This is a genomic window from Mycolicibacterium agri (assembly GCF_002553505.1).
GTDB classification, from domain to species: domain Bacteria; phylum Actinomycetota; class Actinomycetes; order Mycobacteriales; family Mycobacteriaceae; genus Mycobacterium; species Mycobacterium agri.
This window is the reverse complement of record NZ_PDCP01000015.1, coordinates 1-113,101: the sequence shown is the minus strand read 5'-3', so window position 1 is coordinate 113,101 and position 113,101 is coordinate 1. Positions and strand designations below refer to the sequence as shown.

Genomic DNA, 113,101 nt, shown 5'->3' with positions numbered 1-113,101 from the left:
TCTTCGACATGTCCGACCGCACCGTCATCGTGACAGGCGGCACGCGCGGGATCGGCCTCGCCATGGCCGAGGGCTTCGTCCTCGCCGGTGCGCGGGTGGCGGTGGCCAGCCGCAAACCCGACGCCTGCGAACAGGCCGCCGAGCATCTGCGGCAACTCGGCGGCTCGGCCATCGGTGTCCCCACCCATATGGGCGAGCTCGACGCGATCGCCGCGCTGGTGCAAGCCACCGTCGACGAGTTCGGCGGTGTCGACGTCGTGGTGAACAACGCCGCGAACCCGTTGGCGCAGCCACTGGGATCGATGACGGTCGAAGCGCTGAACAAGTCGTTCGAGGTGAACCAACGCGGGCCGGTGCTGCTGGTGCAGGAGGCGCTGCCGCACCTGAAGGTAAGCGAACACGCCGCGGTGCTCAACATGGTGTCGGTCGGCGCGTTCAACTTCTCGCCGATGCTGTCGATCTACTCGGCCGCCAAGGCGGCGATGGTGTCCTACACCCGTTCCATGGCAGCCGAATTCGTGAAGTTCGGCATCCGGGTGAACGCGATCGCGCCTGGGCCCATCGACACGTACATGATGCAGCAGAACCCGCAGGAGGCCATCGACGCGATGGTCGGTGGCACGCTGATGAAGCGGCTCGGCACGCCCGACGAGATCGTCGGCGCGGCGCTGCTGCTGTGTTCGGATGCCGGCAGTTACATGACCGGCACGACGATCATCGTCGACGGCGGCGGAACGCCGCGCTAGCGCTTGGCCCCGTCTCGCCGAGCCCTGTTCTCGCCGGGCCCCGTCTCGCCGAGCGTGAAGAATCCGCGCTTTTCCGCGCGGATTTGCACCGATTCTTCACGTTCGGCGGGGGAGCGGGGCGTTTGGGGTGGCTAGCGTCGGCGCTGGCGGAACGCCTCGGTGGCCGCCTTCATCTCGCCGCCGGCCGACGCCAGTATCTGGCTGCGGTTCTCGACGTGCAGCGCCGCTTCGAGGCTGCCCGCATCGAGGTTCGCCCACAGCACCTGCTTGGTCGACTCGACGCCGAATTTGCCGTAGCCGCATAGGGTTTCGGCGATGGCGAGAGCGTCATCCATCAGCGACTCACCTGCCGAGATGCGGGTGACCAGGCCCAGCCGCAGCGCCTCCTCGGCGTCGACGACGCGCGCGGTCAGGATCAGGTCGAACGCCGGGCCCGCGTCGATGATGCGGGGCAGCGTGTAGCTGACGCCGATGTCGCAGCCGCCGAGGCCGAGCTTGATGAACTGCGTGCAGAACCGGGCGGACTCGCTGGCCAGCCGGATGTCGCAGGCCGCCGCGATGCCGAGGCCGCCGCCGTAGGCAGGCCCGTTGACGGCGGCGATCACGGGCTGGCGCAACCGGTGAATCCTCGCGGTGAGGTCGGCGATGCGTTCCTGCCACCGCATGCCCGAGCGCGGGAACTCCAGGCCGCGGCCGGCGCCGGGCGGGTTGGGGTCGGTCAGGTCCAGACCGGAGCAGAACCCGCGGCCGGCGCCGGTGAGGACGACGACGCGGCACTCGTCGTTGGCGCCGATCTCGTCGAGCGTCGCGTGCAGGCTCTCGACGAGCTGGTAGGACAGCGCGTTGAGCTTTCCTGGGCGGTTCAGCGTGACGACGGCGATGTCCGGGCGCGGATAGTTCAGTTCCAGGTCTGACATGGGCCACACCCTAGCCAGCCCCGCCAGGTGATCCTCAGGGCTTGCTGCGCCAGCCGTTCACGCCGACGGTGATCATCCGCAGCTGCTTGACGGCGACGCGCTTGATCTCGTCGAGCGAGGCCTGATCGGTGGCGTCTTCGATGGCCTCGGCGATGACGATCATCGCGTTGACGAACAGGCTGGCCAGGATGTTGAGATCCTCGCTGCTCCAGTCGGTCAGCCCGGGAAAGCGGGCCAGGTCGATCGCCAATTCTGAAGTGATGAGCCGGATTTCGGTGCGAATCGCGTAGCGCAGCACGGTCAGCCCGCTGTTGCGTTCGCGGCCGATGAACTGCCAGTACTCCCGGCGCTCGTTGACGCCGTCGATGAGGATGTCGACGGAGGACTCGATGATGCGCTTCGGGTCGAGCCGTCCGGCTCGCGCGGTGCGCAACATGTCGCGCAGCACGCGGAACGACTCGTCGATCAGCACCAGCCCGAGGGCTTCCATCGAGTCGAAGTGCCGGTAGAACGCCGCCGGTGCGATGCCGGCCTCGCGGGTGACTTCCCGCAGGCTCAGCTGCGAGAAGCTGCGCTCGTCGAGCAGGCGCAGCGCGGCGGCGACGATGGCCCGTCGGGTGGCCTCTTTGCGCTCCTCCCGCGATAGCGTGTCGCGGGACCGCGACCGACTTGATCTGCGCGTACGTGAGCTAGGCGTACGACTGTTCACTCTGTGAAAGCTACCACAATCAGGGGCGATTTCATTGACGGATGACGCTGTACTCAGCAACGGTGCACATATGTTCACTGAAACGTTGACACGCCGCGTGCGACGGTCGCCCCTGCTGGAGCTGCTGACCGGCCCCCACGGCGTGGACCGATACACCGAGCTGGTGGATCCGACCTGGACCCGCAGCGAGGCCCGCGCGAAGGTCGTCGCGGTCCGCCGCCAGACCCCGCGCAGCGTCACGTTGACGCTGGAACCGAATCGCGCGTTCACCGGATTTCGGGCCGGTCAGCACATCAACCTCACCGTCGAGATCGACGGCCGCCGCCGCACCCGCTGCTACTCGCCGGCCAGCGCGCAGAGCGCGGTGCACATCGAGTTGACGATCGGCCGCCACGAGGGCGGGCTGGTGTCGACCTATCTGTGCGAGCGCGCCCGCCCCGGAATGATCGTCGGGCTCGATTCCGTCGGCGGTGACTTCACGCTTCCCGCGGTCCTGCCCCGGCGCATCCTGCTGGTGTCGGGCGGCAGCGGCATCACCCCGCTGATGTCGATGCTGCGCACCCTGCGCGCCGACGGGTTCGAGGGCGAGGTCTCGTTCATCCACTACGCGCGCGGCCCGCAGGAGGCTTGCTACGCCGACGAACTCGCGACGATGACCGGAGTGCGCGTGCTGCACGGTTACACCCGCGGCGGGGTCGGCGATCTGGCGGGACATTTCACCGCCGAGCATCTGGCCGCCGCGATGCCCGAGCCCGACGCGGTGTTCGTCTGCGGTCCACCGGCCCTCGTCGACGCTGTGCGCGCGCACTGCCCCGACGCGAAGTCCGAGAGCTTCGTGCCGCCGACGTTCGACGCTCCGACCGACGGCGTCGGTGGTCGAATCTCGTTCAGCAACAGCGGTATCGAGGCTACCGACGACGGCAGGCCGTTGCTGGTGCAGGCCGAGGACGCGGGCCTGCGACCGGAGAGCGGCTGCCGCATGGGCATCTGCCACAGCTGCACCCGCCGCAAGACCAGCGGCGTCGTGCGCAACCTGATCACCGGGGCGTTGTCCGGCGCCGATGAAGAGGACGTGCAGATCTGCGTGTCCGCGCCAGTCGGCGATGTCGAACTCGCCCTGTAAAGGAAGGAACAATCCGATGACTGCACCGACCATTACCCAGAAGACCCTGCAGAAGACCGTCGCAGGCAAAACCATCACGCTGACGCCGGAGCAGACCGAGGCCTTCGGCCGCGAACTCGACGCACTCAAGGAGCGCGTGATCGCCGACCTCGGCGAGCGCGATGTCACCTATATCCGGCGAATCATCAAGGCTCAGCGCGGATTAGAGGTCGCAGGACGAGCACTGCTGTTCGGGGGTGTCTTCCCGCCGTTCTGGCTCGCGGGCACCGCGATGCTGGGGCTGTCGAAGATCCTGGACAACATGGAGATCGGCCACAACGTCATGCACGGCCAGTACGACTGGACCGGCGACCCGGCGTTGTCGAGCAAGAAGTTCGAATGGGATACCGCATGCCCGGCCGAGCAGTGGCGCCATTCGCACAACTACATGCATCACACCTACACCAACATCGTCGGCATGGATCGCGACGTCGGCTACGGCATCCTGCGGATGAGCAAGGACCAACGGTGGACGCCCTACTTCCTGGGCAACCCCGTCTACGCGTTCCTGCTGATGGTGTTGTTCCAGTACGGGGTCGCGCTGCACGAGCTGGAATCGGAGCGGATTCGCGCCGGTGAGATCACCCTGGCCGACAAGCGGGAGATCCTCGACGGCATCTGGCGCAAGACCAAGAAGCAGACGCTGAAGGACTACGTGGGCTTCCCGCTGCTGGCCGGTCCGTTCGCGCCGTGGGTGTTCGCAGGCAACCTGACCGCCAACCTGATCCGCAACGTGTGGTCGTACATGATCATCTTCTGCGGGCATTTCCCGGAAGACGTCCAGGAGTTCTCGATCGAGGAGACCAAGGCCGAGACCCGCGGCCAGTGGTACTTCCGCCAGATCCTCGGGTCGGCAAACCTGACCGGCAACAAGCTGTTTCACATCCTCAGTGGCAACCTGTCGTTCCAGATCGAGCACCACCTGTTCCCCGACATCCCCGCGCATCGGCACGCCGAGATCGCGGTCGAGGTCAAAGAGATCTGCAAGCGCTACGGAATCCCCTACAACACGGGTCCGCTGCCGCGCCAGTTCGCCACCGTTATCCGCAAGATCGTCCGGTTGGCGTTGCCCTGAGTTTTACTCTGGCCGACGGCCGCTGCACGTGATATGAATCGCCGGCATGGGCAGTTACAACCCCGCCATGCAAAAGGCGCGCTTCGCCGACATCGACAGCGACGTGCACGGGCTGATCTCGAAACGCACCGCCGTCCTCGACGGCATGTCGGTGACTCAGGTGACCTTCGACAAGGGCGCCAGATGGTCGAACGACCTCAAAAAGTACGCGGGCACCGAGCTGTGCGAGCTACCGCACGTCGCCGTCGTCACCGGCGGCGCGCTTGGCGTGCGGATGGCCGACGGCTCCGAGGAGGTGTTCTCGGCCGGTGACGTCATGCTCCTTCCGCCTGGACACGACGCGTGGACGGTCGGCGACGAGGCGTGCACGTTCGTGGAGTTCTCGCGCGGAAACGACTACTACGAGAGCTGACCCGCTACCGCTGGCAGTTCGGACACCAGAACGCGATGCGATCGCCGGAGTCGTCTGACCTGATGGCGGTGCCGCACCGCCGACATGGTTCGCCGGCCCTGCCGTAGACCCACACCTGCCGGCCGCGCCGGGTGTCGCCCGTCGTGGTGCGATTGGTGCGAGACCTGTTGAGCCACAGCATGTCTCGTGCACGCTGCACCACCCGCAGCGGATCCTTGAGCGCTGACACCGGCGCGGTGGGCAGGTGCCCGAAGATGAAGCACAGCTCGTTGCAGTACACGTTGCCGACGCCGGCCATCACCCGTTGGTCGAGCAGCGCCTCGGCTAACGGTCGGTCCGGGTCGGCGGTGAGGTTGGCCCTCGCCAGCTGAGGATCCCAGTCGGGGCCCAGCAGGTCGGGCCCGAGGTGGGCGACGACGTCCTCGTCGTGTGCGCGGTCGAGGATCTCCAGCACCCCGAGGTCGATGCCGGCAGCCTGCACGTCGCCGGCCTCCAGGATGATGCGGATGCGGTGGCCCGCCCGGCTGGGCCGGTCGCGGGTCGTGACGCGCCAGCTGCCGTCCATCTTCAGGTGCGAGTGGATACTCGCATCGCCAACCCGGATGAACAGGTGCTTGCCGCGGCTGAGCACCTCGTCGACGCGTTGCCCGGTCAGATCGACGGTGGCGTAGCGCGGGACGCGGACGTCGCAGCGGGTCAGCGTCTTGCCCTCGAGCGCCTCGCGAAGCTTTTCCGCGGTGTGAAAGACGGTGTCACCCTCGGGCATGGCTATCCGATCATCCGCAGCGAGATGTCCCACAGCCGTTCGGCATAGGCCGGGTCGAGCGCATAGGGGGCGACGCCGCCGCGGCCCGGCGCGCCGCGCCTGTCGACGACCCGCGCTTCGTTGCAGTCTTCGAAATAACGACCGCCGACGCCGTCGAGCAGCGGCGAGGCGGCCAGCAGCACCGACGTCGCCGCCGCCTGCTCGACGGTCTTGACCGTCTGCTGGCGTTTCATCGCGGCGGCCGCGACCCGTTCATCGACATGGCGGCCGAGCCGGGTGACGATGGCGCCGGGCATCACAGCGTTGGCGGTGATCCCGTCGTCGGCCCAGCGTCTGGTGGCCTCGACGGCGAAGAGCACGTTGGCGGTCTTGGACTGCCCGTAGGCGCCGAACGGGTCGTAGTCACGAAACGCGTAGTCGATGTCGTCGAACACCACCGGCGAGCGAAGATGGCCGGCCGAACTCACCGACACCACCCTGGCGCCTTCGGCGACGGCGAGCGCACGGTGCAACTCCACGGCGAGCGCGAAATGCCCGAGATGGTTTGAGGCGAACTGCATTTCGTGTCCGCTCGCCGACATGGTCAGCTCCGGTATCGCCATCACGCCTGCGTTGTTGACGAGGATGTGCAACGGACCCGACCAGGCTCGGACGAAGGCGCCGACGCTGGACAGGTCGCTGAGGTCGACGGCGCCGACGTCGACGTTGGTATTGCCGGTGCTGTCGCGGATTGCGGCGGCGACGCGGTCGCCGTCCGTGGTGTTGCGCACGGCGAGCGTGACCCGCGCACCCGCTGCGGCCAATGCCCGCGCGGTCTCCACACCGATGCCGGAGGAGGCGCCGGTGACGATCGCCGATTTGCCGGTCAGATCGACGTCGTCAATGACGTCGGCCGCGGTCGATTCGAAGCCGAAGGGCGTGGTGATGCGGTCAGCCATGGGCCCTGCCCGCCGCGGCGATGGCTTGTTCCGCCTCGCGGGCGATGCGCCCGACAAGCGTTGCGGCGCTTACGTGTTCGGTCACCATGTCAAGGGCTTCACCGGCCCAGATCGGCACGTAGTCGGGATCGCCGCGGCCGACCGCGGCGCGGAACTCCGCCCTGGCTGCGTCGTCGATGCCGGCCTCGCGGCCCTGCCACTGGTCGGTGACCTTGTTGCGCAGCGTGCGCGCGGGATACTGCTCGGGCCACGGGGAGTCGCGGATGACATCGAGCGCGCGTCCGCTGGTGGTGTCCTCGGCGCCCGCGGCGAGGATCGCATCGACGGCGGCCGGCTCGATCAGCGCTTCGGGCGTGGCCTCGAACCGGGTTCCGATGACGGCGCCTGCGGCGCCGAGCACCAACGCGGCCGCCAACCCTCGACCGTCGGCGATCCCGCCTGCGGCCAGCACCGGCACCGAACCGGCGATGTCGACGACGGCAGGCACGAAGGGCAGTGTGGCACGCCCGCCGCCGTGGTGACCGCCCGCCTCCGAACCCTGCGCGGCCACGACATCGGCGCCGGCGTCCAGCGCGCGGCGAGCCTCCGGAAGGTTCGTCACCTGAACGATGACCGGGACACCCGCGGCGCGGATCGTCTCGATGAACGGCGCGGGATCGCCGAACGACAGCATGATCGCCGCGGGCGACTGCGCCAGCGCTGCGTCGATCACCTCCGCGTCGATCGCCCACGCCAGAAAGCCGATACCCCAAGGCTTGTCGGTGCCCGCGCGGGCCCGCTCACACTCCCGCTCGAGCCACGCCAGATCGCCTCGGCCCGCACCGATCACGCCCAGCCCGCCGCCGTTGGACACCGCGGCGGCGAGCGTCCCGCCCGCAACATCGCCCATCGGAGCCAGCACCACCGGATATTCGATGCCGAACATCGCGGTCAACACCGTGCTCAACCCCATGACTGAACTCTAGGGAAGCCGAACGTCAGCGCAGTCGAAGACCCCGCGGTGTGCGGACGAATCCGGCGTCGGCCAGGGCGGCCACCACGGCATCGCGGCCGCCGTCGGCGTCGGGCGCCAGCACCGGCTGACCGTTGACCTTCTCGACGAGCAGCGACTGGACCCGACCAGCGGTGACGAGGTCGGCGATCGCCGCCGCGGCCGCGTGATGCGCCTCGGGATCGTCGGTGAAGCTGATCAGCGTGCGTCCGCCGCGCTCCAAAAACCAAGCCAGTTCGCCGTCCACCAGGGCGACCAGGGCACCGGCTTTGCGGCCGGGACGGTGCTCGCTCTCCGGCCATGGCAGCGCTGCGCCGTACGGGTTGGCCGGGTCGGCGGCGGCGAGCACGACCGTCTGGTATTCCTTGCGCTCCGGATCGACGCTGTCGAGATAGGTGCGCAACCGGTCCACGGTGGAGGCGACCGCGAACTGCGCGCCGCCGAGTGATTCGACGAAGTAGCCGCGCTGACAGCGGCCGGCGTCCTCGAACGCGGTCAGCACTTTGTACAGCATGGCGAAGCCGCCGGGCACGCCCTCGGCCGCGACGGCGCCCTTGGTCAACACCCCGTGCCGGTTGAGCAACAGCTCGGCCTGAAAATGCGCCCGCACCGTCGAATCCGGCTCGGCCTGCGGCACCGCCGACCAACGGCCGGCGACGGTGGGATCCGACGAACGTGTCTGCGCGTGGGCGACGCTGTAGCGGCTCAGCCGCGGCGGCCGCGAGCGGTGACGGTGCGCGGGCCGACCCGATCGTCTGCCCGTGCCGCTCAGCATCGCGCGCACCGGCGCGAACGTGTCACCGGTGACCCACCCGGCCCAAATCAGGTCCCACAGCGCCTCTTTGAATCGATCGTGCTCAGCCCCCGCACCGGTCGAGCCGGTGATCTGGCGGAAGAAGTACGCGCCGCCGGCCGAGCCGGGGGAGCCCAGCACCTCCATGATGGCGCGGTGCGTGTCGGTGAACTCGATCTCGGTGGGCGCGGCGAGTGTGAGCGGTGCCGATTCCGCGGTGTGGAAGGCGATCCAGCCGTCGCCGCTGCCGATCGTGCCCGCGCCCGACCACATCACCTCGCCGGAGGCGAGCAGTTCGTCGAGCATCGCCGGGTGGTAGTCGCGAATCCGCGCGGAGAACACCAGCGGTTCGACGGCCGACGCCGGAATCGGCACGCCGGCCAGTTGATCGATGACGGCGGCGAGTCCGTCGATGCCGGAACTGCGCTCGGTCCCGACATGCTGCCACGCCGGCAGGAACCGGGCGTACGCGGTGGTGCTGACCGGTTCGACCTGGGCGCGCAGTGCCGCCAGCGATCGCCGCCGCAGGATCTTCAACACGTCGGCGTCACACCACTGGTCACCGCTTTCGGCCTGATCGGTGAACTCGCCGCGCACCAGCTTGCCGTCGATTGTCATGCGGCTCAACACATCTGCGGCCACCCGTTGACCGAGACCGAACCGAGACGCCACGTCGTGGGTGGTGAACGGCGCGTGGGTGCGCGCATACCGGCCGATCAGCTCGCCCAGCGGGTCGTTGACGTTTTCGGTGAACACGGCGGGCACGCCGACGGGCACGGCGACGCCGATCCCGTCGCGCAGCAGGCCGATGTCCTCGATGGCCACCCACCACGTCCGCCCGGCGAACGACACCGTCAGCGCACGCTTGGCCGCGAGCAGGCCCTCGAGCCAGCCGCCGACGTCGTCGGCGGTGGCGCGCTCGGCGATCTCGTCCCGCGTCATCGGGCCTAACAGCCGCAGCAGGTCGGCGACGCCTTCGGCATCACGGGCCTTCCTGTCCTCGCTGAGGTGCTGCAGTTGCGCGGCGGTGCTCGCGATGACCTGCGGGTCGAGCAGTTCGCGCAGTTCGACGCGGCCCAGCAGTTCGGCCAGCAGCGTGCTGTCCAGCGACAGGGCGGCGGCACGACGTTCGGCCAGCGGGCTGTCGCCCTCGTACATGAACGCGCCGACATAGCCGAACAGCAGTGACGCCGCGAACGGTGACGGCGTGGTGGTTTCGACCTCGACCAGGCGCAGGCGCCGCTGCGCGACGCGGTGCATGAGCTCGGTCAGCGTCGGCACGTCGTAGACGTCCTGCAAGCACTCGCGGACGGTCTCCAGCACCATCGGGAAGTCGGGATACTTGCGCGCCACGTCGAGCAGCTGCGCGGCGCGTTGCCGCTGATGCCACAGCGGTGACCGCTTGCCCGGATGGCGCCGCGGCAGCAGCAGGGCGCGGGCGGAACACTCGCGGAACCGGGAGGCGAACAACGCCGAACCGCCCACCTCCGCGGTGACGATGGGTTCGATCTCGTCGGTGTCGAAGACGAACAGCTCGGCGCCGGGAGCGGCGTCCTCGGTGTCGGGCAGGCGGACGATGATGCCGTCGTCGGAAGCCGTTGGCTTCTCGTCGATTCCGTAGCGCTCACGCAGCCTGCGCGACACCGCCAGCGCCAGCGGGCCGTGCACCCGAAGCCCGTAGGGTGAATGCAGGATGATCCGCCAGTCGCCGAGTTCGTCGCGGAAGCGCTCCACGACCAGCGTCGCATCGGTGGGTACAGCGCCCGTCGCTTCCCGCTGGTCGTTGAGCAGCTGCCACAGGTTGTCGGTGGCGAAGGCATCGAATCCCATTGCCGCGCAGCGCTGCTCGAACTCCTCGCGGCCGAGGCGGGCCAGCTCTCCAGTGAATGCGCCGATGGCCGCGCCCAGTTCGGCCGGCCGGCCCACGCCGTCGCCGCGCCAGAACGGCAGCCGCGCTGGCTCGCCGGGAGCGGGGATCACCAGCACCCGGTCGTGGGTGATCTCGGTGATGCGCCAGCTGGTGGCGCCCAGCGAGATGACATCGCCGGGCCGCGACTCGTAGACCATCTCCTCATCGAGTTCGCCTACCCGCGAGGGCTTTTCGGAGTCCGCACTGGACGCCAGGTAGACGGTGAACAGCCCGCGGTCGGGGATCGCGCCACCCGAGGTGACGGCCAGCCGCTGCGCGCCGGGCCGCGCGGTGAGGGTGCCCGCGTCACGGTCGTAGACCAGTCGCGGCCGCAGTTCGGCGAATTCGGTGGACGGATACTTGCCCGACAGCAGATCCAACGTCGCCTCGAATGCGCTGCGCGGCAGCGTCGCGAACGGGGCGCTGCGCCGCACCGCTTCGAACCACAGGTCGGCATCGAGCGGTTCCAGCGCGCAAGCGGCAACGGTGTGCTGGGCCAACACGTCGAGCGGGTTGGCGGGCACCTGCATCGTCTCGATCTCGCCCGCAAGCATGCGCCGCACCGTGACCGCGCAACCGATCAAATCGGTGCGGTGTTTGGGAAACAGCACGCCTTGGGAGATTTCGCCGACTTGATGCCCGGCCCGGCCGATGCGCTGCAGGCCGCTGGCCACCGACGGCGGCGTCTCCACCTGGATGACCAGGTCCACCGCACCCATGTCGATGCCCAACTCCAGGCTTGACGTCGCGACGACGGCCTTGAGCCTGCCGGTCTTGAGGTCGTCTTCGACCTGTGCGCGCTGCTCCTTGCTGACCGAGCCGTGGTGGGCGCGCGCGAGCAGGGTGGCGGCGCCGGATGCCATGCCGCTGCCCATGATGTGCGCGGGTGCGCCGCCGCCCACTTGCGGATTGGGGCCGGACGGAAGTTCCAGCCCGTGTCGTTCGGCGTGAATCTCGTTGAGCCGCGAGGTAAGTCGTTCGGCCAGCCGCCGCGAGTTGGCGAACACGATCGAGCTGTTGTGCGCCTCGATCAGGTCGACGATGCGCTCTTCGACGTCGGGCCAGATCGTGTTGTTCTCGAGGTTGGCCATGTCGGGCACCGGCACCTGCACCGACAGGTCGAACGTCTTTCCCGCGGGCGGGGCGACGATGGTCGTCGGCGCATGCCCGGACAGGAAGCGGGCGACCTCCTCGGGCGGGCGCACGGTTGCCGACAGCCCGATCCGTTGCGCCGGTTTGTCCAGCAACTGATCGAGCCGCTCCAGCGACAGCGCCAGGTGCGCGCCGCGTTTGGTGGCCGCGACCGCGTGTACCTCGTCGACGATGACGGTCTGCACCGCCGCGAGCGTGTCTCGCGCGGCCGACGTCAGCATCAGGAACAGGGACTCCGGCGTGGTGATGAGGATGTCGGGTGGCTTGGCGATCATCTCGCGGCGCCGTCCTGGCGGGGTGTCGCCGGAGCGGACGCCGACGCTGATCTCCGGCGGGGGCTCGCCGCGCCGCTCGGCGATGCGGGTGATGCCGGTCAGCGGTGTGCGCAGGTTACGTTCGACGTCGACGGCCAGCGCCTTCAGCGGGGACACGTAAAGGACCCTGGTGCCCTTGCGGTGGGGTTCGGCATCGTCGGCCGGCGCGGCAAAGCTAGACGCCAGCCGGTCGATCGCCCACAGGAACGCCGCCAGCGTCTTGCCCGACCCGGTCGGTGCGATGACCAGCGTGTTGTCGCCGTCGGCGATCGCGTTCCAGGCCTGCGCCTGCGCGTCGGTGGGGGCGGCGAAGGTGCCGGTGAACCACTCCCTGGTCAGCGCGCTGAACCGGGACAGCGGATCCGAGCCGCGCCCGCGCGAACCGGAAGAGCTTCTGGTGGTCATCTAGCCATGGTGCCAACAGGCACCGACAAATTCCGCGACAGCGACTTCAGCAGGTCAACGCCGCGCGTTATAGCGGCTCGGCCGCCCCTGCAGTTATCGCGGCTCAGCCGCCCCGGTCGTTATCGCGGCTCAGCCGCCCCGGTCGTTATCGCGGCTCAGCCGCCCTGCAGTTATCGCGGCTCAGCCGCGATCGCATCCCTCAGCTTCGCCGGGATCCCCGGCACCCGGCTGACCATGTCGAGCAGGGCGTGCGCGCAGGTGTCGGCGATGCGCTCGGCGTCCAGCGACGGGTCCAAGATCCGCTGCCGACACATCTCCATGGTGAATGCCAACCAGCCGTAGAGCGTGGTGCGGATTTCCAGCTCGACCTTCGAGTCCAGTTCGCCGTCGAGCACCCCGTTGATCCGATCCATCAGGCGGTTCACCTGGCGCTCGTTGTCGGTGTCCTCGATGCGGCGCAGCACCGGGTCGGCAGTGCCCATGCCGACGTAGGCCGCCCAGGCGCCGTGCGGGTGCTGCTCGTCGTAGCGCAGATAGGCCAGCACGCCGGCGCGCAGTTGCTCGAAGAGCGTCTGGCCGGGCACCGGCGGTGTATTGGTCGCCTCGAACAACCGGTCACCCTCAGCCCGCACCACCGCGGCGAAGAACGCGCGCTTGTCGGGGAAGTAGTGGTACATCAGCGCGCGGGAAACGCCTGCCCGTTCGGCGATCTCGTCGATGCGGACCTCGTCGTAGGGCCGCTCGCCGAACACCTTGGCGCCCAGCTCCAGCAGCTCGCTTCGCCGATCCTCGGGCGACAGCCGCCGTCTGGGTTCCGCCACGCGGGCCATTCTAATTTGCGCGTGTGCAACAACGGCGCAGTGGCGTCGGGTCGGCTTTGCTAGCCGTCGAGGCACTGACCCCGAACTCCGGCTGACAGACGTGTGTTGTGTTGCGGCCCCTCGCCCCGTGCCGCTGCCGCAAGCACGCCGACCGCCGCCAGTGCGCCGCGAAGCCGGTCACTGACCTGCCGCAGGATCCGCGGCTCGCCGACGAAGGCCAGTCGACGGCGTCCTGTCGCGGACAGATGGTCGGCCGCCGGACACCCGCAGCTATCGGGGTCTCTCTGCTCCTCCGCGTCGCTACCTCACCTGTTAGTTTACCAGCTGCTCTCGCGGCGTGAGGCGGAACAACTGGGTGACGTGCTCGGGGCCGAGTTCTTCCAGGCACGTGACGCCGAGCAGGCGCATGGTGCGCGCCACCTGTTCGGACAGGATCTCGATGGCCCGGTCGACACCCGCCTCGCCGCCGGCCATCAGCCCGTACAGATAGGCGCGCCCGATGAGGGTGAAGCGCGCACCGAGGGCGATGGAGGCGACGATGTCGGCGCCGGACATGATGCCGGTGTCGAGGAGGATCTCGGTGTCCTTGCCGACCTCGGCGACGACGTCCGGCAGCAGGTGGAACGGCACCGGTGCCCGATCAAGTTGGCGGCCGCCGTGATTGGACAGCAGGACGCCGTCCACGCCGACGTCGACCACCCGGCGGGCGTCGGCCACCGTCTGGATGCCTTTGACCACGACCTTGCCCGGCCACTGGTCCTTGATCCAGCGCAGGTCGTCGAAGGTGACGGTCGGGTCGAACATCGTGTCCAGCAGTTCGGCGACGGTGCCCGACCAGCGGTCCAGCGACGCGAAGGCCAGCGGTTCGGTGGTCAGGAAGTCGAACCACCAGTGCGGTCGGGGCAGCGCATCGATGACCGTGCCCAGCGTGAGCGAGGGCGGAATCGTCATGCCGTTGCGCTTGTCGCGCAACCGGGCACCGGCCACCGGGACGTCGACGGTCACCAGCAGCGTGTCATAGCCAACAGCGGCCGCGCGCTCCACCAGCGCCATCGACCGGTCGCGGTCCTTCCACATGTAGAGCTGAAACCAGTTGCGGCCGCGTGGGTTTGCTGCCGCAACATCTTCGATCGACGTGGTGCCCATGGTGGACAGTGAGAACGGGATGCCCGCCCTGCCCGCCGCGCGGGCGCCTGCGATCTCACCTTCGGTCTGCATCATGCGGGTGAACCCGGTCGGCGCGATCCCGAACGGTTGCGCGACCGGCGCGCCGAGCACATCCCAGCCGGTGTTCACCGTGGACACGTCGCGCAGGATGGTCGGCTGGAACTCGACATCGGAAAACGCCTGTCGCGCCCGAGCCAGGGATAGTTCGGCCTCTGCCGATCCGTCGGTGTAGTCGAAGGCCGCCTTGGGAGTGCGCCGTTTGGCGATACGCCGCAAGTCCTCGATGGTCAAGGCCTTCTCCAGGCGTCGCTTCTTGGCGTTCAACTGGGGCTTCTTGAACTGCATCAAAGGGGCGAGGTCGGCGACCTTCGGCATACGACGTTTCACGATCGAACCCTTTCTGACCCGGCACGGGTCCCACTGGACTGCGTGCGTGGCGCGTACCGACCCGCAAGCAACGCGTCGGCGACGTGCGCGCGGAGCGCTTCGAGATCGCCGGACGGAACGCCATGGGTGCGTGCCTGGATCATGGCGTCACCGAGCGCGGTTGCTTCCACCGGTCCCGCGACCACGTTGGCGCCGACCCGGTCGGCGACCATTTGGCACAGTAGTCGGTTCCGCGCGCCGCCACCGACGAGATGTACCGTCCGCGCAGGCACTCCCGAGAGCAGCGCGCCGCCGCGACGGTCTGGGGCAAACGCCGCGCCAGGCTCTCGATGATCGCCCGCACCGTCTCGGCCATGGTGATCGGAGGCGCGATACCGGGCCCGGCGTGGTGCAGGAGGCATCCGATCGGCACTTGCGTGTACGTCGGTGCGATGCTCTGCGAGTAATCGGACGCGTTGTGGGTATCCCGTGCCCGGAGTCGTAGCAGGTAGACGAAAGGTTTTCGATGGGCTTCCCAGAGCAGCAGCAGTCCCCACCCGGCGTGCAGAGTCAGATGGATCCGGTTCCCGACTGCGGAGAAACGAGCTACCACGGGTCGGGTCGCCTGGCCGGCAAACGGGCCGTGATCACCGGCGGCGACAGCGGCATCGGGCGTGCGGTCGCGATCGCCTACGCCCGTGAGGGCGCCGACGTGTTGATCGCCTATCTCAACGAGCACGACGACGCCAAGGACGTCGCGCGTTACGTCGAAGACGCCGGACGCAAATGCGTCCTGGTGCCCGGCGATCTGTCCGACCCTGCGCATTGCCGCTCGGTGGTGGACAAGGCGGTCGAGGAGTTCGGCGGCATCGACGTGCTGGTCATCAACGCCGCCTATCAGATGACGCATCAGACACTCGAGGAAATCAGCGACGAGGAATGGGATTACACGTTCCGCCTCAACGTCGGGCATTACTTTTATCTGGTGAAGGCGTCGCTGCCGCACATGGGTCCCGGTGCGTCGGTCATCGGGAGTTCGTCGGTGAACTCCGATATGCCGAGTCCGACGCTGGCGCCTTATGCGGCGACCAAGGCCGCGATCGCCAACTTCTCCGCAAGCCTAGCGCAGTTGTTGGGCGAGAAGGGGATCCGCGCCAACAGCGTTGCGCCCGGCCCGATTTGGACGCCGCTGATCCCGGCGACGATGCCGCCGGAGAAGGTCAAGCAGTTCGGCGAGAACACCCCGCTGGGCCGTGCAGGCCAACCTGTCGAGCTCGCACCGGTGTACGTGATGCTCGCCTCCGACGAGGCCAGCTACGTGACCGGCGCGAGGATCGCGGTGACCGGCGGGCGGCCGATCCTGTAACCGCTTGGCTCGATTGTGAATTCACCGACGCTCTAGCGGTGTAAAGCGTCGGAAACCGCACAATCGGCGGGAGCTCAGCCGAAGTGCACACCTTGGGCCAGCGGCAATTCGGAAGAGTAGTTCACCGTGTTGGTCGCCCTGCGCATGTACGCCTTCCAAGCGTCCGATCCGGATTCGCGACCGCCGCCGGTCTGCTTCTCGCCGCCGAACGCGCCGCCGATCTCCGCGCCCGACGTGCCGATGTTGACGTTGGCGATGCCGCAGTCGGAACCGTCGGCCGCCATGAACCGTTCGGCCTCCCGCATGTCGAGCGTGAATATCGACGAGGAAAGCCCTTGCGGGACCGCGTTGTTCAAAGCGATCGCCTCATCGAACTCGTCGTAGGTGACGACATAGAGGATCGGCGCGAACGTCTCCTCGTGCATCAGCTCGGTCTGCGAGGGCATCCGCACCACCGCAGGCGCGACATAGAAGGAGCCTTCCCCGAAGTCGTGGCGTTCACCGCCGAACACCTCGCCGCCCTCGGCGCGGGCGCGTTCCAGGGCGCCGACCATGTCGCGGTAGGACCTCTCGTGGATGAGCGGGCCGACGAGCGTGCCCTCGACCGACGGGTCGCCGATCGGCAGCTGCCGGTACGCGGACACGATCCGCTCGACCAGTCCGTCGGCGATCGAGCGGTGCACGATCAGCCGCCGCAGCGTCGTGCAGCGCTGGCCCGCCGTACCCGCTGCCGAGAACGCGATGGCGCGCACCGCGAGTTCCAGGTCGGCCGACGGCGTGACGATGGCGGCGTTGTTGCCGCCGAGTTCCAGCAGCACGCGGCCGAAGCGCTGGGCCACTCGCGGGCCGACCTGCTGGCCCATTCGCACCGAGCCCGTCGCGCTGAGCAGCGCCACCCGCGGGTCGTCGACCAGCCGTTCACCGACTTCGCGCCCGCCGAGGATCAGCCGGCTGACCGTGCGCGGCGCCCCGACATCGTCGGCGGCCCGCTCGGCCAGCGCCTGGCACGCCAACGCGGTGAGCGGCGTCAACTCCGACGGCTTCCACACCAGGGTGTCGCCGCAGACCAACGCGATCGCGGCGTTCCACGACCACACCGCGACGGGGAAGTTGAACGCGGTGATGACGCCGACGACGCCCAGCGGGTGCCACGTCTCCATCAACCGGTGCCCTGGCCGCTCGGAGGCGATCGTCTTGCCGTACAGCTGCCGCGACAGGCCGACGGCGAACTGGCAGATGTCGATCATCTCCTGCACCTCACCGAGCGCTTCGGAGGTGATCTTGCCCGCCTCGAGGGTGACCAGGGTGGCCAGCTCGGCCTTGTGCTCGACGAGCAGTTCGCCGAGCCGGCCCACCAGCGCGCCGCGCACTGGTGCGGGCGTCGTGCGCCACGTGGTAAACGCTTGTGCCGCTTCGGCAATCGCCGCGTCGGCCTGCTCCGGCGTGGTTTCCGGGATGGTGAACAGCACGTCTCCGGTGATCGGGGTGCTGGCGTGTACACCGTGGGCGCCGGGCTCGCCGAGTTCGACGCGACACCCGAGCGCCTGCAGTGCCGCGCGGGCGCGTCCGCGGAGGTCCTCGGCCGTCGGAAGCTGTGATGTCTGAACGCTGGTCATGATGATGCTTTCTGGTAGAGCTCACTCGGATACAGTTCGGCCATGGGTGAACCCGTCGAACACCCCCAGCCCCAGGTGCCGCTCGACGACATCGATCGCACGCTGGCGCGCGAACTCGTCGCGGATGGGCGGGCCACACTGGCGCATCTGGCGGCCAGGACGGGTTTGTCGGTGTCTGCAGTGCAGTCGCGGGTGCGACGGCTGGAGTCGCGCGGGGTCGTGACCGGATACCGGGCGCACATCAACCCGGAAGCGGTCGGACAGATGCTGTCGGCGTTCGTGGCCATAACCCCTCTCGATCCGTCTCAACCCGATGATGCTCCCGCCCGCCTGGAACACATAGAGGCGATCGAGTCCTGCCACTCGGTGGCGGGCGACGAAAGCTATGTGCTGCTGGTCCGGGTCAGCTCGGCGCGGGCGCTCGAAGACTTGCTCCAGCGCATCCGCACCGCGGCCAACGTGAGGACCCGGAGCACGATCATCCTACAGACTTTTTACGAGGGCAGGCAGTACATACCGTAACTATTCCGGCCAAAGTGCCTTCAGGCGGGAAAGCTTGCCGATGGGGCGGTCACCCGTCCTTCCGCAAGCAGACGCGCAGGTCCGCCTCCACCTGGGGTTTTGCCGGGCATCGGTGTTCCCCTACCTGTGGTGTGGCCCAGCTCGCGCAGAGATCGGCCGGGACAGGAATATCTGCGGCTTAGACGTCAAAGCACCGTAAAAAATCCGTTATGATGGCTATATGACCGCTGTCTTGACACCCGCTGCCGATATCCACGCTGACGGCATCCACCCGGAGGATGTGCGTGAGGTACTGGCGCGCAGCATCCTCGCCGACGGCCTCGACCTCGTCCTCGATCTGGAGCGGTCGAAGGGGTCGGTGTTGGTCGACGCCCGCACCGGCGAGCGCTACCTCGATATGTTCACGTTCTTCGCCTCGTCGGCGCTGGGCATGAACCACCCCGCCTTGGCGCAGGACGAGGAGTTTCTCGCCGAACTGGCCGCGGCGGCGGTGAACAAGCCGAGCAATTCCGATGTCTACAGCGTTCCGATGGCGCGGTTCGTCGACACGTTCGTCCGTGTCCTCGGCGACCCGGCGCTGCCGCACCTGTTCTTCGTCGACGGCGGCGCGTTGGCCGTCGAAAACGCCCTCAAGGTCGCGTTCGACTGGAAGAGCCGGTTCAACGAGGCACGCGGTATCGATCCGGCGCTCGGCGCCAAGGTGCTGCACCTGCGCGGCGCCTTCCACGGCCGCAGCGGCTACACGATGTCGCTGACCAACACCGACCCGAACAAGGTCGCGCGTTTCCCCAAGTTCGACTGGCCGCGCATCGACGCGCCTTACATCCGTCCAGGCGCCGACATGGACGCGCTTGAAGCCGAGTCGCTGCGCCAAGCCCGTGCGGCGTTCGAAGCGCACCCGCATGACATCGCTTGCTTCATCGCCGAGCCGATCCAGGGCGAGGGCGGTGACCGGCACTTCCGGCCGCAGTTCTTCGCGGCGATGCGCGAGCTGTGCGACGAGTTCGACGCGCTGCTCATCTTCGACGAGGTGCAGACCGGCTGCGGCATCACCGGATCCCCTTGGGCCTACCAGCAATTGGACGTCGCTCCCGACGTGGTCGCGTTCGGCAAGAAGACCCAGGTGTGCGGTGTGATGGCCGGCCGTCGGGTCGACGAAGTGGCCGACAACGTGTTCGCGGTCAGCTCGCGGATCAACTCCACGTGGGGCGGCAACCTGGTGGACATGGTCCGCTCGCGGCGCATCCTCGAGGTCATCGAGGTCGACGGGCTGATGGAGAACGCCGCCGACACCGGCCGCTATCTGCACACGCGGCTGCTGGAGTTGGCCGCCGAGTTCCCCGATCTGGTGCGCGACGTGCGCGGCCGCGGCCTGATGCGCGCGTTCAGCCTGCCGACCGGCGCCCAGCGTGACGAGTTGATCCGCAAGCTGTGGGACCGCCATGTCGTGATGCTGGCCAGCGGGCCCGACAGCGTCCGCTTCCGCCCTGCGCTGACGGTCTCCTGCGACGAGATCGACCAGGCCGTCGAGGCCGTGCGGGACGCGCTGCGCTAAGGCGTCGTCGGTGACGACGGCGTAGTCAGCCGTCGGATGATCGACCGAAGCCGAGGAAGATCGGCGCCGCTGACCAGTTCGCAGCCGTGCAGCTCGGCGAGTTTGACTGCGGCGGGCGTGAATTCGTGGTTCGTGACCACCATCGTCTTCGTGCAGCCGTGCATCGGCGCCCCCGCGACGACCTCCTGCACGGCGCTCGCGCCGACCGGCCGGGACTGCCGTTTGCATTGCACCGCAAGGCGTTCGGGGCGATGGCCGACCACGAGGTCGACGCCCCAGTCGCCGGTCACCGACGTCATGATCACGGGCACCCGACAGGATCGCGCGATCCGCGCGACGTGATCCTCGAACTCCGTGCCCGACATCACCGACGCCGCCGGCGACTCCCCGGGGCTCGGCGTGAAAGCCCCCTTGACGGCCGCCAGCAGAAACCTCGGCGCCGCGGCCAGAACGGCGGGCGCGACGACCCCGGCCACCGCGCTCCACACCAGGGGCGCACCGAGCAGGTGTGCGGTCAGCGCCGAGGCCGCACCGACGACCAGATACAGCCTGACCCTGGCGCGCCTCACGAGGCGAATCGTAGTTAAGGCCCCGGACACATCGGCGGCACCAGCGCCGTCGCTACCGGCGATTTCCCAGGTTTACCGCGCACTCACCCGGGGCAATTAGTACGCGTGTACCGCACTCCCGATGATCTGCGCCATCACGACGTCGGCGTGCGCGACTGCATGCGCGACGCGGCCCGGTTCAGTATCGGAGTGGCGATCGCGGCGGTCCTGTTCCTGGTGGCCGCCGACATCTGGGTGGGCACCTGTGGCGGGTCGACCTTCGACGCCGTCGCGTGCGGTGCACCGCAACGAACTCTGCTCGCCCTCGGCGCACCGACCCTCTTGTTCCTCGGTGGCGTGCGCGCGTTCGTCCGCACGTTCCAGCTCCGGCGTCAGCGCGGAGTCTGGTGGCCGTGGCAGGGGGCGGGTTGGTTCCTGATGGCAGCGATGTCGTTGGTGCTCGTCAAGGCCGCACCCGCCATCGCTGTGCTCTAGCTGAAAGGCGTGATATGCCGACAGATTCGCAGCGGCCGCTCAACGCAATCGCGTTGGTGTGCAGCCTGAAACGCAGTCCCGCCGAGTCGAGCAGCGCGGTGATGGCCGAACACGTCTGCGAGCAGCTGCGCAAGCACGACGTCAAAACCGACATCTTGCGCTGCGTCGACTATTCGATTCTGCCCGGCGTCGAGGCCGACATGGGCGACGGCGACGAATGGCCCAAGATCAGGCAGCGCGTCTTGGACGCCGACATTCTGGTGCTCTCGACGCCGATATGGCTGGGTCATCCGTCCAGCATCGCGCAACGCGTCATGGAGCGGCTCGACGCCGAGTTGTCCAATACTGACGACGAGGGCAGGCCGATCATGTTCGGCAAGGTTGCCGTCGTCGCGGTGGTGGGCAACGAGGACGGCGCGCACAAGGTGTTCGCCGACTGTGCGCAGGGGCTCAACGACATCGGTTTCTCGTTCGCCGCGCAAGCCAACACCTACTGGACCGGCGAAGCGATGCACAGCACCGACTATGCCGACCTCGCCGAGGTGCCCGAGCAGGTCTCGAATACCACCGCCACTGCGGCCCGTAATGCCGCCCACCTGGCCGGCCTGCTGCGCGGCGGTCAGTTCCCCGGCCAGCAGTGATGTCCATTCCCTAGCACCCGCTTGCGGACGGTTCTACCGTTGAGTCATCCCCGTAACGGGCAGAGGGTATGGCGGAAGGAGAAGCCATGAAAAGCCCTAAGGATCCCGTCGACCATGCCAGGACGACGCGCCCGCATGCCGGCGAATCAATGACCGACACCAGGACCATTCCCGCATTGATCGTGATCGGGCTGGCGCTGGTGTTGTTCGTGGGCTCGCTTGCCGCTTTCGGCACGCACCACCACAGCACCGGCCTTTCGCTCGTTTCGGTCGCCGTGGCCGGTTTCGTGATCGGATTGGTGTGGTTGGCCATCGAGCACCGACGGGTGCGCGACATCGAAGAGCGTTGGTATGCAGAACATCCCAACGCGCCTCGGCAACGGCCGACCAGCTGACACGAAAAGTCCCGGCCGGGGTTTCACCGGCCGGGACCCTATCGCTTAGTCCTGTTTACTGATTAGCCTGCTGCCGCTTCTCGGCGGCGTCTGCGCCGCTGCGGGCGGCCTCGGCCTCGGCTTCCTTCTTGGCGGCGTCCTGCTGGGCGTCGGCCTTGTCCTGCTGCGCCTTACCCTCTTCGACCATGTCATTGCGGCCCGCTACGGTGCCGACCGCTTCTTTGGCCTTACCCTTGACGTCCTCGACGGTGCCCTTGACGGCCTCCTGCGGGCCGCTGTTCTTCTCAGTCATGCTTCACCTCTGTGTTATTGGATGGCCGTGAAAATGCCCCGCTGTAGGGACACGACATGGGTTCCCGAGCGGCCGGACCGCTAAACGCGTCCTCAGTCGCTGCCCGGCAAAACCGCTGAGAAGCGGGTATATCCGGGCCGTAGGATGATTTTCTCGTCATCGACACGTGCGACGTCGTCCCAGGAGGCCAGGAAAGTGCCGCGGTGCCGCCAGCGCAGCAGGCGTGCCAAGAGCAACGGTGCGGTGGCCGTACTCCGCTCATAGCCGAGGAAAGACGACTCGGTGCGCGGACTGATCACCAAACCGAAAATCCGCGGCACCGGCGGATCGTTCTGAAGATCGCCGGCGATCACCAGCCGCACGTCGATGACGGTTCCCACCGCATGTGAGCCGGCGTCAATCACCCGCAGTCCCAAGAACCTACTCAGCTGCATGCTTTGCTCCCGGGATGCGGCGGATGATGTGATCACGCAACCACTGCTCCACCCAATTCGTGTCGATGACCTCATCGGTTCGTTTCAACTTCACCACCACACCCACCGATGCGACCAACTGCCAGCGGATTTCGTGCAGCCGGGACCGTGGAGGGCAACCACCGAGGATGCGGGTCGCCACCACCTTGCCGGACAGCAACGCGGTCACCCGTGGCGCAGGTGCATCGGCGTCGATATTGCGGCCTGGGTGCACTCCGTCGAGTTCCAGGTCGTCAACGATGCCCACCGGGTCGCCGCGGTGATCGAGCAGCTGCCGGTCGAGCAGGTGTAGTCGTGCGTCGACGAGGTGACCCCGATAGCGCTTGATTGGCAATTCGGCACCACTCATTGGCCCGCTCCGGTGACGATCATCAGCGGGATCGCCGACAGCGACGCGGCCAGGATGATGACCAGGTACACCGACGCGAACATGTTGGTCACCTTTCCGTTGGTCTCGTCGCCCATGTACTGGGCGTCGTTGGCCACGATGAGGATCGGCAGATAGGTCAGAGGAAGCGCGATCGCCGAGAACACCACCGAGTATTCGGTGACCATGACCGGATCGACACCGGTGAAAAGCACTGCGGCACCGGCGATGAGGGAAACAAACATCACCACGTGGAACCGGGCCGCCTCTGTCGGGCGGCGGAACTTGCCCCACGTCCAGCCAAGGAACTGCGCCAGGATGTAGCCGCCGGACAGGGTGGTTTCCAGGGCCGCACCGAAGGTTGCCGCGACGATTCCCACGATGGCGAATGCCAACGCCAGCTTGCCGCCCGCGGTTATCACCGGCATTACCGTCTGCGACAGCGATGTCACTTCTATTTGGTTGGGCAGCAACACGATCGTCGCACATGAGGCGATGGCGATGGATAAAATACCGCCCAGCGGGAAGCCGATTATCACGTTCAGCCGTGAGGTCCCGAGATCCCGTATGCTCCATCCTTCCTCGACAGCGCCCGATGAGAAGAAGAAGACTTCGTAGGGCGTCATCGCGGCGCCGAACAGTGCGATCGCGAAGTACCAGTAGGTCGCCGCCGACTCCTGTTGGGGTATCACCGGTGCGGCCGCCTGATGGAGCAGATCGCCCCAATTCGGGTGCAGTGCAAACACGCTGACGGCGAAAATGATCAAACACAGGCCGAGCAGGCCTGCGGCGTTCTCCATGATGGAGAACTTCACTCGCCAGACCACCACCCACACTGCGAACGCGGCAACGGGAATCCACATCATCGGACTGACGTCGGTCGCCAGTTCGAGGGCCAGTGCCACGCCGCCGATTTCGGCTGTCAGCGTCATCAGATTGATGAAGAAAGAGGCGACGAGGTTCGAGGCGGCCGCGCGCGGTCCGAGCCGCTCGCGGATGATCTCAAAGGTGGCGCGGCCGCTGACCGCCGCCACGCGTCCCGCCATGTTGGCGTAGAGGCAGATGCCCAGCACCCCGACGGGCACCACCCACGCCAGGGCCAGGCCGAACCTCGATCCGACGACGGCGTTGGTGACCAGGTCGCCGATGTCGAGGAAACCTCCGATGGCAGTGAGAATGCCGAGCGCGACCGAAAAGAGCTTACGCATCAGCGGTAGCGACTTTCCAGGCCATCCGCGGCCGCCAGCAAGTCATCGCGTGCCTGCTCCGCACTCGGCTGCGTGATGATCGTCCGGATGAGGCCTCTTGCCGCATTGAGCTGACCGATGATCGCGGTCATCGCGTCTGTCAACAGGCGTTGCCGCTGCAAGTCGGCTACGTCATCGGCTTCCAGGTCGGCGATGCCTTTGTAGGCCCGCAGCACATCGTCACGGGCGTCGGACAGTTGCACGCTTGTCAGCTGCATTGTGGAGCGCTGCTGCGTCCACAGGTCGAGCGCCAGCGCACCGCTTCGGGCCGCCGCCGTCGTCTCCTCCATGGCCTGGGCGAGCTGACCCGACATGCCGTCGCGGTTGGCCGGGCAGCGGGTGAGCAACAAGCCGATGCAGATAAGTGACAGCACCAGAACCAGTGCTGTTCGGGCGCGCATATCAGCCCGGAAGCGTCTTGCCCCCAACCGGGGCGAGCCGCTCCCCGTCGTAGGGCGACAGGTTGCGCCTAGAGGGCTCAGTCATTGCTTCTCTCGTCGGGATCGTCGACGACTTCTTCGAGCTGCTCCTGCCAGTCAGCGTCGGGCGCCTCGAGCGGCACATTGGCCGGTGGCGTAACAGCGGCTTCCTCGTCGGGCACAGGTTCGGCGGTGTCCTGCTGCTGCTCGACGGCGTCGGCGACGGGTACTTCGTCGAACGGGGCATCGGTTGGCATGGCCGCCGAGTACCCGTTGCCAGCGAATCGCAACCTGTGCCCACGCATCCGCAATACGAAGCACTTCAAGGTCACATTGCGAACACTCGTCCGCACCACGTTTACCCTCAGCCACCTGCGGGCAAGGCGACTGAGGTGGCTGTCCACATACAGGCGGCGCAGTGAAGATCGCCATGGTCTCCGAGCAGGCGAGCGGCGCGGATACGGATGGTATCCACGTCGCGGAGCTGTCGGCGGCACTGGCGCGCCACGGCCACGAGGTGACGGTGTACACCCGCCGCGACGACCCGGATCTACCGGAGCAGATGGCGACGCCACGCGGATACACCGTGGTGTATGTGCCCGCCGGGCCGCCCGAGCACCTACCCGAGGACGAACGGCTCGCGCACATGGGTCCGTTTGCCCGATACCTGGATACCCGGTGGGAATCCGACCGGCCGGATGTAGCGCACGCCCACTACTGGACGTCGGGCATCGCTACTCAGTTGGCGGCTCGTCACCTCGGCCTGCCCGCGGTGCAGACCTTCCATGAGCTCGGTGTGGTCAAGAAACGTCACCGCGGCGGCATCGATGCCAGTCCGCAGCATCGACTGCGGCTGGAGGCCGCGGTTGCGCGCGGAGCGGCGTGGGTCGCGGCCACCTGCACCGAAGAACAACTCGAGTTGATGCGCCTTGGCCGTTCCCGCGCGCGGATCTCGGTGGTGCCATGCGGCGTCGACGAGAAGCGATTCACGCCGGATGGACCTATGACGGCAAAGAAAGCCAAGCACCGCATCGTCGCCGTGGGAAAACCCCTGCCGCACAAGGGATTCGATGACCTCATTCGGGCGATGCCGCACATTCCGAGCGCCGAGCTCGTCATCGTCGGCGGCATTGATGCGTCGGAACTAGACGCCGACCCCGAGGCCCGCCGCCTGCGGGCGCTAGCCGCCGAACTCGGCGTCGCGCGGCGGGTGCGCCTGCCCGGCCCGGTGGCCCAACAGGACATGCCCGCGCTCCTGCGGTCGGCCGACATCGTCGCCTGCACACCCTGGTATGAGGCGTCCGGCGTAGTCGCGCTCGAAGGCATGGCGTGCGGTGTGCCCGTGGTGGCCTCGGCCGTCGGCGGCATGCTGGACACCGTCGTGCACGACGTGACCGGCAAGCTGATTCCACCGCGCAGTCCGCGCGACATCGCCGATGCGATCAAGCCGTTGCTCCGTGACGCGTTCTTGCGGCAGAGCCTGGGCCTTGCCGGACGCGACAGGGTATGCGCGCGATATACCTGGGACCGCGTCGCCTCCGACACCGCCCGCATCTACGAGAAGCTCTGTCCCGACAAGCCACTAGCCCCGTCGCGAGACGGAATCCGCGCAGAGAAAGTGCGAGTGAGCGCCTGCGCGGATTCCGTTTCGCGGCAGAAGAACTAGCGCACCTTGCGGATCAGTCGCGCGGTGCCGCTCTCCAATACGGCCTGCCGCTCGACAACACGCTTGACGCGGTTGGCGCGGCGGACCGCGGCGGCGATGGTCATGCCTTTCTGGTAGCCCTCGACCACCCGCGGGTCGACGTAGGAGCCGCGCGCGAAGGCCGCAGTGTTGCCGAGTTCCTCGGCCACCTCCTTCATGACGGCCGCGACCACGCGCTTGATCACTGTCTTGTTCACCGGAGGGTCGGCGTCGACGAACGACGCGGCCGCCAGCACCGTGCCGTGCCACGTCCTCAGGTCCTTGACGGTGTACTCGTCGCCTACGAGTTCCTTGAACCGGGCGTTGAGATCGTCGGCGCGCAGGTCGACCCAGCCCGTCGCGTTCCGGCACACCAGCAGTCGCTCGGTGCGCTCGGGGCGACGCAGCAGTGAGCGGACCGAACGCACCACGTCGGCGTCCTCGATGAGCAGGGTGCGCCGCACACCGCTCTTGGCCGGGAAGTCGAACTCGACGGCCTGCTTCTGCACCGTCACGTGCTCGCACAGCAGCGTCGCGATCCCGAACGACTCGTTCTCCTCGGCGTACTGCTCGCCGCCCGCCCGGAAGTAGCCGAGATCGAGCAGCTGCAGCGCGACGGCCAGCACGCGGTCGCGGTCCAGCTTGCGGCGCCGCATATCGGCGGCGATATGGGCGCGCATCTCAGGCAGCGCCTTGGACATCTCCAGCACGCGGTCGAACTTCTCCTCGCTGCGTTCCTCCTGCCACTTCTGGTGGTAGAGGTACTGGCGCCTGCCTGCCGCGTCGGTGCCGAGGGCCTGGATGTGGCCGTTCGGATACGGGCAGATCCACACGTTCTTCCACGCCGGCGGGATGACCAGATCCGTGATACGCGCCAGGGTGGCGTCATCGGTGATCGCCTTGCCATCTTGATCGTGGTAGGAGAAGCCGCGGCCGCGCCGGACCCGCCGGAGGCCGGGCCCGCTCACTTCGCTTCGGCGAAGACGCATGCACACCTGCCGTTACAGATTCGCCCGAGGTGGGTATCAGACAGCGATGTCATCGATGTCACTGCATCAAGGGCGCAAGGATGAGAAACGCCACCGCGTACACCGCCGCCACAGCCACAATCAGTGCGGCGAGTACGACGCCCGCGGTGACCACGATGCGCCGCACGGTGTGCGGTCGCTGGAGGTCGTTCATTGTGGTGTGATACCCGGCCGGTGGGGGCCCCACACGCGGGCCGCTCGCAGGAGTGCCGATGGTTAGCTGGCACACCACTTGGAGTAGTGTCGGGTCGACATTGCCGGGAGGTCACATGGCCGACGTCGAGAATAACGAGAACGGACACCAGCGCGGTGACCGTTCCATTGAGATACGGGTCTCCGCCCACTTGGAGAACCTGGCGGTGGTGCGCACCGTCGTCGCCGCGATCGGCACGTTCGAAGATCTCGACTTCGACGCCGTCTCCGACCTGCGGCTGGCTGTCGACGAGGCATGCACGCGGCTGATCCGTTCGGCCATGCCGGACTCGGTTCTGGTGCTGGTCGTGGATCCACGCGAAACGGAAGTCGTGGTGGAGGCGTCGACGACCTGCAAGAGTCACGACATCCTGACGCCCGGCAGCTTCAGCTGGCATGTGCTGAGTTCGCTGACCGATGAGGTGAAGACGTTCCAGGACGGCCAAGCCGCCGAAGAGGGCCACATATTCGGGATCTCAATGACGACGAGGAGAGCGAGTTCGCTGCGGTGACTCGGCAGTCATCCCAGGCTTCGTCGTCACGGCCGACCTCCGAATACGCGGATGTCGCTGGCATGTTCCGCGAGTTACAGGGGTTGCCCGAAGGCTCACCGAAGTTCAGCAGGCAGCGCGACCGCATCGTCGAACGCTGCCTGCCCTTGGCAGACCACATCGCCCGCCGGTTCGACGGCCGCGGTGAGCCGCGCGACGACCTTGTGCAGGTGGCCCGCGTGGGTCTGGTCAACGCGGTGATCCGATTCGACGTCGACGCCGGCTCGGACTTCGTGTCGTTCGCGGTGCCCACGATCATGGGCGAAGTCCGCAGACACTTCCGCGACAACAGCTGGTCGGTCAAGGTGCCGCGGCGCCTCAAGGAACTGCACCTGCGGCTCGGGGCGGCCACCGCCGAGCTTTCTCAGCGGCTGGGCCGCGCGCCGACGGCGTCGGAACTGGCCGCCGAACTCGGCATGGACCGCGACGAGGTCGTCGAGGGGCTCATCGCCGGCAGCTCGTACAACACGCTCTCCATCGACAGCGGCGGCAGCGGCAGCGGCAACGAGGACGCGCCTGCGATCGCCGACACCTTGGGTGACGTCGACACCAGCCTGGACCAGATCGAGAACCGGGAAGCCCTGCGGCCGTTGTTAGAGTCGCTGCCTGAGCGGGAGCGCACCGTGCTGCTGCTGCGGTTCTTCGAGTCGCTGACCCAGACGCAGATCGCCGAACGCGTCGGCATCTCACAGATGCACGTGTCGCGGCTACTCGCCAAGTCCCTCGCTCGGCTCCGTGACCAACTTCAGTAGCCGACGCTGATCAGCCGCAAGCAGTCTCAGCGCCGCGGACATCGTGTTGGCGACGGGCAGCGTGGAATCCGGATCGCAGATCTGCATCAGACGGCGAACCGCGTTGCTGGGCACCAAAACCCACTGCACCCCCGCGCTCGCGCATCGAACGTTGAGCGTGTGTAGAGCGGAAAAGCCCGCGGTGGCAAAGAAATCGACGCCGGTCAGGTCGAGGGTCAAGCGCTTGGTCCGCTCCACGTCTTGCAGTGCATAGTCGACGAATTCGGCCGCGTTCGACGCGTCTAAGTCGCCGATTGCGGTGATCACGGCCAGCGAGGGTTGCGGCCACCGTGTCGAAAACGCTGCGGTGTGGTTCTGCCTGCGGTCAACAGGGCGAGGGGTCCTAAATGCAGTGGACATGTCTGTGACTCCATCAGTCGAAATCTTTCGGACTGTGGTCACGTCAAAAGTTCAGGCCCTGGGTCCTCAAAGCCCATCGGTGCAGGGAGTTCTTCGTCCTACACGTCGATGACGTAGCCCGTGGCTGTGAACTCAACCTGACTTGACCCTACGCCCACCGGCGTCCGTTCCTCAATCGGTTTCGACAATTCTTAGAAAGCCCGGTCAGCCCGGCGTATTCATCAGAAACATGAAAAATCCTGAATGCGAACCAAACACAGCCGAATTGCGCAATCGGTAACAATGGTCGACATGTCGATCGGCGGAGTCGTGCTCGCTGCGGGCGCGGGCATTCGCTATGGAATGCCGAAGGTTCTCGCCGACGAGGGGCGGTGGCTTTCATCGGCGGTGGGCGCGCTACACGGCGGCGGGTGCGACGACGTCGTGGTGGTGCTCGGCGCCGCGCTCGTCGATGTGCCACCACCTGCCCGCGCGGTGGTGGCTAGTGACTGGGCCGACGGAATGAGCGCCTCGGTGCGCGCGGGCATCACGGCGCTGCAGCCGGGCCCGGCGCAGTACGCCGTTCTGCACACTGTCGACACCCCCGACATCGACGCGGCCGTCGTCTCGCGGGTGCTCGACGCGGCCCGCGCGTCGGCGTCGGGTTTGGCGCGCGCCCGCTTCGGCGACCGGCCGGGCCATCCCGTCGTCATCGCGCGCAAGTACTGGTCGCGGTTGCTCGACACGCTGCACGGCGACGAAGGAGCACGGTCCTTCCTGGCCGCCCGCACCGACGTCGTCAGCGTGGACTGCGCGGACCTGGCGACCGGACGCGATATCGACGAACGTTAGGTGTCGCCGAACGCGGCGTCGGCGAATCTGCGCACGGCATCCGCCGCGGTCTGGGCGGCCTCGGCGTGCCCGGGCTGCGCCTGCATGCCGATCAAACCGGTCGCGGGGTCGAGCGTCACCGCGGCGACCACCTCACCCGTGATGGGCTCGCAGACGTCCCATCGATAGCCGGTGTCGGCCTGCACTCCGCGCAGGTACCAGGCGCCGGCGTTGATCTCCACCGGTTCCACGATTGCCCATCGTAGGGGTAGGTCAACCGATCTCGAGATTGGCGATGACCGGCACCGGGCTGTCGGCGTACTTGCGGTGCGCACTGACCGAGATTCCGCCCGCGGTCGCGTGCGGCTTCTCCGACCGTACGGGCACCGTCGCAACCGTCTGGTCGTCGATCGTGACCACCACCTGCTCCGGGGTCACCGCTATCACCGCGTGGTAGGACGGCGCAGGCGGCAGCGGCCCTGCCGCGACGACGACGGGGGAGCGGTACCCCTGGCTGATGTGGTAGGCCTGGCTGCTAACGCTGAGCTGGACTTCGTGACGCGAATCGCCCACCAGCACAGTCAGTCCCGTCGTGGTGCCGTCTGCCGAGTGCGTGAAGGTGCCGATGTCGGCCGAGACGGTGTAGGTGTCCCACATCGAGCTTCGGTAGCGCGCGTACTGCAACGAAAGATCGCGGCCGGCGCCGGGGTCGAGGATCAGCTTGCCGTCGACGACGTTGACGCTGGCTGGCTGTCGTTCGGATGTCATCCACTCGCCGGTGTCCGACAGCGGCTGTGCGGCAGCGGGTTCCAGCGGACTGGCCGCGATCATCCGATCGGCGAGGATCTCCGGCGTCACATCGTAGGTCATGTCCATCCGCGCGATATTGCCTTGCGACTGATGATCGCTGGTGGTGACGGTGACCGCGTCGGCTTGGTCGAGCATGCCCGCGGCGTAGTTCGAGGTGACGAGATCTTGGAGGATTTCGGTACTTTCGGCGTCGTCTTGATGAGCGGAGAACGGGAACGCGAACAGCGTCGGCTCGGGCAGACCGTGCACGACGAACTGGTTCTTGCACTCTTTCAGGTCGGCCTCGACCCGCGCGCGGTATTCCTGGGAGGTCTCCACCCGGCGCTGTTCAGGCAGGTACTGCAGCGTGGTCAGGAACGGTCTGTTTTCGCCCTCGGCGCTGGCGGGGACTTGCACGTGCCCGAGGTGCGTGTGCGCCTCGAGGTCCCACCGCCCGCTGGCGTGCAGCCGGGTCAACTCGTCCCACGTCATGTAGTACGGGGCGTGGGTGCCGACGAAGCCGGTGATGACGAATGCCGTGGCGTGTTGATTGTGGCGGGCCAGAATCGGATCGGCATACTTCCATACGCCGCGGGCGCCGTCGTCAAATGTGATCATCACGCTGTGCGGCGGAAGCGGTGTCCCGCGCAGCCAGTCGCGGATCTGCGCACTGGTCAGCGTGGTCCATCCCGCGTCGTGGATGAGTTGCATGTGCGCGGCGAACGCCTCAGGGGTGACGGTGTATTTGTCGCCGTGATAGCCGATGTCGTGATAGGTCAACGCGATCGGCGGCGCCTGACTGCTGGTACTGGCGGCGGCGAGGCGGGCCGCCAGGACGGGATCGCTTGCCGCAACCTCGGTCTGGACCTGCTCGACGATGTTCAGGTGCGCAGCGGCCAGCGCGGCGGCATGGCGCCACTGCAGCGCGCCGGGCAACACCAGATACGCCGCGACGGCAACGATGAACGGCAGCCCCCACAGCGCCGCGCGCACACGCCTCATCGGGTTCCCCATTTCGAATCGCGGATGGTGGCCATCGCATACGGCAGTTGCAACACGAGGACGACGGTGTAGAACATCGTGAAGAAGATTCCCAGATACCAGCGCTTGTCCGGCTTGTTCATGCGGTAGTACAGGCCGTAGATGATGGCCATCGCCGCGACGCCGCCGAAATACCAGTAGGGCAGTTGGCTGATGAAGTGCGGTTGGACGACGAACGCCCGCAACACCACCTGCGGCGCAAGCAGCGGCAGAACGAGGCTCAGGCCGAACATCAGCACGGCCACCGGGTTCTTGCGGAACACCGCCCTCGCCGCCCGCGGCGCTTCCCGAAGCCAGCTCTTCTTCCACCGCAACTGCTGACGCAGGAACTGCTGGAGCCGCTCCGGGACATTGGTGTAGGCCTGCGCGTCGGGCGCATACAGCACCCGCCAATGGGGCAGCAGGAAGTTGGTCAGGCTGCGGTCGTCGCCGAAAGTGCTTGGCCGCCCGAGGAATCGCTGATTTAGCCAGGCGTCGAGGACGGGTTCGACGGCTTTGCGGCGATAGCCCGAGAAGCAGCCTGAGCAGCACATCACCGCCCCGAACAACGCTTCGGCCGACTTGTAGATCCGAAACGCGATGTAATACTGCATCGACTGCATCCGGGTCAGGATGTTGACATCCTTGTTGGCGACATCGGTATGGCCTGCGACCGCGCCGACCGTCGGGTCGGCGAAGTAGCGGACAAGCCGTTTGACGGCGCCGGCGCTGACGCGTGAGTCGGAGTCGATGAAGACCAGGATCTCGGCGTCGCCCGCGGCCGCGATCCCCGTGGCCATGGCGTGGCGCTTGCCGCGGTTGCGTTCCGACTCGATCACCACCAGCTCCGGGTGGGCGGCCGCGACCTCGTTGATCCGTTGCAGCGTGTCGTCGGTGGACTTGTCGTCGACGACCACAACGCGCAGCCGGTCGGCCGGATAATGGGCGCCCAGGCACGCGAGCAGCGTGCGGGCGATGTCGGGTTCGTTGTATGCGGGCACGATGATCGCCACGGTGGGGCGGTATGTCATCGCGGCGCTGGGCGGGGGCACGCGGTACAGCCAGGCCAGCACGAAGCGGGAGAAGATGAACGTCGTCACCACGATGCTGTAGACGGCCCAGAACGGGTCGCGCCGCAGGTTGTCGAAGCTGTCGATCTTCTGCACGCAGATCGTCAATACGATCGCGACGAGCGCGATGAGAAGCACTGCGCGAAGCGTGTTTTCGGATGCCCGGCGCGGCGTGTGCGGCTCGGCGTGCCGGGGCGGCGGGGCGGCGAGCAGTGTCATGAGATCCCTTCGCTGTGGTTCGCCGCGGCCACCGGTGGGCGGCGGTCAGATGACATGGCGTTGCTCGAGCTGCGTCATTCGGTATGTGCTGTCGAGCACCGCGGGCTGTTCGGCCAGCCAGTCGAGCTGCTCGCCGGGATGAATTGTGTGCACGATGACCAGATCCCACTGACACTCATCGGGTTTGGCGTGGCCGAGCAGTTCGTGCCCGTCCGGCGTGCGGAGAAGCTGAATCTCGGGGTCCGTGAAGCTGGTGTGCGCGCCCTCGGTGATCAGCCGGTCGAGGATGAGGAGCGCAGGCGACTCCCGCACGTCGGCCACACCGGGCTTGTAGGCGACTCCCACGACGAGGACCCGTGCGCCGCGCAACGGCTTTCCCCGGTCGGCGAGCACGCGGCGGGCCTCGTCGACGACATCGAGCGGCCTGCGCGAGATGGCGGTCATGGCCGACTCCATCACGGGCAACGACGTGCGTTGGGCGCGCAGCTGCCACAGCAGGTAGTGCGGATCGCACGGAATGCAGTGACCGCCGACTCCCGGCCCCGGATAGAACGGCATGAAGCCGTACGGCTTGGTGGCCGCCGCGCCGATGACCTCCATCACGTCGACGCTCAATTCGCGTGCCGCAGACGCGAATTCGTTGGCCAGTGCGATGTTGACGGCGCGAAACGAGTTCTCCACGAGTTTGGTCATCTCGGCGGCCTCCGGTGAGGAAACCATGTGGAGGACTGCCGCGGTGCGCCCGAGCACCTCGGCGGCCTTCGCGCTGCACTGTGCCGTCACGCCGCCGACGACGCGCGGTGTCATTTCGGGGCGATGCTCGTCGACGCCGGGATCGATACGCTCGGGGCTGAACGCCACGAAAACGTCGCGGCCGACGGCGAATCCGCGCGCCTGCAGCGGCTCGACCAGCATGTCGCGGGTGCAGCCCGGGTAGGTGGTGGACGTCAACACGATGGTCTGGCCGGCCTTCGCGTGCCGGACCACGGTGTCGCACGCGCCGCGCAGCGCGCCCAAGTCCGGCGTCAGGTGGTGGTCGACGGGCGTCGGCACGCAGATCAGCACCACGTCGGCGGCCGCCAGTTGCGCCGGCTCGGCCGTCAGCGTCAGCGCATCGGCGGCCAGTGCGTCATGCAGGCGGTGCACGTCACGGGGCAGCAGGTCGACCCGGCCGGACCGGATGGCGTGCAGCCGCGCTTCGCTGATGTCGAACCCGATGAGTTCGACGTCGTCGCCGGTGAGACTCAGCGCCGTCGGCAGTCCGACGTAGCCCAGTCCGACCACCGCGAAGGACATCGCGCGTGTTGACTGTCTCGACTGTTCTCCCCGTTCTGGCCTGTGAACACTTCTCGTGGCCGATGCCAGCTTCTCTTCAACCGGCACGTGCAGCCTCCTTCGATGGGCGGGCCTCGGTTTCAGCTCCGTTGCCGATAGCAACTAGATAGTTTGCTGAAATCGAAGTTACGGGTACGAAAATAACAGACCGTTTCACTTTCAAGTAGCTTTGTGACGTACCTCACTAGTTCGAATAGATTTCGCCGAAACATGTCGTATATGTCGCAACGGCAGAGATATAGCGATGTAGACGCTGACTTTTCGCCAAGCTAACCTTTTCACAGTAAATTTGCCAAATCTGCAGAATGATGTCGGAAACGCTGGTGTGACGTGCGATGATGCCTTCGTTGGCCCGATACGCCGCCTGGCCGCTATAGTTAACTCATTTCTGCCATCACAAGATGGCGATACCACAGGTGGGAGGCGCGAATGGCTCTATGTAGAGTCGCGGCCTCGGTTGCGGTCGCGTGCCTGGCAGCGTCAGGGTGCACGACCGCGACAGCGGCTCCCGCGCGCATCGCAGAGACGTTCATCGGACCCGACGGGCTGATCGCCGCGGAGGGCAAGCCCGCCGAAGACGACACCAATTGGGAAGTCACCAGCGGATCGCTGTTTCGGACCGCGGGCACCGGGTGGACGGGTCATCCCGACGCCGGCGACTTCCCAGGAGCGACCGGCTCGGCGGTCTTCCGCATGGTCTCGCGCAACCGTGGTTTCGACGATCTGGAAATGTCGGTCACGCTGCGTGTCGATGCGCTAGTGGAATCCCCGCGCACGCCGGCCCAGGACTACGACGGCGCCCATCTGTGGGTGCGGTACCGGTCGGATCGCGAGCTCTACGCGATCAGCGTCGACCGGCGCGACGCCACGATGATCATCAAAAAGAAGTGCCCCGGCGGCGACTCGAACGGCGGCACCTATTACGACCTCAGCCCGTCGAGACCGGATGCGCCGATCCCGCAGGGGCAGTGGCAGCACGTCACAGTGACCGTGGCTGACCTGCCGGACGGGACGGTGCATATCGCCGCCGTGCGCGACGGGATACCGGTCGAGGCCATCGACAGCGGTGTCGGCTGTCCCGCGCTGCACGGTGACGGCGGTGTGGGCATCCGCGGAGACAACGCCGAGATTCGGTTGGCCAGCGTCATCGTCGACCAGGTGTGAGCGCGCGCCCATTGCTTTCGGCGGGTGCCGAGAGGGCTAATGGTAGTCATGAAAATCGCAGTGATTGGGGCCAGCGGCCTGATCGGATCCAAGCTTGTTGAACTGCTGAAGGCGGACGGCCACGAGGTCGTCGCCGCGTCCCGCAACACCGGCGTCGACGTGTTGACCGGTCAGGGACTGGCCGACGCGCTCGCCGGGGCCGATGTCCTGATCGACGTGCTGAACTCACCGTCGTTCGAAGACGATCCGGTGATGGACTTCTTCACCACGGCGGCGAGCCACCTGGTGGAGGAGGCGAAGAAAGCCGGCGTCGGCCACTACGTCGCGCTGTCGATCGTCGGGGTGGACGGCCTTCCGGAAAGTGGCTACATGCGGGCCAAGTTCGCGCAGGAGAAGATCATCACCGAGTCAGGCCTGCCGTGCACGATCGTGCGCGCCACGCAGTTCTCCGAATTCACCGACCAGATCACCGACTCGCTGACCGTCGGAGACGAAGTGCGTGTTCCCGACGCGCTGATCCAGCCGATCGCGGCCGACCGGGTGGCCGAAGAGGTCGCCCGCGCCGCGCTTGCCGATCCGCTCAACGACTACGTGAATATCGGTGGGCCGGAGAAGATTTCGTTCGAGCAGATGGCCCGCGAATCGCTGGCCCGGCGCGGCGATGACAAATCGGTCGTCGTCGACCAGAACGCAAAGTACTTCGGGACGCCGTTGGAGCAGCGCAGCCTGGTCACCCCCGACTGAGCCCGGAGGCGTCGCGGCTACTTGATCTCGGCGAGCACCGTGCCCTGCGTGATGGCGGCGCCTGCCTCCACCGCCAGTCCGGTGATGGTGCCGTCCTTGTGGGCGGTGACGGGGTTCTCCATCTTCATCGCCTCCAGCACCACCACGAGATCGCCCGCACTGACCTGCTGGCCCTCCTCGACGGCGACCTTCACCACGGTGCCCTGCATCGGCGCGGTGACCGCGTCACCGGAGGCCGCGGCGCCCGTGTGCGAACCGCGCTTGCGGGGCTTGGGCTTCTTGCGGACGACACCGGGTGCGGCCGCACCGTTGCCGAGCGCCAGGTTGCCCGGCAACGAGACCTCGAGCCTGCGGCCGCCGACCTCCACAACGACGGTCTGCCGCGGGATCGTGTCGACCTCCTCGACCGGATCGCCGCCGGTGAACGGCTCGATCTTGTTGTCGAATTCGGTCTCGATCCAGCGGGTGTGCACCGCGAAGCCGTTCTCGTCGCCGACGAACGCGGGGTCGGACACGACCGCGCGGTGGAACGGGATGACGGTGGCCAGGCCCTCGACGGTGAACTCCTCAAGGGCCCGGCGCGCCCGCTCCAGCGCCTCCTGCCGGTTGGCGCCGGTGACGATCAATTTGGCCAGCATCGAGTCGAACTGCCCGCCGATCACCGAGCCGGTCTCCACGCCGGAATCCAGCCGCACGCCAGGGCCCGACGGTGGGGCGAACTTGGTGACCGGGCCGGGGGCGGGCAGGAAGCCACGGCCGGCGTCCTCGCCGTTGATGCGGAACTCGATGGAGTGGCCGCGGGGTTCGGGATCCTCGGTGATGTCGAGGCGCTCGCCGTTGGCGATGCGGAACTGCTGGCGGACCAGGTCGATGCCCGAGGTCTCCTCGGTCACCGGGTGCTCCACCTGAAGGCGGGTGTTGACCTCGAGGAACGAGATCAGCCCGTCCTGGCCGACCAGGTACTCGACGGTGCCCGCGCCGTAGTAGCCGGCCTCTTTGCAGATGCGCTTGGCGGACTCGTGGATCTCCTTGCGCTGCGCGTCGGTCAGGAACGGCGCGGGCGCCTCCTCGACCAGCTTCTGGAAGCGTCGCTGCAACGAGCAGTCGCGGGTGCCCGCCACGACCACGTTGCCGTGCTGGTCGGCGATCACCTGCGCCTCGACGTGGCGCGGCTTGTCGAGGTAGCGCTCGACGAAGCATTCGCCGCGGCCGAACGCGGCTACGGCCTCGCGCACCGCCGACTCGTACAGTTCGGGGATCTCCTCGATGCTGCGGGCCACCTTCATGCCGCGGCCGCCGCCGCCGAACGCCGCCTTGATCGCGACCGGCACGCCGTACTCCTTGGCGAACGCGACGACCTCGTCGGCGTCCTTGACGGGGTCGGCCGTGCCCGGAACCAGCGGTGCCTGGGCGCGCGCGGCGATGTGGCGTGCGGTGACCTTGTCGCCGAGATCGCGGATGGACTGTGGGCTCGGCCCGATCCAGATCAGCTCGGCGTCGATGACCGCCTGCGCGAAATCGGCGTTCTCCGAAAGAAATCCGTAACCCGGGTGGATGGCGTTCGCACCGGACTTCGCGGCGGCGTCGAGAATCTTGCCGAAGTCGAGGTATGACTCCGCCGACGTCTGACCGCCGAGGGCGAACGCTTCGTCGGCGAGCCGAACGTGAGGCGCGTCGGCGTCGGGTTCGGCGTACACGGCCACGCTCGGGATGCCGGCGTCCTTGGCGGCGCGGATCACCCGGACGGCGATCTCACCGCGATTGGCTACCAGCACTTTCTGGATGCGTGAGCTGGCGTGACTGGGCACTGCGCCTCCTGATCGACTTTCCGTCTTCGCGTTGTCTAAGAAACGTCTTTAAGAATGTAACCCGCGCAGTTTATGCGCCCACGCCGTGCCTAGGGCAATTGACCCTGGATAGCCGTCCGGCTAGCTGCGCTGCCGCAGCACTTTCTCAAGATCAGGTGGCGATCGTCACCGGCGCGGCGGGCAACCTGAGCGTGGATGGACCGGCCGCCCTCAGGGATCTCGCGCTGAAGTATGCGTCGGCGCTAACCAGGGCCCCTTACCGCAAGCGCTTCTTGATCCTGGCCAGCATCGCCGACATGCCGCGCAGCCGCAGCGGGCTGATCAGCGCCGCCAGCCCCAGCTCGGTGTAGAAGTCGTCGGGCACGGCCAAGATGTCGTCGGCCGGCTGGTTGTCGAGGCCCGCCGCCAGGATCGACGCGAAGCCGCGGGTCGTCGGCGCCTCGGGCGGCGCGCTGAAATACAGCCGCACATGCTCGCGGTCTTCGGCGTCGACGTGCAGAAACAGCGGCGACTGGCATTCCGGCACCGGCTCCATCGCCGCCTCTTCCAATTCGGCGGGCAGCGGCGGAAGCTCGCCTGCGAATTCCAGTAGCAGCTGGAGCTTGTCCTGGCCTTGCACCTCTTTGAAGTCGGAGACCACCTCGGCCAGCGCGGGTGGCATGCCGGTCATGACGACCCCGGTGCCTCGCCAGGTTCGGGCCCTGCCACCACGGGCACCCGCACCGTGTTGCCCCACTCGGTCCAGGAGCCGTCGTAGTTGCGCACGTTCGGCAGCCCCAGCAGATGGGTCAACACGAACCAGGTGTGGCTGGACCGTTCACCGATGCGGCAGTAGACGATGGTGTTGTCCTCGGGCTTGATGAAGCCGTAGAGCTCCTCGAGTTCCTCGCGGCTGCGGAACCGGCCGTTGTCCTGCGCGGCCTTGGCCCACGGAATCGACACGGCGGTGGGGATGTGGCCGCCGCGCAGCGCGCCTTCCTCGGGGTAGTCCGGCATGTGCGTGCGTTCGCCGGTGTACTCCTGCGGGGAACGCACGTCGATCAGCGGCGCCTTCCCGAGGCTGGCGAGGACGTCTTCCTTGAACGCGCGGATCAGCGCGTCGTTGCGCTCGACCACCGGATATCCCGTGGTCTGCTTGTTCGGGACCTCCAGCGTGGTTTCGCGGCCGTCGGAGATCCACAGATCGCGCCCGCCGTCGAGCAGCCGGACGTCGGGGTGGCCGAACAGGGTGAACACCCACAGCGCGTAGGCCGCCCACCAGTTGCTCTTGTCGCCGTAGATGACCACGGTGTCGTCGCGGGCGATGCCCTTGCGGTTCATCAGGTCGGCGAACTGCTCACCGTTGATGTAGTCGCGCACGTGCGGATCGTTGAGGTCCGTATGCCAGTCGATCTTCACCGCGCCGGGAATGTGGCCGGTGTCGTAGAGCAGCACATCTTCGTCGGATTCGACGACAGCCAGGCCGGGCCTGCCGAGGTTGCCCGAAAGCCAATCGGGGGTCACCAACCGCTCGGGGTGGGCGTAGCGGGCCAGGCTGGGATCGGGATCAGGAGGAAGTGGCACAACACCGAGCCTACAGCGGGTTGTCAGCCCACAGTTCGGCGATCGACACCCCTGCGCGGGCCAACAAGTCGCGCAGCGTTGGCAGCGACAGGCCCACCACATTCGACGGGTCGCCGTCGATACCGTCGACGAACCAGCCGCCCAGCCCGTCGATGGTGAAGCCGCCCGCCACGTGCAGCGACTCTCCGCTGGCCAGGTACGCCGTCAGGTCGGTCCCCGTCGGCTTGGCGAAATGAACTGTGGTGGCTCTCGATTGGGTCTGGCGGTGCGCGCCGGCGCCGTCATTCAATCGGATGACGCAGTGCCCGGTGTACAGCACGCCGGACCGGCCGCCCATCGCAAGCCATTGCTCACGGGCGTCTTCCACCGACGGGGGCTTACCCTGGAGCACGCCGTCGACGAAAAGCATTGAATCACAGCCCACCACAACGCAATTCGACCGCAGGGCGGCGTCGAGGCGGCCGGCGACGTCGTCGGCCTTGGCGGCGGCGAGCGCATTCGTCACGTCGGCGGGTGTGGCGGTAGGTCCCTGCGAGGCGATGACGGCGTCCTCGTCGACGCCCGAAACCTTGACGACAGGGTCAATTCCGGCCTGGCGCAGCACGGTTCGCCGTCCCGGCGAGGCGGAGGCCAGCACCAAGCGCGACATCGGCGAGTGTTCGCGGCTCAGCTACGCCGCATGTGCGTGCGCTCCCGCAGCGTGACCAGCTGCCAGCTGAACGGCTCGTAGCGAAGCTTGTCGACCGGATGGCCCCACCGGTTGATCTCCTGCGGGCCGGGCTCGACGACGCCCCCGGTCGCGGCGCTGAGCACCGCGACCAGCGCCGCGAGCTCGTCGGGGGTCGGTTCGCCCTTGAGGACGTTGATCTCGTCGACGGCCTGGCTGGCCGGCTGGTCGATAGTCATCTGCCGCGGGTCGCTGACCTCGGTGATGTGAGTTTCGTTGTGGCTCATGATAATCCGCTCCTCAGCCGCTTACAGCGGGATGTTGCCGTGCTTCTTCGGCGGCATCTGGGCGATCTTGCGTTCCAGCAGCCGCAGGGCGGTGGCCACATAGCCGCGGGTGTGCGAGGGCGGGATGACCGCGTCGACGTAGCCGCGCTCGGCGGCGATGTAGGGATTGACGAGGGTGTCCTCGTAGTCCTGCTGCAGCTCCAGCCGCAGGGCGTCGACGTCCTTGCCCTCCTTGGCGGCCTCCTTGAGCTGCTGGCGGTACACGAAGCCGACCGCGCCCGATGCGCCCATGACCGCGATCTGCGCCGTCGGCCAGGCCACGTTCACGTCGGCGCCCATCTCCTTGGAGCCCATGACGCAGTACGCGCCGCCGTAGGCCTTGCGGGTGATCACGGTGATCTTGGCGACGGTCGCCTCGCCGTAGGCGTACAGCAGCTTCGCGCCGCGCCGGATGATGCCGTTGTACTCCTGGTCGGTGCCCGGCAGGAAGCCGGGGACGTCGACCAGCATCACGATCGGGATGTTGAAGCAGTCGCAGGTCCGCACGAAGCGGGCGGCCTTCTCCGAGGCGTTGATGTCCAGGCAGCCGGCGAACTGAGTGGGCTGGTTGGCGACGATGCCGACCGGGCGGCCGTCGACGCGGCCGAAGCCGACGATGATGTTCGTCGCATAGCCCTGCTGGATCTCCAGGAACTCGTCGTCATCGAGGATGCGCGTGATGACCTCGTGCATGTCGTACGGCTGATTCGGCGAGTCGGGAATCAGCGTGTCGAGCTCGAGGTCCTCCTCGGTGAGGTTCTCTTCGATCGCGCCCTCAGGGATCTCGGCCGGGTAGCGCGGCGGCTCGGAGTAGTTGTTGCTCGGCAGGTAGGACAGCAGATCGCGGACGAAGTCGAACGCGTCCTGCTCGCCGGAGGCGACGTAATGCGCCAGGCCGGACTTGGCCATGTGGGTGTGCGCGCCGCCGAGCTCCTCCATCGTCACCTCTTCGCCGGTGACGGTCTTGATGACGTCCGGCCCGGTGATGAACATCTGGCTGGTCTGGTCGACCATGATCACGAAGTCGGTCAGCGCGGGGGAGTACACGTGGCCGCCCGCGGCCGCGCCCATGATCAGCGAGATCTGCGGGATGACGCCGGAGGCCTTGATGTTGTTGTGAAAGATGTTGCTGTACAGGCCGAGTGAGACGACCCCCTCCTGGATGCGGGCGCCGGCGCCGTCGTTGATGCCGATGAGCGGGCGGCCGGTCTTGATGGCCAGCTCCTGCACCTTGACGATCTTCTCGCCGTAGACCTCGCCGAGGCTGCCGCCGAACACCGTGGCGTCCTGGCTGAAGATGCAGACGTCGCGGCCGTCGATGGTGCCGTAGCCGGTGACCACGCCGTCGCCGAGCGGCCGGTTCTCCTGCATGCCGAAGTTCGTGCTGCGGTGCCGGGCCAGCGCGTCGAGTTCGACGAAGGAATCCTCATCGAGCAGCGCCAGGATGCGCTCGCGGGCCGTCAGCTTGCCCTTGGCGTGCACCTTCTCGACCGCGGCCTCGCCGACCGGGTGCAGGGCTTCCTCGGTCCGCCTGCGCAGATCGGCCAGCTTGCCCGCCGTGGTGTGAATGTCGATCGTGTGCTCGGCGGATGGCTCGGCCTTGTGGTCGGTCGTCGTCATGGTCGTCGATGCTATCGACATAGGGTCATCAGTGTGAAAAGCGGACCGTGGCGCATCGAACACGTCGAGGAGACCGGATCCACCAACGCCGACCTGCTGGCGCGGGCCGCCGCAGGTGAGGACATCGACGGCGTCGTGCTGACCGCCGACTCGCAGACCGCGGGCCGCGGCAGGCACGGCAGGAGCTGGTCGACCCCACCGAGGTCGCAGGTGGCGCTGTCGGCGGGCGTCGGCGTCGGCACCGTACCCAGCGAGGCGTGGGGCTGGCTGCCGCTGCTGACCGGCGTCGCGGTGGTCGACGCGGTCGCCGAGGTGGCTGGCGTGACAGCGGGGCTGAAGTGGCCCAACGACGTCGTGGTCGCAGACAAGGGCAAGCTGGCGGGCATTCTCGCCGAAGTGGCCGCGCCCGCCCCGGTTGTGGTGGTCGGCCTCGGGGTCAACGTCACCGAAGCGCCCGACCCGGCCGCCACGTCGCTGTCGCTGCTCGGTGCGACGGTCGACCGGACCGAGCTGGCCGAGGCCGTGTTGCGCCATCTGGCCGCCCGGGTGGACGCCTGGCGGGCGGCCGACGGCGCGGACGCCACGCTGGCCGCCGACTACCGGGCGCGCAGCGTCACGATCGGCAGTCAGGTGCGCGCCACGCTGCCAGGCGATCGCACGGTGTCCGGCGTCGCCTCCGACATCGACGACGCGGGCCGGTTACTGATCGACACCGGCGACGGGACCGAAACCGTCTCAGCGGGCGATATCACGCATCTGCGGGCAGCTAACCCATAAAGTTCGAAAGCGTGGGTTACCCGGATAACGTGCTGGCCGCCGACGAACAGGTGGTGTTGCACCGTCACCCGCACTGGAAGCGGCTGATCGGGCCCGCGCTGGTGCTGATCCTCAGCACGGCCGTCGCGGCGTTCGCCGCCGCGGTCGTCGACCAGCAGGACTGGGGCACCGCCAAGATGGTCGTGCAGCTGGTGATCCTGGCTGTCTGGCTGATCATCGTCGGCTGGCTGACGCTGTGGCCGTTCTTGAACTGGCTGACGACGCACTTCGTCATCACCGACCGGCGGGTGATGTTCCGCCACGGCCTGATCACCCGTGCTGGCATCGACATTCCGCTGGCCCGGATCAACAGCGTGGAGTTCCGGCACGGCCTGGTCGACCGCATGCTGCGCACGGGCACGCTGATCATCGAGTCGGCGTCACAGGACCCATTGGAATTCAACGACATTCCGCGAGTGGAGCGCGTCCACTCGCTGCTGTATCACGAAGTCTTCGACACGCTCGGCGGCGAGGAGTCCGACAGCCGGTCCTCCGGCAGGCGTTGACGGCGCCTGGCCCGCTGCAGCGGGGTCACGTTGGAGACGTGATGGGGGTGTTCGTGTACTTCCTCCATCGCCTCGGCCAGACCGCCGGCGGTGAACGTGGACTCGAACGCCTTGTCCGGGTTGCGGCCGAACTCGTCGGGGAAGACCCAGCGGCGGAACGCCCAGAACCGGAACGCCATCTGCAACAGGTTGCCAAGGATGTAGGCGGAGACGAAGTCGGCGATGTTCTCCGTCGTCAGCGACACCTCGGGCACCCGCAGGTGCAGCACGTAGCTGGAGAACCACAGCGGAGCCATCGACAGCAGCACCCCGACGCCACTGAACGCGAAGAACAGCAGCGCCTCGTGGTGGCGTTCACGGCCACCGCGGTCGCGGAAGCTCCATTCCCGGTTGAGGATGTAGGACGCGATTACCGCGACGATGCCGGCGATGATCTTGGCGGTGACAGGCTTGGGCTCCAGCACCGTCAGCTTCAGCGTGTAGAAGACCGCCGAGTCGATGACGAACGTCGTCGCGCCGACAATGGCGAACTTGATGAGCTCATGGTGCCGTTCGAAGTACGGCCGGATCGGGCTTGGCAGCCGCGCGATCGTGGCGTCGGTGAAGGACACGACACTGAAGTCTACGGAAATTCGTTAGGCGACGTGTACCCGAGCAGGTCAGGGCGCCTACAGCCATGACACGATGAACGCTGTGCCCACCCCTAAGACCCCGCTGGTGACGATGATCGGCGGCGGCCAACTGGCCAGGATGACCCATCAGGCCGCGATCGCGCTGGGCCAGACGCTGCGCGTGCTGGCCGTCACACCCGACGATCCGGCGGCTCAGGTCACACCCGACGTGGTGATCGGCTCGCACACCGACCTTGACGCGCTGCGCCGCGCCGCCGAAGGCGCCGACGCGTTCACCTTCGACCACGAGCACGTGCCCACCGACCTGCTGGAAAAGCTGATCGCCGAGGGCGTCAACGTCGCGCCGCCGCCGCAGGCGCTGGTCCACGCCCAGGACAAGCTGGTGATGCGCCGAAAGCTGGCCGACATCGGGGCGCCGATCCCGCGCTACGCCGAGGTGTCCGCCGCCGCCGAGATCGACGCGTTCGCAGGCGGCAGGCCCGTGGTGGTCAAGACCGCGCGCGGCGGCTACGACGGCCGCGGCGTGCTGATCGCGAACGACCTGGGTGAGGCACGCGATTTCGCGTCCCGAAACCTCGCTGCGGGAATCCCCGTTCTGGTCGAGGAACAGGTCGCGATGCGACGAGAGTTGGCCGCGCTGGTGGCGCGCTCGCCGTTCGGTCAGGGCGCGGCGTGGCCGGTGGTGGAGACCGTGCAACGCGACGGCATTTGCGTCGAGGTGGTCGCCCCGGCGCCCGGTCTGGACGATGAAATAGCAAGCGCCGCAGAGCAATTGGCGCTCCGCCTGGCCGCTGAACTCGGTGTGGTCGGGGTGCTTGCCGTCGAGTTGTTCGAAACCGCCGACGGCGCGCTGGTGGTCAACGAGCTGGCGATGCGGCCGCACAATTCGGGGCACTGGACGATGGACGGCGCGCGCACCAGCCAGTTTGAACAACACCTGCGCGCGGTTCTGGACTATCCGCTCGGCGACACCAGCCCCATCGCGCCGGTCACGGTGATGGCCAATGTCATTGGCGGGCCGGACAAACCGGCCATGGAGATGGACGAGCGGCTGCATCATCTCTTCGGCCGCATCCCCGACGCGAAAGTGCACTTGTACGGCAAAGAGCAACGGCCCGGCCGCAAGATCGGCCACATCAACATCGTCGGCGATGATGTGGCGACTCTGCGTGAACGGGCGGGCAGGGCGGCACACTGGTTGTCGCATGCCGAGTGGACGGATGGATGGGACGGACATTGAGTAACCCGCGGCCGAACCCGCGCGTCGGGCTGATCATGGGCAGCGACAGCGACTGGCCGGTGATGGAGGCCGCCGCGCATGCGCTCGCCGAGTTCGACATTCCGTTCGAGGTCGGCGTGGTGTCGGCGCACCGCACCCCCGAGCGCATGCTCTCCTACGCCCGCACGGCCGCCGCCCGCGGCATCGAGGTGATCATCGCCGGCGCCGGCGGTGCGGCCCACCTGCCGGGCATGGTGGCGTCGGCGACGCCGCTGCCGGTGATCGGTGTGCCGGTGCCGCTGGCCAAACTCGACGGCCTCGATTCCCTGCTGTCGATCGTGCAGATGCCCGCAGGAGTTCCGGTGGCGACGGTGTCCATCGGCGGCGCCCGCAATGCGGGCCTGCTGGCGGCGCGGATACTGGGTGCATCCGACGCCGAGCTGCGCAAACGGCTGGAGGCGTTCGCGGAGCGGCTTGCGGCATCGGTGCTGGAGAAGGACGCCGCCCTGCAGGACCGGCTGCTCGGCCCCGAGGGTAAAGTTACTGGCGAGTAGCAAGGAGTTCGCAATGGCTGGTAACCCTGATTTCGATGTGTTCAAGCTGCCCGACGAACACAACGAATTGCGCGCGGTGCTGCGCGATCTGTGCGAGAAGGAGATCGCCCCGCACGCCGCCGACGTCGACGAGAAATCGCGCTTCCCGGAGGAGGCGCTCAAAGCGCTGAACGAGTCCGGCTTCTCGGCGGTGCACATCCCCGAGGAGTACGGCGGGCAGGGTGCCGACTCCATCGCGACGTGCATCGTCATCGAAGAGGTCGCGCGCGTCGACGCGTCGGCGTCGCTGATCCCCGCGGTGAACAAGCTCGGCACGATGGGGTTGATCCTGGCCGGCTCCGACGATCTGAAGAAGCAGGTGCTGCCGTCGATCGCATCCGGTGAGGCGATGGCGTCCTATGCGCTGTCCGAGCGCGAGTCCGGCAGCGACGCCGCCGCGATGCGTACCCGCGCCCGTCAGGACGGCGACTCGTGGATCCTCAACGGCACCAAAGCGTGGATCACCAACGGCGGCAAGTCGACCTGGTACACCGTGATGGCGTCGACCGATCCCGACAAGGGCGCCAACGGCATTTCGGCCTTCATGGTGCACAAGGACGACGAAGGCTTCACGGTGGGGCCGAAGGAGCGCAAGCTCGGCATCAAGGGTTCGCCGACCACCGAGTTGTATTTCGAGAACTGCCGGATCCCCGGCGATCGGATCATCGGCGAACCGGGCACCGGCTTCAAGACCGCGTTGCGCACGCTCGACCACACCCGCCCGACGATCGGCGCCCAGGCAGTCGGCATCGCCCAGGGTGCGCTCGACGCCGCGATCGCCTACACCAAGGAGCGCAAGCAGTTCGGCAAGCCGATCAGCGACTTTCAGGGTGTGCAGTTCATGCTCGCCGACATGGCGATGAAGATCGAGGCGGCGCGGCTGATGGTTTACACCGCGGCGGCGCGCGCCGAACGCGGCGAGCCCGCACTGGGATTCATCTCGTCGGCGTCGAAGTGCTTTGCCTCCGATGTGGCCATGGAGGTCACCACCGACGCGGTGCAGTTGTTCGGCGGGGCCGGCTACACGCAGGACTTCCCGGTGGAGCGGATGATGCGCGACGCCAAGATCACCCAGATCTACGAGGGCACCAATCAGATTCAGCGCCTGGTGATGTCGCGCGCGCTGCTCAAGTAGAACCGACGGCGACCGGCGCTAGCCGCGGGTGATCTTCTCGGTCTGCCGACGCCGCTGTTGCGCACCCTCTTCCGGGTTGGCCACGTAAACCAGTGACGCCCCCGCGGCCAGCACCGCCAGCATGTTGTCGGTCAGCTCGTCGGCGGTGTCCCAGCGCGCCGTCGACAGCACGCGATCCTGGGCGGTGAGGCCCTGCACTGCCGCCGAATCCGTTGCTGCGCGCAGCACTTCGTCGACCGGCCTGCCATTGAGCGCCGGCCCGGGGTGGCGTTCGGGGATGATCTGGTCTCCGTGCACCCGCACGGCCGTCGCGTAGTCGGTGACACCGACCGGCAGGTCCGGCACGGGCTTGCCGAAGGGATCCAGTGACAGCACGGCGATCTCACCGACGCCGACGGCGGCATCCGCGTCGGCCAACCGGTCGGCGGTGCACAGCGCGACATCGGCCTCGCCGGGGCCGAGCACGGCCTGCGCGCCGATGTACCAGATCCCGAACAACACCGCCGCGGTCTGCCAGTGCGCGGGCAGCAGCACGGCGACCCGGCTGCCCGGTCCTGCGCCGAGTTCGTCACGAAGAAGGTTGGCCGTCTTGGCCGCCCAGTTGGCCAGGGTGGCCGTGGACAACTCGATACGCTCGCCGGTGGCGTCGTCGTAATAGGTGATGCGGGGGCCCATCGGATCGCGTTCGAGCAACGGATCCAGCAGGGCGGCGCTGATGGTGGTCACGTGTCCCTGAGGTTAGTTGACGCACTCCGGGCTGTCCGAACCGGCCGTGATGATCGGCGACGGCGGCGGCGGTGCGTCGTCGCCGGTGGACTCGGTTGCGGCGGGGTCGGCCGTCTGCACGGTCGGGTCGATGCCGTCAAGGCCGCCGCCGGGTCCGGTGTAGTCGTTGCCGAGCACGACACGGACCGTTCCCGGTGGGACATTGGGGTCGGCGTTGATCGGCAGCCCACCCAGGTCTTTCGAGACCTCTTGTGCGCCAACATCATCCGCGGATGGGGCCAGCACCGCGCTGGTATCGAGAATGCCGGCTTCGTGGTTGCCGATCGGGCCCTCGGCGAAGCCCTTCTGGGTCAGCACCGCCGACACCGAAGCAGCCAGACCGTTGATGTCGGTGGCATTGACCACCTCCACCGCCGTCTTGCTCGGCGAGAACGCCAACTCCTCGGTCTTGCCCGCGTCCTGCTCCTGCAGCAGGCTCTTCACCCACTCGTGCACCTCGTTGGGGTCGACCCGCACCACGCTCTGCATGCCGTCGTCGCTCCAGCCGCTCTCGTCGAGAACCGGGATGGTGGCGAATGCGACATTGCCCGCCGCCAGCTTCTGCAACTGCTCGGCGAACTGCATGACGTCCCAGCCGTCGGACAACACGACCGAGCGTTGCACGGCCTCCTCGAGCCGGTTCAGGGTCGCGGGGCTCGACAATGTGTTACCCGAAATCACTTGATGAGCAAGGGAAGCCATCACCACCTGCTGGCGCACCACGCGGTCGAGGTCACCGCGGGGCAGGTCGTGGCGTTGCCGCACGAAGCTGAGCGCCTGCGGGCCGTCCAGCTTCTGCCAGCCGGCGGGAAAATCGGCGCCCGAAAGGGGTTCGTAGACTGGGTTTTTCAGGCAGACATCGACGCCGCCGAGCGCGTCTGTGATCAACGCGAAGCCCAGCAAGCCGATTTCGGCGTAGTGGTCGACGGTGACACCGGTCAGGTTGGCGACCGTCTTGATGAGCGCCTCGCGGCCGGCTTCGGTTGCTTCGGGCTCGGCCACCGCGGGATCGACGCCCTGCTCCTCGACGAGCTTCTTGAGCTTCTCCAGATGCACCGAACCGTAGACGCCGTTGATCTTCATCCTGCCGATGCCGGGCGCGTCGACGTAGGAGTCGCGGGGGATGGAGATGGCGGTGGCCGACTTACCGTTGTTGGGGATCCGCACCAGGATGATCGTGTCGGTGTTGGTGGCCTCGTCGTCACCGGCCCGCAGCGTGGCCAGCTCCTCGGGCGAAAGCGGATTTCCGTGCGCGTCGGTGCGGCTGTCCATGCCAACCAGGAGGACGTCGATGGCGCCGTCTTCGCCGCCGCCGCCCAGCGCGGCCGGGGAGATGTGGTTGATGCCGGACTCGAACGACCGGATCTTGCTCCAGGCCACGCCGGTTCCCGTGACAATCGCCGCGGCGAGCACGACAGCGACGATCCGATAGAGACGGGTGGGCATTAGCCCAGGCTACTTGCGAGCGGGGTGCGGACCCGGTAGCCGCAGCCCGGCGTGCCAGACTTTGCCGGTGTCTTATCGGATCGTGATCACGGGAGCGGGCGGCCAGGTCGGGCGGTTTCTGGCCGCACAGGCCGGTAGCAGAGGCCTCGACGTGCTGGCCCTGACCAGCTCGAAGTGGGACATCACCGACGCCGATGCGGCGGGCCGGTTCGTGGCGCCCGGCGACGTGGTGGTCAACTGCGCTGCCTACACCGCCGTCGACGGCGCCGAAACCGAGCCTGAGCGGGCGCATGCGGTCAACGCGGCCGGGCCCGGACACATCGCGCGGGTCTGCGCGAAGGCCGGCGCCCGGCTGATCCACATCTCGACCGACTACGTGTTCAGCGGGCAGTTCGACGGCGCGCCGCGGCCCTATGACATCGACGATCCGACAGGGCCGCTGTCGGTCTACGGGAAGACCAAGCTGGCCGGTGAGCAGGCCGTGCACGCGGCACTGCCCGAGGCCCACGTGGTGCGCACGTCGTGGGTGTACACCGGCGTCGGGTCGGACTTCGTCGCTGTGATGCGGCGGCTGGCCGCGGGGGAGGGACCGGTCAAGGTGGTCGTCGACCAGGTCGGCTCACCGACCTACGTCGGGGATCTGGTGGCGGCTCTGCTGCAGATCGCCGACCGGCCCGCGGCACCGCCGCTGTTGCACGTCGCCAACGAAGGCGCGGCGAGCCGGTTCGAGCAGGCGCGGGCGGTGTTCGAGGGCGTCGGCGCCGACCCGCAGCGGGTGCAGCCGGTGGCCACCGAGGACATGCCGCGGCCGGCGGCGCGCCCGCCGTACTCGGCGCTGTCGACCCGCGATTTGACCGCCGCGGGTCTGACGCCGCCGCGGCCGTGGCGTGACGCGCTGACCGAGGCGTTGGCCAACGCGACTGGCGAAGGCAACAAGTAATTAACGGCCCGCTACCCTCTACGCCGTGAGTGACGAACTGTTCGTAGTGACGGTGACGTACTCACCCGGGCCTCATCTGGGGCGGTTCTTGTCGACGCTGTCGCTTTCCACCGAGCGACCCGTGACGGTGATCATGGCCGACAACGGGTCGACCGACGGCAGCGTGGAGGAGGCGCTGGAGCGCTTCCCCAATGCGCGGCTGCTGCGCACCGGCGGCAACCTCGGCTACGGCACCGCGGTCAACCGGGCGGTGGCCGAATTGCGCAAGGAGGCCGGCGATCTGACGCCCGACCTGTTCATCGTCGCGAACCCCGACGTGCAATGGGGTCCCGGAAGCATTGACGCATTGCTCGACGCGGCGGGCCGCTGGCCGAGGGGAGCGTCGTTCGGCCCCTTGATCCGCGAAGCCGACGGATCGGTGTACCCGTCGGCGCGGCATCTGCCGAGCCTGATCCGCGGCGGCATGCACGCGGTGGTGGGCCCCGTGTGGCGGTCCAACCCCTGGACCGCGGCCTACCGCCAGGACCGGCTCGAACCCAGCGAACGCCCAGTCGGGTGGCTCTCGGGGTCCTGTCTGTTGCTGCGAGGCGCGGCGTTCGACGCGGTGGGCGGTTTCGACGAGCGGTACTTCATGTATATGGAAGACGTCGACCTGGGGGATCGGTTCGGCAAGGCCGGCTGGCAGAACGTATACGTTCCGTCGGCCGAGGTTTTGCACATGAAGGGCCATTCGACAGGTCGCGACCCCGCCCGCAACTTGGCCGCCCATCACACCAGCACCTACACTTTCTTGGCCGATCGGCACAATAAGCGATGGCAGGCGCCGCTTCGGTGGACGATGAAAGGCGCACTAAAGGTGCGGTCGCGCCTGGCAGTGAGAAGAAGTCGGCGCAAGGGCAGAGGGGGGAGCTAACGTGACGGACTCCGTGGACCCTGCGCGCGTGGATGCCGTCGTCCTGGTCGGCGGGCAGGGGACCCGGCTACGGCCCCTGACACTGGCGGCGCCGAAGCCGATGCTGCCGACGGCCGGGCTGCCGTTTCTGACCCACCTGCTGTCGCGCATCGCCGCCGCCGGTATCGAGCATGTGGTGCTCGGCACCTCTTACAAGGCAAACGTCTTCGAGGCCGAGTTCGGCGACGGCTCGAAGCTGGGGCTGCAGATCGAGTACGTCGTCGAGGAGGAGCCGCTGGGCACCGGCGGCGGCATCGCCAACATCGCCTCCAAGCTGCTATACGACACCGCGATGGTGTTCAACGGCGACGTGCTGTCGGGCTGCGACTTGAACGCGCTGTTGGCCAGCCACTACGAGCGCGACGCGGACGTGACGCTGCACCTGGTGCGGGTGGGCGATCCGCGCGCGTTCGGCTGCGTGCCCACCGACGCCGACGGCGTGGTGACGGCCTTCCTGGAGAAGACCGAGGATCCGCCGACCGATCAGATCAACGCCGGCTGCTACGTGTTCAAGCGCGAGATCATCGAGCGGCTGCCGAAGGGCCGGGCGCTGTCGGTGGAGCGCGAGGTGTTCCCGCAACTGCTCGCCGACGGGCACAAGGTCTGCGGCTATGTGGACGCCACCTACTGGCGCGACATGGGCACCCCGGAGGACTTCGTGCGCGGGTCAGCCGATCTGGTGCGCGGCATCGCGCCGTCGCCCGCGCTGCACGGCCATCGCGGGGAGTCGCTGGTGCACGACGGGGCGGCCGTGGCGCCCGGCGCGCTGTTGATCGGCGGCACCGTCGTCGGCAGGGGCGCCGAAATCGGTCCCGGCACACGGCTGGACGGTGCGGTGATCTTCGACGGCGTGCGGGTGGAGGCCGGTTCGGTGATCGAGCGGTCCATCATCGGGTTCGGCGCCCGCATCGGGCCGCGTGCGTTGATCCGCGACGGGGTGATCGGCGACGGCGCCGACATCGGCGCGCGCTGCGAGTTGTTGCGCGGTGCGCGGGTGTGGCCCGGGGTGTCCATCCCCGACGGCGGCATCCGCTACTCCACCGACGTCTGACGTGTAGGGCCCTTTCAAGGCCCCCGTACCGCGAGCGCTCATCCTTGTACAGAATTTGGCGCTGGAACTGTACCTAGTTGAGCGCGCAGCCTGAGTGTTCAGCGTTGGCGACGGGCCGCTGCGGCCAGTTGCGCCAGCCCGTAATCGGTCTCATCGGGCAGCGCGTCCAACGGCCACCACCGAAGATCCAAAGACTCGTCGCTGCAGACGATTTCGGCATCTGCGGGCGAGTGGGCGATGAACTGCAGATCGAGATGGCGGGTCGGCACGCCCAGCGAGCAGACCACCGGATGCACATGCAGCGCCGCGATCCGCGGCACCACCGTCAACCCTTCGATGCCCGACTCCTCGGAAGCCTCGCGCATCGCGGCCGCGACGATGTCGCTGTCGGCCTCCTCGCAGTGCCCGCCGAGCTGCAGCCAGCGACCGATCCGCGGATGCAACGTCAGCAGCGCATGCGTTCCCGTGTAGTCCAACACCAGCGTCGAGGCCGTCACGTGGCCCGGCGCGCACTGCCTGCTGCAGGCGTCCGGCCGCGCCAGCACAAACGACAGCACCGCATGCCGCAGCGTGTCCTGCGCCGGGTCGGGCGGCGCCCATTCGGTCAGCGCCTCGACCGCCGAAGCGTGCAGGCTCACTTGCGCACCAGCAGCCCGTCGATGGGCGCAGGGTCGCGCGGACCCGATGGTTCGGCGGGATAGCCGATCGCGATGGCGCCCAACGGCTCCCAATCGGCCCCAAGCGACAGTTCGGAGCGCACCAGATCGGCGGCGAAGATCGTCGACCCGATCCAGCAGCTGCCGACACCGCGCACGGCCAGCGCGACCAGCAGCGCCTGCACGGCCGCGCCCACCGCCACCGTGAACATGGTGCGTTCGGCGGCCGTGCGGGCCGCATCCGGGTAGCTGTGCGCGCCGTCGGGCACCAGGAACGGGATGATCAACTCGGGCGCGTCGTAGAGGATCTGGCCGCGGGCGACGCGGCGCTCGATCGCCTCGGCGGATTTGCCGTCGCCCGCCAGGTCGGCGCGCCACTTGTCCTTCATCCGGTCCAGCAGCCCCACCCTGGCCTCGCCGTCGGTCATCCAGACGAACCGCACCGGCTTGGTGTGGTGCGGGGCGGGCGCGGTCAACGCCTCGGCGACCGCGGCTTCGATGATCTCCTCGGCGACCGGCTCTGCGCTGAACTTGCGAACCGACCGGCGCAACAGCTGCGCCTGCGTGCGGCCCAGCGCCAGCGCCTCTTCGGTGCCCAACCAGAACAGGTCCTCTTCGCCCGGCCGCAGCAGCGACCGCGCGGTCGATCCGTCGTCGGCCAGCGTCAGACCGCGCACCACCGCGACCGGTATCCCGGTCAGCTTGCCCTTCACCAGATCCGCGGCCGCGGCGATCTCGTCGGCGACCGCCACCTCCGTGACGACCAGCTCGTTGCCGTGCACGTCGCGCGCACCCGCGTATCCGTGCAGCACCTGCACGCCCGCCGCGCCGATCGCGGCGTCGGTCTGCCCACTGCGCCACGCGCGGCCCATGGTGTCGGTGATGACGACGCCGACGGTCACGCCCAACCGCTCCCGCAGCGCTGCCCGCAGGGCGGCTGCGCTGGCGTCGGGATCAACCGGCAGCAGCGCGATCTCGTCGGCGCCGACGTTGGAGCCGTCCACGCCCGCAGCGGCCTGCACGATGCCCAGATTGTTCTCGGTGATCAAGGTGCGGCCCTTGCGGGCGAGCACACGCACGGCCTCTTCGGAGATCAGCTTGCGCCGCAGCGCATCTCGCTCCTCCGGATCCGGCGGTGCAGGCACGATGCGGCCCTCACACTTGGACACCACCTTGCTGGTCACGACGACGACATCGCCGTCACGCAGCCACGGCGCCGCGGCCGCCAGTGCTGCGGCGAGGTCGTCGCCAGGCCGGAACTCCGGCAATCCGGTGACCGGCAGCAGTTCGACCGCGGCTCCCGACCCGTCCTCGGTCATGGCCCCAGCCCCGCCATCTCCAGCCCGGCGCGCACCATCTCGGCCGTCGCGGCGGGATCGGTCATCAGCAGCGGCACCGCCCGCACGTCGATGCCCTCGATCGACGCGTCATCGCCCTCGTGGACGAGCCAGCCGTCGAGTATGCCGACCCCAGAGCGCGGCCCGTAGTACCCGCCGACGGCTTCGGACGTGCTGGCCACCCCGATCACCTTCAGGCAGTCGTCGGCCATGCCGCGCAACGGTTTTCCGAACACGATGGGGGAGTAGCCGATCACCGGCGCCTGCGTGGACCGCAACGCGCCGCGGATGCCCGGCACGGCCAGGATCGCGCCGATGCTGACGACCGGGTTGCTCGGTGCGATCAACACCACATCGGCGTCGGCGATCGCGTCGGTGACGCCGGGCCCCGAGGTGGCCTTGTCCGCCCCCACGAACGCGAAGCTGTGCGTCGGCACTTGTGCGCGATAGCGCACCCACCACTCCTGGAAGTGAATCGCGCGGCGGTCGCCGGTCTCGGGATCGGTGATGACGACGTGGGTTTCGCTGCGGTCATCGCTGGCGGGCAGTAGCCGCGCGCCGGGCGACCACCGCTTGCACAACGCCTCGGTGACCTCCGACAGCGGATAGCCTGCCCGCAGCATCTGGCTGCGCACCAGATGTGTGGCGAGGTCGCGGTCGCCCAATCCGAACCAGTCCGGTTGCACGCCGTAAGCGGCGAGTTCCTCCTTGGCGTGCCAGGTTTCGTTGCGATGGCCCCACCCGCGCTCGGGATCGATGCCACCGCCTAAGGTGTACATGCACGTGTCGAGGTCCGGACAGATGCGCACGCCGAACATCCACGCGTCGTCGCCAACGTTGACGACGGCGGTCAGCGAATGATCTTGTGCTGGCTCGCGGGCGAACTGGCCAAGGCCGAGCAGGTGCTGCACTCCTAGGAGGAATCGGGCGCCGCCGACTCCACCGACCAGGACGGTGACTTTCACACCGACCGAGACTAGGCCCTTCGTCACGAAGAGGTCTCGGCAGCCGGACGGAACCGGTTTGTGACAGACACGCCGGAGCAGCGACGCGCCGAAATGAGATAACGAAGTGGTATGAAATCCTGTTCTAGCGCTTGACCCCGGCAGCTAACACGTGTGTAATCACATCAGTGTCATTTTCGGTTGGCCGGCCGGTTCCGGTGTCGCAGACCGAGATTCGATCACTTGTTCGAATTATGAATGGCCGCACATAGCGACGGTGGGGCTTCCATAGCGGATCAGCGGAACCAGGTGAGGAGGCGGAAAATGTCTTTTGAGCAGGTCGATTTCGATCGCCAGGCGCGATTCGACTATCGAGTTATCGGCTCGGTCGGCAATGTTTCGCGCACCAATACCGGACCGGCGCCAGAAGGGTCGAAAGCACGGCCGCAATTGAGTTTGGTGCCGGATCGCCCAGAGTTGGATGCAATTTCTCCGGCAACGGAGATTGAGCCGGCAACTTCTGATGATCAATGGCAGGAGCGCGCATTGTGCGCGCAGACCGATCCCGAAGCGTTCTTCCCCGAGAAGGGCGGCTCCACTCGCGAGGCGAAGCGCATCTGCATGGGTTGCGAGGTCCGTGACGCATGCCTGGAGTACGCGCTGGCTCACGACGAGCGGTTCGGCATCTGGGGCGGGCTCTCCGAGCGCGAGCGTCGCCGCCTCAAGCGCGGAATCATCTGATCCCGCGCTCAGTCGTCGTCGATCGAAGGGTCGATGACGGACGGTTCGACGCCCAAATACGTGGCCACCTGGGCCACCAGAATCTCATGCAACAGTTCCGAAAGCTCGGCGGCGTCTTTGGCTCGACGCTCGATCGGCTTGCGGAACAACACAATTCGCGCGCGAGTGGAGTTACCTCGCACATCCACGCCGGCAGGGATCAGCCGGGCCAATGCGATGGCGCCGTCGGCCACCACCTCAGGCGGCCACTGCACGCTGTCGGGATCCTTCGGTGACATCCGCGGGATCTCGTCGACCGCGACGTCCAACCCCGAGAGCCGGTCCTGCCACTGCCGCTCGATCGGCTCGTAGGCTTCCAGCACCGCCATGTCGAACCGTTCGGCTCGGCTGCGCCACCCCGGGACGGTGGGCGGAAGCAACGGGCCGCGCACTTCGCGGCCGCGGCGTGATCGCCGGAGAGTCCGCTCGGCCACAGGCTGAACTCTACTGCTAACGAAAGTGGCCGAACTGTAACGGTTGGAAGTCGGCCCGCCGAGCGCTGCGTGTCCGACGCCGCAGTGGGTTTGTCGCGCGATAGATTCTGGGTCGTGAATGTTCCCCGTCGCTGCTGCCGGCCCGGGTGCCCTCACTATGCGGTCGCGACGCTGACGTTCGTCTACTCCGACTCCACGGCGGTGGTCGGGCCGCTGGCCACGGTCTCGGAGCCCCATTCCTGGGATCTCTGCGTCAGCCACGCCGGCCGCATCACCGCCCCCCGCGGCTGGGAGTTGGTCCGCCATGCCGGGCCGCTGCCCACCCACCCGGACGAGGACGATCTGATCGCCTTGGCCGAGGCTGTGCGTGAGGGCCGTGAGGCACCTGCAGGCGGCGTCGTTGCCGGTTTCACCGATCCCGTCACCGGCGCCCACGGCGGGGCGCTGATGGCGCCGCCCGCTCCGCGACCCGAGGCGGGCGGGCGCAGGCGGGGTCACCTGCGGGTGCTGCCCGACCCCTCCGATTAGACCGCGCGAGTACACCGCAGTAGCCCCCGTAGTCCTCGCGGCGACGGATAGGCTGGCGCCAACAGTCCCGGTTGCGAGGATTTGCAAGGAGACCTGAGAAAGCCATGTCCCGGTCCGCCGCGGCAGTGCACCGCGTCATCAAGGCGTATGACGTGCGTGGCCTGGTCGGCGACGAGCTCGATGAGGGATTCGTCGCCGACGTCGGAGCGGCATTCGCGCGCCTGATGCGCGGCGAGCGCGCCGAGCAAGTGGTGATCGGATACGACATGCGTGCCAGCTCGCCTGGCCTGGCGGCCGCGTTCGCCGAGGGCGTGGTGGCGCAGGGCCTCGACGTGGTGCGCGTCGGGCTCGCCTCGACCGATCAGCTCTACTTCGCGTCCGGCCTGATGGACTGCCCGGGCGCGATGTTCACCGCCAGCCACAACCCGGCCGCCTACAACGGCATCAAGCTGTGCCGCGCCGGCGCCAAGCCCGTCGGCAAGGACACCGGGTTGTCGATCATCAGCGACGACGTGATCGCCGGCGTCCCGGGACACGACGGCCCGGTCGGCACGATCGTCGACCGCGACGTGCTGGCCGACTACGGCGAATTCCTGCGCTCGCTGGTGGATCTGAAGGACATGCGTCCACTGAAGGTGGCGGTCGACGCGGGCAACGGGATGGCCGGGCACACCACACCGGCCACGCTGGGGCCGATCCCCTCGCTGACGGTGCTGCCGTTGTACTTCGAACTCGACGGCACCTTCCCCAACCACGAAGCCAACCCGCTTGATCCGAAGAATCTCGTCGACCTGCAGGAGTACGTGCTGGCCACCGGCGCGGACATCGGCCTGGCCTTCGACGGCGACGCCGATCGGTGTTTCGTCGTCGACGAATCCGGGCATCCGGTATCGCCGTCCGCGGTGACCGCCCTGGTCGCCGCGCGCGAGTTGAACAGGGAGATCGGCGCAACGGTGATCCACAACCTGATCACCTCTCGAGCGGTGCCCGAGTTGGTCGTGGAGCGGGGCGGCACGCCCGTGCGTTCCCGGGTCGGGCATTCCTACATCAAGGGGCTGATGGCCGAGACCGGCGCGATCTTCGGTGGCGAGCATTCCGCGCACTATTACTTCCGCGACTTCTGGGGCGCCGACTCCGGCATGCTGGCCGCGCTGCATGTCCTTGCCGCACTTGGCGAGCAGCATCGCCCGCTGTCGGATCTGATGGCCGACTATCAACGCTACGAGTCGTCCGGCGAAATCAACTTCACCGTCGTCGACGCGCAGACGTGTGTCGACGCGGTCCTCAAGTCGTTCGGCGACCGCATCCGGTCCATCGACCACCTCGACGGGGTTACAGTCGACCTCGGTGAAGGCGCCTGGTTCAACCTGCGCACATCCAACACCGAGCCGCTGCTGCGACTGAACGTCGAGGCGCGCACGACCGGCGAAGTCGACCAGGTCGTAGAACAGGTGGCCGCCGAAATCGCCTCCCACACCGAGATCTCCACATGAGCGCACTACACGCGACAATCGACTTCGACGACGCCGAAAACCTGCTCGCCGCCGACCGCGGAGGCCTGCTGCGGGCGGCCTCCATGGCCGGGGCGCAGGTGCGCGCGATCGCTTCTGCTGTCGACGAGGGCGCGTTGGAATCGATCGCCGACGACCAGCCGCCGCGCACCGTCGTCTGGGTGGCGGGCCGCGGCAACGCCGAGACGGCAGGATCGACTCTGGCTGCCGCACTGGGCTATTCGACCGGCGCCCCCATCGTCGTGGTGCCGCAGGCGCCACCGTGGATCGGCGCACTCGACGTCGTCATCATCGCCGGCGACGATCCCGGCGACCCGGCGCTCGTCGGCGCCGCCGCGACCGCCGTGCGGCGAGGTGCCCGCGTGGTGCTGGTGGCGCCGTTCGAAGGGCCGTTGCGCGACGCCACCGCGGGCCGTGCCGCCGTGCTCGAACCGCGGGTGCCGGTGCTCGACGACTTCGGGTTGGCCCGCTACCTGGCCGCCGGTCTTGCGGTGCTGCAGGTCATCGATCCCGGCGTGCGGCTGGACCTTGCCACGCTGGCCGACGAACTCGACCAGGAGGCGCTCCGCAACAGCGCGGCACGCGAACTGTTCACCAATCCGGCGAAAACGTTGGCCGACAGGATGTCTGGCCGCACCGTCGTGATGGCCGGTGACAACGCGGCGACGCTTGCGTTGGCCCGCCACGGGGGCGCGATCATGCTGCGCATCGCGCACCAGGCGGTCGCCACGGTCTGCCTGGCCGACGCCGTCGCCGCGCTGCACACGGGCCTTGGCGGGCTTTCGGACGCCGACCGCGAGGCCGCGCTGTTTCACGACGAGGAGATCGACGGTCCGCTGCCCGAGCGGGTCCGCACGTTCGTGCTGACTCTTGCCGACGAGCGTGCGGTGGTGGCGGCGCGGGTGGCTGGGTTTGACGGCGTCGACATCGTCGGCGCTGAGGACGTACCCGACGTTTCCGACACGCCGGTGCAATCGGGTCGCCCCGAACAGCAACTGGCGATGTTGGCTGTCAGATTGGAGATGGCGGCCACTTATATGCGACTGGTTCGAGGTTAAGCGAGTGAACCTGTTACGAGGTGCATTGCGGACCTATGCGTGGGGTTCGCGGACAGCAATTGCCGAATTCACTGGAAGGCCAAGTCCCACAGCGCATCCCGAAGCTGAACTGTGGTTCGGGGCGCATCCCGGTGATCCCGCATGGCTGGAGACCGACGGCGGCGAGCAGTCGCTGCTGGACACCGTGCGCGAGGATCCCGAGGGCCAGCTGGGCGCCGCGGTGCGCGGCCGCTTCGGAGACACGCTGCCGTTCTTGATGAAGGTGCTCGCCGCCGACGAACCGCTGTCGTTGCAGGCCCACCCGTCGGCCGAGCAGGCCGCCGAGGGCTTCGCGCGGGAGGATCGCCTCGGGATTCCGGTGTCGTCGCCGATCCGCAACTATCGCGACCGCAGCCACAAACCCGAACTGCTGGTAGCGCTGCATCAATTCGAGGCGCTCGCCGGGTTCCGGCCCGCGATGAAGTCGGTGGAGTTGATGCGCGCATTGGGCGTCTCCGAGCTCGAACCGTACGTGGGGCTGCTCAGCGGCCAGCCCGACGCGGACGGGCTGCGGGCACTGTTCACCACATGGATCACCGCACCGCAGCCGGATCTCGACGTGTTGGTGCCCGCAGTGATCGACGCCGCGATCGAATACATCCGTTCCGGTGCAAAGGTATTCGCCGCGGAAGCCAAGACGGTCCTCGAGCTGGGGGAGCGGTATCCCGGCGACGCCGGTGTGCTCGCCTCGCTCCTGCTGAACCGGCTGACGCTGCGACCGGGCGAAGGCATCTATCTGCCCGCGGGCAACCTACACACGTATCTGCACGGGGTGGGAATCGAGGTGATGGCCAACTCCGACAACGTGTTGCGCGGCGGCCTCACCCCCAAGCACGTCGACGTGCCTGAGTTGTTGCGGGTGCTCGACTTCACCCCGGCCAGCGAGACGGATCTGCGCCCACAGACCACCAACGACGGCATGGAAACGGTCTACGAGACGGCGGCCCCGGAGTTCACCGCGTCGGTGCTCAGTCTCGACGGCGACCGGCTTGGCCATGAGGTGGACGCGCCGTCGCGGCACGATGGCCCGCAGATCCTGCTGTGCACCGAGGGCTCGGCGGTGGTGCATGCGAAATCCGGTGCGGTAACCCTGAATCGGGGTATGGCCGCATGGGTGGCCGCCGACGACGGGCCGATTCGGCTCGTCGCCGAGCAACCGACGAAACTGTTTCGCGCGACTGTCGGCGTGTAAGGGGGACGGCGATGTCCAGCGAGGGCAGCACCAGGGCGATCCTGGCGGCCCTGCTCGCCAACGCCGGTATCGCCGTCGCGAAATTCGTGGGCTTCCTGATCACCGGCAGCTCATCGATGTTGGCCGAATCGGTCCACTCGGTCGCCGACACGTCGAATCAGGGTCTGCTGTTGTTGGGGCAGCGGCAGGCGCGTAAAGACGCCGACCCGCTGCACCCGTTCGGCTATGGCCGCAGCCGCTACTTCTACGCGTTCGTGGTGGCGCTGGTCTTGTTCACGCTCGGTTCGGTGTTCGCGCTGTACGAGGGCTATCACAAGATCACCCACCCGGAGCAACTGACGTCGCCTATCGTCGCGGTGGTGATCCTCGTCGTCGCGATCTGCTTGGAGGGCTACAGTTTTCGCACAGCGGTACGCGAATCGCGGCCGCTGAAGCGTTCGCTGAGCTGGTGGCGGTTCGTCCGCACATCGCGCAACCCGGAGCTGCCGGTGGTGCTGCTGGAGGACACCGGCGCGCTGATCGGTTTGGTTTTCGCGCTGTTCGGCGTGGGATTGACGGTCCTGACCGGTGATCCAGCATGGGACGGCGTCGGCACCATCGGCATCGGCGTCCTGCTGGGCGTCATCGCCGTAGTGCTGATGATCGAAATGCATAGTCTGCTGATCGGTGAGGGCGCCACCAGAGACGAGGAACGCGCGATCCGGGCCGCAATCGAGCAGACCGATCACATCGACCGAATAATCCATTTGCGCACACAGTATTTGGGGCCAGAGCAGATGCTGGTCGGCGCGAAGATCGCGCTGAAGCCGTCGACCGATCTGGCCACGGTCGCCGCCACGATCGACGCGGCCGAGGCCGCGGTCAGGGCCGCGGTGCCCGCCGCTGATCTGATCTACCTGGAACCGGATCTCGACCGCGCTGCGGCGAAGTAGCCTTGCCGCTCCGCTCGGTCAGCCACAGCCGGGCGTTGTGTGCAATCGTCCTGCCGACGAGCCGCATCGGCGGCACCAGGTAGAGGCTGTCGAGCAGGCTGAACCGGCGCAGAAACCATTCGGCGAGAACGGGATCGGTTTCGGCGGCGCCGAGGAACTGGTCGAACAGCCCGCCGACCGGTCGGTACCACCACGGCGCAGGCCCGGGCGCCTGATGTAGCACGAGGTCGCCGATCGCGTTCATCGTCCACACCGGGTATGTCGACTTGGCGACCGCGCTGTTGAAGTCTGCGGCGAGGTCGGCGTCGGGCGAACGCAGTGCGCGCCGCAGACGGCCCGCCTGGATCGACGTCATCGTCATCCCTTGTCCGAATGTGGGATTGAAGCTGGCGACCGCGTCGCCGAACGGCAGGATGCCCGCCGGGAAGCGGGCCATCTTGTGATATCGCCGCCACCGGCTGACCGGGAACTTGTGGAACGCGACGTCACCGATCGGCTCGCCGCGGCGGATGGCGGCGGCAATGTGCGACGGCACAATCTCGTCGGCCAGTGCGCACATCGCGGCGAAGTCCTGCGGCGGTTCGGTTCTGGCGACACCGAAGGTGGTCAGCACCCAGCTGCCGTCCTCGTAACACAGCAGGCCCAGCCCCCGCGGCTGCTGCGCCGATGCGCCTGCGACGACGACCCTTTCGGTGATGAGCCCGTCGGGGATGCGCAGGTGTTGGGTGGCATAGCCGATGCCGACCTCGACGGTGTCCTCGGGCGGCCGGTCGAAACCCCACTGCTGCAACCAGACCGGCAGCCGGGTGCCGCGACCCGCGGCGTCGACGACGAGGTCGGCGCGCACCTCCTCGCCGCTGTCGAGCCGCACGCCGGTAACGCGTTCGCTGACTGCGTCGAAGGCCGGTTCCGCGACCCCGGCGGGCGTGACCGTCACATTCGGAAGCGCCGCCGTGCGCCGCCGGATCTGCCATTCCAGATGCGGCCGGCTCGGCACGTACGCGGTGAACTCCTCATGTAGACGCCCCGTCGTGCCGAGCACGTGTCCGGCGGCGCCGAAGTGGATGCAGTCGGGGCGGTTGCGCAGAACGGGAACCCCCGCGGCCACCATGTCGTCGAGAAGACCGGGAAACAGCGTCTCCAGTTCCTGGGCCCCGCGCGCCAGCAACAGGTGCAGATGCCTACCCTGAGGAACCGCCGACCGCTGAGCGGGCGCCGACGGCAACTCGTCGCGCTCGTAGACGGTGACCCGGTCGAAGAAATCGGAAAGCACCCGCGCGGCGCACATCCCCGCGATGCTCGCGCCGATGACGACGGCGTGGTTCGCGCTGCGCCCCATTGCCGGGAGGCTACTCCGAACACGATTTGCTTTTCCGAGATCACGCGTCGGGGTATTCGATACATTCCGGTGAGCAGACCAGGGAGGATGACCAATGGCAATGGCCTGGCGGACCAAGTCTGTGGAGCAGTCGATCGCCGACACCGACGAGCCGGGGACGCGACTGCACAAGGATCTGAACTGGTGGGATCTCACGGTCTTCGGGGTGTCGGTGGTGATCGGCGCCGGCATCTTCACCATCACCGCGTCGACCGCAGGCAACATCACCGGACCCGCGATCGCGGTGTCGTTCGTGATCGCCGCGATCGCGTGCGGCCTGGCCGCGCTCTGTTACGCCGAATTCGCGTCGACGGTGCCGGTGGCGGGCAGCGCGTACACCTTCTCCTATGCCACCTTCGGTGAGTTCATCGCATGGATCATCGGGTGGGACCTCATCCTCGAGTTCGCGGTGGCGGCCGCGGTGGTGGCCAAGGGCTGGTCGAGCTATCTGGGCACCGTGTTCGAATTCGGCGGCGGCACAGCACAACTGGGTCCTTTGCAGCTTGACTGGGGCGCCCTGTTGATCATCGCCTTCGTCACCACGATCCTGGCGCTGGGCACCAAGCTGTCGGCGGGCGTCAGCCTGGTGATCACGGTGATCAAGGTGTCGGTGGTGCTGCTGGTGGTGGCGGTCGGAGCCTTCTACATCAAACCCGAGAACTACACGCCGTTCATCCCGCCCGCCGAACCCGGCGGCGCGGGTAACAGCGAGCAATCGCTTCTGTCCTTGCTCACCGGCGCCGAGGGCAGCACCTACGGCTGGTTCGGCCTGCTTGCCGGCGCTTCGATCGTCTTCTTCGCGTTCATCGGATTCGACATCGTCGCCACCACCGCCGAGGAGACCAAGAACCCGCAGCGCGACGTGCCCCGCGGCATCCTCGGCGCCCTGGCCATCGTCACCGTGCTCTACATCGCTGTCGCCGTCGTGTTGACCGGGATGGTGCACTACACCCAACTGCGGGACGCAGGCGAAGACGCGAACCTGGCAACGGCATTCAGTGAGAACGGCGTGCACTGGGCCGCGAAAGTCATCTCGATCGGCGCGCTGGCCGGCCTGACCACCGTTGTCATCGTGCTGGTGCTCGGCCAGACGCGAGTGCTCTTCGCGATGTGCCGCGACGGGCTGCTGCCTCGGGTGATGGCCAAGACCGGATCGCACGGCACCCCGGTGCGCATCACCGTGCTGGTCGGCGTGCTGGTTGCGGTGGCCGCGTCGGTGTTCCCGATGGGCAAGCTCGAGGAGATGGTCAACATCGGCACGCTGTTCGCGTTCGTGTTGGTTTCGGCAGGCGTCATCGTGCTGCGCCGCACCCGGCCCGACATCCGGCGCGGGTTCCGCGTCCCGCTGGTGCCGGTGCTGCCCATCGCGGCGATCCTGGCCTGCCTGTGGCTGATGCTGAACCTGACGGGGCTGACCTGGATCCGCTTCCTGGTCTGGATGGTCATCGGGATCGCGATCTACCTGATGTACGGCCGAAGCCATTCGATGCTGGCCCGGCGGGAGGTCGCCGCCATGGAGAAGTAACGGCTACGAACTTTACAAATCTATGCTCTGTGTCTAGACAGGCGACAAAACCGCTCCTATAGTCAAGCCATGACTCAGGGCATCAATGCACCCACGCAAGCCGAGGTTTGGCGGGACAAGAAGCGGCATCTGTGGTTGATGGGGCTAATCGCCCCCACGGCGCTGTTCATCGTCTTGCCGCTGGTCTGGGCGTTCAACCGGCTGGGCTGGCACACGGCGTCGCAGGCGTTCTTCTGGATCGGACCGTTTTTGCTCTACATCCTGCTGCCGCTGCTGGACCTGCGGTTCGGCGCCGACGGGCAGAACCCGCCCGACGAGGTGATGGAGCGGCTGGAGAACGACAAGTACTACCGCTACTGCACCTACGTGTTCATCCCGTTCCAGTACGCCAGCGTGATCTTTGGTGCCTACCTGTTCACCGCGACCGACCTGAGCTGGCTCGGCTATGACGGCGGGCTGAGCTGGGTGGCCAAGATCGGCGCCGCGCTGTCGGTGGGCGTGCTCGGCGGGATCGGCATCAACACCGCACACGAACTGGGCCACAAGAAGGATGCGCTGGAGCGCTGGCTGTCGAAGATCACCCTGGCGCAGACCTGCTACGGCCACTTCTACATCGAGCACAACCGAAGCCACCACGTCCGCGTCGCCACTCCGGAGGATCCCGCCTCGGCGCGGTTCGGCGAAACCTTCTGGGAGTTTCTGCCGCGCAGCGTGTGGGGCGGGTTGAAGTCGTCGTGGGAGTTGGAGGCCAAGCGGCTGCGGCGAGCCGGCAAGAGCCCGTGGCACTGGTCCAACGACGTGCTCAACTCCTGGGCGATGTCGGTGGCGCTATACGGCGTGCTGATCGCGGTGTTCGGGTTGGCGCTCGTTCCCTACATCGTCATCTCGGCGGTGTTCGGGTTCACGTTGCTGGAGAACGTCAACTATCTGGAGCACTACGGGCTGCTGCGGCAGAAGACCTCAAGTGGTCGCTACGAGCGGTGCACGCCCGAACACAGTTGGAATTCCGACCATCTGGTGACCAACCTGTTTCTGTATCACCTGCAGCGGCACAGCGATCACCACGCCAACCCGACCCGGCGCTACCAGACGCTGCGCAGCATGGACGGTGCGCCGAATCTGCCCAGCGGGTACGCGTCGATGATCGCGCTGACATACTTCCCGCCGCTGTGGCGCAAGGTGATGGATCACCGGGTGCTCGAGCACTACGACGGCGACGTCACCCGGGTGAACGTGCATCCGAAGGTCCGCGACAAGGTGCTCGCGAAATACCGCGCGGCAGACGGGGCCGCGGCGTGAGCCGTCATCGCTGCCCGGTCTGCGATTACGTCTACGACGAAGCCAAAGGCGATCCGCGGGAAGGGTTTTCGGCGGGCACGCCGTGGAGCGAAGTACCCGACGACTGGTGCTGCCCCGATTGCGGGGTGCGGGAGAAAGTCGACTTCGAAATGATTGGAGATCGCGAATGAACGACTACAGGCTGTTCGTCTGTGTGCAGTGCGGATTCGAATACGACGAGGCCAAGGGTTGGCCCGAGGAGGGAATCGCGCCGGGCACCCGGTGGGATGACATTCCCGACGACTGGAGTTGCCCCGACTGCGGCGCGGCCAAGTCGGACTTCGAGATGGTCGAAGTCGTCCGCCCTTGACGGCCGCCAGCGGCTCGCCGGCGGCCCGTCAGGATCGATGGCCGACGTCAGTCGGTGACCAGATCGAAGTCCTTCTGCTCGGCATCCGCATGGCGGTCATTGCCGATCCGATTGATGGCTTCCGCGGCCTGCTCGGCGGTCAGCGTTTTCGCCTCAACCGCTCGGGCGATCGCAAAAACCTCAGCAAATTCCTGGACAACCTCACGGAATCGCTGCCAGCGTGTGGCCCACGTCATATTTCTCCCCTTCTTGCTCCCAATTTCGTATCAATCGATTCAACTGTTGGCATAGGCAAATCGTTCCTGGAGCAAACGTTATTCACATCACGTGACGTGACCCACAAATGCGCGTGAGGGCTGCGCCGAGTACCCGGCTGGCGCGATGAGCGCGCCGCACCGCAAGGGAGACGGCGGAATCGCGAGCGCTTACCTCCGCGCATCGAAGTCAAGGGCTACTCTCGCGGCTGTGACTGGCCGCGTACGCATTCCCTACGCCGAGGCGTCCCGGGTGCTGCTGCGCGATTCGATCCTGGACGGGATGCGCGAGCTGCTGCTCACCCGCGACTGGTCGCAGATCACGCTGTCGGACGTGGCCGGCGCGGCCGGCATCAGCCGGCAGACCATCTACAACGAGTTCGGGTCGCGCCAAGGCCTGGCGCAGGGTTATGCGATGCGGTTGGCCGACCGTCTGGTCGACGCGGTCGACAAGGCCATCGACGGCAACGTCGGCAACATCTATGCCGCGTTTCTGGAGGGCTTTCGCGACTTCTTCACCGAGTCGGCCGCCGACCCGTTGGTCAGGTCGTTGCTGACCGGCAGCACCAAGCCCGACCTGCTGCAGCTCATCACCACCGACAGCGGCCCGATTATCACGCACTGCTCGGCGCGGCTGACGAAGACGTTCATGGAGAGCTGGGTGCGCGCCAGTGAGGACGACGCCGGCGTGCTGGCCCGCGCCATCGTGCGGCTGGCGATGAGCTATGTGTCGATGCCGCCCGAGGCCGACCACGATGTGGCCGAAGACCTGGCACGTCTTATGACGCCGTTCGCCGAACGGTACGGTGTCATCGAATCCGAATAACGGCGGCTTGGGAGCACACAGCCGCCGGGGCTAATGTGTAACTCAGCTAAGCAATTGCGCGCGAGATGAAGGACGACCATGACCACGACTGAGCAGCGGCTGACGCCGGATGTCCGCAACGGCATCGAATACAAGGTGGCAGACCTGTCGCTGGCCGAGTTCGGCCGCAAGGAGATCCGGCTGGCCGAGCACGAGATGCCGGGGTTGATGGCGCTGCGTCGCGAATACGCCGACGTGGCACCGCTGAAGGGTGCGCGCATCTCGGGGTCACTGCACATGACGGTGCAGACCGCGGTGCTCATCGAGACGCTCGTCGCGCTGGGCGCCGAGGTGCGTTGGGCGTCGTGCAACATCTTCTCGACGCAGGATCACGCCGCCGCGGCCGTCGTCGTCGGTCCGCACGGAACGCCGGAGGAGCCCAAGGGCGTGTCGGTGTTCGCGTGGAAAGGCGAGACCCTCGAGGAGTATTGGTGGGCCGCCGAGCAGATGCTGACGTGGCCCGGTGAGCCCGCCAACATGATCCTCGACGACGGCGGCGACGCGACCATGATGGTGCTGCGCGGCGCGCAGTTCGAGAAGCAGGGTGTCGTCCCGCCCGCCGAGGACGACGATTCGGCGGAGTGGAAGGTCTTCCTCAGCGTGCTGCGGGAGCGCTTCGAGACCGACAAGACCAAGTGGACCAAGATCGCCGAGTCGGTCAAGGGCGTCACCGAGGAGACCACGACGGGTGTGCTGCGGCTCTACCAGTTCGAGGCCGCCGGTGAGTTGCCGTTCCCGGCGATCAACGTCAACGACTCGGTCACCAAGTCCAAGTTCGACAACAAGTACGGCACCCGGCACTCGCTGATCGACGGAATCAACCGCGGCACAGACGTTTTGATCGGCGGCAAGAAGGTGCTGATCTGCGGCTACGGCGACGTCGGCAAGGGTTGTGCGGAGTCGCTGGCCGGGCAGGGCGCCAGGGTGTCGGTCACCGAGATCGACCCGATCAACGCGCTGCAGGCGCTGATGGACGGATACGACGTCACCACGGTCGAGGACGCCATCGGCCAAGCCGACATCGTCATCACGGCCACCGGCAACAAGGACATCATCAAGCTCGAGCACATGCGGGCGATGAAGGATCAGGCGATCCTGGGCAACATCGGCCACTTCGACAACGAGATCGACATGGCCGCACTCGAGCGTTCCGGCGCCAAGAAGATCAACATCAAGCCGCAGGTCGACCAGTGGGTGTTCGACGACGGCAAGTCGATCATCGTGCTGAGCGAGGGTCGTCTGCTGAACCTGGGCAATGCGACGGGGCACCCGTCGTTCGTGATGAGCAACAGCTTCTCCAACCAGGTAATCGCGCAGATCGAGTTGTGGACCAAGAACGACGAGTACGACAACGCGGTGTACCGGCTGGCCAAGCATCTCGACGAGAAGGTGGCTCGCATCCACGTCCAGGCGCTCGGCGGCAAGCTGACGAAGCTGACCAAGGAGCAGGCGGAGTACATCGGCGTCGACGTCGAGGGCCCGTACAAGCCTGAGCACTACCGGTACTGATCGCGCCTGGCTAATGTCGGGGCGTGGGTCGGGGGGTTCTCGGGTTCGTCGTTGCTTGTGTCCTTCTGCTTCTGACGGCGGGTCCGGCGCCACCGGCGGGCGCCGACGACCCGACCAACGACGCCCACGATCCGTACTTCAACGAGGACGAGTATCAGGCGTTCTACACCCCGCCTGACCCGTTGCCGCCCGGCGCGCCGGGGGACCTGATCCGCAGCGAGCCGTCCCGGCTGGTGCTCGAGCCGTCGGGTCAACTCGGCGCGATCATGGCGACGGGTACCCGCATCATGTACCGCAGCACCGACGCGCGCGGTAACCCAAATGCGGTGACGGGCACGTACTTTGAGCCCTACAACGACTGGCCGGGCGGCGGTCCGCGGCCGCTGTTGGTGTACGGGCCCGGCACGCAGGGCCAGGGTGATCAGTGCGCGCCGTCGCGCCAGTTCAACCAGGGCATCCATTGGCGACCGTATCTGGACCTGGCGTTCAATTACGAGGAGATGTTCGTCGCGACCATGGTCGCCCGCGGTTTTGCGATCGTGATGACCGACTACGAAGGTCTCGGCACGCCGGGTGTGCACACGTACGTCAGCAGGGTGGCCGAGGGCAATGCGATGCTCGATGCTGCCCGCGCCGCAAAGCAATTACCCGGCACATCGCTGACACCCGATGGGCCCGTGGCGTTTTGGGGATACTCGCAGGGCGGTGGGGCGGCCGCATCAGCCGCGGAACTGGCGTCGTCGTACGCTCCGGAACTCGACGTCGTCGGAACCTATGCCGGCGCGCCGCCCGCCGACCTGAAGGAGTTGTTTCCCTATGCCGACGGCAGCGTCCTCGTCGGCGCCGTCGGCTATGCGCTGAACTCGGTGATCACCACCTATCCCGAGCATGAGGCGGCGATCCGCGCGACGTTGACGCCCCGCGGTGAGGACCTGTTGTTCAAGGTGCAAGATCAGTGTGTGGCAGAGACGTTGACCAAGTTCATGTTTCGCCACCTGCAGCCCTACTTCAACGAGGACATCTATCAGCTGGTGAACCGGGAGCCGTTCCGCGGGATCTTCGACGAGCAACGCATGGGCAGGATGAAACCCAATGCGCCAGTGATGATTTTGAGCAATCGATACGACCCTTTGGTGCCGTGGACGGCCGCCAGCCAGTTGGGCCGCGACTGGTGCGCCCAGGGGGCCGACGTGCAGTTCTGGACCAACGAGGAGCCGCCGTTTCTCAACAAGGCCATCGTCAACCACGCGTTGCCGATGCTGGTCGACGGCGAGCGCGCGATGCAGTGGGTCGCCGACCGGTTCAACGGATTGCCGACGACGCCGAACTGCGGCGAGTTCTAGCGGACTTACACGCGGCCCGGGGACCACCGCCGTGCCCGGCGAGAGACGGCTGGAACGCCGCAGGCGCCGTTAACCGTGCCCGCAGCGGTTCTTGATGTCCACCAGGGGTTGGCGGATGCCGGTCAGCTCCGCCTGCGTCTGCGGATGCGCGGCGAAGTAGTCCTTGAGCTTGGGCCCCAACTTATTTCGCGGCAGCCCGCTGAGGCCGTTGAAGAAGGCGTTCACGTCGGGATGGGTGAACAGGTAGGCCGACGTCGACGCCTCAACGCCCGCGCGCACACCCTCCATATCGGCCGCGCTGCAATTCGGGGGATTGGCCGCGGGATCCTCGTTGGCGTGCGCGAGGGGAGCGGCGACGAACACCGCGGCGCCGAGCATCGCGGTGCACACGATCGTTTTCATGCCGACAGTGTCGACCTGCGCACGTCGGCTCGTATCGAACACAAGCCGTTCCGCAGGAAACCCGAAGCCAACCTCAGGGTTAGGCTCGCCGGGTGCTGATCGCGATCGAAGGTGTGGACGGCGCAGGCAAACGCACGCTGACACAGGGGCTGCGCGACGAGTTTGAGGCGCACGGCAAGGCCGTCACCAGCCTGTCCTTTCCCCGCTACGGGCAGTCCGCGCCCGCCGACATCGCCGCCGAGGCGCTGCACGGCGGCCACGGCGACCTGGCGTCGTCGGTGTATGCGATGGCAGTGTTGTTCGCGCTCGACCGCGCCGGTGCCCGCGAGGAGATCGACCGGCTGCGCGCCCGCTTCGACGTCGTGATCCTGGACCGCTACGTGGCGTCCAACGCCGCCTACAGCGCGGCCCGTCTGCATCAGGGCGCCGACGGGGACGTCGTCGCCTGGGTGCACGACCTGGAGTACGGCCGGCTGGGTCTGCCCGCGCCGGACTGGCAGGTGCTTCTCGACGTGCCCGCCGAACTGGCCGCCCAGCGCGCCGAGCACCGCGCCAACACGGAATCCGACCGGGCCAAGGACGCCTACGAGCGCGACGACGGCCTGCAGCGGCGCACCGGCGAGGTCTACTCCGAGCTGGCCGCGCGCGGCTGGGGCGGGCGGTGGCGCGTCGTCACCGCAAACGTGAATCCGGCCGATTTGGCCGCCGCTTTGACCGAGTAGCAGACTCGCGGGCGCGCTATCAGCGATTTATTGCAATTTGGTGACACCATGGAATCCATGAGGCAAAGGATTCTGGTCGTCGATGACGACCCTTCGCTCGCCGAGATGCTCACCATCGTCCTGCGCGGGGAAGGGTTCGACACCGCGGTCATCGGCGACGGCACCCAGGCGCTCACCGCAGTGCGGGAATTGCGGCCCGACCTGGTCCTGCTGGACCTGATGCTGCCCGGCATGAACGGCATCGACGTGTGCCGTGTGCTGCGCGCCGACTCCGGGGTACCGATCGTGATGCTGACAGCCAAGACCGACACCGTCGACGTGGTGCTCGGCCTGGAGTCGGGCGCCGACGACTACGTGATGAAGCCGTTCAAGCCCAAGGAGCTGGTGGCCCGGGTGCGCGCGCGGCTGCGGCGCAACGAGGACGAGCCCGCCGAGCTACTTTCCATCGGCGACGTTGACATCGACGTGCCCGCCCACAAGGTCACCCGCCAAGGCGAGCAGATTTCGCTGACGCCGCTGGAGTTCGATCTATTGGTGGCGCTGGCACGCAAACCGCGCCAGGTGTTTACTCGTGATGTGCTACTCGAACAGGTGTGGGGGTACCGGCACCCCGCCGACACCCGTTTGGTGAACGTGCATGTCCAACGTTTGCGGGCCAAGGTCGAGAAGGACCCGGAGAACCCGCAGGTGGTGCTGACTGTTCGAGGAGTGGGATACAAGGCCGGACCCCCGTGATCCGGCGCGGCTCGGCCGCGGTCGTGAGTTCGCGTGACCCGGCCGTGGCCGTGATCCCCGTTGGCGGGGCTCCGAATAGTCGGCGGTCGCCGTGATCTTCAGTTCGCGACGGCGCATTCGCGGTCGACTCGGCCCGTCTGCACCGTTGATCCGCGGGTTGGGCGCCCTGGGGCGCGCCCTGGGCCTGGCCTGGCGTCGCTCCCTACAGCTACGGGTGGTGACACTGACCCTCGGGCTGTCGCTGGCCGTCATCCTGGTGCTCGGGTTCGTGCTGACCAGCCAGATCACCGACCGCATCCTCGAGGTCAAGGTGCGCGCGGCGACCGAGGAAATCGAACGCGCCCGCAACACCGTCAGCGGCATCGTCGGCGGCGAGGAAGCCCGCTCGCTGGACAGCAGCCTGCAGCTGGCGCGCAACACCCTCATCGACCGCAAGGCCGACGCCGGGGCCGGCCTGGCAGGCGCCTACGACGCGGTCCTGGTCGTGCCCGGCGACGGGCCGCGCGCCGCCACCGCCGCCGGTCCCGTGCAGCAGATCCCCGACGCGCTGCGCGAGTTCGTCAAGGCGGGCCAGGTCAGCTACCAGTACGCGACCGTGCACACCGACGGCTTCTCGGGGCCTGCGCTGATCATCGGCACGCCGACGTCGTCGCCGGTCACCAACCTCGAGCTGTATTTGGTCTTCCCGCTCAACAACGAGGAATCCACCATCACGCTGGTGCGCGGCACGATGGCCACCGGCGGTGTGGTGCTGCTGCTGATGCTGGCCGCGATCGCGCTGATCGTCGCGCGCCAGATCGTGCTTCCGGTGCGGTCGGCGTCGCGGATCGCCGAACGCTTCGCCGAAGGCCACCTCACCGAACGGATGCCGGTGCGCGGCGAGGACGACATGGCGCGCCTGGCGGTGTCGTTCAACGACATGGCCGAAAGCCTGCACCGGCAGATCACCCAGCTGGAGGAGTTCGGCAACCTGCAGCGCCGCTTCACCTCCGACGTCAGCCACGAACTGCGCACCCCGCTGACGACCGTGCGGATGGCCGCCGACCTGATCCACGACCACAGCGAGGACCTCGACCCCGCGCTGCGCCGCTCCACCGAGCTGCTGGTCAGCGAACTCGACCGGTTCGAGATGCTGCTCAACGACCTGCTGGAGATCTCCCGCCACGACGCGGGCGTGGCCGAGCTGTCGGTGGAAGCCGTCGACCTGCGCAACACCGTGCAGAGCGCGCTCGACAACGTCGGCCACCTGGCCGCCGACGCACAGATCGACCTCATCGTCGACATGCCGGTCAACGAGGTCATCGCCGAGGTCGACCCCCGCCGCGTCGAACGCATCCTGCGCAACCTGATCGCGAACGCGATCGACCACGCCGAGGGCAAACCGGTGCGGATCAGGATGGGCGCCGACGAAGACACCGTGGCCGTGACCGTGCGCGACTACGGCGTCGGGCTGCGGCCCGGCGAGGAGAAGCTGGTGTTCAGCCGATTCTGGCGGTCCGACCCGTCGCGGGTGCGGCGGTCCGGCGGCACCGGGCTGGGCCTGGCGATCAGCATCGAAGACGCCCGGCTGCACCAGGGCAGGCTCGAGGCGTGGGGCGAGCCCGGCAAGGGCGCCTGCTTCCGGCTGACGCTGCCGCTGGTGCGCGGCCACAAGGTGACGACAAGCCCGCTGCCGTTGAAACCCATTGGGCGCGAACGAAAGGCGCGTCGCTCGACGGCTCAGCGCCAACCTGCGGGGGAGAGCGTGTGAAGCGCCTGCTAGCCGTCGTGGCCGCGGTGTGTGCGACGGTGCTGACAGGTTGTGCGGGTGTGCCGAGTTCGTCGGCGCCGCAGGCCATCGGCACGGTCGACCGCCTCGCGCCGCCCAGCCTGCCCAAGCCGACACCGGACATGGACCCCGACGTGCTGCTGCGCGAGTTCCTCAAGGCCACCGCCGATCCGTCCAACCGGCACCTCGCCGCTCGGCAGTTCCTCACCGAGTCGGCTTCCAAGGGATGGGACGACGCGGGCAGCGCACTGTTGATCGACCGAGTGGTCTTCGTCGAAACCCGTGGACCCGAACGGGTTTCGGTCACCATGCGCGCCGACATCCTCGGTTCGCTTTCCGACATGGGCGTGTTCGAGACCAAGGAGGGCGCGCTGCCCGATCCCGGCCCGATCGAGTTGGTCAAGACCCCCGGCGGCTGGCGCATCGACCGGCTGCCGAACGGGGTGTTCCTCGACTGGCAGCAGTTCCAGGAGACCTACAAGCGTCACACGCTGTACTTCGCCGATCCCACTGGCAAGACCGTCGTACCCGATCCGCGCTATGTGGCGGTGTCCGATCCCGACCAGTTGGCCACCGAACTCGTCACCAAGCTGATCGCCGGTCCGCGGCCGGAGATGGCCAACACCGTGCGCAACCTGCTCGAGGCGCCGCTTCGTTTACGCGGCCCGGTGACTCGCGCCGACGGCGGCAAGATGGGCGTCGGCCGCGGCTACGGCGGCGCCCGCATCGACCTGGAGAATCTGTCGACGACCGATCCGCACAGCCGCCAACTGCTTGCCGCGCAGATCATCTGGACGCTGGCGCGCGCCGGGATCAACGGACCGTATGTGATCAACGCCGACGGCGCCCCGCTGGACGACCGCTTCGCCGAGGGATGGCAGACCTCCGATGTCGCAGCCACCGACCCTGGTGCGGCCGACGGCGCGGCGGCCGGGCTGCACGCCTTGATGAACGGCTCGCTGGTGTCGCTGGACGGTCAGCAGGCGCCGCGGGTGCCCGGACCGTTTGGTGCGACACCGAACCAGACCGGGGCAGCCATCTCCCGCAACGGGCGGGAGGCCGCGTCGGTGGTGACGCTCAACGCGGGCACACCCGAAGTCGCGTCGTCGCTGTGGGTCGGACCGATCGGCGGAAACCCGTTGCAGGCCATGGATGGTCGCACACTGTCGCGGCCGACCTGGGCGCTCGACGACGCGGTGTGGGTGGTGGTCGACGGCAGCAACGTGGTGCGCACGGTGCAGGACGCCTCGGGACAACCCGGCCGCATCCCCGTCGACATCGCCGCCATCACAACGAAATTCCCGGGGAAGATCACCGAGTTGCAGCTGTCTCGTGACGGCACCCGCGCGGCGATGGTGATCGAGGGGCAGGTGGTCCTCGCCAGCGTCGAGCAGACTCCCGGCGGCGGTTACGCGCTGACCTATCCGCGTCGGCTCGGCTACGGCTTGAAGGACACCGTGGTTTCGCTGTCGTGGCGCACCGGTGACGACATCGTCGTCAGCCGCACCGACCCGCAGCACCCGGTCTCCTACGTCAACCTCGACGGGGTGAACTCCGACGCCCCGAGCCGCAACCTGCTGATGCCGGTCGGTGTCGTGGCCGCCAACCCGTCAACGGTCTATGTCGCCGACGCCCGCGGCATCCTGCAACTGTCGGCAACCGGCGCCGACAACGACCCGCGCTGGGTCGAGGTGCGGCCACTGATGACACCCGGCGCGATACCCGTGCTGCCCGGCTGACGTCTCAACGGCGGCCGCGCAGGGTGCTCGCAGGCGATTCGCCATAGCGGGCGGCGTGCGTAGCAGCGGACCGGCCGAGGTTGGTGAAACCCCACTGATACGCGATCGATGCCACCGTGGCGCTCGTCGGGTCGGAACGCTGCAGCGCTTCATGCGCTCGCAGGAGCCGAACTTCGCGCAGGTATGCCATCGGTGAGGTGCCCAGATGTCTACGGAAACCCGCTTGTAAGCCGCGCACACTCGCGTGGCGGCGGGACGCCAATGCTGACACCGTCAACGGTAGATGCGCTTCAGCTTCGATGATCTCCATCGCCGTGCGGACGATGCGGGAAGGGACCGGCGGAGTAGGTGCCGCGACGGCTTCGCGGTGCGGATGGTCGGCGGCTATCAGCAGACCGCGAGCCACGCTCTCTACGAACGGCCGGCCGACCAGCGGAACCGTCAGGACGCTGTCGGGTTGGAATGCCTGTTGAGCGAGGATCGTCAACATCCTGATCCAGCTCTTCGCCGACGCCGTGCGGACCGACATGGTGGGCAGGAAGTCGACCTGCGAGGTGACGCGTCGGCCGAGTACATCGCCCAGAGCGTTGTCCACGACGGTGCGGTCGATCTTGACAGCGAGCATCCGGCTGCCTGCTGACCAACGCCCGGTCGCACGTCCCTCCGGTGGATACACCAAGACGGTGCCGGCCTGCGCGGAGACGGCGGACCGGCCCGAGACAGTCTCCATGTGGCCCGACACCAGCACGTTCACCCGGTAAGCCGTGCACTGCGTGCCGCAGTCCAGCGCCAACTGACTGCCGACCTGCAATTCGCCGACGGAAAGCGGCCCGACGTGCCCGATCCTGTGGTTGAGGGTCAACGAAGCCGGATCCGTGTGCAGCATGATGTGCGGCTCGGGGCAGCACAGACACGAGAATTGCTCCAGCGAAGTCGCGGTGGTCCAACCGGTGTTCATGAAATCGGCAACGATTGCGGCCGCCGAGATGTGGCTCGTTCGGACGGATTGGCAGCAATTTCCCAGGCGTCGTGCGCTACTCGGCCATTGCGGTGCGCCTGCCGGCCCAGTCGGGGAGCGCACCGGCCATGCCTATGAAACGACGGGAGCCGACGGAGGCGACGCGCATCGCGTAGGCAGTAAGCCGCCGTCGAAGTCGCTGACCGGAACCCCGCGAAGGCATGCCAGCAGCCGCAACACCCGTTCCTTGGAGAAGTTTTCGATATCGTGCGTCTCGGGATAGAGCGCCGTCTTGAAGTGCTCGTAAAACAGCGGTGTTCCTACCGACACACCAGGATTCAGCCTGCCCCCGGACAGGATGTCGGTGGTGGCCAAATCTTCAGCAAGCCGCAGCGGATTTTTCGAGCCCCAGGGGGATGACGGCGGTACCCAACGCAATTCGGCTCGTACGTTGGCTCGCCGCGGCCAACACCGCGATCGGGGAGGAAATCGCCGGTTGGAGGTGCCGCTGGCGCACCCATACACTGTCGAACCCAAGCTCCTCGGCAAGCTCGATCAACCCCAGTGTTTGATGATGACCGGGCCCCGGATTGGCCGGATCGAAATTTCCGACGGTCAAGAACCCCAGGCGGCGCATTGGCCTCACGAAATCAGTCATGGCGGCGACGGTATGGCCGCGCTGCCAGCGCCTCTAGCCGGGCGACGTATCCCTATAGACAGATCGCGCGAGGTGATTGATGACACCCTGCGCGCTACGGTGCCGCCCGCTGACTTTGGCCGTTGTGCGGACAAATCGGCTCTCGTGGCTTTTGCTATTAGGAGTGCTATCTGTAAGGCCCAGCCCGCCGGAAGGATTGCCATGCCCTTCGATGATGTCCAGATCCCCCGTCAACATGTGCTTCGTGGTGCCGGTGTCTTCTTGACGGCCGGCGCGCTCGCCGCGTGCGGCAACGCAGTGGCGAGCCCGCGGTCGCCAGCGATACGACGCCGGCGGCTGCGCCGCCGAACACGACAGAACCCCCTGCCGCACCGCAGTCGGGGGTGCTCACCAAGACGTCGGACGTGCCGGTCGGGTCCGGTGTCATCGTTGGCGATGTCGTGGTGACACAGCCGTCGGCAGGAGACTTCAAGGGATTCTCCGCGAAGTGCACGCACAAAGGGTGCACGGTGAACGCTGTGGCGAACGGCACGATAGATTGCCCGTGCCATGGCAGCAAGTTCAACCTCGACGGCACGGTCGCCAACGGCCCGGCCACCGAACCTCTGGAACCCAAGGCCATTTCGGTCGACGGACAGGACATCGTGCTGGCGTGACCGCGGTCTAGCGGTCCTGCTCATTCCCTGGGAATCACCTGCGGATCTTCCCGGGCGGGATGCCTTTACACGTTTGTAACGTTGTGGGGGGTCAATGGCTGCCCACAATGGAAGAGGTTGACTGAATGGCCGAACACGAGCCGGCATCCGAGTTGCACGTTCATGACTGGGCATCAGCAGAGAAGTTCGATGATTTCGCCCTTGTCTGCTGTGGCCAACCCCATCTCACTCTGCGCAGCGATCCGGAAACCTTCGCGCTGACCCAGCGCATCGGCCGGGTAGGGCCTGTGACCCTCGACGAGATGATCATCGGGTCGGACATCTCGATCGACGGCAGCGACGCGTGCGGCTCCTATCGGATCCTGCTGGTGCAGTGCGGACGCGCCGAGTCGGTGTCGCGCGACGGATCGCTGACGGTCGGGGCTGGCGGCGCCGTCCTATACGCGCCCGACGGGCTCGAAGGGGTGCGCTGGACGGCGGGCAGCAAGTTTCTCTCAGTCAAGATCGGTCACCGCGCGGTCGACGACGCGCTGGTCGACGCACTCGGTCTGCACACGAAATCCCCGATCGACTTCAACCCGGTCATGTCGATGGACAGTGCGCCGACGCGCAGCTGGATCAGCATGGTGATGCTTTTCAGGGAACTGATGTTCCGGTCGGACAGCCTGCTGCATCAACCTCTGGTGCGGTCGCCGTTCACCGACGCCTTGATCCGAGGACTGTTGCTCGCTGCCGACCACCCGTATCGCGATGCGGTCGCAAAAGATCAGCCGCTGGCCGCACCGCGCACCGTCCGACTGGCCGCCGAGATGATCGAAGCGGAAGCGCACCTGCCGTTGACCGCGTCGCACATCGCCGCACGATGCCATGTCAGCGTGCGAACGCTGCAGGACAGCTTTCGACGCCACATGGGTATTTCGCCGATGGCGTATCTGCGTCAGGTGCGGTTGCGGCGCGCACATGACGAACTGCTCAAGTCCGACCCGTCGGTGACAAGCGTCGCCGCTGTGGCCTATCGCTGGGGGTTCACCAACCTCGGCCGGTTTGCGGCCGCTCATTCCGCCCGCTACGACGAATGTCCGGCGGCCACACTCAAGCGCGCAGGTTAGACGGGAATCCGATTCGTGCGCAATGTGTCCCCTCAGCCGCGCACATCGGCTAGGTCAATTACAGTGACGCCCTTAACGTTAGCGCCATGCTCTATGCCGTCCCCTCCGCTGAACGCATGTCTTCACTGGCGCGTGAACAAACTAAAATTGCTGCACGACAATGCAACTCCGCCACCCCCACTGATGACGCCGAGAAGGCGGTGCGCGCATCGGGACTCTTCTGCAGGGCACATCGCGACGCAATATCGGTGTGGCTCAAGCGCATGCGGCCAGCCCTATTCGCGGCCGGGAGCGTCGTATTCGCACAGGGCGAGCGCGGCGGAGCGCTGTTCGTCATCGTGTCGGGGAAAGTGAAGGAGACGTACCGGCATACCGACGGCAGAGAAGCCGTGCTCAACATTTTGGGCCCATCCGAGGTGTTCGGTGTGCTGACCCCGTTCGACAACCTGCCCCGGACTGTCACCGCCACCGCCCTGACGGAGGTGCGTGCGGTCGCCATCGATCGCCGTCAACTTCTCGCCTGGACGGTCGTCTGCCCGGAGGTCATCCACCAGGTCATGCGCCTGATGGCGCGCCGTGTCGATGTGGTCACGGATTGCCTGGTCGACTTCATGTGCCCCGACCCGACCTACCGCATCGCCAGGCGATTGTTGGTGTTGGCGAAAAGATTTGGCCGACGGCATGCGGACGGCGTTCAAGTGGGGCACGATATGACGCTGGCGGAGCTTGCGTCGTTCTCGGGTGTCGATGAGCACACCGCGGCGGTGACCCTGCGTGACTTCAAAGCCGACGGCTGGATCCGGATCGTCGACGGCGAAGTTCTGATCGTCGATGCGCACGGACTTGCACAAGTCTGCGCGGAGGTCGGTTGTGGCTAACCGGTTCTCGTTCAACGACCTGAGTTGCCGGGTCGTCGGAGCGCCCATGGAGGGAGGTCCGTCGACGCCCACGCTGGCCGCCGCGGTGTCCAACGCAGGCGGCCTTGGCTTCCTCGCAGGCGGCGCGCTGTCGGCCGAGGAGTTGGCCGAGGCGATCGTCGGCACCCGACGAATGACCACAGCGCCGATCGGCGTGAACCTGTTTGTGCCGCACTCGCCTGAAGTGACGACAGATCAGCTACGGCAGTACGCCGCTTCGCTTTCCGGCGAGGTCGACCGCTACGGCGCGGCGCCCGGTCGTCCACACCACGACTCTTACGACGATTGGCTCGCCAAGGTCAGCGTGGTGTGCGACCTGCGACCCGAAGTGGTGTCCTTCACGTTTGGGGCGCCGAACGCGCGACACTGCTGCCGAATTCGCACCGCCGGGATCCTCACCCTTGCGACGGTCACCACACCCCAGGAGGCGGCGATCGCGTTGAGCCGCGGGGTCGATGGCTTGGTGGCACAGGGCCCGAGTGCGGGTGGACATCGGGCGACGTTCGACCCCCGTGCCATGCCGACAGACCCGTTGGAGGATCTGGTATCGGCCCTGATCAAAATGTCGGACCGCCCCGTCGTGGCGGCTGGGGGAATCGCGACGGCCGCCGATGTGAGGGGTGTGCGCTGCCTGGGTGCGACGGCGGCGCAGATCGGAACGGCCCTGTTGCTTGCCGACGAAGCCGGAACCAATCCGGTGCATCGGGCAGCGCTGACCGACCCGCAGTTCGACGCGACGGTGCTGACCCGGTGCTTGACCGGCCGCTACGCGCGCGCACTGCGGAATCGGTTCGTCGACGACCACGAACCCGATGCCATCTTCGGGTTCCCCGAGGTGGCGGGCATCACCGCGCCGGTGCAGGCGGCGGCGGTACGCGCCGGCGATCCGCACGGCACAAGCTTGTTCGCGGGCACAGCGTTCCGTGAAGCGATGACGGGACCTGCGGCCCACATCGTGCACGCACTGTCGCTCTAGTCCTGTCTTCCCGCTTCGCGCGCCAACGGAGGTATGCAGTGCTACTCGACCATGCCCACACCGATGACGTTCACGACCGCAGAGTCCGAGACAACCAGGCGCGGCTGGCGACGGAGTTAACCCGGCCATACGACTTCATCGTCTGTGGCGCGGGAACATCCGGTTCGGTCGTCGCGCGGCGGCTCGCCGAGGACCCCGCGGTCAGCGTGCTGCTGCTGGAAGCAGGTGGCGATGATGACGTCCCCGCGGTCACCGAACCGGACCTGTGGCACACCAATCTCGGCGGGCCGAGGGACTGGGCGTTTGTCGCCGAGCCGAACGCCAACCTCAACAACAGGACGCTCACGCTGAACACGGGCCGGGTGCTCGGCGGGAGCTCGAGCATCAACGTCATGTGTTGGGCGCGCGGCCACAGGGACGACTGGGATCACTTCGCAGACGAGTCAGGGCATTTGGCGTGGAGCTACGCCGCGGTGCGCGACATCTACCGGCGTGTCGAGCACTGGCGGGGGCAGTGCGAATCGGCGTATCGGGGCCGCGGCGGACCGATGTGTGTCGAACCGAACACCGACGCCCATCCCGCCAATCGGGCGGCGGTCGAGGCCGCACACGTCATCGGGGTTGAGGCGTTCGATCATCCCAACGGCGCGCTGCTCGAAGGACCGGGCGGCGCCGCGATCGCCGACAACATCATCTGTAACGGCAAGCGCCGCTCGGCCTTTCGTGCCTACGCCTACCCGATCATGGACCGGCCGAACCTGACGGTGCTGACCAACGCCGAAGTGCGCAGGCTGCGGATCAATCGCGGTCGCGCCGTCGGAGTCGAGGCATCGTTTCGCGGCCGGATCCGCGAGTTCACCGCCGACTGCGAGGTCGTGCTGTCGATGGGTGCCATCCACACCCCCAAAATCCTGATGTTGTCCGGCCTCGGCGATGCGGGCCGGCTGCGGCAACTGCAGATTCCGGTGGTCGCACATCTGCCCGGGGTCGGCAGAAACCTGCAGAACCACCTCGCCTTCTCGTGCATATGGGAGATGCCGAGCCGCTGGCCGGCCGACCCTGTCGGCGGCAGCGTGATGTTCTGGTCGCGGGGCGACGGCAAGGACTCGCCCGAGTTCTTCGCCTGCCAGGGGGCGCTCAAGCTGGCCAGCCCCGAGAGCATCGCGCGGTTCGGGCTGCCCGAAACATGCTTCGGCATCTACGGTTCCCTCACCCACCCGCGCAGTCGCGGCATAGTCGAACTCACCGGACCCGCTCCCGACGATCCGGTCCGCATCCACGAGAACGCGCTTTCCGACCCGCACGACCTTGCGCAGGCCGCCACGTGCATCGAGGACATTCGTGAAGTCGGCAACGCCCCTGAACTGCGGCCGTACTTCACCCGCGAGGTGATGCCGGGCGATCTCAAGGGCGACGAGCTCACCCGCTACTTGCGCGACGGCGCGATGACGTACTGGCACCAATGCGGCACGGCGAAGATGGGCCGCGATTCGATGTCCGTCGTCGACGGCGCCCTCAAGGTCTACGGCATCGCCGGGCTGCGCATCGCCGACGCGTCGGTGATGCCCAGAATCACAGCCGGAAACACGATGGCGCCGTGCGTGGTCATCGGAGAGCGCGCAGCCGAGGAGATCAAGCGAGCCCACGGCTTGGAGTAGCTTGACAGCCGGATCGATCGATAAATAGCGTGCACAGATGCCAGAAGCGCCCATCGGTGGGCGAGTGCCGCTTGTCTACCGGCACGTCGATGTGTTCAGCCAAATTCCGTTCGGCGGCAACAGCTTGCCGGTCTTTGTCGACGCTGATGGCCTCACAGCAGCGCAGATGTTGCGAATCACGGCGGAATTGCGGCACTTCGAAGCGATCTTCCTGCAGGCAACGGATCGTCCCGACACTGTCCGGGCAAGAATTTTCGACCTCTTCGAGGAACTGCCCTTCGCCGGTCACCCGGTCATCGGGGCGGCGGCGGTGTTGCACGAACGCTCAGCGACCGGCGGCACGAAGTACTGGCAGTTCGTACTCGCAAGCAGGACAGTGCAAGTCAGGACCGAGGTCACCGACGGCGGCTACACGGGCTGGCTGGATCAAGGCGCGCCGGAATTCTTGGGGACGGTCGACGAGCGTGACCGCATCGCCCGCGCTTTCAACCTCGACGCCAACGACCTCGCGCCGCACCTACCGTTGGAAGTGGTGAGCACCGGGCTCCGATATCTGATCGTGCCGATCCAGGCCGGCGCGCTGGGTAAGGCCCGAATCACCCACGACATCACCGAACTGCTGCACGGCTACCACGCCCAGTTCGCGGTTCTGCTCGACGAATCCGCTGTCGAGATCCGGCATTGGAACAACGACGGCGCCACCGAAGACGTCGCCACCGGCAGCGCCGCAGGCACGATCGGTGCCTATCGCCTGCGCCATGGGCTGATCCGCGGCGGGGACACGTTCATACTGAACCAGGGCCGATTCACCGGACGCCCAAGCGAACTGTCCGTGCAGGCGGAAGGCAGCGCCGACCGTGTCGAATCGGTGAGCGTCGGCGGGAACGTCGCCTTCGTTGGGTACGGCGTCATCGAGTCGCTGCCCTAATACCACCGACATGGGTTCTGCCAGATGGAGATGCGCTATATCCGGGCCCATGCGGTGATCAGTGCCGGCAACATGAACACCGCCCCGGCGTCGGCCAGTTCCTGCTGCAATCGGGATGGAAACTCGTCCGTGTCGGTCAGTCCGTCGGTGTTGACTGCAAGCTTTCTGGCCAGGGGGAGCAGCGAACGCCACGTCTCCGCCAACCAGGTGAGCTCCAGGATGTCGTCAGGTCCCGCCACGGGCGCACCGAGCGTCATCCGCGGCGAATCGAGCCCGGCGCGACTGAAGCATTGATGCATGGTCAGACCGAAGTTCGAGTCAACGCCCATGCGGGCGAACGTTTCTCGGATGGCGCCGAGGATTGCCTCGCACAGCGGCGTTTCCGGCACGCTCGCGGTCCCTCGGTTTTCGAAGTCACTGAATGCGACGACACCACCGGGCCGGATACGGACAGCGAGCTTGCGCAGCGCCTCCACAGGATCGGGCAGATGCATCAGAATCAGTCGCCCGATCACCGCGTCAACCGGCTCGTCGAGGGCAATGTCGTCAATCGCCGATTGCACGAATCGTACGGTCGGAAAGTTGAATTCGCGCGCACGTCGCCGCGCATGTTCGATGACGTCGCCGGACATGTCGACGCCGGTCACGCTTCCGGTCGGCCCGACCAGGCCCGCGGCCAGGAACGACACGTCGCCGACGCCGCAGCCGACATCGAGGACCCGCATTCCCGGCCGTAGGCCGGCCAGCCGCAGGGCGTACTCCATGTGGCCGTCATACAGTCGCGACTGCAGTTGGAGCCTGCGCGTTTCCGGGTCGGTGTGGCCGAACAGATACGTCATAACGACGACGGTATTGCGACGGTTGCGGGCGAACGAGACACGGCGCGCACCGTTTCGGCCGGAACGCGCATGCCTCAGGTCATCGCGGCGACGATCTGATCTCGGGTCAGCGGCAAGGTGCGCACCCGCACCCCGAGCGCCGCTGCCACTGCGTTGGCGATGGCGGCGGTGACCGGTCCCTGCGCGCATTCCCCGACGCCGAGCGGCGGATTGCCGTCTGTCGGCATGAGTTTCACGTCGACGGCGGGCACCTCGGAAAACCGCAGAATCGGGTAGGTCTCCCAGTTGTCGCTGGTGACGTTGTGCCGGTCGAACCGGACGCGTTCCTTCAGCGTCCAGCTGGTGGTCTGGATCGCTCCGCCCTCGATCTGGTTGACCGCGCCGTCGGGGTTGATGACCAGACCCGCGTCCACCGCGATCGTCAGGCTGCGCACCCGCACCTGATCGACGGCCTCCACCTCGGCCACGACGGCGCAATAGGCGCTCGCATTCTTGTACCTGGCATAGCCGACACCGCGACCAACAGAATCCGACGCAGGCGAGCGTCGCCAATCAGACTCACGCGCAACGGTTTCCAGCACCCTGCGACCGCGCGGGTCCGACAGCTGCGCGAGCCGGAATTCAATGGGATCGACTCCAGCCTGCGCGGCCAGTTCGTCCATGAACGACTCGATGGCGAAGACGTTGAGATGCGCCCCGAGGGAGCGAAGCGCCGATGTCCGCAACGGCATCTCCGGGATCAGGTGATTGACCACCTCGCGGTGCGGGAAGTCGTAGCCGGGAACGGCATTGCGTCGGGTGCCGCCGCCGAGTTCCAGCGGAGGTTCGGCCGTCGAGTGGATCGCGGTGCGCTCGCGGTGGCTGGTGCCCAGGAACGCGGGCGGCCCGATCATGCCGGGGCGGCTGATGAAGCTGCCGCTGAAGATCTCGTGCCGCCACGACAGCACGCGGCCGTCGTCGCCGGTTTCCGCCGAAACCCGCACCACCCCAGCCGATCCGAGCGGCGCCCACGCCAGCTCGTCGGCGCGCGACCACACCACTTGCACCGGTTGTCCCGGGACCGCCCTGGCCAGCAGCGCCGCATCCATCGCCGCGTCGTCGGCGCCGTTGTGGCCGTAGCACCCGGCGCCCTCGACGTGGCGAACCACCAACTGCTCTGGGCGCATACCCAGTTCGCGCGCGATTTCGCGGCGCAGGATGTGCATGCCCTGCGAGTGCGACCAGATCCGCAGTTCGTCATCGATTGCCAGCGCGATCGCACACGACGGGGCGATCGAGCCGTGGGCCAGGAACGGGCGGTGATAGGTCGCCGACAGGGTCCGCTGCGGCGGCGCCGACGGACGCGACCCCTCGGCGAGCACCGTGGTGTCGGCGGGTGCCGACGTCAGGAATGTCGGCAGGTCATCGTCGTCGGGCAATGACGCCCGCTGCTCCCACTCGGCGTCGGCGCGCAACCGGTCCGCCGCGCGCAGCGCGACCTCCTCGCGGTCGGCGATCACGGCGAGGAAGTCGCCCTCACAGACCACGTCGACGACTCCGGGCTGCGCCAACGTGGGCGCGGTGTCCACGCTGCTCAGGGTCGCCGCGCGCGCCGGCGGCCTCACCACGCGGCCGTAGAGCATGCCGTCGAGATGAAGGTCGTGCACATAGCGGGGTCGCCCGGTCAGCTTGTCGGGCAAATCGATTCGCGCCACATCCGTGCCCACCACGCGGTAGTCCGAGTCCTTCTTCGGCGTGGCACTGCCGCTGGCGGGTCGGTCGAGCACGGTCTCGTCGGCGAGCTCCCAGTAGCTGGTGACCGACCCGTCGGGGCCATGGATCTCGCCGTCGTCGACGTCCAGGTCTTCCTTCGGCACCGCGAACTTGTCCGCGGCGATCGAGAGGTAGAGGTCGCGGGCTTCGGCGCACACCATGCGCAGAGCCGCGCCCGAGTGCTGAATGGACAAACTGCCCGCGGTGAGTCCCTCGTCGGGGCTGACACCCGTTGCTGCCGAGACCATCTCGATGCGTCGCACGTCCACGTCGAGTTCTTCGGCGGCCATCTGGGCCAGCGCGGTGAGCACGCCCTGGCCCAACTCGACCTTGCCGGACCGCACATGCACCGCGCCGTCGGTGCGGATGCTCAGCCAGTCGCCGAGGCGTGGGTTGGCCGCCAGTGTCGGCGGCAGCGCGTCGGTGTTCACGTCGGCGGTCATGGTGTGTCTGTCCGCATTTCGGCCGCCGCGGCCAGCACGGCACGCACCACGCGGTTGTGTGCTCCGCAGCGGCACAGGTTGGCGTCGAGGGCGGCGCGCACGTCGGCGTCGGAGGGGTCCGGGTTTTCTGCGAGCAGATGGGCGGCCCGAACGACGATGCCCGACATGCAGTAGCCACACTGTGCGGCCTGGTGCGCGACGAGCGAACGGGCCACTGGGTGCGGTTGGCCGTCGCTGCCGAGGCCCTCGACGGTCGTCACGGCCTTGCCGTCGGCCGCCCACAGCGGGGTGTCACAGGAGTACGCGGGACGGCCGTCGATGAGCACCAGGCACGCGCCGCACACGCCGAGCCCGCACCCGAACCGGGTACCCGTCAGGCCGAGATGGTTGCGCAACACATACAGCAGCGCGGTGTCCGGCTCGCTGTGCACCACCTGTCTGCGGCCGTTCACGGCGACGACCGAAGTCTGCTCCGAGGCCTGTTCTGTCATGACTCCAGGATCACCGCGGCCGCCGGCGGCGGCCAGCCAGATTCGTCACAGAGCATTCTCCCAGGTTCGAAGATTCGCGCGCAATGTGTCCACTGCCCTGCGCCTCGCGGCTTGTAGGCGACCATTGCTCTTCCTAACGTAGGCGGGGCGGCGGCGAAGTGAAAGCGCCTCGGCCGCATGGCTTCTCTCGTGGCTTGTCTGGTGAATCTTCGCGAGAGGCAAACCCTGATGACACTCGTGGAATCTGATGGAAGGAGTAACTTCAGTGGCACCATCCGATGACGCCCATCACCAGATGGCCGCAATGATCTTCGGCTACTGGATCAGCCAGGCGCTGGGTGCATACGCCTCGCTTTCTATTGCCGATCACCTCGCAGATGGTCCGCTGACGGCCGCTGAGGTAGCGCAGCGGGAGTGCAGTGCACCTGAGGCTACCTTCCGACTGATGCGGGCCGGGCTCACTCTCGGGCTGTTGACTTCCGACTGCGACGGACGATTCCGCGCCACCGAACTGCTGGACACGTTGCGAAGGGACGCTCCGCGATCGCTACGGGATGTTGCCTTGTCGATGACCGGTCGGATGCACTGGCAACCGTGGGGGGAGTTCGCCGCGGCGGTGCGTACGGGTGAGAGTCAGGCCCGGAAGATGTTGGGATTGCCCATCTTCGACTACATGCAAAAGAACCCGCACGTCTCTGTGGAATTCACCGCCGCCATGACGGGCTTGACCGCCCTGTGGAAAAGTGACGTGGTGGACCGCCTCAACACAGATGGGGTGACATTGGCGGTCGATGTGGGCGGGGCAAGTGGTGCGCTTCTTCGTCAGCTCCGGGAGGCGAATCCCGCATTGCGCGGGATCGTTTTCGACCGCCCGGATGTGGCCGCTGCGATAGCGGACGATTTGGAAGGCATTGGCGATGGCATCGAGGTGGTTGGTGGCGACTTCTTTGAAGCGTTGCCTGCGGCAGATCTTTATCTGCTGAAGTTGGTCCTGCACGATTGGGACGACGAAAGCTGCGTCAAGATTCTGAGGCGTTGCCGGGAGGCGATGGCTCCTGGCGGCCGGATCGCCGTCATCGATTTCCTCATCGAGGATGCCCGCAATCCCGGCTTCGCGGCGCTGATGGATTTGAACATGCTCGCGATGGCGACCGGAAAGGAACGCACGGTCGAAGATTTCGACGCACTGCTGGCGAACGCGGACCTGCGCCGATGCGGGCTGCAGACGACAGATTCGTACGCGATCATCGAAGCCGTCGGGGCCTGAACCCCGGATGTCACCGCGTGCCGGGACACTGGCCGCGTGCTCGACCTGGTGTTGCCGCTGGAGTGCGGCGGCTGCGGCGCGCCGTCGACCCGGTGGTGCGAGGCCTGCGCGCGACAGCTGCGGGTCCGGCCCGACGAACCGCATCTCATCGCGCCGCGAGTGCCGCCAGGGGTGCCGGTCTTCTCGCTGGGCCGGTACGCGGGCGCGCGCCGCAACGCGCTCGTCGCAGTCAAGGAGCACGGCCGCGCCGACCTGGTCGGCCCGCTGGCGGCCGCGCTTGACGCCGCGCTGCGACGGCTACAGGCGTGGCGTGTGGTGGAGGCGCCGCTGGCCGTGGTGCCCGCGCCCACCCGCCGGCTGGCCGCGCGCAGGCGCGGCGGTGACCCGGTGGCCCGCATGGCGCAGGCCGCGACGCGACAGAACCCGGACGCGGCGGTGGTGCCTGCGCTGCGAATGGCCGCCCTGGTGCGCGACTCGGTGGGGCTGTCGAGTGCGGCGCGGCAGCGCAACGTGGCCGGCCGGGTTCGGCTGTGCCGCCCCGCCGACCGGCTGGACAGGCCGGGCGGCGACGTCATCCTGGTCGACGACATCGTCACCACCGGCGCGACGGCCGCCGAGTCGGTGCGCGTCCTGCAAACTTGCGCGGTTCCGGTCGCCGCCGTCCTCGCCCTCGCCCACGCCTGAGCGCGCCCTTGACGACCGGGCCGATTTCTGCCGCATCAAGCCGCAGTGACGAACAGAAAACCGGTAGGCGAAAAGAGTGGCACTGCCGGGTAAACACAACTACCGTCGGGGCCAAGCAACCGTGACGCCTCACGGCGGCGCTCAACCCAGAAGCGCCGACCCTCGCCCGAGTGGTAGGAGGTGAGTTATCGACACCTTGCACCGGCGAGCGGCGAAATCGCGTGCCCCGTCGGTGCATCTTCATCCGAGGTAGGCACGCAGCGAGCGTGCGACGCGAAACAGAAACGAGTCGCCAAGCATGTCAATCCGTTCCATGGAAAACGACCGCTCGATGATCGTCGAAGACGAGAAGCCGGCGCCGGCGCCTCGCGCCGAGGTCGTCGTCAAAGGCCGCAACGTCGAAATTCCGGACCATTTCCGGATTTATGTCTCCGAGAAACTGGCGCGTCTAGAGCGATTTGACCGCAGTATCTACCTTTTCGATGTCGAACTCGACCATGAGCGCAACAGGCGCCAACGCAAGAACTGTCAACACGTAGAGATCACCGCGCGGGGCCGCGGGCCGGTCGTGCGCGGCGAGGCCTGCGCCGACAGCTTCTACGCAGCCCTGGAATCGGCGGTGGGCAAACTCGAGAGCCGCCTGCGGCGAAGCAAGGACCGCCGCAAGGTGCACTACGGCGACAAGACCCCGACGTCACTGGCCGAGGCCACCAAGATCTCGGCGCCCGAAGCCTTCGAACCGCGCCGCTCGGCCCAGGAGGAGTCGGACGACTACGAGCATCGCGACGGCGTCGAGCACCACGAGCCGGGCCAGATCGTGCGCGTCAAGGAACACCCCGCCACCCCCATGACCGTTGACGACGCGCTCTACGAGATGGAACTGGTCGGCCACGACTTCTTTCTGTTCCACGACAAGGAGAGCGACAAGCCCTGTGTGGTGTACCGCAGGCACGCCTTCGACTACGGGCTGATACGCCTGGCCTGACGCAAATAACCAGGGAGTTCGACGAGTCCCCTACGATGGACCTCGTCTAATACGTCACGAGATCCATCAACCCACAGGGGAAAATAGCGTGCTCGATAAGTTGCTCCGGCTCGGTGAAGGCCGCATGGTCAAGCGCCTCAAGCGGGTCGCTGACTATGTGAACACCTTGTCCGACGACGTCGAGAAGCTCTCCGACGCCGAACTGCGCGCCAAGACCGACGAGTTCAAGAAGCGGTACGCCGGCGGCGAAGACCTCGACGATCTGATGCCGGAGGCGTTTGCCGTCGCCCGGGAGGCGGCGTGGCGCGTGCTCGACCAACGGCCCTACGACGTGCAGGTGATGGGCGCCGCCGCCCTGCACTTCGGCAATGTGGCCGAGATGAAGACCGGCGAGGGCAAGACGCTGACCTGTGTGTTGCCTGCTTACCTGAATGCGCTGTCCGGCAGGGGCGTGCACGTGGTCACCGTGAACGACTACCTGGCCAAACGCGACAGCGAGTGGATGGGTCGCGTGCACCGCTTCCTCGGCCTGGAGGTGGGCGTCATCCTCGCCCAGATGACGCCCGACCAGCGTCGCGCCGCCTACAACGCCGACATCACCTACGGCACCAACAATGAGTTCGGCTTCGACTACCTGCGCGACAACATGGCGCACTCGGTCGAGGAGATGGTGCAGCGCGGCCACGCCTACGCCATCGTCGACGAGGTCGATTCCATCCTGATCGACGAGGCGCGCACCCCGCTGATCATCTCCGGGCCCGCCGACGGCTCCTCGCATTGGTATGCCGAGTTCGCGCGCATCGCGCCGCTGATGGAGAAGGACAAGCACTACGAGGTTGACCTGCGCAAACGCACCATCGGCATCACGGAGCTCGGCGTCGAGTTCGTCGAGGACCAGCTCGGCATCGACAACCTCTACGAGGCGGCCAACTCCCCGCTGGTCAGCTACCTCAACAACGCCATCAAGGCCAAGGAGCTCTTCCAGCGCGACAAGGACTACATCGTCCGCAATGGCGAGGTGCTGATCGTCGACGAGTTCACCGGCCGCGTGCTGGTGGGTCGGCGCTACAACGAGGGCATGCACCAGGCCATCGAGGCCAAGGAAGGCGTCGAGATCAAGGCCGAGAACCAGACGCTGGCCACGATCACGCTGCAGAACTACTTCCGCCTCTACGACAAGCTCGCCGGCATGACGGGCACCGCCCAGACCGAGGCGGCCGAGCTGCACGAGATCTACAAGCTCGGCGTGGTCAGCATCCCGACCAACAAGCCGATGATCCGCGAGGACAAGCCGGACCTGATCTACAAGACCGAAGAGGCCAAGTACCTCGCGGTGGCCGACGACGTGGCCGAGCGCTACCAGAAGGGCCAGCCGGTGCTGATCGGCACCACCAGCGTCGAGAAGTCGGAGTACCTGTCACGGTTGCTCACCAAACGGCGCATCCCGCACAACGTTCTCAACGCCAAATACCACGAGCAGGAGGCCGCGATCATCGCCGAGGCCGGTCGGCGCGGCGCGGTCACCGTAGCCACCAACATGGCCGGCCGCGGCACCGACATCGTGCTCGGCGGCAACGTCGACTTCCTGACCGACAAGCGGCTGCGTGAGCAGGGCCTCGACCCGGTCGAGACCCCCGAAGAGTACGAAGAGGCCTGGCACAGGGTGCGCGCCCAGGTGAAGGCGGAAGCCGCGAAGGAGGCCGAGGAGGTCATCGCCGCGGGCGGTCTGTACGTGTTGGGCACCGAGCGCCACGAGTCGCGTCGCATCGACAACCAGCTGCGCGGCCGCTCCGGCCGCCAGGGCGACCCGGGCGAGTCTCGGTTCTACCTGTCGCTGGCCGACGAGCTGATGCGGCGGTTCAACGGCGCCGCGCTGGAGTCGCTGCTGACGCGCCTGAACCTGCCCGACGACGTGCCGATCGAGGCCAAGATGGTCACCCGCGCCATCAAGAGCGCCCAGACGCAGGTCGAGCAGCAGAACTTCGAGATCCGCAAGTACGTCCTCAAATACGACGAGGTGATGAACCAGCAGCGCAAGGTCATCTACGCCGAGCGCCGCCGCATCCTTGAAGGCGAGAACCTCAAGGAGCAGGCGCACGCGATGATGGTCGACGTCATCACCGCCTACGTGAACGGCGCCACCGCCGAGGGCTACGCCGAGGACTGGGACCTTGAGACGCTGTGGACGGCGTTGAAGCAGCTGTATCCGGTCAGCATCGACCACCGCGACCTGATCGACTCCGACGCCATCGGCGAGCCCGGCGAGCTGACCCGCGAGGAGCTGCTCGACGCGCTGGTCAAGGACGCCGAGCGCGCCTACGAGGAGCGTGAGAAGCAGCTCGAGGAGATCGCAGGCCCCGGCGCCATGCGCCAGCTCGAGCGCAACGTGCTGCTCAATGTCATCGACCGCAAGTGGCGCGAGCACCTCTACGAGATGGACTACCTCAAGGAGGGCATCAACCTGCGCGCCGTCGCCCAGCGCGACCCGGTGGTCGAGTACCAGCGCGAGGGCTACGACATGTTCATGGGCATGCTCGAAGCCATGAAGGAGGAAGCCGTCGGTTTCCTGTTCAACGTCACCGTCGAAGCCGTGCCGCCCACACCCGCGCAGCAGGTCGCGCCCGTCGCGGCACCCAGCGGGCTGGAGGAGTTCGCCGCCCAGGCCGCGGCCAAGTCGCAGGACGGCGGGGTGGCCACCAAGGAACGGGTGGAACCCGCTCCGGCCCTGCGCGCCAAGGGAATTGACGACCAGGCTCCGCCGCTCACCTACACCGGCCCGTCCGAGGACGGCAGTGCGCAGGTGCAGCGGCAGACCGGCGGCGGCAACGGCGGAGGCAGGCACTCCGCGCTGAGCCGGCGCGAACGGCGTGAAGCCGCCCGCAAGCAGGCCAAGGCCGCGCGCAAGGGCTGACGGCGGGTCGGGTTTCAGCCGATCTGTAGCGCCACCAACCGCCAGCGGCCGTCGATGACCTCGATGCGGCCCGCGATGGCGCGCATGCGCGGTCCGCGGGTGTAGGTGGCGAACACCTCCGCGGCCACCGGCTGATCGGGCTCGTTCTCGTCGACGGCGGCCGTGCGCAGCCGCACCCGGCGCAGCACCGCCGCCTTGACCGGTCCCGAGGAGCGGGCCTGCGTGAAGACCATGTCCAGCAGGCGGGGCGTCAGCAGCGGCCGCAGTTGCGTGATGGGCCTGCGGCGGTCGATGACCTCGAGGACGCGGCGAAGGGCGGCGTCGGCAAAAGAAGCCGCCGCCGGAGGCGGCGCGATGTCAGGGGCCGCCGGAGGCGGCGCGATGTCAGGGGGCGCCGGAGGCGGCGCGATGTCAGGGGCCGCCAGGGCAGGCGATGGCTCCGGGGACCGCAGTGGGCGCCGCTGCCCGCGGTGCAGCGCGGCGGCCGACGGCGTCGCGCACCCGACGGCCCGGCCGGCAGCGGTCAGCGGCGGTGGTTCGTAGTCGATTACCGGCGCGGTGAATGCGCCTGGCTCGAACGGGATTTGCGATGCGGACATCACACCTCTCCAGCGATCGGCGATGTGGGCGACGGCGTCTGCTGGAGAGGAACAGACCACTCCATGATCCCATGGTTTGCCGGGCCGATATGCACCCGTAATGCGCACGGCCAGAATCTGCGGTTACCGTGGCGGAGTTCGACGAGCGTCGACGAAGAGTTCAGGGGGTACGCCACAAATGGTGACCAGGTTGTCGGCGTCCGATGCGGCGTTTTTCGGCCTGGAGGACTCATCGACGCCGATGTATGTGGCCTCGTTGGCAATTGTGCGCAAGCCCCGCAACGGGTTGAGTTACGAGACCTTGCTCGAGACCGTCGAAAAGCGTCTCCCTCAGATCCCGCGCTACCGGCAGAAGGTGCGGGAGGTGACGCTCGGGCTGGCTCGGCCGGTGTGGATCGACGACCGCGACTTCGACATCACCTACCACGTGCGCAGGTCGGCGTTGCCGTCGCCGGGCAGCGACGCGCAGCTTCATGAGCTGGTGGCCAGGCTGGGCAGCCGCCAGCTCGACAGGTCGCGGCCGCTGTGGGAGATGTACCTGGTGGAGGGGCTCGCGGGAAATCGACTGGCCATCTACACCAAATCGCACCAGGCGCTGGTCAACGGGATGACCGCGCTGGAGATAGGCCATGTGATCGCCGACAACTCGCCGAAGCCGCCCGAATTCGGCGAGGACATCTGGATTCCTGCCCGCGAGCCGAGCGACGCGCAGTTGGTGATGGGCGCGGTCGGCGAATGGATCGCGCGGCCCACCGCGCAGCTGGCCGCGGTGCGCTCGGCGGTCAGCGAGGTCGCCACCAACTCGGGGCAGCTGCTCGACCTCGGCCGCCGATTCGCCGCTGCGGCAGCGACTTTCGTCCGAGGCACCGCACCGTCGAGTCCGCTCAACACGACCGTGTCGCGGCACCGGCGGCTCACCGTCGCGCGCGCGAGGCTCGAGGACTATCGCAACTTGCGCGCCCGCTTCGACTGCGACGTCAACGATGTGGTGCTCGCGGTGATTGCGGGTGCCCTGCGCAACTGGCTGCTCTCGCGCGGAGAGCCGGTGCCGCCGACGGCCACCGTGCGGGCGATGGCGCCGATGTCGGTGTATCCGGACGAGGAGCTGGACTCCTCGGGTCCCGGGCAGGCGATCAGCGAGGTGGCGCCGTTTCTGATCGATCTGCCGGTGGGGGAGAGCAACGCCGTTGTGCGGCTGTCCCAAATAGCGCACATGACCGAATCGCATCCGACCGCGGCCAGCCTCGTCGACGCCAGGACCATCGTCACCCTGTCGGGTTTCGCGCCACCGACGTTGCACGCCATGGGAATTCGGGTGGCCACCAAGTATCCGGCCCGGCAGTTCAACCTTCTGATCACCAACGTGCCCGGCGCGCAGAAGCAGATGTACATCGCCGGAGCCAAACTGCTCGAGACATACGCGGTGCCGCCGCTGCTGCCCAACCAGGTGCTGGCGATCAGCGTCACGTCCTACAACGGCATGGTGTTCTACGGAATCCACGCCGACCGCGATGCGATGAGCGACGTCGAGGTTCTGCCGTCGTTGCTGGCCGAGTCGCTCGAAGAGCTGCTCGAGGCCGCCCAGTAAACCCGCAGGAACCACCGGCCAACTTGACGCGGCCACGGCAAGCGGTTTCTGATGAGACCACCATGACGATTAGTCCCGAAAATAAGAGGTCCGAGAAAGCAAAGGCGATCATCAAGAGTCCTGAGGGGGAGACGGTCCCGCATCCTGTGCTCGATCAGCCCGTTGACCACGAGGCTTACGAGCGTACGAAGGGGCTGGACAAGGTGGTTTTCGGCGTCACAGCCGTGATCGCCATCGGATTCCTGATCTGGGGCTTCGTCAGCACGGCGTCGCTGGCGTCCGCGTCGGGCAGCGCCCTGACCTGGGTGATGGACAACACGGGCTGGCTGTTCGTGCTGACGGCGTCGGCGTTCGTCGTGTTCGTGCTGTGGGTCGCGCTCGGTCGCTTCGGCAACATCCCGCTGGGCCGCGACGACGAAGAACCCGAGTTCAACGGCGTGTCGTGGGTGGCGATGATGTTCAGCGCCGGCATGGGCATCGGCCTGATGTTCTTCGGCGTCGCCGAACCGCTGACCCACTTCGCGACGCCGCCGCCCGGGACGGGTCCGGAGGGCAACTCGCAGGCCGTGCAGAACGCGATGGCGACCACGCTGTTCCACTGGACGCTGCACCCGTGGGCCATCTACGCCGTCGTCGGCCTTGCGATCAGCTACGGCGTCTACCGCAAAGGCCGGGTGCAGTTGATCAGCTCGGCGTTCGAGCCGTTGCTGGGCAACCGCGCGCACGGGCCGTGGGGCAAGGTCATCGACATGCTGGCGATCTTTGCCACGCTGTTCGGCTCGGCGGCCTCGCTCGGCCTGGGCGCCCTGCAGATCCGCAGCGGCCTGCAGATCGTCAGCGGCATCGGCGAGGTGGGCAACACCGTGCTGATCGTCATCATCACGATTCTCACCGTCGCCTTCGTGCTGTCGGCAGTTTCCGGCGTCGCGCGCGGTATCCAGTGGCTGTCCAACATCAACATGGTGCTGGCCGTCATTCTCGCGCTGTTCGTATTCGTACTCGGCCCAACGGTTTTCATCCTCAACCTGTTGCCGACATCGGTGGGCAGTTACATTGCCGAGCTGCCGATGATGTCGGCGCGCACCGGTGCCGAGGGGGCCGACGTCGATACCTGGCTGCAGTCCTGGACGGTCTTCTACTGGGCCTGGTGGGTGTCGTGGACGCCGTTCGTCGGCATGTTCATCGCGCGCATCTCGCGCGGCCGCACCATCCGTCAGTTCGTGGCCGGCGTGTTGCTGGTGCCCAGCCTGGTGTCGCTGGTGTGGTTCTGCATCTTCGGCGGGGCGGCCATCCGCGAACAGCAGCAGGGCGTCGACCTCGCCGGCGAGGGCAGCATCGAGGCGCAGCTGTTCGGCCTGCTCGACCAGTATCCGATCGCGATCATCGCCAGCGTGCTGGTGATGGTGCTGGTGGCGATCTTTTTCGTGTCCGGCGCCGACGCCGCCTCGGTGGTGATGGGCTCGCTGTCCGAACGCGGCACGATCAAACCGACACGCGGCACGGTCATCTTCTGGGGCGTCGCCACGGGCGCCGTCGCGGCGGTCATGCTGCTGGTCGGCGGCGAGGACGCACTGACCGGCCTGCAGACCATCACGATCATCGCCGCGCTGCCATTCCTGCTGGTGATGGTGGTGATCGCGGTCGCGTTGGTGAAGGACCTGCGCAGGGACCCGATGATGGTGCGCAAGCGCTACGCCGAAGAGAAGATCGACACCGCGGTGATCGCCGGCGTCACCCAACACGGCGACGACTTCGTCATCGCGGTGGAAAAGGATCCCAACGCCGAGGGCTAACCTCTGCTGGTGCGTGTCTACGTTCCAGCCACCCTGGCGATGCTGCAGAAACTGGTCGCCGACCGGTCGCTGGCTGCGGTCAACCACACCGCGTTCGCGGTGACACCGGCGCTACGGGAGTCCTACGCCACCGGCGACGACGAGGAACTGGCCGAGGTGGCGCTGCGCGAGGCGGCGCTGGCGTCGATGCGCCTGCTGGGCGACGAAGGCGACGACACCCTGCCGCCCCGGCGCGCCGTGGTGGAGGCCGAGGTCGACGACGCCACCCCGCGGCCCGACCTCGATGAAGCGGTGGTCCGGCTCGCCGGTCCGATCGCGTTCGAGAACGTGGTGGCCGCCTATGTCGACAACGCCGACGCCGAATCGGCCGTGCGTGCCGCCGTGGAAGCCGTCGACGCGGCCGACCTCGGCGACGAGGACGCCGAGTTGACCGTCGGCGACGCCCAGGACCACGACCTGGCCTGGTACGCCGCCCAAGAGCTGCCGTTCCTGCTGGAATTGCTGTAACCCGACTGGATACGGGACCGTAGGTTACGGTACCGTAGGTTGCGTGGCCAAGAACGAAGTCAAGGTCTCGGCCAACGTCGCCGATACGGTGCGGCCCAAGATCGCCGGGGCCAAGGAGCATCCAGGCTGGCACGCGTTGCGCACGATCGTCGGGCGTATCACGACGCCCCTTCTGCCGGACGACTACCTCCAACTCGCCAATCCGCTGTGGTCGGCGCGCGAGCTGCGCGGGCGGGTGCTGGAGGTGCGCCGCGAAACGGTTGACTCCGCGACGCTGGTCATCAAGCCCGGATGGGGCTTCTCCCTCGACTACCAGCCCGGCCAGTACATCGGCATCGGCCTTCTCGTCGACGGGCGCTGGCGGTGGCGTTCGTACTCGCTGACGTCCCCCGCAGTGCGGGGTAGCCGGACGATCACCATCACCGTCAAGGCGATGCCCGAGGGCTTTTTGTCGACGCATCTCGTCGGCGGGGTGGCGCCGGGCACGATCGTGCGGCTGGCCGCCCCGCAGGGCAACTTCGTCATGCCCGACCCCGCGCCGGCGTCCGTGTTGTTCATCACGGGCGGCTCAGGCATCACCCCCGTGATGTCGATGCTGCGCACCCTGGCCCGGCGCAACCAGATCACCGACATCGTCCATTTACATTCTGCGCCAACGGAATCCGAGCTCATGTTCGCGGCCGAGCTGGCCGAGCTGCAGCGCGGTAGCAATGGCTACCAACTGCGCGTGCGGCTCACGCGCCAGCAGGGCCGTCTCGACCTGTCGCGGATCGGCGACGAGGTGACCGACTGGCGCGACCGGCAGACCTGGGCCTGCGGGCCGGAGGGCATGCTCAACGCCGCCGAGGCAACCTGGGCCGCGGCGGGCGTCGCCGACCGACTGCACCTCGAGCGATTCGCGGCATCACGCGCCGCGATGCACGGACAGGGCGGCACGGTTGAGTTCGCGCGCAGCGGGAAATCCGTCACTGTGGACGCGGCCACGTCGTTGATGGAGGCAGGCGAGAGCGCAGGTGTACGGATGCCGTTCGGGTGCCGGATGGGTATCTGTCAGTCCTGCGTGGTCGGCCTGCTCGACGGGCACGTCCGCGACCTGCGCACAGGCACTGAACACGAACCCGGCAGCCGGGTACAGACCTGCATTTCCGCAGCTTCTGGCGATTGCGTGCTGGACGCTTAGCCTTTACTGGCTGGTAACCTACGCCGCCGTAGGTTACGGTAGCGTAGGTATGCAGAAAGGAGACAGACGATGGCCATAACCGACGTCCCGGAATTCGCCCATCTGACCGACGCCGACATCGAGAGCCTCGCCGTCGAACTGGATGCCATCCGACAGGACATCGAGGACTCGCTCGGTGATCGCGATGCGCGCTACATCCGACGCACCATCGCCGCGCAACGGACCTTGGAGGTCGCGGCCCGGCTGATGTTGGCCGCCAGCAAGAAGCGCTCAGCCTGGTGGGCAGGCGCCGTCACGCTCGGCGTGGCCAAGATCATCGAGAACATGGAGATCGGCCACAACGTCATGCACGGCCAGTGGGATTGGATGAACGATCCCGAAATCCATTCCTCCACATGGGAATGGGATATGAGCGGCGCCTCCAAGCACTGGCGCTTCACCCATAACTTCATGCACCACAAGTACACCAACATCCTGGGCATGGACGACGACGTGGGCTACGGCCTGCTGCGGGTGACGCGTGACCAGAAATGGAAGCCGCACAACCTGTTCAACCTGGTGTGGAACACCATGCTCGCGACCTTCTTCGAATGGGGAGTCGGCCTGCAGCACTTGGAACTCGGCAAGATCTTCAAGGGCCGCGACAACCGGGATGCCACCTTGGTGCGATTGCGCGAGTTCTCCACCAAGGCAGGCCAGCAGGTCTTCAAGGACTACGTTGCCTATCCGGCGCTGACGTCAGTGTCGCCAGCCGCGAGCTTCTCCTCGACGGCGAAGGCCAACGCGGTGGCCAACATCATCCGCAACATCTGGTCCAACGCGGTCATCTTCTGCGGTCATTTCCCCGATGGCGCAGAGAAATTCACCAAGACCGACATGGTCGGTGAAACCAAGGGCCAGTGGTATCTGCGTCAGATGCTGGGCAGCGCCAACTTCGAGAACGGGCCGGTGTTGCGCTTCATGAGCGGCAACCTGTGCCACCAGATCGAGCACCATCTCTACCCGGACCTGCCGAGCAATCGACTCTACGAGGCCTCGCTGCGAGTGCGGGAAGTGTGCGACAAGTACGACCTGCCCTATACCACCGGCAATTTCCTGCTGCAGTACGCCAAGGCGTGGCGGACCATCGCCAAGCTGTCGCTGCCGGACAAGTACCTGCGTGACACCGCCGACGATGCGCCGGAAACCCGCAGCGAGCGGATGTTCGAGGTGCTCGAACCCGAGCAGCGGCGTGGACTGAAGTCCGCGATCGCCGCGGTGCGGCAGCGCCGGCGCGACAAGCGCGCGGCCAAGCTGTTGGCTCGTGCTGACCGCGCGGCCTAGCAGATTGGACCAACGAGTTACAGTTGTGGGGTGTCGCCGCAAACCCATCGCGGGGCGAAGTCTCGACTGACCTCACGCGGTGCCGCGACCCGCAACCGGATCGTGCTCGCCGCTGCGGAGCTGATGCATGTGCAGGGCGTGGCGACCACCACCATCGACGAGGTGTTGGCTGCCAGCGCCACCAGTAAGTCGCAGTTCTATCAGCACTTCGAGGACAAGTCGGAGCTTGTCTACGAAGTGATCAACCTGCGCGCCCAGGAGATCCTGTCCTGGCAGCGGCTGCGGCTGGAGAAGGTGGATTCCCTTCGCGGACTTCAACAATGGCGCGACGCGATGGTGCAGCGTTGTGTGCTGCGGCGCGGGCTGTGGGGGTGCGAGCTGGGCTCGCTGGCCGCTGAGCTGTCCGACACCGACGACAAAGCCAGGGCTTCGCTGGCCGAGCATTTCGCCGAATGGCGCTCCATCCTGGCCGGGGCACTCGAGCGGATGCGCGACAACGGTGTGCTGCGCGACGACATCGACGCAAAGGCTCTTGCCACCGGACTGCTGGCCGCGGTCGAGGGCGGCTACCTGCTGTCGCAGACCGCCCACGACCCCCGACTGATGCAGACGTCGCTGGATGCCGCCATTGCCCACATCATGTCGTTCGCCCCAGAAAACGGCGAGCGGACCAGTCGGTAACTGGCCCGCTCGGTCCGTCCGTCGGTGGCTGCTAGCCGGTGTTCTCTTTGTTCCCCGGGATCGCTGTCGGCGCTGCGGGCGCCGTGATCTGCGGTGAGAACGGGTTCGGCCCGCCGGGATCGATGCGCGGTGCCTTCTCGGTCGGTTCGGCCGGCGCCGTCGTCGTCGTGGTGGTTGTCGTTGTCGTAGTTGTTGTTTCAGTGGGGGCCTCTTCCTCCTCACCGGCACACGCGGTCAATGCCCCCATCGAAATGATGGCGGCGATGCCGAGTGAGGCGGCGACGCGGCGGGACAGCCGGCCTGCTCTCATGATGTAGTCCTGTTCGTACACGGATGATGTGATAACGCGAACTGAACTATATCGTCCAATTCATCCATCAGTCAATGGATCTATCTGCAGAAATGAGACCAGATAGTCCAATGTGGCGGATGTGTCAGGGGATGTAGTCGAAAGTGTCCGGATTCGGCCCGGTGCGGCCCTTCTCGCCCTTGTCCAGTTCGGTCAGCGCATCCATGTCGTCCTGGCTGAGTTCGAAGTCGAAGATCTCGAAGTTCTCCTTGATGCGGCTCTCGGTGACCGACTTCGGAAACACGATGTCGCCGCGCTGAATATGCCAGCGCAACACCACCTGCGCTGGGGTCTTACCCGTCGCCTTCGCGATTCCCTCGACCACCTGATCGCCGAGCACCTTGCCCTGCGCTATCGGCGACCACGCCTCGGTGGCGATGCCGTGCTCGCGGTCGTAGGCGCGCACCTTCTCATTGGTGAAGTACGGGTGCACCTCGATCTGGTTCACCGCAGGCACCGTCTCGGTTTCCTTGGCCAACCGTTCCAGGTGCGGCACCTGGAAGTTCGACACGCCGATGCTGCGGGCGCGGCCGTCCTTCTTGAATTCCTCGAGCGTGCGCCAGGTGGAGACGAAGTCGCCGTCGTAGAGCGTGGGCAACGGCCAGTGGATCAAGAAGAGGTCGACGTAGTCGTAGCCCAACTCCTCGAGTGTCTTGTCGAACGCCCGGCGGGCATCGTCGGGCCGGTGATAGCCGTTGTTGAGCTTGCTGGTGATGTACACCTCGGAGCGGTCTATGCCGGCGTCGCGGATGCCCTGGCCCACTCCGGCCTCGTTCTGATACATCTCCGCGGTGTCGATGTGGCGGTAGCCGACCTCAAGCGCCTTGCGCACGGCTTCGGCGGTCTCGGCCGGGTCGATCTGAAACACCCCGAACCCGAGCTGCGGGATTCGGTTGCCGTCATTGAGTTCGATGTTCGGTACTTGGCTCACGGTTGATCCTCCTTCGAAGGGTGCCTGCCCGGTGATCGAACAGGTCAAACACGGCACATCGGTGATTTATGTCCACCGAACGGCGGACACAGGAATCCCCCAGGTGATTGGCCGACTGCCGGACAGATTCCGACGCTGCCTTGCGACACGCTGAGGTCATCGGAAAGCCTATCGACACAGGAGAATTCGCAATGATCAAGAACGTCTTCGCTCGTTACCTCGTTTTTCTGACCGTCGGCGGAAGCCTGCTCGGCGGTGCGGCGGTCGGGCTGGCGGGCATGGCCGGCGCCGCGACGCCGAGCGGTCCCGGATACTCGTATGCCCCCAGCGTCAAGGCGGATCCAGCGCCCGAGGCGACGCCGGGCTGGCACAACCACAAGGGTATCTGGCACATCAACGCCCTGCGCAACCGCTGACAAGACGTCACAGGCGCCCAATTGGTGTCTAGTAGGTGTCCGCCGACGCCAACGCCGTCAGCAGCCGGCGCGCCGCAGCGACCCGGCCGGCGGCAGGCCCGCTGAGCGTGTCCAGCGCGCACTCCGGATCGGCCGGCGGCCCCAGATGGCCGCACCCGCGCGGGCAGTCTTTTATGGCCTCGGCCAGATCGGAGAACGCCAGCAACACATCGTCGGGCTCGATATGCGCCAGCCCGAACGAGCGGATGCCGGGCGTGTCGATGATCCAGCCCGATCCCTCCAGCGGCAGGGCCACCGACTGCGTCGACGTGTGCCGGCCCTTGCCGACACCGGACACCTCACCGATCGCCCGATGTGCCTCCGGCACAAGCCGATTCACCAATGTCGACTTGCCGACACCGGAATGGCCGAGCAGCACCGTCACTTTGTCGGTCAACAACGGGATGAGCGCGTCGAGCGGATCGTCGCGCCCGGCCGTCGTGATCGTCAGGTCGAGGTCGGCGAACTGCGCGGCGAACGGTTCGGCTGGTGCGAGATCGGTTTTGGTCAAACAGAGGATGGGCTCGAGGCCGCCGGCATAGGCGGCGATCAGGGCGCGCTCGACGAGGCCGGTGCGCGGCGGCGGGTCGGCCAGCGACACGACGACCATCAACTGGTCGGCGTTGGCGACGATGACGCGTTCGGTCGGGTCGGTGTCGTCTGCGGTGCGCCGCAACACCGTTCGCCGTTCGCCGCGCCGCACGATGCGGGCCAACGTGTCCGGTCGCCCTGAAAGGTCACCGACCAGCCCGACATTGTCGCCGACGACGATGGGGGTGCGGCCGAGTTCGCGGGCCCGCATCGCCGTTACGCGCCGCGTCGGGTCGCGGCCGAGCACACAACCCCACCGTCCGCGATCGACGGACACCACCATCGCCTCCTGGGCGTCGGCGTGGTCGGGCCGTATCTTGGTGCGCGGCCGAGAGCCCCGACCCGGTCGGATCCGGACGTCGGATTCGTCGTAGTCTCTGCTGCTCATCCCTGCGGCATTGTTTACTGTCCGGCCAGCATGTCGGCCCACATTCGCGGGAATTCGGGCATCGTCTTCGAGGTCGTGGCGATGTCTTCCACCTCGACCCCGGGCACTCGGAGGCCCACGATCGCGCCCGCGGTGGCCATCCGGTGGTCGGCATAGGACCGCCACAGCCCGCCGTGCAGCGGTTGGGCGGTGATGAGCAGACCGTCGGGCGTCTCCTCGCAGCGGCCGCCGAGGCCGTTGATTTCGGCGCTCAGGGCCGCGAGCCGGTCAGTCTCGTGGCCGCGCAGATGGGCCACGCCCCGCAGCCGCGACACCTGGCCCGGCGTCGCCAGCGCGGCCAGCGCCGCGACCGCCGGTGTCAGCTCGCCGACGTCGTGCAGGTCGACGTCGAACCCGCCGTAGAACTGCGAACCCTGCACTTCGAGATACGAATCGGCGTGCCGCACAGTCGAACCCAGCTTCTGCAGGATCGCAAGGATCGCGTCGGCCGGTTGGGTGCTCACCGGCGGCCACCCGGTGATCCGCACCGTGCCCCCGCTGACCACCGCGGCGGCGAGGAACGGCACGGCGTTCGACAGATCCGGCTCGATGGCCCAGTGCCGCGCAGCGACGGGCCCGGGTGAGACGCGCCAGCGGTTGCGCTGCGTGTCGTCGACGTCGACGCCCGCGTCCCGCAGCATCGCCACCGTCATCGCCACGTGCGGGGCCGACGGCACCGAATCGCCGGTGTGCACGACCGTCAGCCCTGCGGTGAACGCCGCGCCGGCCAGCAGCAGCCCGGACACGAACTGCGACGACGCCGACGCGTCGATCTCGACGGTGCCGCCTGCCACCGCGCCTTGGCCGCGCACCGTGAACGGCAGGCCGTCGCCGTCGATCTGCACGCCAAGTCCGCGCAGCGCGTCCAGGAGCGGGGCGATCGGGCGGGCCCTGGCCTGCTCGTCGCCGTCGAACACCACCGCTTCGGTGGACAGCGCCGCGACCGGTGGAACGAACCGCAGCACGGTGCCCGCGAGGCCGCAGTCGACTCGGGCGCCGGGGGAGGGCTGCAGCCCACCGCTCACCGTCAGCTCGGTGTCGGCGCCGTCGACGATGAAACCGAGTGCACTCAGCGCGTCGATCATCAGGTCGGTGTCGCGGCTGCGCAGCGCGCCGCTGATGGTCGACGTCCCCTGCGGAGTGGCCAGCGCGGCCAGCACCAGCGCACGGTTGGTCTGCGACTTCGAGCCGGGCACCGTGACGGTGGCGTGCACCGGCCCCAGCGTGGTCGGCGCCTGCCATGCACTCGTGTCGTTCGTCCGGCTCTCCACGGCCCTATCCTGCCCTGTCGGCGTTCTCTGCCACCATGGGACATATGTGCGGCCGATTCGCGGTAACCACCGACCCGGCGCTGCTGGCGCAGAAGATCCAGGCCATCGACGAGGCGACGTCCACTCAGACGTCCACTCAGACGTCCACTCAGACGGAGCGCAAGGATGTGGCCGGGCCGAACTACAACGTGGCCCCGACCACCACCATCAGCACCGTCGTCAAACGCCACACCGACCCGGACGACGAGGCCACCCGCCGCATCCGGCTGATGCGATGGGGCTTGGTGCCGCCGTGGGTCAAGGAGACCGAGGACGGCACGCCCGACACGAAGGGCCCGCTGCTGATCAACGCGCGCGCCGACAAGGTCACCAGCTCGCCGGCGTTCCGCAACTCGGCGAAGGGCAAACGCTGCCTGATCCCGATGGACGGCTGGTACGAGTGGCGCGGCGAGAAAGGCAAGAAGACGCCGTTCTACATGTACGGCGCCGACGGCGAGCCGCTGTTCATGGCGGGGCTGTGGTCGACGTGGCGACCCAAGGGCGCGCCGAAGGACAGCGCGCCGCTGCTGAGCTGCACCATCATCACCACCGACGCGGCGGGCCCGCTCGCCGAGATCCACGACCGCATGCCGCTGTCGATCAGTGCCGCCGACTGGGACCGCTGGCTGGACCCGCACGCGCCCATCGATGAGGGCCTGTTGCGCGGGCACGGCGACCTGGACCGCATCGAGATCCGTGAAGTATCGCGGCTGGTGAACAGCATTCGCAACAACGGCCCGGAGTTGATCGAGCCCGCCGACCAGCAGCCGGAGCAGGCCACGCTGCTGTAAATCCGCGGCGCCCTACCGCTCCTGACTACTCCTCAACTGCTCCGCCGAATTACTCCTCAACTGCTCCGCCGAACGTGAATCCTCGGCGATTTTCGGCGCCGATTTTCACAATTTCTGCACGTTCGGCGGGAGGCGCTGAGTCTCAGGTGTCGCGGCGCAGGGCCGTCACCACGACATAGGGCGCGTCGTAGGCGACGGAGCCGGCGTCGTCGAGGTGGGCACGCAGCGTCTCGTCGTACGCCGCGAGGAGCCGTTCGCGGGTGGCGTCGTCGAGCCTTGCGAACGTGGCCACGTGCGTCGGCGACTCTTCGGCGATGAAGTGCATGGCCTCCTCGACGGAGCCCAATCGCCATGTGTGCGTGCGCTGTTCGATCTCGACGGCGTCGAAGTCGGCGGCGAGGCGGTCATGGATTATGGCCGTGTCGCCCCATTGGTCGGGTGTGAACTCCGCGGGTGGCGGCGCGCCGAGCACCGCCACGATCGGGCTGAAGAACGGATTGCCCGGATCCAGCACCCACGCCGAGAACGCCAAGACGCCTTGGGGTTTGAGCAGCCTGGCGATCTCGGCGACCTGCTTGGCCGGGTCGACGAAGATGATGCCCATATTCGACACCGCGGTGTCGAACGACGCCGCGGGCAGGCCGGTGTCGGCGGCGTCGTCGGTGACCCAGCTGATCGAATGGCCGGAGCGCTCGGCTTTCTGCGCGCCGATCGCGATCAGTTCGGCCGTGACGTCGACACCGGTCACCCGGGCGCCGGCGGCCGCCGCGGCCAGAGCAGCGTTGCCGGTGCCGCAGGCGAGGTCGATCACGTCGCGCAACGGGCCGCGCCGGCTTGCCGCGGCGACCACCTCCGCGGCAATGGGCGCGATCCGCTCGCCGATGGCGTCGTAGCGGCCCGCGGACCAGAGTGCGGCTGAGGACTTGGGAATGGTCACCTTCTCAAGCGTGTCACGATGTCGGGGTGACCTCGCTGTCGGGTTTCCCGGTCGATGCGCCTGCGCTCACGGGTTCGGTGATGGTCGACCAGTACTGGGCCGACGTGACGTTTTTGCACTGGCCGGTCCGGCCCGCCGATGTCGCGCGTTTCTACCCCGTGGGCACCCGGCCCGACCTCTTCGACGGAAAAACCTACGTCGGCCTGGTGCCGTTCACCATGCGGCACACGAATCTGGGTCGCGGGCTTGCGCTTCCGTACTTCGGCGCGTTCCACGAGACGAATGTCCGGCTGTACTCGGTCGACGCGGCCGGGCGCCACGGCGTTGTCTTCCTGTCGCTCGAGACGGCGCGGCTGGCTGTCGTGCCGGTGGTCCGCGCGGCGCTGGGGGTGCCGTACTGCTGGGCGCAGATGCGCGTGAGTCGCTCGGGCGGGCGCATCACCTACGACAGCGAGCGCCGGTGGCCGCGGCCGGGGCTGCGCAGTCGCGTGACCGTGCACGTCGGCGATCCGGTGCAACCCACGGCCCTGGAGACGTGGCTGACCGCGCGCTGGGGTGCGCACACGCACAAGGCGGGCCGCACGTGGTGGGTGCCCAACGAGCACGATCCGTGGCCGCTGCGCGCCGCCGAGGTCGTCGAGGTGGAGGACGGCCTGGTCGAGGCCGCCGGTGTGGCAGTGGCAAACGCGCGGCTGCGGGCGCTGTACTCACCGGGCGTGCATGCCCGCTTCGGGCCTCCGGTGCGGGTCCAGTAGGCGAATCAGCACCGGCCGCGGTGTCGGTGCGGGACGCTGTGCACATCGACTGCACACCGAGCCCACGGGAGGCCGCAAGTGAAGTGTCAGGGAGCCGTGCTTCGCGGCGTCGGCGGTGACTGGGAAATCACCGAGATCACGCTCGACCCGCCGCGCGAAGGTGAGGTGCTGGTGAAGATGGCCGTCGCGGGCATCTGCCATTCCGACGACCACTATTCGACCGGTGACGGCGTGATGTCCGACCAGCTCGCCGGCATCGTGGCTGCCACCGGTGGGGCGGTTCCGGAGTTCTTCCCGATGCTCGGCGGACACGAAGGGGCGGGCATCGTCGAAGAAGTCGGGCCCGGCGTGCGGTCGGTGCGACCGGGCGATCGGGTGGCGACGTCGTTCATCCCGGCCTGTGGCACCTGCCGGTGGTGTGTGTCGGGCATGACGTACCTGTGCGACAACGGCGCCTTGATGTTCGACAAGGGGATGGTCACCGACGGCACGTCGCGCCGCCACGTCGGCGACGACGACCTCACCGCGATGACGCAGCTCGGCACGTTTGCCGAATACGCCGTTCTCGCAGAGGAATCGGTGATCAGGATCGACGACTCGGTTCCGCTGGAGGCCGCCTCGTTGGTGTCGTGCGGCGTGACCACCGGATGGGGTTCGGCGACCGTCGGCGTCGGCACCGAGCCCGGCGACACGGTGGTCATCATCGGCGCAGGAGGGGTCGGCATCAACGCGGTGCAGGGCGCCCGCGCCGCAGGGGCGAGAGCCGTCATCGCGGTGGATCCGGTTGAGTTCAAACGGGATTCAGCGAAATTCTTTGGGGCGACAGAGACGGTCGCGTCGGCGGAGGAAGCCGTCCCGCTGGTGCGGGAGCTCACGGCAGGCGTGATGGCCGACCGCGTCGTGCTCACCCCCAGCGTGCTGCCGCCCGAATTGCTCGCACCCGCAATGATGCTGACCCGCAAGGGCGGTACCTGCCTGATGACCGCGATACCGAAGCTCGACGTCAACATCGTGCCGCTGCTGCTCGTCGATTTCATCCAGTCCTGCAAGACGCTCAAAGGACTGCTCTACGGCGGGATGAACCCGCGCGCCAGCATGCCGATGCTGCTGTCGATGTACCGCAACGGGCATCTCAAGCTCGACGAATTGATCACCCGCCGCTATCGACTGGACCAGATCAACGACGCTTTCCGCGACATGCGCGAGGGTCGAAACATCCGCGGCCTAATCGAATTCGATTAGGGCCCCGAGTATCCCGGCGGATTGGGCGAGTCGACCCACAGGTCGACGCCGAGTTCGGCGCCGGGCACGCAGTCATACACCGACAGGTCGGTGACGCCGTTCTCGACGAGCACGTCCTCGCACAGCAGTGCGTTGCCGGTGTACTCGCGAGCCGGCTTGTTGAGGATCGCGTATGCGGCGTCGGCGTAGACCTCGGGTTTGCGGGCGCGGCCCATCGCCTCGTCGCCGCCGAGCAGGTTCTGCACCGCGGCGGTGGCCACCAGCGTGCGCGGCCATAACGTGTTCGACGCGATGCCCTCGTCGCGCAGTTCCTCGGCCAAGGACAAAGCGCACAACGACATTCCGTACTTGGCCATCATGTAAGCGGTCGGTTTGAGCCACTTCGGCTCCAGCCGTATCGGCGGCGACAACGTCAGAATGTGCGGGTTGTCGCGGCCGATCATGTGCGGGATGCAGGCCTGGCACACGGCATAGGTGCCGCGGACCTGGATGTCGTTCATCAGGTCGAACCGCTTGAGCGGAACCTCGAGGATCTTGCCGAGGTTGATCGCCGAGGCGTTGTTGACACAGATGTCGATGCCGCCGAACTGTTCGACGGTCTTGGCCACCGCGTCGGCCACCGAGTCGCCGTCGCGGATGTCGCCCACGATCGGCAGCGCCTGGCCGCCGGCCTCCTCCAGCTCCTTGGCCGCGGTGTAGACCGTGCCGGGAAGCTTGGGATGCGGTTCGGCGGTCTTGGCGATCAGCGCGATGTTGGCGCCGTCGGCGGCTGCGCGTTTGGCGATGGCGAGCCCGATGCCGCGGCTGGCGCCGGAGATGAACATGGTCTTGCCGGCAAGAGTCATGGGGGTCACCCTAGATCGCAGCCCTCAGTCGGGGGCGCGGATGTCGGCGATCACAGCGTCGGTGAGCCGGATCAGGTCCTGCGGATGCACCGCGACGTCCCAGCCCCGCTTGCCCGCGCTGCACAATATCCGGTCCCACCGCAGCGCCGAGCGGTCCACGACCGTCGGCAGCTTCTTGCGCTGGCCGAACGGCGAGATGCCGCCGACCACGTAGCCGGTGGCGCGTTCGGCGGCGGCGCGGTCGGCCATGGTGGCCTTGGGCACCCCGAGCGCGGCCGCGGCCGCCTTGAGCGACAGCTGGGCAGGCACCGGCAGCACCGCCACTCCCAGCCCCTTCGGCAGCGCGATGACCAGCGTCTTGAACACCTGCTCCGGATCGACACCGTCGACGCGGGCGAGTTCGTTGACCGCCTCCTCGCCGTACGACTCGTTCTGCGGGTCGTGGTGGTAGCGGAGCACCTCATGGGGGGCCTCGGCGGTCAGCAGGGCCGTGATCGCGGGAGTCGCTGCGCGTGCCACCGGACCAGCCTATAAGGGCACGTGAGGGAACAACCCGGCCCTTCCGTGCTGTTGAGGAGGGTGGTGGCGGCCCCGCGCGGCCGGCGCCGAAACGATGTCGAGCTCAACCTCTAGGATCGGACGAAGGGGGTACCTAGGTGCCAACATTGGCCATTGAAGGTCTGCGGCTGTTGGAATGGCCTGACCTGCTTGGCGGCGCCACGACGGAAGGGACGGTGTTCCCAACGATGACCGACATCGACGGGCACGACTCGGCGCCCGCGCCGGAGCCCGATTCGGCGCCGGAGACGTCGGCGCCGCAGACGTCGGCGCCCGCGCGGGCCGAAGAGTCCGACGCGGATTTGACCGCGCGCTTCGAGCGCGACGCGATTCCGCTGCTGGACCAGCTCTACGGCGGTGCGCTTCGGATGACGCGCAACCCCGCCGACGCCGAAGACCTGCTGCAAGAAACCATGGTCAAGGCCTACGCCGGCTTCCGGTCGTTCCGGGAAGGGACGAACCTGAAGGCGTGGCTGTACCGGATCCTGACCAACACCTACATCAACAGCTACCGCAAGAAGCAGCGCCAGCCTGCGGAGTATCCGACCGAGGAGATCACCGACTGGCAACTGGCGTCCAATGCCGAGCACTCCTCGACTGGACTGCGCTCCGCTGAAGTGGAGGCGCTGGAGGCGCTTCCGGACAGTGAAATCAAAGAAGCGCTGCAGGCTCTGCCGGAAGAGTTCAGGATGGCGGTGTACTACGCAGACGTCGAAGGTTTCCCGTACAAGGAGATCGCCGAGATCATGGACACGCCCATCGGGACAGTGATGTCAAGGCTGCACCGCGGCAGGCGCCAACTGCGCGACCTACTCGCCGGCGTTGCCGAGGACCGTGGATTCATCCGGGGACAGCAGGACGCCCCCGAGGAGGTGTCGTCATGACCGATCGTGAAGACGAAGAGCGCTGGACGCCGCCGATCGGCCCGGTCGACCCCGAGCACCCCGAGTGCGCGGCGGTGATCGCCGAGGTGTGGACGCTGCTCGACGGCGAGTGCACCCCGGAGACTCGCGACAAGCTCAAGCAGCACCTCGAAGAGTGCCCCGGCTGCCTGCGCCACTACGGCATCGAGGAGCGCGTGAAGCGGCTGATCGCCGCCAAGTGCGGCGGCGAGAGGGCCCCCGACCGGCTTCGTGAGCGGCTGCGCATCGAGATCAGCCGCACCACGATCATCCGCGGCTGAAACGGCGCACCAACGGCGAAAGCGCCCCTTAGGAGTTGGGGCGCTTTCCGTGATTTGCCTTGGAGTGTTTGCGGTCGCGTTTCTTACGGCCTCGCTTGGCCATATCGTTTCTCCATCCGTATGAGTGGTCGTATGTACTTGCTACCAGTGTCTCATGGCGCGCTCGACTGCTTCCGGGCGCGCCGGTTGTGGTTCGATAGAGCGGCATGCAGCAGCCGAAAGGGGTGAAAATGGCCGAGGATGTTCGCGCCGAAATCGTGGCCAGTGTGCTCGAGGTCGTGGTGAACGAGGGCGATCAGATCGGTGAGGGTGACACCCTGGTGCTGCTGGAGTCGATGAAGATGGAGATTCCCGTGCTGGCCGAGGTGGCGGGCACGGTCAGCAAGGTGAGTGTGTCCGTTGGCGACGTCATCCAGGCCGGCGACCTCATCGCGGTGATCGACTAGCTGGAGTAAATCCCGATGTCCACCCTCGGTGACCTGCTCGCCGAGCACACGGTGCTGCCCGGCAACGCCGTCGACCATCTGCACGCCGTGGTGGGGGAGTGGCAGCTGCTGGCCGATTTGTCGTTCGGCGACTACCTGATGTGGGTGCGCCGCGACGACGACGCCCTGGTGTGTGTGGCGCAGTGCCGGCCGAACACCGCGCCGACGGTGCTGCTGTCCGACGCCGTCGGCACCCTGGCTGCAGCCGAGGAGATGCCGTTGGTCACCGCGGCCTTCAAGTCGGGGGCGATCGGCCGGGAAAGCGATGAGCCGCAAGCAGATTCGAACAGCGGCATCTCGATGGAGGCGGTGCCGGTGCGGCACGACAACCGTGTCGTCGCCGTGCTCACGCACCAGACCGCGTTCGCCGCGCGCAAGGCCAGCCCGCTGGAGCGCGCCTACCTCGACTGCGCGAACGATCTGCTGCACATGCTGTCGGAGGGCACCTTCCCCAACATCGGCGACCTGTCGATCTCGCGCTCGAGCCCCCGGGTCGGCGACGGCTTCATTCGGTTGGACGTCGCCGGGACCGTGTCGTTCGCCAGCCCCAACGCGCTGTCGGCCTACCACCGCATGGGTCTGACCGCCGAACTCGAGGGACAGAACCTGGTCGCGGTGACCCGGCCGCTGATCTCCGACCCGTTCGAGGCCCAGGAACTGGCCGAGCACGTGCGCGACTCGCTGGTCGGCGGGTCCAGCATGCGGATGGAGGTCGACGCCGGCGGCGCCGCGGTGCTGCTGCGCACGCTGCCGCTGGTGGTGCACGGCGAGTCGGTCGGTGCGGCGGTGCTCATTCGCGACGTCACCGAGATCAAGCGCCGCGACCGCGCCCTGCTGTCCAAGGACGCCACCATCCGCGAGATCCACCACCGCGTGAAGAACAACCTGCAGACCGTCGCGTCGCTGCTGCGGTTGCAGGCGCGGCGCACCAACAACGCCGAGGGCCGCGAAGCCCTGATCGAGTCGGTGCGACGGGTGTCGTCGATCGCGCTCGTGCACGACGCGTTGTCGATGTCGGTGGACGAGGAGGTCAACCTCGACGAGGTGGTGGACCGGATCCTGCCGATGATGAATGACGTTGCCGCCGTTGACAGTCCGCCGATCCGGCTCACCAGGGTCGGGGATCTGGGTGTGCTCGACGCCGACCGCGCCACCGCGCTGATCATGGTGATCACCGAACTGGTGCAGAACGCCATCGAGCACGCCTTCGACGGCGCAAAGCGCACGGGCTGCGTGACGATCCGCGCGGAGCGCTCGGCGCGGTGGCTCGATGTCGTGGTTCACGACGACGGGCGCGGCCTGCCCGAGGGATTCAGCTTGGAGAAAGCCGACCGGTTAGGTCTGCAAATTGTGCGCACGCTGGTGTCGGCGGAATTGGACGGCTCGCTGGGCATGCACGCCTCATCCACCGGCGGCACCGATGTGGTGCTGCGTGTGCCGCTCGGCAGGCGCACCCGGCTGCCTCAGTAGTTCAGCGTTTTTACGTTAAATGGACAGCGTTTGCGCAATTTGAATAAATTGCATTTGCACACAGGTACGGCCCCGACTTTCATCGGGGCCGTACCTGTCGAGATCTGGTGTGGCTAGCTGTACTGGGACAGGACGTTGGTAGCAGGCGTGTTGGCTTGATGTGAGGAGAACCTCCGGGTGGGGTGTGGCTTGTCT

119 protein-coding genes and 1 pseudogene (1 of these 120 cut by a window edge) are annotated in these 113,101 nt (G+C 67.2%); 66 read left to right on the top strand and 54 right to left on the bottom strand.

Annotation, left to right across the window (positions count from 1 at the left end; translation table 11 throughout):
* Positions 1–746 carry the 3' portion of an SDR family NAD(P)-dependent oxidoreductase gene (locus CQY20_RS10930; protein ID WP_097940096.1) on the top strand. Its footprint begins 25 nt before the window's first position, so 746 of the gene's 771 nt are visible here — the last part of the coding sequence; its start codon lies off the left edge, out of view; its stop codon occupies positions 744–746.
* Positions 747–877: 131 nt separating this feature from the next.
* Here CQY20_RS10930 and CQY20_RS10925 read toward each other — a convergent pair whose 3' ends face one another.
* Positions 878–1,663 (bottom strand): enoyl-CoA hydratase/isomerase family protein, encoded by a 786-nt coding sequence (locus CQY20_RS10925; protein ID WP_097940095.1) that lies wholly within the window; start codon positions 1,661–1,663, stop codon positions 878–880.
* Between the two features lie 34 nt (positions 1,664–1,697).
* Positions 1,698–2,372, bottom strand: a complete 675-nt coding sequence (locus CQY20_RS10920; protein WP_097940094.1) for a TetR family transcriptional regulator — start codon at positions 2,370–2,372, stop codon at positions 1,698–1,700.
* A 70-nt stretch (positions 2,373–2,442) separates the two neighbouring features.
* On the opposite strand from CQY20_RS10920, the gene CQY20_RS10915 reads away from it, so the two are divergent.
* From CQY20_RS10915 to CQY20_RS10905, 3 genes are all read left to right on the top strand, one after another.
* The gene (locus CQY20_RS10915; protein WP_097940093.1) at positions 2,443–3,495 is read left to right on the top strand and encodes a ferredoxin reductase; all 1,053 of its coding nucleotides are present in this window, start codon (positions 2,443–2,445) and stop codon (positions 3,493–3,495) included.
* 16 nt (positions 3,496–3,511) lie between these two features.
* Entirely contained in the window at positions 3,512–4,609 is a 1,098-nt protein-coding gene (locus tag CQY20_RS10910) for a fatty acid desaturase family protein (protein WP_097940092.1), read from the top strand.
* Between the two features lie 67 nt (positions 4,610–4,676).
* Complete coding sequence (locus tag CQY20_RS10905) at positions 4,677–5,021, top strand: cupin domain-containing protein (RefSeq protein ID WP_234816190.1); 345 nt, start codon at positions 4,677–4,679, stop codon at positions 5,019–5,021.
* Between the two features lie 4 nt (positions 5,022–5,025).
* Here the strand turns inward: CQY20_RS10905 and nei2 are convergent, their stop codons facing one another.
* The 8 genes from nei2 to CQY20_RS35425 form a co-directional block, all read right to left on the bottom strand.
* Positions 5,026–5,787 carry an endonuclease VIII Nei2 gene (nei2, locus tag CQY20_RS10900; RefSeq protein ID WP_097940090.1) on the bottom strand — a complete coding sequence of 254 codons (762 nt, stop codon included), beginning with the start codon at positions 5,785–5,787 and terminating at the stop codon, positions 5,026–5,028.
* 2 nt (positions 5,788–5,789) lie between these two features.
* The gene (locus CQY20_RS10895) at positions 5,790–6,725 is read right to left on the bottom strand and encodes an SDR family NAD(P)-dependent oxidoreductase (RefSeq protein ID WP_097940089.1); all 936 of its coding nucleotides are present in this window, start codon (positions 6,723–6,725) and stop codon (positions 5,790–5,792) included.
* Positions 6,718–7,677, bottom strand: coding sequence for an NAD(P)H-dependent flavin oxidoreductase (locus tag CQY20_RS10890; RefSeq protein ID WP_097940088.1), 960 nt, complete (start codon positions 7,675–7,677; stop codon positions 6,718–6,720). The genes CQY20_RS10895 and CQY20_RS10890 overlap by 8 nt, the downstream gene beginning before the upstream one ends.
* A gap of 25 nt (positions 7,678–7,702) precedes the next feature.
* A complete protein-coding gene (locus tag CQY20_RS10885; RefSeq protein ID WP_097940087.1) occupies positions 7,703–12,289 on the bottom strand; it encodes an ATP-dependent helicase in 4,587 nt (1,528 codons plus the stop codon).
* 170 nt (positions 12,290–12,459) lie between these two features.
* On the bottom strand, positions 12,460–13,110 hold the full coding sequence (locus CQY20_RS10880; protein ID WP_097940112.1) for a TetR/AcrR family transcriptional regulator: 651 nt from the start codon (positions 13,108–13,110) through the stop codon (positions 12,460–12,462).
* A 312-nt stretch (positions 13,111–13,422) separates the two neighbouring features.
* On the bottom strand, positions 13,423–14,664 hold the full coding sequence (locus tag CQY20_RS10875) for an alpha-hydroxy acid oxidase (RefSeq protein ID WP_272938805.1): 1,242 nt from the start codon (positions 14,662–14,664) through the stop codon (positions 13,423–13,425).
* Positions 14,661–14,885, bottom strand: a complete 225-nt coding sequence (locus tag CQY20_RS35430) for a hypothetical protein (RefSeq protein WP_234816193.1) — start codon at positions 14,883–14,885, stop codon at positions 14,661–14,663. Before CQY20_RS35430 ends, CQY20_RS10875 begins: the two co-directional genes overlap by 4 nt.
* Positions 14,804–15,076, bottom strand: a complete 273-nt coding sequence (locus CQY20_RS35425; RefSeq protein WP_234816194.1) for a hypothetical protein — start codon at positions 15,074–15,076, stop codon at positions 14,804–14,806. The genes CQY20_RS35430 and CQY20_RS35425 overlap by 82 nt, the downstream gene beginning before the upstream one ends.
* Before the next feature lie 93 nt (positions 15,077–15,169).
* Here CQY20_RS35425 and CQY20_RS10865 point away from each other — a divergent pair, with 93 nt between their 5' ends.
* On the top strand, positions 15,170–16,009 hold the full coding sequence (locus tag CQY20_RS10865; RefSeq protein ID WP_097940085.1) for an SDR family oxidoreductase: 840 nt from the start codon (positions 15,170–15,172) through the stop codon (positions 16,007–16,009).
* Positions 16,010–16,083: 74 nt separating this feature from the next.
* Here the strand turns inward: CQY20_RS10865 and amaB are convergent, their stop codons facing one another.
* Positions 16,084–17,625 carry an L-piperidine-6-carboxylate dehydrogenase gene (gene amaB / locus CQY20_RS10860; RefSeq protein WP_097940084.1) on the bottom strand — a complete coding sequence of 514 codons (1,542 nt, stop codon included), beginning with the start codon at positions 17,623–17,625 and terminating at the stop codon, positions 16,084–16,086.
* Between the two features lie 42 nt (positions 17,626–17,667).
* On the opposite strand from amaB, the gene CQY20_RS10855 reads away from it, so the two are divergent.
* Complete coding sequence (locus CQY20_RS10855) at positions 17,668–18,147, top strand: Lrp/AsnC family transcriptional regulator (RefSeq protein ID WP_097940083.1); 480 nt, start codon at positions 17,668–17,670, stop codon at positions 18,145–18,147.
* 220 nt (positions 18,148–18,367) lie between these two features.
* On the top strand, positions 18,368–19,702 hold the full coding sequence (lat, locus tag CQY20_RS10850; protein WP_097940082.1) for an L-lysine 6-transaminase: 1,335 nt from the start codon (positions 18,368–18,370) through the stop codon (positions 19,700–19,702).
* Here lat and CQY20_RS10845 read toward each other — a convergent pair.
* Positions 19,699–20,271 carry a restriction endonuclease gene (locus tag CQY20_RS10845; RefSeq protein WP_097940081.1) on the bottom strand — a complete coding sequence of 191 codons (573 nt, stop codon included), beginning with the start codon at positions 20,269–20,271 and terminating at the stop codon, positions 19,699–19,701. The two genes, lat and CQY20_RS10845, sit on opposite strands and share 4 nt — an antisense overlap.
* Before the next feature lie 105 nt (positions 20,272–20,376).
* On the opposite strand from CQY20_RS10845, the gene CQY20_RS10840 reads away from it, so the two are divergent.
* The 3 genes from CQY20_RS10840 (at position 20,377) to usfY (ending at position 21,781) form a co-directional block, all read left to right on the top strand.
* On the top strand, positions 20,377–20,745 hold the full coding sequence (locus CQY20_RS10840) for a hypothetical protein (protein ID WP_097940080.1): 369 nt from the start codon (positions 20,377–20,379) through the stop codon (positions 20,743–20,745).
* 14 nt (positions 20,746–20,759) lie between these two features.
* On the top strand, positions 20,760–21,386 hold the full coding sequence (locus CQY20_RS10835) for a flavodoxin family protein (protein WP_097940079.1): 627 nt from the start codon (positions 20,760–20,762) through the stop codon (positions 21,384–21,386).
* Positions 21,387–21,472: 86 nt separating this feature from the next.
* A complete protein-coding gene (usfY, locus tag CQY20_RS10830) occupies positions 21,473–21,781 on the top strand; it encodes a protein UsfY (RefSeq protein WP_097940111.1) in 309 nt (102 codons plus the stop codon).
* A gap of 55 nt (positions 21,782–21,836) precedes the next feature.
* On the opposite strand, the gene mbp1 is transcribed toward usfY, so the two are convergent.
* From mbp1 to CQY20_RS10800, 6 genes are all read right to left on the bottom strand, one after another.
* The gene (mbp1, locus tag CQY20_RS10825) at positions 21,837–22,073 is read right to left on the bottom strand and encodes a microaggregate-binding protein 1 (protein WP_097940078.1); all 237 of its coding nucleotides are present in this window, start codon (positions 22,071–22,073) and stop codon (positions 21,837–21,839) included.
* Positions 22,074–22,165: 92 nt separating this feature from the next.
* Complete coding sequence (locus CQY20_RS10820; protein WP_234816189.1) at positions 22,166–22,489, bottom strand: hypothetical protein; 324 nt, start codon at positions 22,487–22,489, stop codon at positions 22,166–22,168.
* Between the two features lie 4 nt (positions 22,490–22,493).
* Positions 22,494–22,895 carry a hypothetical protein gene (locus tag CQY20_RS10815; RefSeq protein WP_097940076.1) on the bottom strand — a complete coding sequence of 134 codons (402 nt, stop codon included), beginning with the start codon at positions 22,893–22,895 and terminating at the stop codon, positions 22,494–22,496.
* Positions 22,892–24,121 carry an NRAMP family divalent metal transporter gene (locus tag CQY20_RS10810; RefSeq protein ID WP_097940075.1) on the bottom strand — a complete coding sequence of 410 codons (1,230 nt, stop codon included), beginning with the start codon at positions 24,119–24,121 and terminating at the stop codon, positions 22,892–22,894. The genes CQY20_RS10815 and CQY20_RS10810 overlap by 4 nt, the downstream gene beginning before the upstream one ends.
* Positions 24,121–24,561: a hypothetical protein gene (locus CQY20_RS10805; RefSeq protein ID WP_097940074.1), complete on the bottom strand. Its 441-nt coding sequence runs from the start codon at positions 24,559–24,561 to the stop codon at positions 24,121–24,123. Before CQY20_RS10805 ends, CQY20_RS10810 begins: the two co-directional genes overlap by 1 nt.
* Positions 24,562–24,638: 77 nt before the next feature.
* The gene (locus CQY20_RS10800; RefSeq protein WP_097940073.1) at positions 24,639–24,836 is read right to left on the bottom strand and encodes a hypothetical protein; all 198 of its coding nucleotides are present in this window, start codon (positions 24,834–24,836) and stop codon (positions 24,639–24,641) included.
* A gap of 161 nt (positions 24,837–24,997) precedes the next feature.
* On the opposite strand from CQY20_RS10800, the gene CQY20_RS10795 reads away from it, so the two are divergent.
* Positions 24,998–26,245 carry a glycosyltransferase gene (locus CQY20_RS10795; RefSeq protein ID WP_097940072.1) on the top strand — a complete coding sequence of 416 codons (1,248 nt, stop codon included), beginning with the start codon at positions 24,998–25,000 and terminating at the stop codon, positions 26,243–26,245.
* Here CQY20_RS10795 and CQY20_RS10790 read toward each other — a convergent pair.
* The gene (locus CQY20_RS10790) at positions 26,242–27,252 is read right to left on the bottom strand and encodes a DNA topoisomerase IB (RefSeq protein WP_097940110.1); all 1,011 of its coding nucleotides are present in this window, start codon (positions 27,250–27,252) and stop codon (positions 26,242–26,244) included. The two genes, CQY20_RS10795 and CQY20_RS10790, sit on opposite strands and share 4 nt — an antisense overlap.
* Positions 27,253–27,310: 58 nt before the next feature.
* A complete protein-coding gene (locus tag CQY20_RS35920; protein WP_097940071.1) occupies positions 27,311–27,445 on the bottom strand; it encodes a hypothetical protein in 135 nt (44 codons plus the stop codon).
* A 115-nt stretch (positions 27,446–27,560) separates the two neighbouring features.
* On the opposite strand from CQY20_RS35920, the gene CQY20_RS10780 reads away from it, so the two are divergent.
* On the top strand, positions 27,561–27,995 hold the full coding sequence (locus tag CQY20_RS10780) for an ATP-binding protein (protein WP_097940070.1): 435 nt from the start codon (positions 27,561–27,563) through the stop codon (positions 27,993–27,995).
* Entirely contained in the window at positions 27,992–28,786 is a 795-nt protein-coding gene (locus tag CQY20_RS10775) for an RNA polymerase sigma factor SigF (RefSeq protein ID WP_097940069.1), read from the top strand. The genes CQY20_RS10780 and CQY20_RS10775 overlap by 4 nt, the downstream gene beginning before the upstream one ends.
* Here CQY20_RS10775 and CQY20_RS10770 read toward each other — a convergent pair.
* Positions 28,742–29,092: an STAS domain-containing protein gene (locus tag CQY20_RS10770; protein WP_308494439.1), complete on the bottom strand. Its 351-nt coding sequence runs from the start codon at positions 29,090–29,092 to the stop codon at positions 28,742–28,744. The two genes, CQY20_RS10775 and CQY20_RS10770, sit on opposite strands and share 45 nt — an antisense overlap.
* Before the next feature lie 384 nt (positions 29,093–29,476).
* On the opposite strand from CQY20_RS10770, the gene CQY20_RS10765 reads away from it, so the two are divergent.
* A complete protein-coding gene (locus CQY20_RS10765; protein WP_097940109.1) occupies positions 29,477–30,016 on the top strand; it encodes a nucleotidyltransferase family protein in 540 nt (179 codons plus the stop codon).
* Here CQY20_RS10765 and CQY20_RS10760 read toward each other — a convergent pair.
* The 4 genes from CQY20_RS10760 to CQY20_RS10745 are packed head-to-tail and all read right to left on the bottom strand — an operon-like array spanning position 30,013 to position 34,389.
* On the bottom strand, positions 30,013–30,246 hold the full coding sequence (locus CQY20_RS10760) for a hypothetical protein (RefSeq protein ID WP_097940067.1): 234 nt from the start codon (positions 30,244–30,246) through the stop codon (positions 30,013–30,015). The two genes, CQY20_RS10765 and CQY20_RS10760, sit on opposite strands and share 4 nt — an antisense overlap.
* Positions 30,247–30,268: 22 nt before the next feature.
* Positions 30,269–31,786: a polysaccharide deacetylase family protein gene (locus CQY20_RS10755; RefSeq protein ID WP_163700777.1), complete on the bottom strand. Its 1,518-nt coding sequence runs from the start codon at positions 31,784–31,786 to the stop codon at positions 30,269–30,271.
* Positions 31,783–33,093, bottom strand: coding sequence for a glycosyltransferase family 2 protein (locus tag CQY20_RS10750; RefSeq protein ID WP_097940065.1), 1,311 nt, complete (start codon positions 33,091–33,093; stop codon positions 31,783–31,785). Before CQY20_RS10750 ends, CQY20_RS10755 begins: the two co-directional genes overlap by 4 nt.
* Before the next feature lie 45 nt (positions 33,094–33,138).
* On the bottom strand, positions 33,139–34,389 hold the full coding sequence (locus tag CQY20_RS10745) for a nucleotide sugar dehydrogenase (RefSeq protein WP_097940064.1): 1,251 nt from the start codon (positions 34,387–34,389) through the stop codon (positions 33,139–33,141).
* Between the two features lie 468 nt (positions 34,390–34,857).
* On the opposite strand from CQY20_RS10745, the gene CQY20_RS10740 reads away from it, so the two are divergent.
* A complete protein-coding gene (locus CQY20_RS10740) occupies positions 34,858–35,592 on the top strand; it encodes a hypothetical protein (protein ID WP_097940063.1) in 735 nt (244 codons plus the stop codon).
* 48 nt (positions 35,593–35,640) lie between these two features.
* A complete protein-coding gene (locus tag CQY20_RS10735) occupies positions 35,641–36,336 on the top strand; it encodes an SDR family oxidoreductase (protein ID WP_097940062.1) in 696 nt (231 codons plus the stop codon).
* A 17-nt stretch (positions 36,337–36,353) separates the two neighbouring features.
* Here CQY20_RS10735 and CQY20_RS10730 read toward each other — a convergent pair whose 3' ends face one another.
* From CQY20_RS10730 to CQY20_RS10705, 6 genes are all read right to left on the bottom strand, one after another.
* Entirely contained in the window at positions 36,354–38,144 is a 1,791-nt protein-coding gene (locus tag CQY20_RS10730) for an acetyl-CoA carboxylase biotin carboxylase subunit (protein ID WP_097940061.1), read from the bottom strand.
* A gap of 256 nt (positions 38,145–38,400) precedes the next feature.
* Entirely contained in the window at positions 38,401–38,814 is a 414-nt protein-coding gene (locus CQY20_RS10725) for a SufE family protein (protein WP_097940060.1), read from the bottom strand.
* Positions 38,811–39,707, bottom strand: a complete 897-nt coding sequence (locus tag CQY20_RS10720) for a sulfurtransferase (RefSeq protein WP_097940059.1) — start codon at positions 39,705–39,707, stop codon at positions 38,811–38,813. Before CQY20_RS10720 ends, CQY20_RS10725 begins: the two co-directional genes overlap by 4 nt.
* Before the next feature lie 10 nt (positions 39,708–39,717).
* Positions 39,718–40,356, bottom strand: a complete 639-nt coding sequence (locus CQY20_RS10715; protein WP_097940058.1) for a Maf family protein — start codon at positions 40,354–40,356, stop codon at positions 39,718–39,720.
* Between the two features lie 17 nt (positions 40,357–40,373).
* Positions 40,374–40,661 carry an acyl-CoA carboxylase epsilon subunit gene (locus CQY20_RS10710; protein ID WP_097940057.1) on the bottom strand — a complete coding sequence of 96 codons (288 nt, stop codon included), beginning with the start codon at positions 40,659–40,661 and terminating at the stop codon, positions 40,374–40,376.
* Between the two features lie 21 nt (positions 40,662–40,682).
* On the bottom strand, positions 40,683–42,320 hold the full coding sequence (locus CQY20_RS10705) for an acyl-CoA carboxylase subunit beta (protein WP_097940056.1): 1,638 nt from the start codon (positions 42,318–42,320) through the stop codon (positions 40,683–40,685).
* A 33-nt stretch (positions 42,321–42,353) separates the two neighbouring features.
* Here CQY20_RS10705 and CQY20_RS10700 point away from each other — a divergent pair, with 33 nt between their 5' ends.
* Positions 42,354–43,097, top strand: a complete 744-nt coding sequence (locus CQY20_RS10700) for a biotin--[acetyl-CoA-carboxylase] ligase (RefSeq protein WP_234816188.1) — start codon at positions 42,354–42,356, stop codon at positions 43,095–43,097.
* Positions 43,098–43,108: 11 nt separating this feature from the next.
* Entirely contained in the window at positions 43,109–43,642 is a 534-nt protein-coding gene (locus CQY20_RS10695) for a PH domain-containing protein (protein ID WP_097940055.1), read from the top strand.
* Here CQY20_RS10695 and CQY20_RS10690 read toward each other — a convergent pair.
* On the bottom strand, positions 43,579–44,253 hold the full coding sequence (locus CQY20_RS10690; RefSeq protein WP_097940054.1) for a GtrA family protein: 675 nt from the start codon (positions 44,251–44,253) through the stop codon (positions 43,579–43,581). The genes CQY20_RS10695 and CQY20_RS10690 overlap by 64 nt on opposite strands.
* A gap of 73 nt (positions 44,254–44,326) precedes the next feature.
* Here CQY20_RS10690 and CQY20_RS10685 point away from each other — a divergent pair, with 73 nt between their 5' ends.
* From CQY20_RS10685 to CQY20_RS10675, 3 genes are read left to right on the top strand one after another with little or no spacing between them, the layout of a single operon-like run.
* A complete protein-coding gene (locus tag CQY20_RS10685) occupies positions 44,327–45,514 on the top strand; it encodes a 5-(carboxyamino)imidazole ribonucleotide synthase (protein WP_097940053.1) in 1,188 nt (395 codons plus the stop codon).
* The gene (gene purE, locus CQY20_RS10680; RefSeq protein ID WP_174814674.1) at positions 45,499–46,047 is read left to right on the top strand and encodes a 5-(carboxyamino)imidazole ribonucleotide mutase; all 549 of its coding nucleotides are present in this window, start codon (positions 45,499–45,501) and stop codon (positions 46,045–46,047) included. The genes CQY20_RS10685 and purE overlap by 16 nt, the downstream gene beginning before the upstream one ends.
* Positions 46,048–46,060: 13 nt before the next feature.
* On the top strand, positions 46,061–47,221 hold the full coding sequence (locus tag CQY20_RS10675; protein WP_097940051.1) for an acyl-CoA dehydrogenase: 1,161 nt from the start codon (positions 46,061–46,063) through the stop codon (positions 47,219–47,221).
* Between the two features lie 18 nt (positions 47,222–47,239).
* Here the strand turns inward: CQY20_RS10675 and CQY20_RS10670 are convergent, their stop codons facing one another.
* Both CQY20_RS10670 and CQY20_RS10665 read right to left on the bottom strand, forming a co-directional pair.
* Positions 47,240–47,947, bottom strand: a complete 708-nt coding sequence (locus tag CQY20_RS10670) for a TIGR03089 family protein (protein WP_097940050.1) — start codon at positions 47,945–47,947, stop codon at positions 47,240–47,242.
* A gap of 12 nt (positions 47,948–47,959) precedes the next feature.
* On the bottom strand, positions 47,960–49,432 hold the full coding sequence (locus CQY20_RS10665) for an LCP family protein (protein ID WP_097940049.1): 1,473 nt from the start codon (positions 49,430–49,432) through the stop codon (positions 47,960–47,962).
* A gap of 67 nt (positions 49,433–49,499) precedes the next feature.
* Between CQY20_RS10665 and rfbD the strand changes: the two genes are divergently transcribed.
* The 3 genes from rfbD to manB are packed head-to-tail and all read left to right on the top strand — an operon-like array spanning position 49,500 to position 52,375.
* Positions 49,500–50,372 carry a dTDP-4-dehydrorhamnose reductase gene (gene rfbD / locus CQY20_RS10660; RefSeq protein WP_097940048.1) on the top strand — a complete coding sequence of 291 codons (873 nt, stop codon included), beginning with the start codon at positions 49,500–49,502 and terminating at the stop codon, positions 50,370–50,372.
* A 25-nt stretch (positions 50,373–50,397) separates the two neighbouring features.
* Positions 50,398–51,285 carry a glycosyltransferase family 2 protein gene (locus tag CQY20_RS10655; RefSeq protein ID WP_097940047.1) on the top strand — a complete coding sequence of 296 codons (888 nt, stop codon included), beginning with the start codon at positions 50,398–50,400 and terminating at the stop codon, positions 51,283–51,285.
* A 13-nt stretch (positions 51,286–51,298) separates the two neighbouring features.
* The gene (manB, locus tag CQY20_RS10650; protein WP_174814744.1) at positions 51,299–52,375 is read left to right on the top strand and encodes a mannose-1-phosphate guanylyltransferase ManB; all 1,077 of its coding nucleotides are present in this window, start codon (positions 51,299–51,301) and stop codon (positions 52,373–52,375) included.
* Positions 52,376–52,473: 98 nt separating this feature from the next.
* On the opposite strand, the gene CQY20_RS10645 is transcribed toward manB, so the two are convergent.
* Genes CQY20_RS10645 through cofD form a run of 3 tightly spaced genes read right to left on the bottom strand, consistent with a single transcriptional unit; the run spans position 52,474 to position 55,333 of the window.
* Entirely contained in the window at positions 52,474–53,013 is a 540-nt protein-coding gene (locus CQY20_RS10645; RefSeq protein ID WP_097940046.1) for an NUDIX hydrolase, read from the bottom strand.
* Positions 53,010–54,350, bottom strand: a complete 1,341-nt coding sequence (locus tag CQY20_RS10640) for a coenzyme F420-0:L-glutamate ligase (protein ID WP_097940045.1) — start codon at positions 54,348–54,350, stop codon at positions 53,010–53,012. Before CQY20_RS10640 ends, CQY20_RS10645 begins: the two co-directional genes overlap by 4 nt.
* Positions 54,347–55,333, bottom strand: coding sequence for a 2-phospho-L-lactate transferase (gene cofD / locus CQY20_RS10635; protein ID WP_097940044.1), 987 nt, complete (start codon positions 55,331–55,333; stop codon positions 54,347–54,349). Before cofD ends, CQY20_RS10640 begins: the two co-directional genes overlap by 4 nt.
* Positions 55,334–55,789: 456 nt before the next feature.
* Between cofD and CQY20_RS35145 the strand changes: the two genes are divergently transcribed.
* Positions 55,790–56,053, top strand: coding sequence for a WhiB family transcriptional regulator (locus CQY20_RS35145; RefSeq protein ID WP_174814743.1), 264 nt, complete (start codon positions 55,790–55,792; stop codon positions 56,051–56,053).
* 8 nt (positions 56,054–56,061) lie between these two features.
* On the opposite strand, the gene CQY20_RS10625 is transcribed toward CQY20_RS35145, so the two are convergent.
* Complete coding sequence (locus CQY20_RS10625) at positions 56,062–56,484, bottom strand: metallopeptidase family protein (RefSeq protein WP_097940105.1); 423 nt, start codon at positions 56,482–56,484, stop codon at positions 56,062–56,064.
* A gap of 156 nt (positions 56,485–56,640) precedes the next feature.
* Between CQY20_RS10625 and CQY20_RS10620 the strand changes: the two genes are divergently transcribed.
* From CQY20_RS10620 to CQY20_RS10600, 5 genes are all read left to right on the top strand, one after another.
* Entirely contained in the window at positions 56,641–57,054 is a 414-nt protein-coding gene (locus tag CQY20_RS10620; RefSeq protein ID WP_097940104.1) for a DUF3499 domain-containing protein, read from the top strand.
* 104 nt (positions 57,055–57,158) lie between these two features.
* Positions 57,159–58,547 carry a phosphomannomutase/phosphoglucomutase gene (locus CQY20_RS10615; protein ID WP_097940043.1) on the top strand — a complete coding sequence of 463 codons (1,389 nt, stop codon included), beginning with the start codon at positions 57,159–57,161 and terminating at the stop codon, positions 58,545–58,547.
* The gene (locus CQY20_RS10610; protein WP_097940042.1) at positions 58,544–59,623 is read left to right on the top strand and encodes a TobH protein; all 1,080 of its coding nucleotides are present in this window, start codon (positions 58,544–58,546) and stop codon (positions 59,621–59,623) included. The genes CQY20_RS10615 and CQY20_RS10610 overlap by 4 nt, the downstream gene beginning before the upstream one ends.
* A 4-nt stretch (positions 59,624–59,627) precedes the next feature.
* Positions 59,628–60,854: a mannose-6-phosphate isomerase, class I gene (gene manA / locus CQY20_RS10605; RefSeq protein WP_097940041.1), complete on the top strand. Its 1,227-nt coding sequence runs from the start codon at positions 59,628–59,630 to the stop codon at positions 60,852–60,854.
* A gap of 11 nt (positions 60,855–60,865) precedes the next feature.
* Positions 60,866–61,786, top strand: a complete 921-nt coding sequence (locus CQY20_RS10600) for a cation diffusion facilitator family transporter (protein ID WP_097940040.1) — start codon at positions 60,866–60,868, stop codon at positions 61,784–61,786.
* Here CQY20_RS10600 and CQY20_RS10595 read toward each other — a convergent pair.
* Positions 61,716–63,125, bottom strand: a complete 1,410-nt coding sequence (locus CQY20_RS10595) for an FAD-dependent oxidoreductase (RefSeq protein ID WP_097940039.1) — start codon at positions 63,123–63,125, stop codon at positions 61,716–61,718. The genes CQY20_RS10600 and CQY20_RS10595 overlap by 71 nt on opposite strands.
* A 94-nt stretch (positions 63,126–63,219) precedes the next feature.
* Between CQY20_RS10595 and CQY20_RS10590 the strand changes: the two genes are divergently transcribed.
* The 8 genes from CQY20_RS10590 (at position 63,220) to CQY20_RS10555 (ending at position 70,308) form a co-directional block, all read left to right on the top strand.
* Positions 63,220–64,689: an amino acid permease gene (locus tag CQY20_RS10590; RefSeq protein ID WP_097940038.1), complete on the top strand. Its 1,470-nt coding sequence runs from the start codon at positions 63,220–63,222 to the stop codon at positions 64,687–64,689.
* 69 nt (positions 64,690–64,758) lie between these two features.
* Entirely contained in the window at positions 64,759–65,988 is a 1,230-nt protein-coding gene (locus CQY20_RS10585; RefSeq protein WP_097940037.1) for an alkane 1-monooxygenase, read from the top strand.
* Positions 65,985–66,158, top strand: coding sequence for a rubredoxin (locus CQY20_RS10580; protein ID WP_097940036.1), 174 nt, complete (start codon positions 65,985–65,987; stop codon positions 66,156–66,158). The genes CQY20_RS10585 and CQY20_RS10580 overlap by 4 nt, the downstream gene beginning before the upstream one ends.
* A complete protein-coding gene (locus CQY20_RS10575; protein WP_097940035.1) occupies positions 66,155–66,337 on the top strand; it encodes a rubredoxin in 183 nt (60 codons plus the stop codon). The genes CQY20_RS10580 and CQY20_RS10575 overlap by 4 nt, the downstream gene beginning before the upstream one ends.
* Positions 66,334–66,690 (top strand): hypothetical protein, encoded by a 357-nt coding sequence (locus CQY20_RS34470; protein WP_133119058.1) that lies wholly within the window; start codon positions 66,334–66,336, stop codon positions 66,688–66,690. Before CQY20_RS10575 ends, CQY20_RS34470 begins: the two co-directional genes overlap by 4 nt.
* Before the next feature lie 112 nt (positions 66,691–66,802).
* On the top strand, positions 66,803–67,417 hold the full coding sequence (gene alkX, locus CQY20_RS10565; RefSeq protein WP_234816187.1) for a TetR family transcriptional regulator AlkX: 615 nt from the start codon (positions 66,803–66,805) through the stop codon (positions 67,415–67,417).
* Between the two features lie 78 nt (positions 67,418–67,495).
* Positions 67,496–68,965, top strand: coding sequence for an adenosylhomocysteinase (gene ahcY, locus CQY20_RS10560; protein ID WP_097940032.1), 1,470 nt, complete (start codon positions 67,496–67,498; stop codon positions 68,963–68,965).
* Between the two features lie 23 nt (positions 68,966–68,988).
* A complete protein-coding gene (locus CQY20_RS10555) occupies positions 68,989–70,308 on the top strand; it encodes an alpha/beta fold hydrolase (RefSeq protein WP_097940031.1) in 1,320 nt (439 codons plus the stop codon).
* A gap of 69 nt (positions 70,309–70,377) precedes the next feature.
* Here the strand turns inward: CQY20_RS10555 and CQY20_RS10550 are convergent, their stop codons facing one another.
* Positions 70,378–70,710: a heme-binding protein gene (locus CQY20_RS10550; RefSeq protein WP_097940030.1), complete on the bottom strand. Its 333-nt coding sequence runs from the start codon at positions 70,708–70,710 to the stop codon at positions 70,378–70,380.
* Positions 70,711–70,802: 92 nt separating this feature from the next.
* Here CQY20_RS10550 and CQY20_RS10545 point away from each other — a divergent pair, with 92 nt between their 5' ends.
* The 4 genes from CQY20_RS10545 (at position 70,803) to lpqB (ending at position 75,674) form a co-directional block, all read left to right on the top strand.
* Positions 70,803–71,432 (top strand): dTMP kinase, encoded by a 630-nt coding sequence (locus CQY20_RS10545; RefSeq protein ID WP_097940029.1) that lies wholly within the window; start codon positions 70,803–70,805, stop codon positions 71,430–71,432.
* Positions 71,433–71,480: 48 nt separating this feature from the next.
* A complete protein-coding gene (mtrA, locus tag CQY20_RS10540) occupies positions 71,481–72,167 on the top strand; it encodes a two-component system response regulator MtrA (RefSeq protein WP_097940028.1) in 687 nt (228 codons plus the stop codon).
* 91 nt (positions 72,168–72,258) lie between these two features.
* Complete coding sequence (mtrB, locus tag CQY20_RS10535) at positions 72,259–73,917, top strand: MtrAB system histidine kinase MtrB (protein ID WP_097940027.1); 1,659 nt, start codon at positions 72,259–72,261, stop codon at positions 73,915–73,917.
* Positions 73,914–75,674 (top strand): MtrAB system accessory lipoprotein LpqB, encoded by a 1,761-nt coding sequence (lpqB, locus tag CQY20_RS10530; RefSeq protein ID WP_097940026.1) that lies wholly within the window; start codon positions 73,914–73,916, stop codon positions 75,672–75,674. Before mtrB ends, lpqB begins: the two co-directional genes overlap by 4 nt.
* A 4-nt stretch (positions 75,675–75,678) precedes the next feature.
* Here the strand turns inward: lpqB and CQY20_RS10525 are convergent, their stop codons facing one another.
* Positions 75,679–76,632, bottom strand: a complete 954-nt coding sequence (locus tag CQY20_RS10525) for an AraC family transcriptional regulator (protein ID WP_097940025.1) — start codon at positions 76,630–76,632, stop codon at positions 75,679–75,681.
* Between the two features lie 186 nt (positions 76,633–76,818).
* Positions 76,819–77,290: pseudogene (locus CQY20_RS10520) on the bottom strand (LLM class flavin-dependent oxidoreductase); the annotation flags it as partial.
* 284 nt (positions 77,291–77,574) lie between these two features.
* Between CQY20_RS10520 and CQY20_RS10515 the strand changes: the two are divergent.
* From CQY20_RS10515 to CQY20_RS10490, 6 genes are all read left to right on the top strand, one after another.
* Positions 77,575–77,946, top strand: a complete 372-nt coding sequence (locus CQY20_RS10515; protein WP_337425169.1) for a QcrA and Rieske domain-containing protein — start codon at positions 77,575–77,577, stop codon at positions 77,944–77,946.
* Between the two features lie 125 nt (positions 77,947–78,071).
* A complete protein-coding gene (locus tag CQY20_RS10510; protein ID WP_097940024.1) occupies positions 78,072–79,055 on the top strand; it encodes an AraC family transcriptional regulator in 984 nt (327 codons plus the stop codon).
* 86 nt (positions 79,056–79,141) lie between these two features.
* On the top strand, positions 79,142–79,933 hold the full coding sequence (locus CQY20_RS10505) for a Crp/Fnr family transcriptional regulator (protein ID WP_097940023.1): 792 nt from the start codon (positions 79,142–79,144) through the stop codon (positions 79,931–79,933).
* Positions 79,926–80,948, top strand: a complete 1,023-nt coding sequence (locus CQY20_RS10500; protein WP_272938804.1) for a nitronate monooxygenase — start codon at positions 79,926–79,928, stop codon at positions 80,946–80,948. The genes CQY20_RS10505 and CQY20_RS10500 overlap by 8 nt, the downstream gene beginning before the upstream one ends.
* A 104-nt stretch (positions 80,949–81,052) precedes the next feature.
* Entirely contained in the window at positions 81,053–82,606 is a 1,554-nt protein-coding gene (locus tag CQY20_RS10495) for a GMC family oxidoreductase (protein WP_207767264.1), read from the top strand.
* Positions 82,607–82,643: 37 nt separating this feature from the next.
* On the top strand, positions 82,644–83,534 hold the full coding sequence (locus tag CQY20_RS10490; RefSeq protein WP_234816186.1) for a PhzF family protein: 891 nt from the start codon (positions 82,644–82,646) through the stop codon (positions 83,532–83,534).
* A 35-nt stretch (positions 83,535–83,569) separates the two neighbouring features.
* Here the strand turns inward: CQY20_RS10490 and CQY20_RS10485 are convergent, their stop codons facing one another.
* From CQY20_RS10485 to CQY20_RS10475, 3 genes are all read right to left on the bottom strand, one after another.
* Positions 83,570–84,373: a class I SAM-dependent methyltransferase gene (locus CQY20_RS10485; RefSeq protein ID WP_097940020.1), complete on the bottom strand. Its 804-nt coding sequence runs from the start codon at positions 84,371–84,373 to the stop codon at positions 83,570–83,572.
* Positions 84,374–84,447: 74 nt separating this feature from the next.
* Entirely contained in the window at positions 84,448–86,568 is a 2,121-nt protein-coding gene (locus tag CQY20_RS10480; protein ID WP_097940019.1) for a xanthine dehydrogenase family protein molybdopterin-binding subunit, read from the bottom strand.
* Complete coding sequence (locus tag CQY20_RS10475; protein ID WP_097940018.1) at positions 86,565–87,059, bottom strand: (2Fe-2S)-binding protein; 495 nt, start codon at positions 87,057–87,059, stop codon at positions 86,565–86,567. The genes CQY20_RS10480 and CQY20_RS10475 overlap by 4 nt, the downstream gene beginning before the upstream one ends.
* Positions 87,060–87,324: 265 nt before the next feature.
* Between CQY20_RS10475 and CQY20_RS10470 the strand changes: the two genes are divergently transcribed.
* The 4 genes from CQY20_RS10470 (at position 87,325) to secA (ending at position 92,906) form a co-directional block, all read left to right on the top strand.
* Complete coding sequence (locus CQY20_RS10470; protein WP_163700774.1) at positions 87,325–88,326, top strand: methyltransferase; 1,002 nt, start codon at positions 87,325–87,327, stop codon at positions 88,324–88,326.
* A 36-nt stretch (positions 88,327–88,362) separates the two neighbouring features.
* Positions 88,363–89,010 carry a ComF family protein gene (locus CQY20_RS10465; protein ID WP_097940016.1) on the top strand — a complete coding sequence of 216 codons (648 nt, stop codon included), beginning with the start codon at positions 88,363–88,365 and terminating at the stop codon, positions 89,008–89,010.
* Positions 89,011–89,308: 298 nt separating this feature from the next.
* Positions 89,309–89,995, top strand: a complete 687-nt coding sequence (gene hpf, locus CQY20_RS10460) for a ribosome hibernation-promoting factor, HPF/YfiA family (protein WP_097940015.1) — start codon at positions 89,309–89,311, stop codon at positions 89,993–89,995.
* Between the two features lie 88 nt (positions 89,996–90,083).
* On the top strand, positions 90,084–92,906 hold the full coding sequence (secA, locus tag CQY20_RS10455) for a preprotein translocase subunit SecA (protein WP_097940014.1): 2,823 nt from the start codon (positions 90,084–90,086) through the stop codon (positions 92,904–92,906).
* A gap of 14 nt (positions 92,907–92,920) precedes the next feature.
* Here secA and CQY20_RS10450 read toward each other — a convergent pair whose 3' ends face one another.
* Positions 92,921–93,505 carry an Rv3235 family protein gene (locus tag CQY20_RS10450; protein ID WP_097940013.1) on the bottom strand — a complete coding sequence of 195 codons (585 nt, stop codon included), beginning with the start codon at positions 93,503–93,505 and terminating at the stop codon, positions 92,921–92,923.
* A gap of 178 nt (positions 93,506–93,683) precedes the next feature.
* Between CQY20_RS10450 and CQY20_RS10445 the strand changes: the two genes are divergently transcribed.
* From CQY20_RS10445 to CQY20_RS10420, 6 genes are all read left to right on the top strand, one after another.
* Positions 93,684–95,093 carry a WS/DGAT/MGAT family O-acyltransferase gene (locus CQY20_RS10445; RefSeq protein WP_097940012.1) on the top strand — a complete coding sequence of 470 codons (1,410 nt, stop codon included), beginning with the start codon at positions 93,684–93,686 and terminating at the stop codon, positions 95,091–95,093.
* Between the two features lie 62 nt (positions 95,094–95,155).
* Positions 95,156–96,886, top strand: a complete 1,731-nt coding sequence (locus CQY20_RS10440) for a BCCT family transporter (protein WP_097940011.1) — start codon at positions 95,156–95,158, stop codon at positions 96,884–96,886.
* 6 nt (positions 96,887–96,892) lie between these two features.
* Positions 96,893–97,393 (top strand): DUF6912 family protein, encoded by a 501-nt coding sequence (locus tag CQY20_RS10435; protein ID WP_163701366.1) that lies wholly within the window; start codon positions 96,893–96,895, stop codon positions 97,391–97,393.
* Between the two features lie 43 nt (positions 97,394–97,436).
* Positions 97,437–98,573 carry a ferredoxin reductase gene (locus tag CQY20_RS10430; RefSeq protein ID WP_097940009.1) on the top strand — a complete coding sequence of 379 codons (1,137 nt, stop codon included), beginning with the start codon at positions 97,437–97,439 and terminating at the stop codon, positions 98,571–98,573.
* Between the two features lie 69 nt (positions 98,574–98,642).
* Entirely contained in the window at positions 98,643–99,896 is a 1,254-nt protein-coding gene (locus tag CQY20_RS10425) for a fatty acid desaturase family protein (RefSeq protein WP_097940008.1), read from the top strand.
* 30 nt (positions 99,897–99,926) lie between these two features.
* Positions 99,927–100,577 (top strand): TetR/AcrR family transcriptional regulator, encoded by a 651-nt coding sequence (locus CQY20_RS10420; RefSeq protein ID WP_207767262.1) that lies wholly within the window; start codon positions 99,927–99,929, stop codon positions 100,575–100,577.
* 31 nt (positions 100,578–100,608) lie between these two features.
* Here the strand turns inward: CQY20_RS10420 and CQY20_RS10415 are convergent, their stop codons facing one another.
* Both CQY20_RS10415 and CQY20_RS10410 read right to left on the bottom strand, forming a co-directional pair.
* Positions 100,609–100,887 (bottom strand): hypothetical protein, encoded by a 279-nt coding sequence (locus CQY20_RS10415; protein ID WP_097940101.1) that lies wholly within the window; start codon positions 100,885–100,887, stop codon positions 100,609–100,611.
* A gap of 124 nt (positions 100,888–101,011) precedes the next feature.
* Positions 101,012–101,857 carry an aldo/keto reductase gene (locus CQY20_RS10410; RefSeq protein WP_097940007.1) on the bottom strand — a complete coding sequence of 282 codons (846 nt, stop codon included), beginning with the start codon at positions 101,855–101,857 and terminating at the stop codon, positions 101,012–101,014.
* Between the two features lie 191 nt (positions 101,858–102,048).
* On the opposite strand from CQY20_RS10410, the gene CQY20_RS10405 reads away from it, so the two are divergent.
* Positions 102,049–102,273: a hypothetical protein gene (locus tag CQY20_RS10405; protein WP_097940006.1), complete on the top strand. Its 225-nt coding sequence runs from the start codon at positions 102,049–102,051 to the stop codon at positions 102,271–102,273.
* 28 nt (positions 102,274–102,301) lie between these two features.
* On the opposite strand, the gene rsgA is transcribed toward CQY20_RS10405, so the two are convergent.
* Both rsgA and aroA read right to left on the bottom strand, forming a co-directional pair.
* Positions 102,302–103,291 carry a ribosome small subunit-dependent GTPase A gene (gene rsgA / locus CQY20_RS10400; RefSeq protein ID WP_097940005.1) on the bottom strand — a complete coding sequence of 330 codons (990 nt, stop codon included), beginning with the start codon at positions 103,289–103,291 and terminating at the stop codon, positions 102,302–102,304.
* 14 nt (positions 103,292–103,305) lie between these two features.
* The gene (aroA, locus tag CQY20_RS10395) at positions 103,306–104,601 is read right to left on the bottom strand and encodes a 3-phosphoshikimate 1-carboxyvinyltransferase (protein ID WP_097940004.1); all 1,296 of its coding nucleotides are present in this window, start codon (positions 104,599–104,601) and stop codon (positions 103,306–103,308) included.
* Between the two features lie 44 nt (positions 104,602–104,645).
* Here aroA and CQY20_RS10390 point away from each other — a divergent pair, with 44 nt between their 5' ends.
* Positions 104,646–105,431 carry an SOS response-associated peptidase gene (locus tag CQY20_RS10390; RefSeq protein ID WP_207767261.1) on the top strand — a complete coding sequence of 262 codons (786 nt, stop codon included), beginning with the start codon at positions 104,646–104,648 and terminating at the stop codon, positions 105,429–105,431.
* Between the two features lie 142 nt (positions 105,432–105,573).
* Here CQY20_RS10390 and CQY20_RS10385 read toward each other — a convergent pair whose 3' ends face one another.
* Positions 105,574–106,362: a class I SAM-dependent methyltransferase gene (locus CQY20_RS10385; protein ID WP_097940100.1), complete on the bottom strand. Its 789-nt coding sequence runs from the start codon at positions 106,360–106,362 to the stop codon at positions 105,574–105,576.
* A gap of 86 nt (positions 106,363–106,448) precedes the next feature.
* On the opposite strand from CQY20_RS10385, the gene CQY20_RS10380 reads away from it, so the two are divergent.
* A complete protein-coding gene (locus CQY20_RS10380) occupies positions 106,449–107,123 on the top strand; it encodes a YqjF family protein (protein ID WP_097940099.1) in 675 nt (224 codons plus the stop codon).
* A 78-nt stretch (positions 107,124–107,201) separates the two neighbouring features.
* Positions 107,202–108,365, top strand: a complete 1,164-nt coding sequence (locus CQY20_RS10375; RefSeq protein WP_097940002.1) for an NDMA-dependent alcohol dehydrogenase — start codon at positions 107,202–107,204, stop codon at positions 108,363–108,365.
* On the opposite strand, the gene CQY20_RS10370 is transcribed toward CQY20_RS10375, so the two are convergent.
* Positions 108,362–109,210, bottom strand: coding sequence for an SDR family oxidoreductase (locus CQY20_RS10370; RefSeq protein ID WP_097940001.1), 849 nt, complete (start codon positions 109,208–109,210; stop codon positions 108,362–108,364). The genes CQY20_RS10375 and CQY20_RS10370 overlap by 4 nt on opposite strands.
* A 24-nt stretch (positions 109,211–109,234) precedes the next feature.
* Positions 109,235–109,729, bottom strand: coding sequence for an aminoacyl-tRNA deacylase (locus CQY20_RS10365; protein ID WP_097940000.1), 495 nt, complete (start codon positions 109,727–109,729; stop codon positions 109,235–109,237).
* Positions 109,730–109,956: 227 nt separating this feature from the next.
* Here CQY20_RS10365 and CQY20_RS10360 point away from each other — a divergent pair, with 227 nt between their 5' ends.
* Positions 109,957–110,652: a sigma-70 family RNA polymerase sigma factor gene (locus CQY20_RS10360; protein WP_371871100.1), complete on the top strand. Its 696-nt coding sequence runs from the start codon at positions 109,957–109,959 to the stop codon at positions 110,650–110,652.
* Positions 110,649–110,951: a mycothiol system anti-sigma-R factor gene (rsrA, locus tag CQY20_RS10355; RefSeq protein ID WP_097939998.1), complete on the top strand. Its 303-nt coding sequence runs from the start codon at positions 110,649–110,651 to the stop codon at positions 110,949–110,951. The genes CQY20_RS10360 and rsrA overlap by 4 nt, the downstream gene beginning before the upstream one ends.
* 28 nt (positions 110,952–110,979) lie before the next feature.
* Here the strand turns inward: rsrA and CQY20_RS36195 are convergent, their stop codons facing one another.
* Positions 110,980–111,054, bottom strand: a complete 75-nt coding sequence (locus CQY20_RS36195) for a 50S ribosomal protein bL37 (RefSeq protein WP_085976515.1) — start codon at positions 111,052–111,054, stop codon at positions 110,980–110,982.
* 127 nt (positions 111,055–111,181) lie between these two features.
* On the opposite strand from CQY20_RS36195, the gene CQY20_RS10345 reads away from it, so the two are divergent.
* Together CQY20_RS10345 and CQY20_RS10340 are read left to right on the top strand one after the other, a co-directional pair.
* Positions 111,182–111,397: a biotin/lipoyl-binding carrier protein gene (locus CQY20_RS10345; protein WP_097940098.1), complete on the top strand. Its 216-nt coding sequence runs from the start codon at positions 111,182–111,184 to the stop codon at positions 111,395–111,397.
* A 15-nt stretch (positions 111,398–111,412) separates the two neighbouring features.
* Positions 111,413–112,906 carry a two-component system sensor histidine kinase PdtaS gene (locus CQY20_RS10340; protein ID WP_097939997.1) on the top strand — a complete coding sequence of 498 codons (1,494 nt, stop codon included), beginning with the start codon at positions 111,413–111,415 and terminating at the stop codon, positions 112,904–112,906.
* Positions 112,907–113,101 lie beyond the last annotated feature (195 nt).

Coding starts and splice junctions, on each gene's coding strand:
- CQY20_RS10925 (WP_097940095.1), bottom strand. CDS start 1,663: ATGTCAGACCTGGAACTGAACTATCCGCGCCCGGACATCGCCGTCGTC.
- CQY20_RS10915 (WP_097940093.1), top strand. CDS start 2,443: ATGTTCACTGAAACGTTGACACGCCGCGTGCGACGGTCGCCCCTGCTG.
- CQY20_RS10910 (WP_097940092.1), top strand. CDS start 3,512: ATGACTGCACCGACCATTACCCAGAAGACCCTGCAGAAGACCGTCGCA.
- CQY20_RS10905 (WP_234816190.1), top strand. CDS start 4,677: ATGCAAAAGGCGCGCTTCGCCGACATCGACAGCGACGTGCACGGGCTG.
- nei2 (WP_097940090.1), bottom strand. CDS start 5,787: ATGCCCGAGGGTGACACCGTCTTTCACACCGCGGAAAAGCTTCGCGAG.
- CQY20_RS10895 (WP_097940089.1), bottom strand. CDS start 6,725: ATGGCTGACCGCATCACCACGCCCTTCGGCTTCGAATCGACCGCGGCC.
- CQY20_RS10890 (WP_097940088.1), bottom strand. CDS start 7,677: ATGGGGTTGAGCACGGTGTTGACCGCGATGTTCGGCATCGAATATCCG.
- CQY20_RS10885 (WP_097940087.1), bottom strand. CDS start 12,289: ATGACCACCAGAAGCTCTTCCGGTTCGCGCGGGCGCGGCTCGGATCCG.
- CQY20_RS10865 (WP_097940085.1), top strand. CDS start 15,170: ATGGGCTTCCCAGAGCAGCAGCAGTCCCCACCCGGCGTGCAGAGTCAG.
- amaB (WP_097940084.1), bottom strand. CDS start 17,625: ATGACCAGCGTTCAGACATCACAGCTTCCGACGGCCGAGGACCTCCGC.
- CQY20_RS10855 (WP_097940083.1), top strand. CDS start 17,668: ATGGGTGAACCCGTCGAACACCCCCAGCCCCAGGTGCCGCTCGACGAC.
- lat (WP_097940082.1), top strand. CDS start 18,368: ATGACCGCTGTCTTGACACCCGCTGCCGATATCCACGCTGACGGCATC.
- CQY20_RS10835 (WP_097940079.1), top strand. CDS start 20,760: ATGCCGACAGATTCGCAGCGGCCGCTCAACGCAATCGCGTTGGTGTGC.
- usfY (WP_097940111.1), top strand. CDS start 21,473: ATGAAAAGCCCTAAGGATCCCGTCGACCATGCCAGGACGACGCGCCCG.
- mbp1 (WP_097940078.1), bottom strand. CDS start 22,073: ATGACTGAGAAGAACAGCGGCCCGCAGGAGGCCGTCAAGGGCACCGTC.
- CQY20_RS10815 (WP_097940076.1), bottom strand. CDS start 22,895: ATGAGTGGTGCCGAATTGCCAATCAAGCGCTATCGGGGTCACCTCGTC.
- CQY20_RS10810 (WP_097940075.1), bottom strand. CDS start 24,121: ATGCGTAAGCTCTTTTCGGTCGCGCTCGGCATTCTCACTGCCATCGGA.
- CQY20_RS10805 (WP_097940074.1), bottom strand. CDS start 24,561: ATGCGCGCCCGAACAGCACTGGTTCTGGTGCTGTCACTTATCTGCATC.
- CQY20_RS10800 (WP_097940073.1), bottom strand. CDS start 24,836: ATGCCAACCGATGCCCCGTTCGACGAAGTACCCGTCGCCGACGCCGTC.
- CQY20_RS10790 (WP_097940110.1), bottom strand. CDS start 27,252: ATGCGTCTTCGCCGAAGCGAAGTGAGCGGGCCCGGCCTCCGGCGGGTC.
- CQY20_RS35920 (WP_097940071.1), bottom strand. CDS start 27,445: ATGAACGACCTCCAGCGACCGCACACCGTGCGGCGCATCGTGGTCACC.
- CQY20_RS10780 (WP_097940070.1), top strand. CDS start 27,561: ATGGCCGACGTCGAGAATAACGAGAACGGACACCAGCGCGGTGACCGT.
- CQY20_RS10765 (WP_097940109.1), top strand. CDS start 29,477: ATGTCGATCGGCGGAGTCGTGCTCGCTGCGGGCGCGGGCATTCGCTAT.
- CQY20_RS10755 (WP_163700777.1), bottom strand. CDS start 31,786: ATGAGGCGTGTGCGCGCGGCGCTGTGGGGGCTGCCGTTCATCGTTGCC.
- CQY20_RS10750 (WP_097940065.1), bottom strand. CDS start 33,093: ATGACACTGCTCGCCGCCCCGCCGCCCCGGCACGCCGAGCCGCACACG.
- CQY20_RS10745 (WP_097940064.1), bottom strand. CDS start 34,389: ATGTCCTTCGCGGTGGTCGGACTGGGCTACGTCGGACTGCCGACGGCG.
- CQY20_RS10740 (WP_097940063.1), top strand. CDS start 34,858: ATGGCTCTATGTAGAGTCGCGGCCTCGGTTGCGGTCGCGTGCCTGGCA.
- CQY20_RS10735 (WP_097940062.1), top strand. CDS start 35,641: ATGAAAATCGCAGTGATTGGGGCCAGCGGCCTGATCGGATCCAAGCTT.
- CQY20_RS10725 (WP_097940060.1), bottom strand. CDS start 38,814: ATGACCGGCATGCCACCCGCGCTGGCCGAGGTGGTCTCCGACTTCAAA.
- CQY20_RS10715 (WP_097940058.1), bottom strand. CDS start 40,356: ATGTCGCGCTTGGTGCTGGCCTCCGCCTCGCCGGGACGGCGAACCGTG.
- CQY20_RS10710 (WP_097940057.1), bottom strand. CDS start 40,661: ATGAGCCACAACGAAACTCACATCACCGAGGTCAGCGACCCGCGGCAG.
- CQY20_RS10705 (WP_097940056.1), bottom strand. CDS start 42,320: ATGACGACGACCGACCACAAGGCCGAGCCATCCGCCGAGCACACGATC.
- CQY20_RS10685 (WP_097940053.1), top strand. CDS start 44,327: ATGAACGCTGTGCCCACCCCTAAGACCCCGCTGGTGACGATGATCGGC.
- purE (WP_174814674.1), top strand. CDS start 45,499: ATGGGACGGACATTGAGTAACCCGCGGCCGAACCCGCGCGTCGGGCTG.
- CQY20_RS10675 (WP_097940051.1), top strand. CDS start 46,061: ATGGCTGGTAACCCTGATTTCGATGTGTTCAAGCTGCCCGACGAACAC.
- CQY20_RS10665 (WP_097940049.1), bottom strand. CDS start 49,432: ATGCCCACCCGTCTCTATCGGATCGTCGCTGTCGTGCTCGCCGCGGCG.
- CQY20_RS10640 (WP_097940045.1), bottom strand. CDS start 54,350: ATGACCGAGGACGGGTCGGGAGCCGCGGTCGAACTGCTGCCGGTCACC.
- CQY20_RS10615 (WP_097940043.1), top strand. CDS start 57,159: ATGTCCCGGTCCGCCGCGGCAGTGCACCGCGTCATCAAGGCGTATGAC.
- CQY20_RS10610 (WP_097940042.1), top strand. CDS start 58,544: ATGAGCGCACTACACGCGACAATCGACTTCGACGACGCCGAAAACCTG.
- CQY20_RS10600 (WP_097940040.1), top strand. CDS start 60,866: ATGTCCAGCGAGGGCAGCACCAGGGCGATCCTGGCGGCCCTGCTCGCC.
- CQY20_RS10595 (WP_097940039.1), bottom strand. CDS start 63,125: ATGGGGCGCAGCGCGAACCACGCCGTCGTCATCGGCGCGAGCATCGCG.
- CQY20_RS10590 (WP_097940038.1), top strand. CDS start 63,220: ATGGCAATGGCCTGGCGGACCAAGTCTGTGGAGCAGTCGATCGCCGAC.
- CQY20_RS10585 (WP_097940037.1), top strand. CDS start 64,759: ATGACTCAGGGCATCAATGCACCCACGCAAGCCGAGGTTTGGCGGGAC.
- CQY20_RS10575 (WP_097940035.1), top strand. CDS start 66,155: ATGAACGACTACAGGCTGTTCGTCTGTGTGCAGTGCGGATTCGAATAC.
- ahcY (WP_097940032.1), top strand. CDS start 67,496: ATGACCACGACTGAGCAGCGGCTGACGCCGGATGTCCGCAACGGCATC.
- CQY20_RS10550 (WP_097940030.1), bottom strand. CDS start 70,710: ATGAAAACGATCGTGTGCACCGCGATGCTCGGCGCCGCGGTGTTCGTC.
- mtrA (WP_097940028.1), top strand. CDS start 71,481: ATGGAATCCATGAGGCAAAGGATTCTGGTCGTCGATGACGACCCTTCG.
- CQY20_RS10525 (WP_097940025.1), bottom strand. CDS start 76,632: ATGAACACCGGTTGGACCACCGCGACTTCGCTGGAGCAATTCTCGTGT.
- CQY20_RS10510 (WP_097940024.1), top strand. CDS start 78,072: ATGGCCGAACACGAGCCGGCATCCGAGTTGCACGTTCATGACTGGGCA.
- CQY20_RS10505 (WP_097940023.1), top strand. CDS start 79,142: ATGCTCTATGCCGTCCCCTCCGCTGAACGCATGTCTTCACTGGCGCGT.
- CQY20_RS10490 (WP_234816186.1), top strand. CDS start 82,644: ATGCCAGAAGCGCCCATCGGTGGGCGAGTGCCGCTTGTCTACCGGCAC.
- CQY20_RS10485 (WP_097940020.1), bottom strand. CDS start 84,373: ATGACGTATCTGTTCGGCCACACCGACCCGGAAACGCGCAGGCTCCAA.
- CQY20_RS10480 (WP_097940019.1), bottom strand. CDS start 86,568: ATGACCGCCGACGTGAACACCGACGCGCTGCCGCCGACACTGGCGGCC.
- CQY20_RS10475 (WP_097940018.1), bottom strand. CDS start 87,059: ATGACAGAACAGGCCTCGGAGCAGACTTCGGTCGTCGCCGTGAACGGC.
- hpf (WP_097940015.1), top strand. CDS start 89,309: ATGTCAATCCGTTCCATGGAAAACGACCGCTCGATGATCGTCGAAGAC.
- CQY20_RS10450 (WP_097940013.1), bottom strand. CDS start 93,505: ATGTCCGCATCGCAAATCCCGTTCGAGCCAGGCGCATTCACCGCGCCG.
- CQY20_RS10445 (WP_097940012.1), top strand. CDS start 93,684: ATGGTGACCAGGTTGTCGGCGTCCGATGCGGCGTTTTTCGGCCTGGAG.
- CQY20_RS10440 (WP_097940011.1), top strand. CDS start 95,156: ATGACGATTAGTCCCGAAAATAAGAGGTCCGAGAAAGCAAAGGCGATC.
- CQY20_RS10425 (WP_097940008.1), top strand. CDS start 98,643: ATGGCCATAACCGACGTCCCGGAATTCGCCCATCTGACCGACGCCGAC.
- CQY20_RS10415 (WP_097940101.1), bottom strand. CDS start 100,887: ATGAGAGCAGGCCGGCTGTCCCGCCGCGTCGCCGCCTCACTCGGCATC.
- CQY20_RS10405 (WP_097940006.1), top strand. CDS start 102,049: ATGATCAAGAACGTCTTCGCTCGTTACCTCGTTTTTCTGACCGTCGGC.
- rsgA (WP_097940005.1), bottom strand. CDS start 103,291: ATGAGCAGCAGAGACTACGACGAATCCGACGTCCGGATCCGACCGGGT.
- CQY20_RS10390 (WP_207767261.1), top strand. CDS start 104,646: ATGTGCGGCCGATTCGCGGTAACCACCGACCCGGCGCTGCTGGCGCAG.
- CQY20_RS10380 (WP_097940099.1), top strand. CDS start 106,449: ATGGTCGACCAGTACTGGGCCGACGTGACGTTTTTGCACTGGCCGGTC.
- CQY20_RS10370 (WP_097940001.1), bottom strand. CDS start 109,210: ATGACTCTTGCCGGCAAGACCATGTTCATCTCCGGCGCCAGCCGCGGC.
- CQY20_RS10360 (WP_371871100.1), top strand. CDS start 109,957: ATGACCGACATCGACGGGCACGACTCGGCGCCCGCGCCGGAGCCCGAT.
- rsrA (WP_097939998.1), top strand. CDS start 110,649: ATGACCGATCGTGAAGACGAAGAGCGCTGGACGCCGCCGATCGGCCCG.
- CQY20_RS10345 (WP_097940098.1), top strand. CDS start 111,182: ATGGCCGAGGATGTTCGCGCCGAAATCGTGGCCAGTGTGCTCGAGGTC.
- CQY20_RS10340 (WP_097939997.1), top strand. CDS start 111,413: ATGTCCACCCTCGGTGACCTGCTCGCCGAGCACACGGTGCTGCCCGGC.